This window comes from Pyxidicoccus sp. M6 (assembly GCF_055568925.1).
Genome location: NZ_CM145714.1, coordinates 8,592,316 through 8,706,008 on the forward strand (window position 1 = coordinate 8,592,316; position 113,693 = coordinate 8,706,008).

The following is a 113,693-nucleotide window of genomic DNA, read 5'->3' on the forward strand; positions in this document are numbered from 1 at the left end:
CACCGGCAGGAGCCAGTCTGGACGGATGGCCGCCAGGACGATGAAGCCGCTGACGAGGTACCACGTCACCGAGTGCCGTGCCGCCAGTCGCGCACCGAACTGGGACAGGACGAGGAACATGACGGCGACGACGAGGACGATGAACGGTAGCGACATGCCGGAATTTCCCACGGCAGGATCCCGATGTTGGCCCCAGGCCCCGGCCCGCCTGAATGCCCACACCAGGATTGCGTTGGCCCCCCTCCGTACGGCACTCAGCCAGCGAATGCAATCCCCCGGTACCACCGCGCGGATTCTCTCGCGTGCCCCTCGGCCTCCAGGCACGGAAGCATCCCCGGTGCGCAGAGGATGGAATGGGACAGCCGCCTCGGAGCGCGAGGCCCCTCGCTCGGCCACCGTGCCAGGGGCCATGCCAATGCCAGTCCCGCGTGCCGGTGCCACGGCGTATGCCGTAAGAGACCCACGCCCATTTCGCTGATAGCTTGTCGCCCCCCTGCCGGGCGGCACGCGCTCCCGGCCTCGGACAACTCCATGTCAGACTTCACGTCCCCATCCCCCGCCCCCAGGAGCCACGCCCGGAGCGTGTGGCACATCGCGGGGAGCCTCCTGCTGGCCGCCGCGGCGACGTGGGCTGGAGCCAGCCACGTGCTCTCGCCCGAGACTCCCTGGGGCATCGGCGCGTTCGTCGCGATGGCCGTGGTCACCCTGGCCCTGGGCCATGCCCTCCACTGGTGGGTGCTCCCCTCCACGCGCCAGCGATTGGCCGCCTGGTCTCCGAAGGCCCGTGGCCTGTGGCTCCTCGGCTGCGTCGTCATCTCCCTCCTGCTGGCCCGGGCCATTCCCCTCCATTCGCCGCGCGGCGAGCTCGTGGTGGGAAAGCCGACGACGGCGACCCTCACCCTCACCGCCACCGGCCAGCGCAATCCACAGGCTGGCAGCAGCGAGTTGTTCGTGCTCGCGCTTCGGCGAGGGGATGGCTCCTCCGTGGACCCGTCGGAGTGGAAGCCGGAGGGTGACTGGGAGCGGCGCGACGACACCTGGGTCTCCTACCGTGCCCAGCCCGCCCGCCTTCGCTGGACGGGGCCCGTGCCGGGAGCGCTCTCCGTCGTCGTGCGGGCGCATCCCGACTCCGGCATCCTCCACTACGAATTCAATGGCGAGATGAAGGAGCTGGACCTCTACCGACCCACTGTCACAGAGGAGGTGCTGACCCTGGCGCCGCCCCGACCGGTGGGAATTGGCACGCGCCTGATGCGGCTCGCCTTCCACGCCACGCATCTGGTGGCGCTGACCGCGTTCCTGCTCATCGTGGGCCTGTGGTTGCACGCGCGGAAGCGAGGCGTCGCGGCACCCGCGCCTTCCGCGAGGGAAGGATTCCTGTATGCGATTCCGCCCTTCGCGGTGGGGCTGATGTGGTGGCTGGCCACGTTCCCGGGAATGATGAGCAGTGATTCCATCGACCAGTGGAATCAGGCGCTCTCGGGGCAATTCTATGACGCCCACCCGGTGTTCCACACCTTCCTCATCCGGATGCTCGCACGGGTGTGGGAGTCGCCCGGGGCGACGACGCTCGTGCAGGTGGTCTGCTTCGCGGCCCTGGTGGGCTGGGGCTGCGTGAGCATGCGTCAGGCGGGGCTGTCGCGCGCCGTGGCCTGGTGCTCCAGCCTCCTGGTGGCCATCGTCCCGGTGAACGGAGCGCTCGCCGCCACCCTCTGGAAGGACGTCCCCTTCAGCCTGGCCATCATGGCCCAGTGCATCCTGCTCTTCCGCGCGGCGACGCTCCCTGGCACCACCGCGCGCCCGCGCTTCTGGGTTGCCCTGGCCGTCAGCTCGGTCTTCGTGCTGCTCATGCGCCACAACGGACTTCCCGCCGTGGTGGGCGCCTTCCTGGCCGTGGTGCTCCTCGACTGGCGCCGCTTCAAGGTGGCCGCACTGGCGATGGTGCTCACCTTCGCCGTGGCGAACGGCACCCGGCGCGTCGTGTTCTACGCCTACGACGTGGTGCCAGCGGACAGCGGCATGGCCCTCGTCGGGTACCTGGGAGCGCACGTGGCGGCTGGCACCCCGCTGGACGCGACGGAGCGCGCCGTCCTCGAGGACATCCACCCGCTGGACGACCGGTGGAACTACAACTGCTTCTCCAACGTCTACACGGTCTGGGACGGCCGGTTCGACACGGGCGCGGTGTCCCGCCACCGGGACGTGCTGCCCCGGCTGACGCTGGCGCTGACGCTCCGCAATCCCACCCCCACGCTCAGGCACCTCGTCTGCGCGACGTCCATGCTCTGGAAGGTGGGGCGCGGCGACGAGCCGCTCAATGGTCCCTCAGTCCAGCGAGTCGCCCCCGACCAGTGGACCCCCATTGGCTCCGCGGGAGTCTCCCTGCCAATCATCCCCCGTTACACGCCCCTCCTGCCGGAGGCCTGGAGCCAGGGGTTGATGCGTGCACTCCACCGGACCATCTGGCCCGACCTGAACTGGTTCCTCTGGGGCCCCGCGCTTCCGCTTCACCTGGCGCTGCTGGCCTGCACCCTGGCCTGCCTCCGGAGGCGCTCGTGGCGCCCCGGGGCCGTGTTGGTGCCCTTGCTGCTGCACACGCTGGCGCTCGCCCTGTTCATCCCCTCGCAGGATGTGCGCTACCAGCTCGCGGTGTTCCTCGTCGGCTACCTCTTCCTCCCCGCGTGGCTGGTGATGCCTCGCGCCGAGGAGGCCGCGCGTCAGGCGCCCGCGGAGGACCCGGTCCGAGCAGCGCCCCCCGCGGGCGTCGCGGCCTGAGCGCGCTCGAACCACCGTCCGGTGCTCGCTGACGTCACTCGATGACCTTGCCCGCGGTACGCCGGAGCGCGCCGTGCAGGAAGGGGGCGCGTTTGAGGATGCCGTTCACCTGGTCCACCATCGTGTAGCGGAGCGGCGGCGACACGGGCGCCTGGGCCGCGCCCGCCTCGTCGCCCGTGGGCTGCACGGCCGCGCCCGCCGCGTGCTTGAGGAGCGGATGAACGAGCGGAAGCCGCTTCAGGGCCGCGTTCATGAAGTCGACCACGTCGTACCGCAGCGGCCTTTCTACCGGCGCCAATGCCTCCGTCGAAGCCGCCGAGCTCTCTGCGGCGACGGACTGGACCGCCCCATGCGGGTCCACCATGGCTTCGCGCGAGTGCGCCAGCAGCCCGAACAGCCGCATCGCCGGAGACAGGGGATGCGGTACGTTTTCAAGCAGCCGCGCGAGCGACTGGAAGTGACGGCGCCGGTCCATCTCCGGCAGCGGTGCCTCCAGGCGGCGTGTGAAGAAATGGACCTGGTTGGTCACCAGGAACCGGTGCCCGCCGTGCACCAGTCGCAGGAACAGCTCCCAGTCCTCGTAGTCACGGAGGACTTCGTTGTAGGAGTGCTTCTCCAGCGCGGAGCGGCGCAGGAGCACGCTGGGGCATGACACGCGGTTGGCCACCAGCGCATACGTCGGGCAGTCCCCCAGGAAGGTGATGAAGTCCGAGAACTGGCGCACGGCCAGCTCTTCCTCGGACTGGAAGACACCCGCGGTGGGCACGACGCCGGAATACTCGCCGTGGGCTTCCAGGGCGGCCACCGCCCGCTCGATGAACGCCGGCGCGAGACAGCCATCCGAATCCAGGGCGAGCACGTACTCCCCGCGCGCCGCGCGCAGCCCCAGGTTGCGCGCCCCGGCCAGGCCACGACGCACCGGGGAGCGGATGACGCGCAGGTACTGTCCGGATTCGGCGGCGGCCTGCTCCACCCGGTCGAGCACGTGGGCATCGAAGGCACCGGCGGACGCGTCGTCCACGATGATGATTTCCAGTTCCGGGTAGGAGCTGGTCGCCACCCCACGAATCGCCTCGGGCAGGTGGCGCCCGCGGTCCTGGTTCGTGATGACGACGCTGACGAGCGGCGGAGGCCGGGACGCGGCGGGCGCGGTGGCGGGCGCGCGCCGTGTCTCCCAGTAGGGCCGGGCGACCGTCCACTTCACCGCATCCAGCTCCGGCCCCTCCAGCGCCCGGCGCATCGCCGCGGCGAGCCCGTCCAGGCTGCCGTCGTACTTGTGGCAGTTGGCCCCGTCCACGAAGGGGCTGTCATCGCCAAAGGCCGGGCAGGCCGCGTTGAGGACCAGCCGGCTGCCCGCCACCGACGCTTCATAGGCGGTGAGGTTGAGCGACTCGTAGGTGGAGGGGATGACCACCACGCCGGTGCGCATCAGCGCCTCCCGGTCCGGCCCCGGCTTGACGAACAGGATGCGCCCGGTCAGGTCCGGCGGAATCAACGCCTTGACCTCCGCCAGATACTCCGGGTCGAAGCTGTGGCAGGCCAGCACCGCCTTGCCCTGGTACTCAGGCCAGCTGCGCATCACCAGCACCGCCCCCCGGACGAAGAGGTCCGGCTGCTTGAAGGGCTGGATCTTGGTGACGAACACCAGGTTGCGCTGCGTCGGCGCAAGGGCCGGTGCCGGCTGACGCGGGGGGGCGTCCATGACCACGGGCGGAAACTCCACCGTCACCTTCCGCGCCCAGGCCTCGTCGAAGCCATAGAAGCGCTGGTTGATGGCCGCGATGCACGGCAGGTGGGCCACCACCAGGTCGGCATCGAACAGCGCCTTGCGCTCGATCTCGTGCCGGCCCAGGTTCTCCACCTCCAGGGTGTTCTGCTCGTGCTGCGAGAGGATGCCGTAGCTCGAGTGCAGCCGCACGGAGAGGGTCGTCTGGGCGAAGGCCAGGCCCAGGCGCTTCTCCTGCAGCGCGCAGAAGGCCCACCCGTGGAAGTCCCCGAACTCGATGACGTCGAAGCGCAGCCCCTCGGCCTCCATCGCCTTGAGGTGGCGCATCAGGTCCAGCGACTCGCCGTGCCAGCGCGAGTCCCGGAAGGCGGCCGGGGGCGGATAGGTGCCATGCACGTCCGCGGCGCCCTGCCGCAGCTCGCGGAAGGCGCAGACATGGGCCTTGACCCGGCCATCGAAGAACAGCTCCACCCGGGACGGCTGCACCTTCACGGTGTCCGGGAAGAGGATGTGGAGCTCCACGTCCGCGTCACCGCGCAGCGAGTCCAGGATGAGGTTGTGCGTGACTCGGCCGATGCCTCCGGCGGTGAACGGATAGAGCTCGTCCGTGACGAGGCAGACGCGGGTGGGGCTCATGACTGGGTGAACTCGAGGTAGCGGTTGATGGCTTCGGCGCAGAGCGTGCGGGTGTAGTCCTCCAGCATCTGCGCGTATTCCTCCGTCGAGCGCTCACGCAGCTCGAGGACGCGCTCCAGCGCGGAGCGCATCTGTCCGAGCGACCCGGTACCGGGGACCTGGACCAGCTTCTGGAACGGATGCTCATCCAACGGGCCGAGCGTCAGCGGCCCCGTCAGGCACGCCACGCCATGCGAGAGCCCCTCCAGCGCGGTCATGGGCTGGCACTCGACGAGCGTGACATTGAGGAGCACGTCCGAGTCGCGGATGATGCTGAACAGCTCCGCGCGCTTGAGCTGCCCCACGGAGACGACAGGGCTGCGCAGCGGAAACTCTGGACGGGCCGAGAAGGCGCTGGTGACGAAGACGCGCTCAATCCCTGGCGCGGACGCCGCGACGAGCACGTTGGAGTAGAAGTTCTTCCACCAGTTGTTGGGCGTCGGGATGAAGGCGGTCCGGGTGCGGCGGGCGCGGTGGCGCTGGGACTCGGCATCCACCCGGGGCGGGAGGTTGAGCAGCACCTCCTGGTGGAGGTGCTGCGACATCTCGTACATCTCCGGCTTGACGCACGCCACGCCGTCCAGCGTGCCCGCGGCCTTCAGCGCCAGCAACCGGCTGAAGGTCTCCAGCTCGAATTCGAAGTGGAACTGCGACGTGGAGCCGTGCCACACGCAGAGCAGCTTCAGCGCGCTGCCGAACACCCGCCGAAGGAGCTGAACGACTTCCAGGGCATTGTTGGAGAACCCCTGGAAGACGACGGAGCGGATTCCCAATGTCTCGCAGGTCTCGACGATGCGCCGGTGGTCCGCCGCGGACAATGCACGGTCCGCGGTGATGCCGAGCTTGTGTCCCGGCGTATAGCCCGAGGCGGCACGGATGCCGTACCACTCCTGGTGGAAGATGTGCAGCACCCGGTCGAACCGCGAGTCCACGTGGGCCCAGGTCGTATCCAGCGGCGCATTGATGACGACCGCTTCCGGCACGGGCCTGGCAGCCCCCGAGGAGTGCGAGGGCGCCGGTGCGCTCCGAGGGGCCGCGGTGGTCTCGGCGCGGAGCTGGGCCAGGTCATCCGCGAGCGCCAGCAGCCGCTGGCGGCGGGCCGAGCGCTGCAGCTCCATGTCCAGGCGCTCGCTCAGCGCCGAGGCGCGCAGCTGCTCCGGCGAGCTCCCTTCGCGCAGTGCCTGCCCGGCCTGGTCCGTCCACGTGCGGAGCCGGGGAAGCGCCTGGAGGTGCAGCGCGTCCAGGGTCAGCGGCTGGCCCTCGTCGCGAGGCTGTTCCAGCGAGGCGAGCTTGAAGAAGCGGCGCTCCTTCACCTGATTGCGCTTGAAGACGTAGACGTCCTGGGATTCCAGCAGGCCACCGCCGTAGTGCAGGTCCCACCCTTCCGGCACGAGGTCCGCATAGGGGTGCAGCCACGAGCCCTGTGGCGAGCCGTTCTCCCAGACGCCGAAGGGAACGAGCGGGTTCTCCACCAGGCACAGCACGCCGTCCGGCCGCACCAGGCTTCCCAGTGTCTCCAGCAGCCCCGACAGACGCTCCGGCGGGTGGTGGATGAGCACGGAAACGGTGAACACCACGTCGAACTGACGTCCGCCCACCGCGGCCAGCGCATCCAGGCCGCTCACGAGCTCGAGCACGTCGAGGGGACGCCCCAGCGCGCGCTGCTCGGCCCGCATCAGCGTGGAGAGCAATTGCTCCTGCTGGCCATGGCCCCGGTTGCCGTGCTCCTGCCGGGCGCGAGTCAGCTCCCGGTAGGTATTGCCACTGGTGCCCTTCCAGGACCGGCTGCTCTCCGCCTCGCCTGTCTGGGATTGCTGTGGGCGAGGCGTGTCAGGCTCTGACACCGGAGCGATGCGCTGGCTCGGGTTGTTCTGCATTTGTAATCGTATCCCTTCTGGTACAGCCCTGAGGCAAGCGAATGCCTGCAGGACAGCCCTGCCGTCAACCCGAGCTTGTCCTCAGAGAAGACTCCCCGCCTGGCGGCCGAGCAGTCGGCGCTTCCAGGCCGAGCAGGCCCGCCATGACACGGTCTACTTCCGCCTCCCACGTGGTGCGCCGGACGCGCTCCGCGGCACTCGCCCCCAGCCGGGCTCGCAGCGAGCCGTCGGAGACGGCTTCCCGCAGCCGCGCCAGCACGCTGCTGGACGTCGGCTCCGCCAGGAGGCAGTTCTCGCCGGAGACCAGCAGCCAGCGATTGGCCGGGTTGTCATTGGTCACCACCGTCACGCCACAGGCCATCATCTCCAATGGCAGATACGAAGGGTGACGGGTGAACATGAAGCAGAGGCCCACGTCGCACTCCCGGTAGAGCGCCGCGGTACGCTCCGCCGGCAATATACCCAGATTGGTGATGAGGCCACGAACGCCGTAGGCCTCCGGGTCCCACTCCGCGCCGGCTGCGAGGATTTCCACCGCCCCACCCAGCTCGCGCTTGAGTCGGGCCAATGCGGCGAGGCCCAGCTCGAAGCCATTCCGTTCATTCCCCGGCCGCCCGTAGAAGAAGACGCGCACGGGGCCCCGGCGCGCGGGCCGGCCGGCATGGAACAGGCGCCCGTCCACGGCCGGCTCGAACCAGCATCCGTCCATGCCGTGCAGGGCCACCACGTGCTCGAAGAGGCCCGGGGTGTTGAAGATGCCGTAGAAGCCCAGGCCGTAGGTCTGCTCGGCCAGGGCGGAGGGCGTGCCCGCGGCGTGGAAGAGCGGCTCGTAGTCCTGGACGAAGTACCCGCGGAGCGCGGCGCGTGGGTGCTGGAGCACCTTGTAGGCGGACGTCCAGGCGGTGGCCATGGCCAGGTCGCACGCGGGCAACTCCCGCACCTCGTCGGGGTGTCCCAACACGCGCACGGCGCCCACCGCATCCGGGCAGATGGTGGCCACGCGCGCCTCGAAGTCCCCGGGGCGCGCGCCCGGCTGGTCGTAGATGACGAAGTCACTGCGCACGCCGTGGCGGCGGCGCATCAGGTCCGCGAAGCGGAAGATGGTGTGGATGCCGGCGTAGACGTGGCCGAAGGCCGGCACGAACCACGTGGCCGTCTCCACCCTGCCCTTCGCCCGCAGCGCCGCCAGCGCCGAGGGAGCCGCGTCACGAGAGGCCTTCGCCTGCTCGGGCGTGAAGTCCCACTCCCCCAGGTGCTCGATGAGGTGCCGCTGCGCGCGCGCCCGCTGCTCGGCCCGAGGGTCCCTCGCGCTCGGCACTTCGTGGCCCAGCGTCCGCACCGCGAGCTGCTCCCCATCCTCCGGGTGGCGGCGCAGGTCGCAGTCCGTGGACAGCAGCGACAGGTGGGGGTTGTAGAAGGGGTCGCCCCGGGGGCCCAGCCAGGGCCGATAGGCGACGTAGGACCACCAGTAGTCGCCCTCCGGAATGGAGTCCGCGCGGCGGCTGGCGGACTCGTGGTGGATGAGGCGGGCGTGCGGCGTGTACACCACCCGCAGGCCGCGCGTGTTCAGCCGCAGGCCGAGCTCCACGTCGCTGCCGCAGACCTGGAAGCGCTCGTCGAAGCCGCCAGCCTGCTCGAACACCTCCCGCCGGAGGATGACGCAGGCGCTGGTGACGGACAGCCAGTTGCGCGTCCAGTCCGTGTGCCCGAAGGGCGTGCGAATGGGGCCGTCCGGCAGGCGCCAGAAGGGGTGGCCCGCGAAGCCCGTCATCCCCACCACGACGCCGGCATGCTGCACCGTCCCCTCGGGGAAGAGCAGCTTGCACCCGACGGCGCCCACCTCGGGGCGCTGCGCCTGGGACACGAGCTCACCCAGCCACTCCGGGTCCACGACCTCCATGTCGTTGTTGAGGAAGAGCAGCAGCTCCCCCGTGGCCTGCTTCGCCGCCCAGTTGTTGATGGCCGGGTAGTTGAAGGGATGGTCCCACACCCGCTTCACCAGGCGCGGGTCCACCAACTGCTCCAGCAGGGCGAACGTCTCCGGCTGCGTGCTGTTGTTGGAGACGAGCACCACCTCGTAGTGCGGGTACGCGGTGCGGGCCAGCAGGCTGTCCATCAGGGTGCGGAGCAGGTCCGGCCGGTCCTTGAAGGGGACGATGATGGAGACCTTCGGCGTGCCCCGCACCGGATAGCGGACGCGGTAGTGCCCCGGCGCGACGCTCGTCACCTCGGCGGCTTCACCGCGCCGGGCGAGGTGCTGCTGGAGCGCCCGCACGCCCAGGTCGGCGCCCCCGGCCGGCCGGGGGGAGGGCGCGGCCTCCCGGCGGTGATAGAGCGCTCCCGGTGCGTGGCCGATGTGCTGCGTGGCCTCGCTCAGCCGCAGGGCCAGGTCGTACGACTCGGCGCCGTCGAAGCCCTCGCGCAGCCCCCCCACCTGCTCCAGCAAGGCGCGCCGCGCCACGAGGAAATGGGAGACGTAGTCGACCGAGCGCAGCAGGTCCGGGGACCAGTCCGGCTTGAAGAAGGGCGCCGAGCGGCGTCCCTCCGCATCCACCCGGTCCTCGTCGGTGTAGAGCACGTCCAACTCGGGCCGTGCCGCCAGTTCCAGCGCCACCTCGGCCAGCGCATGGGGCGCGAGCGTGTCGTCCTGGCCGAGGAAGCCCACGAACGAGCCGCGCGCGGCGCCGAGCCCGGCGTTCAGGGCCCGGGCGGCGCCCTCGCCGGCCTTCTGCGTGAGCACCCGCACCCGAGGCTCGCGCGCGGCGGCTTCCTGGAGGAGGCGGGCCAAAGCCGGGGCCGTGCCGCCATCGTCCACCAGCACCCATTCCCAGTCCGGATACACCTGGGCCTGCACGGAGGCGAGGCACGCCCGCACGGAGGCTTCGGACGCGTGGGAGAGCGCGGTGACGAGCGACAGGAGCGGCCGCGACTCCAGACGCGCGAGGGCCTCGCGTGCCGCGTCGATGCGGGCCGGCTCGTGCCGGGCGCACCAGTCCGGATAGTCCTCGAGCGAGGGCGGACGCGGAGGCGGCGTGCGCGTCCCCAGCAGGCTGGCGAGGGCGAGCGAGGCCTCGGCGTTGAAGCGCGCCTGGCGCCGCAGCACCTCGCCCCAGAGGGGCGCCGTCGCGCGAAGGGCCGCGGGCAGCTTCCGCTGCCCCAGGGGCTCGCGGAGCGCGTCCACGGAGGCCACCTGGCGCGAGGCCTCCGCCTCCGTCAGGCGCACCGGCCCGGCCGCGGCGCGCAGGGCGTCCACCATGGCCCGGTTCCACTCCGCCTGCCCCCGGAGGACTTCCTCCAGCACGGGGCCGAGCGCCGAGAGGTAGGAGCGCTTGGCCCAACCCACGAGGGCGCCGGCCACCGCGCTCCGGTGCGAGCGCACCTTCCAGCGCGTCGGGTCCACGAGGGCATCCAGCTGCGTGCCCACCCAGGAGGAAAGGTCGTCTTTCAACCCGAGGCCGCGGTGCACGGACAGGTGCTCCAGCACCTTCACGACGGCGCGGTTGAAGTCACCCTGGGGCCGGAGCATCTCCGTGTGGAAGGGCTCCAGCCCGCCCACGAAGGCCCGCTTGGCGGCCGTTACCGCGCCTCCACCCCGGGCGCGGTGCGAAGGAGGCACGGAGAAGCGGGCGGGGTCCGCCAGCCGCGCGGCTTCCTGAAGGGAGGACAGGCTCTGGCCCCCATCGGGGAGGACGCGGTGGAGTTGCTCCGTCGCGAGGCGCAGCGCGCCCTCCAGCGCGGTGCGCTCGGCGCAGTGCTCGGGCGGACACGGCCGGCGCTGCTCCAGGAGCGTGCGCAGCACGGCCACCATTTGCGCCAAGTCCCCCGGTGCTGCTGCGGCAGGCTCCTGCACTTCGTCAATGAGCTTCTGCCACATGACCCCTCGAGTCTCCGCGAGTTTCCCCAAGACGGCCCACGCTCATCCCACCTCCGCCCGAGCTACCACGTCCTGCCGGAGCGTGCCGCCCACCTGCCCCTCATGGGCCGGCTCCACCACCCACCGATGCGGGGGACGGAACACCCCCTGCTCCTCGAGCGTCGCGGCCACTTCGAAGGTGCAGCGCTCGGTGCGGCTTCCCCGCTCCGCACGCGCCGTCACCACCAGGGCGTAGGTCCCTCCGAGCAGCCCGAGCCGCTCCACCACGAAGCGCACCACGCCCGGAGACGGCAGGCCGGTGAGCGCCACGGCCTCGCGCCGGGTGCTCGTCTCGTACACCACCCGCCCATCCATCGTCTGGAAGGACACCACGAACTCCACGTTCTCCGCGGCGCGCTCCAGCTCGTAGCCAACGCGCACCTCCAGGGCCTGCTCGGGCGCGGGCACCCGCACCTCCTCGCCGCGCCCGTCCGTCAGCCGCACCTGGAGCTGGCGCACGGGCCCTTCGGAGGACTGCGCCACGGCGGGAATCTGCGGCAGCGCCCCGCCACCCTCGGTCAGGGCCGGAGGCGTGAAGACGGTCGACTGGGCCTCGGCGAGGGCCACGGCCTGCCGGTACTCGGCGGCCACCTCCGAGGGGCGCCCCACGCGGCGGATGTAGCCTCCGTCAATCCAGGCCGCCAGGTCGCACCAGCGCTCCACCGCGCCCATGTCGTGCGTGACGAGGACGATGGTCTTCCCCTGCCGCTTGAAGTCCATCATCTTGGCGAGGCTCTTCTTGCTGAAGTGCTCGTCACCCACGGCGAGGATTTCGTCGATGATGAGGATGTCCGGGTCCACGTGCGTGGCCACGGCGAAGGCCAGCCGCATGTACATGCCGCTGGAGTAGGTGCGCACCGGCTCGTCGATGAACTCGCCCAGCTCGCTGAAGGCGATGATGTCGTTCATGCGCGCCTTCACCTCCGCGCGCGACATGCCGAGGATGATGCCGTTGATGAGGATGTTCTCCCGCCCGGAGAAGTCCGGGTGGAAGCCGGCCCCCAGGTCCAGCAGCGCGGAGATGCGACCGTTTATCTCCATGCTGCCGGAGGTGGGGGCGTAGATGCCGGTGATGAGCTTGAGCAGCGTGCTCTTGCCCGAGCCATTGCGCCCGATGATGCCGACGGTGCTGCCCTTGGGGATGGTGAGGTCGATGCCGCGCAGGGCGGTGATGAGCCCCGCTTCCCTGGGCTGGCGTTGACCGCGCAGCCAGCGCAGCAGCTCGGATTTGAACGTCGTGTACTCGCCCCGGATGGTCCGCTTCCGGAAGCTCTTCACGACATTCCGCATGACGATGGCGTCCATGGATTCCTGCATGACGGCGACCTAGATGGACTCCGCGAACTCTTCGCGGCGCGCTTCGAAAATCATCGAGGCGCCCCACAGCAGGAGCACCGAGAACACGCCCACCCCGAGGAGCGGCGCGGCCTCCGGGAGACGGTGCTCGTAGAAGATGGCCTGGTACGAGGTGATGAGGCTCACCATGGGGTTGAGCGTCGTCACCAGCGTGCGCAGGCGCTCGTCCTGGATGCTGCTGAGCCGGAACAACACGGGCGTACAGAAGAACCACATCGTGAGCAGGTTGCTGACGATGTGCTGCAAATCCCGGAAGGTGACGTTGATGGCGGCCAGGATGTACGTGAGCGCCATCGTGAAGATGAGCTGGATGACCACCAGCACCGGGAAGACGATGATGTGCCACGTCGGCCACTGGCTGTAGAAGAAGCCCAGCGCCAGCATCAACGGGAGGGAGAGCAGGTAGTTGCAGAGGTTGGTGACCACCACCGTGGTGGGAAGCACCTGCGCCGGGAAGCGCACCTTCGTCATCAAATCACGCCGGTCGCTGATGGCACTCGCCCCGCCGCTGAGGGACGTGGAGAACCAGAGCCACGGCAGCAGGCCGACGAACATGAAGTAGGCGTAGTTCTCCGTGTTCTGCCGCATGACCACGGTGAACAGCAGCGCGTACACGAGCATGTGCAGTGTCGGGTTCAGGAAGGTCCACAAGAACCCCAGAATCGAGCCGCGATAGCGCGCCTTCAGCTCTCGCTGGACGAGGCTGAGCAGCAGGCCCCGGTACTGATACAGCTCACGGACGAGGCGAATCATGTGGGGGCCTTCATATAGCAGTGACAAGGGCGAGCGCGAGGAAGCGAGGCGGCCCCGCCACCCTCACGCCAGAGCGAAGGCCCGGCCGCCTGCTCAGGAGGCGGGCATGCGTGCGCACGCCCGCGGAAAAACAAAAAGGCCTCCTGGTTTCCCAGGAGGCCTTTGGATTGGAGCGGGAAAAGGGATTTGAACCCTCGACCCTCGCCTTGGCAAGGCGATGCTCTACCGCTGAGCTATTCCCGCATCAGGAAGTTCAAATTGGAGCGGGAAAAGGGATTTGAACCCTCGACCCTCGCCTTGGCAAGGCGATGCTCTACCGCTGAGCTATTCCCGCGATTTGAACTTGCTTCCTGCTGACTTCCGGCTTCGTGGTGCGGCAGGCCGAAAGCGAAGGGGGGTATACAAAGCCGTGTCTGGCCCGTCAAACACTTTTCGCGCCGGTGGGCTCGCCTCCACGCTTCGCGAGCATGGCGAGGAACGCCCGGAAATAGACAACGGCGCTCCAGACGGAGAAGGCGCCCGACAGGTAGACGAGCACCTTGCCCACGAGGTTGTAGTCCACGGGCACCGACATGGAGCCGAGCTCCAGCGGATGCACGTAGTGGACGCAGAGTGAAATGATGCCCACGAGCTGGAGGGACGTCTTCCACTTCCCCTCCTGTCCCGCGGCGATGACCATGCCCTCGCTGGCGGCGATGGTGCGCAGGCCGCTGACGATGAGCTCGCGCGCGAGCAGGACGATGACGACCCACGCGGCGATGCGCCCCAGGCGGACCATCATGACGAGGGCCGCCATGGCGATGAGCTTGTCGGCGAGCGGGTCCATGAACTTGCCGACGACGGTGATGAGGTTCCACTTGCGCGCCAGGTAGCCGTCGATCACGTCGGTGATGGAGGCCACGGCGAAGACGAGCCCCGCCCAGAGGGAGTTGAGGGGGTCCGCGTCGTAGGTGAGCCAGACGAAGAGCGGGATGAGGAAGATGCGCCCCAGCGTGAGCATGTTGGGCAGGTTCCAGAACTCCTGCACCAACACGCTGGGCTTGCGCTCCGCACGGCGGCGCTCCCGCTCCTCGCGCTTCAGCTTCTTCCGGGTCGCTCGGTCCGAGGCCATGGCACGCACCTTCTAGCGGACACCGAGGGCGATGAGGGCAAAACCTTCACCGCCCAACTCCACCGCCGTGCGGAGCACCTCGCCCGTGGGGGACTTGAGCAGGGGCACCACGCGAGGCGTGAGGTTGCCCTGCCAGCCCACCAGGTGCGTCAGCGGCACCGTCACCGAGCCCGACTGCCCCACCGGCACCGAGCGCAGCGGCCCGGGCAGGCTCAACAGCACCCTCCCCTGCCCGCGCAGGTGCACGAGGTCCAGGTCCGGGGCGATGTCCGACGGCACGCGTCCGTTCTCGAACATCACCGGCTCCTCGAAGGCGAAGACGCACTCGTCGCGGAAGTAGGCGGAGTCCTCGCCCAGGTCCACCGCGAGGAAGGTGCGCTTGTCGGAAGGCTCCACGTAGAGGATGCCCCGGCCCTTCGCGCGCACCATGCGCGCCGCGCCCTCGCCGAAGGACTTGTCGGTGGCCCGGCCGCGGAAGCGCTTCATCTCTGGCTGGAAGGAGAGCTGGCCGCTGAGGGCCACGAGCCCGTCCAGCCGCGTCAGCAGCTCGCCGTCCACCGCCACGGAGAAGCTGCCCTCGCCGAGGAGGAAGGGATGTGCGGCGTCCGCTCCGGCCAGCGCGATGGCCGGAGCGAGGACCGCCAGCGGCGGCACGGTGGCGCCCGTGGGTTCCGCCGCGCCTCCGGGGCCGGCCTCGGTCGAAGGGGCGCCAGTCCCAGCGGCGGGGGCTCCCGCGATGGCCGCTCCCACCGGGGCGGAAGGAATCCCGGAGAGCGTCGCTCCCGAGGCCGTCGGGGCGGAGCGCATGCCGGAGATCGCGGCGCCCGAGGCTGCGGGAACGGACGATGTAGCGGAGACGGCCGCGCCCGAGGCCGACGGTGCGGAGGACGTGGCGGAGACCGCCGCACCTGTGGCCGCCGGAACGGAAGACGTGGCGGAGACGGCCTTGCCCGAGGCGGCTGACGCAGCAGTCGGGCCCGCGTCCGTGGCCCTGGGCACCATGCCAGCGGGCTTCGCCGCGGCGGCGCGCGCGAGCTGCAGCCGGGTCAGCGGCACCGGAGTCAACGGCACGCTCGCGGCGAGCGCGGCGGAGGTCTCATCGAAGGCGGACTCCGGTGGCGACTCGTGCTGCGCCTCCATCGCCAGCTCCTCCGCGTCCTCGGGCGTCGCGGTGAGCACCGGCATCTCCGTCCCACCCGACGACAGGGCGCTCGGCCCCTCGTCCTCGGCGAGGCGGATCTCCTCCTCTTCCGGCTCCCGTGCCGCGGGCGCAGGGGCCGCCGGCTTCGCCTTCGCGTCCAGCCCGGGCTGCGCGCGCGGAGGCTCGGCGGCGACAGGCTCTCCGCCCTGCTCGCTGCCTTCCAGCTCGGCGAAGCCACGCGCCCTCGCGGGCTGCACGGGCGCGGGCCGTGAGTAGCCCTCGCCGGCAATCGCGCGCGTCATCTTCTCCGCCATGGCGTCGCTGCCAGCGAGGAGGAAGTGCTCGCGCGCGCGGCCGTACTCGCCCATCTGCGCGAGCGTCAGGCCCAGGTAGTTCTGCGCCTTCTGGTGCTCGGGGGCGAGGTCCGTGGCCGTCTCGAACTCGCGCGCGGCGCGCTGGAGCGCGTTCGTCTTCAGGTACACGAGCCCCAGGTTGACCCGTAGCGTCGGGTCCACCGGGTTGTCGCGTACCAGCATCTCGTACAGCTCCGCCGCCCGGTCGAACATGCCGAGCTTGAAGTAGCAGAGGCCCAACAGGTTCTGCGCCTTCTCCTGGCGAGGTTGGAGCTGGTGGGCGCGCTCCAGGAACTCCTTCGCCTCGATGACCTTGCCGGCGGCCAGCAGCTCGCCACCGCGGTAGAGCTGTTGGAGGTACTCGTCGTCAGCGGGGCTCGTCTCCCCCCGCCCCTTCGCGCGCGTCGTCATTCTGGGATGTGGGCTCGCGGGGACCGCTCTCGTCGGTCCGCTCGCGCTCCTTGTAGTGGAAGTAGAGCTGGAGCACCTTGCGCACGTACCCCTGCGTCTCCTCGTAGGGAGGCACCTTGCCGCCGTAGCGCCTCACCGCCTCGGGGCCGGCGTTGTACGCGGCAATCATCTTCACCATGTCGCCGTCGAACATGTTGGCGAGCACGCGCAGGTAGCGCACGCCGCCCTCGATGTTGTCGCGCTCGTCGAAGATGTCCTTCACGTACATGTCCGACGCCGTGGCCGGCATGAGCTGCATCAGCCCGCTGGCGCCCTTGTTGCTGAGCGCGTTGGGGTTGAAGTTGCTCTCGGTGTGCATGATGGCGCGCACCAGCGCCGTCGGAATCCGGTAGCGCTGCGCCGCGGCCGCGATGTGCGGGTCCAGCTCCGGCGGCGTCTTCTTGCGCCCCACCACGGGCGCCGACTTGGTGGGGGCCGGCGTGAAGGAACCCTTGAGCTGCTTCGCCTTCTTGGCGCCGGAGGGCGGGACGTTCGTATAGACGATGGTCCCGTCCTTCTCGACGTAGCGATAGATGGACTCGGCCGCCCCCGCCGTCAGCGGCAGGCCCAGCAGGAGGGCGGTTGCGAGGAGCGCGGAAAGGGCACGCATATCGGCAGCCCTCAACCTTAGACAAGCGCCGGAAAGTCCTCAAGAAAACGCCTTGTTTCCAGCACTTACAGCCATTAAGGCTGTCCACCATGCCCCATCGGTTCGACTTTCTCGTCCTCGGCAGCGGCGTGGCGGGTCTCTCGTTCGCCCTCCAGGCAGCCCGGCACGGCACGGTGGCCGTCCTCGCGAAGCGGGAGCGGGGTGAGAGCAACACCGCCTATGCGCAGGGTGGCATCGCCAGCGTGCTCGCCCCCACGGACAGCTTCGACGCCCACATCCAGGACACCCTGGTGGCCGGCGCGGGCCTGTGCCACCAGGACGCGGTGGAAGTCACGGTGAAGGAAGGTCCCGCGCGCGTGCGTGAGCTCGTGCAGTTGGGCGCGGACTTCAACAAGCATGTCTCCGGCGAGTTCGACCTGACGCGCGAGGGCGGCCACTCCGCGCGGCGCATCATCCACGCCGGGGACATCACCGGCCGCGAGGTGCAGCGCGCGCTGCTGGCCGCGTGTGACGACACGCCCAACATCACCTTCTTCGCGCACACGGCCGCCATCGACCTCATCCTGGACCGGCGCACGCCGAACCCGGGCGCCCACCGGTGCCTGGGCGCGTACGCGCTGCTGGACAACGGCAGCATCGAGCGCTTCCTGGCCAAGGTGACGGTGCTGGCCACCGGCGGCGCGGGCAAGGTGTACCTCTACACGTCCAACCCGGACGTGGCCACGGGCGACGGCGTCGCCATGGCGTACCGCGCGGGCGCGCGGGTGGCGAACATGGAGTTCTACCAGTTCCACCCCACCTGCCTGTACCACCCGGAGGCCAAGAGCTTCCTCATCAGCGAGGCGCTGCGCGGCGAGGGCGGCAAGCTGCGCCTCAAGGGCGGCGCTACCTTCATGGAGCGCTACCACCCCATGGGCGCGCTCGCCCCGCGCGACGTGGTGGCGCGCGCCATCGACGCGGAGATGAAGCGCACCGGCGACGAGTGCGTGTACCTGGACATGACGCACCTGGGCCGCGCCTTCCTCACCGAGCGCTTCCCCAACATCTACGCCACCTGCAAGGCCTTCAACATCGACATGGCGGTGCAGCCCATCCCCGTGGTGCCCGCGGCCCACTACCAGTGCGGCGGCGTCGTCACGGATTTGGACGGGCGCACCAGCGTGCCGGGGCTCTACGCCATCGGCGAGGTGGCCTGCACCGGCCTGCACGGCGCCAACCGGCTCGCGTCCAACTCGCTGCTGGAGGGGCTGGTGTTCGGCCACCGCGCGGTGAAGGTGGCGACGGAGGAGATGGCCGGCCTGCCCGTGCGCGCCGAGGACCCGCCGGCCTGGGACGCGGGCAGCGCGGTGGAGTCCGACGAGAGCGTCGTCGTCAGCCACAACTGGGACGAGATTCGCCGACTCATGTGGAACTACGTGGGCATCGTCCGCACGGACAAGCGGCTGATGCGAGCGCGGCGCCGGCTGGAGCTGTTGCGCGAGGAGATTCGCGACTACTACTGGCACTTCAAGGTGACTCGCGACGTCATCGAGCTGCGCAACATCGCCGAGGTGGCCTACCTCATCGTCGACTGCGCCAGCCGCCGCAAGGAGAGCCGCGGCCTGCACTTCACGCTCGACTACCCGCACACCGACGACCACCACTGGCTGCGCGACACCGTCCTCTCCCGGGAGCTGTGAGCGACCATGGGGTCCCGCTCGCGCGGCAGCATCCTGGATTCGCTCCCTGGCCCTGGCGGCCCCGGTGACGGGGACGGCGGGCCACCTCCGCATGGTGGGCCTCCTCCTCCGGAAGCGCCACCTCCGCCGCCGGCGGGCCCCCTGCCCCGCCCTTGGGTGAGCCAGGCTCTCCTCGTCGTCGCGGTGGCGCTCTTCGTGGCGGAGCGATTCCTCCCGTTGTCGCAGTACATCGTCGTGGACGGCGTGCGGGTGGGCCGGCTGCCCCCGCTGGGGCTGTACGGGCCCGCCGTGCAGGCCGGGCAGTACTGGCGGCTGGTGGGCGCGGTGTTCGAGCACGGTGGCCTGCTGCACCTCGTCTTCAACATGTCCGTGGTGGTGACGCTCGGCTTCACGCTGGAGCGCGGCATCGGCAGCCTGCGCTTCCTGGGGCTGTCGCTCGTCGCCGCGCTGGGGGCGTCCACGTTCTCGCTCCTCTTCGACTTCGACGTCCCCACGGTGGGCGCGTCGGGGATGATTCTGGGGTGGGCGGGCGCCATGCTCCCCATCTCCACGCAGCAGGGCCGCAGGGAGCTGTTCATCTGGCTGGCGCAGGTGGCCGTGCTGAGCTTCCTGCCCTTCGTGAGCTGGTCCGGCCACCTCGGCGGCTTCCTCTTCGGACTGCCGTGCGGGCTGGCCCTGCGCATGGGACGCCGGGTGTATGCGCGCGCCCTGCCCATCCTCCTCTTCCTCAGCGTGGTGGTGGCCGTCGTCGCGGCCCACCCCGAGCGCCGTGGGGGCCTCTGACATGGAAGTGAAGAGCGTCTGTGTGTTCTGCGGCTCGCGCCCCGGCGCGCGGCCCGAGTACGTCGAGGCCGCCACGCGCATGGGGGCGGAGCTGGCCCGGCGTGGCCTGACGCTCGTCTACGGCGGCGCCAGCGTGGGCGTCATGGGCGCGGTGGCGGACGCCGCGCTGTCCGCGGGCGGCAGCGTGGTGGGCATCATCCCCGGCTTCATGGGGCCGAAGGAGATTGCCCACAAGGGCCTCACCGAGCTGCACACCGTGGGCTCCATGCACGAGCGCAAGGCGCTGATGGCGGAGCGCTCGGACGCCTTCGTCGCTCTGCCCGGCGGCTTCGGCACGCTGGACGAGCTCTTCGAAATCGTCACCTGGGCCCAGCTCGGCCTGCACCGCAAGCCCATGGGGCTGTTGGACACGCGGGGCTACTTCCAGCCGCTCGTGGCCATGGCCCGGCACATGGCGCAGGAGGGCTTCGTCCCGGAGGCGCAGGCCGTGCCCTTCGCGGTGAGCGCCTCGCCGTCGGTGCTGGTGGACCGGCTGCTGGCCGGCCCCACCCTGCCGCCCGTGGAGAAGTGGCTGAGGCGCGGCAACCAGACGTGAGGCCCCACGGGGCCCCTTCGTCCGGCGGCTACTCCGCGGCCACCACCATCTCGGCCTTGCCCAGCGACGAGGCCACGCGCAGCGTCACCTGCTTCGTCCCGGGAGGAATGACGGGGTCCCCGTTGGACAGCGTCTTGGGGAACTCCACCTTCCAGCCCACCCAGAAGACGCCCGTGTACGGGTAGTACGCCCGCATGTCGAGGTCCACGCGCCCCAGCCGGAGGACGCGCGAGGGCGTCACCTCACCCGAGGGCGTCACCAGCGCGATGTGCCACATGGGGGGCTTCTGGTCGAAGTAGCCGTAGCGGTACTCGTTGAGGTGCACGCCGAGGAAGAACTCGTTCACCTTCTCGGCGTCGGTGCGCTCCTGCGCGAGCATCTTCTCCAGCGTGTTGGCCGGCAGCGCCTGGAAGGCCGCCTGGCGGCGCGCCCGCGCCTCGCGGAAGGAAGGCGTCTGCAGGGTGGCCCCCGCGAAGAGGCGCGTGTCGAAGCCGTCGTAGATTTCGTCCCGGCCCGAGTACTTCGCCAGAATCGCCCGGTAGGCCTCCTCGGCCTGCTCGTCGGGAAGTGTCGGTGCCTGCTCTCCGACGGCGGGCGGCGTGGTGACACAGCCGCCCAGAAGGGTCAGCAGCGCCACCATGACAAACGGCTTCCTCACGGGATGAAGTCCTTGCGGGTGAAGAGGGTGAACAGCTTGTGGCCGGCGGCTTCCACCGCCTCGCGCCCCCCCTCCAGCCGGTCCACCAGCGCGAAGGCGCCGAGCACCTCGAGGCCTTCCACCCGGGCGCGCTCAATCGCCTTCAGCGTGGAGGCTCCCGTGGTGACGACGTCCTCGACGATGGCCACCGGTGCGCCCTTCGGCATGCCGCTGAGGCCCTCAATCCACTGGCCGGTGCCGTGGCCCTTGGGCTCCTTGCGGACGATGAAGGCGGCGAGCGGGTGGCCGGAGAGGTAGCCGGTGAGGCTCACCGCCGAGGCCAGCGGGTCCGCGCCCAGCGTCAGGCCGCCCACGCCCACCGCGGAGGGCGCCTCGCGGCGGATGGACTCCAGCAGCAGGCGGCCGATGAGGAAGTGCCCCTCGGCGAGCAGCGCCGTGCGCTTGCAGTCGATGTAGAAGTCCGACTCCTTGCCGGACGAGAGCACCACGCGCCGCCGCTCGAAGGAGCGCTCCGTGAGCAGCTCCAGCAGCCGGGCACGGTCGCGCGCGAGCGGTTCCGCCATGGTCTACAAACCCTCCAGGTAAGCCACCAGCTCCGACGAGTACCGCAACTGCATCAGGAGCTCCGCCTTGCGCGAGTCGTCCAGCGCGGCGAACACGTCCGCCAGCAGCGAGAGGTCCTGGTTGATGGCCCCGAGCCGCTGCGACACGTCCGCGGCCAGCTCGTCGGCATCGATTTCCTCTTCCACGCCCTCGGGCGCCAGCGTGTCCTCCGTGGCCAGCGCCTTCTCCAGCATGTCGCGCACGGCGGCGCTCAGCCGGCCCTGCGACGCCAGCTCCTCGCGCTTGGCCTCCAGCACCTCCGGCTCCACCGGAGTGGCGTGGATGGCCTCCGCCAGGGACATGAGGAGCGCGTCCTCGTCCGAGAGGCTCGTGTGCACGCGCGCCTGCACCGCGTCCCGCTTCAGGAAGCGCAGCGCGGCCACGCGCCGGAAGCCGCAGACGAGCTGGTAGCGGTCCTCGCCGGCCGGACGCACGTCCACCGGGAAGAGCTGCCCCAGCCGCGCGATGTCCGTGGCCAGCCCGGACACGTCACCCTCCGGACGCAGGCGGAACGTGGTGTCCTCCTGCAGCTTCTCCAACGGCATCAGCACCAAAGTCACCCGTCCGGCCAGGCGCTCCTCGGGCGCGGACAGCTCCTCCGGCAGCTCGCCCTCGTCGGTCTCCTGCTCGGACTCGTCCTCCGTCGCCACCTCGGACTCCTCACCCTGCTCGGAAACGCCCTGTGCAGCAACCTCGGCTCCGGGCTCGCCACCCGGCGAGGGGGCACCCGCCTCCGCCGGAGCTGCCTGGGAAGGCTCACCACCCTCGGCACGGTGCTCACCGGGCGCGGTGCCGCCTTCGGCTTGCTGCCCGCCCTCCGGCCCGCCCGCAGCATGTTGCTCGCCGTGCTGGCCACCCTCGGAGGGGTGACCTCCGCCATTGTGCTGAGGCCCTCCCTCGGCGCGGTGCTCGCCGGGCGTTCCCTCACCAGGGCCACCCTCCGAGCGCGACTGACCCTCGGTGTGCTCGGAAGACTGAGAGCCACCCTCGGGCGAAGTCCCCGGCATCCCTTCCTGACCGTCAACCCTGTGCTCGGCGTCCATGGCGGCACCCCTGGTCTGCCCACCCCCGCGCCACCGCATGCCGATGGCGCGGGTGGTGTGCTCTAGCGGGCCTTCTTCTTCAGTACGACCTTCTTCTTAGCACCAGCACCCAACACGGGAGGCGTTGGCGGCTCGCCACCAGACGCCTGCTCGGCGGGCGCGGGCGGCGGACGCGGGGCCTCCACGCGCGTGGGCGGCGGAGGCGGGGGCGTCGGCTTGCCCGCCGGACGGGCCGGCGGTGCGGGCGGAGCGGCGGCCGGGCGCGTGGTGGCGGCCGGAGCCGGACGCGCGGGCGGAGGCGGCGGCGCGGGACGCGCGGCCGGAGTGGCCGGACGCGCCGGAGTGGTGGGACGCGCGAGCGCCGTCGTCGTCGGACGCGCCACCGTGGGGCGCTCCGCCGGCAGACGGCCCGGCTCCACGTCGCCCATGTCCACGCGGCCGCGGAAGCTGGCGCCGTCCACGATGATGACGCGCGGGGCGTGGATGTCGCCCACCATGCGGCCCTCGCGGGTGAGCTCCACGCTCTCCGTGGCGTTGATGTTGCCCACCACCACGCCGCTGACGATGGCGTTCTTCACCGCCACGTTCGCCTTCACCACGCCCGAGGGCTCCACGATGAGCGTCCGGCTGAGCGTCAGCTCACCCTCGACGCGTCCTCGGACGGTGAGGTCCTCGTCACCGGTCAACCGACCGCTGATGAGGATGGAAGGCCCCACCACGGTGTTGTTGACCTGGCTACTGCCTGAGAGCTCCTTCGCGGTGGCCACGAATCAGCGCTCCTTCATGTCCATGTCGACGTTGCCCTTGAAGGAGGCACCGTCGGCAATGAGGATGCGTGGCGCCTTGATGTCGCCCACCACGCGGCAGTCCGTCTTCAGCTCGACCTTGTCGCTGGCGACGATGTTGCCCGTCACCCGGCCGGCGATCTCCACGTTCTGCGTTTCGATGTCCGCTTCGACGACGCCGCTGCCCTCGACGTAGAGGCTCTCCTTGAGGGAGATCTTCCCCTTCACGGTGCCCTGGATGACCAGGTCCTCGTCTCCGGAGATTTCCCCGTCGATGACGATGCTCGAGCCGATAACCGTATTCGCCATGAGTGTTGTCCGCCCCTCTCGAAAGGTGTGTGCCGTGCCGCGCGCGGCGTGAGTCTCAGATGTCGTCCGGCAACTTCACGTCCATCTCGATGGAGCCGTTGAACACGGCCCCGTCCTCGATGACGACGCGCGGTGCCTTGATGTCGCCCGCCACCTTGGCCGAGGCGTTGATGGCCACCCGGGTCGAGGCGTCGATGTTGCCGCTCGCCTCGCCGTTGATGGTCAACTCCTCGGCTCGGATGTCGGCCTGCACCTTCCCGGTGCTCTCGATGGTGAGGTGGTTCTTGAGGGCAATCTGCCCCTCCACCCGGCCCTCGATGACCAGGTCCCCACCTCCCGTGAGGTTGCCTTTGATGACAATGCCCTTGCCGATGATGCCCGTCTCACCCGTTGCCATGCGGTGACCTCACCCAGCGCCAGCTCCGCCGTAGGAGCCGGGCGCCCTGATTATGTCAGAGATGCGTGGAGATCCAGCCGGAGATATCCCGGAACACCTCCGCCCGCCCCACCTCGTTGAGCGGCTCGTGGCGCATGCCGGGATACTCCTTGAACTTCTTGTCCGTCGAGCCCGCCGTCTCGAAGAAGACCCGAGCTGCCGCCGGTGCGGCCACGCCATCCGCCGCGCCGCACAGCACGAACAGCGGGGCTTGAATCTTCGACGCCAGCAGCATCGCCTCGGCCTGGGCCTTGGTGGACTCCAGGAACCAGCGAGGCGTGACGATGCGCAGGTAGAGCGGGTCCTCGCGGGCGGCGCGCTGCACCTCCGGGTCCTGACTCAGGTCCTCCGGCGTCAGCTCCGTCTTCAGGGGCAGCCACGGCACCAGCTTCCCCACCGCGCGTGCGGCCATGAGCTTCATGGCCGGAGGCGTAATCGCCAGCTTGAGGTAGGGCGCGGACAGCACCACTCCGGACAGCCCCTCCACCTTGCGCTCACCCAGCCACTTCACGGCCATCAGCCCGCCGTGGCTGTGGGCCAGCATGAAGACCTTCTTGCCGCCCGCGTCCTTGCGCACGCGCTCCCAGAAGACCTCGAGGTCGTCCACGAAGTGCGACCACACCTCGCTGTAGCCCCGGCGCCCGTCCGCGCGGCCATGGCCCCGGTAGTCGAAGCCGTGCACCGCGAAGCCGTCCGCGAGCAGCGCGTCCGCGACATACCCGTAGCGGCCGAAGTGGTCCCCGTAGCCGTGCACCACGGCCACGTGCGCGCGCGGCTCCCCATCCGGGAGGCTGGACTTCCAGAAGAGCCGGGTGCCATCCCTGCCGCTGAAGAAGCCCTCGTCATGACGCGCCATAGGCGCATCAACTTAGCGGCCCGACGAACGCGTGGGTAGCGCCTTGAGCTTGCGCTCCAACACGGCGCGCTGTCCGGGGGGCTCCGCGGACTCAGGGTCCAGCTCCAGCACGTCCAGGGCGCGGCGCCACGCCCCGGCGGCCTCTTCGCTCCGAGAGGCCCGCTGGTACGCATCTCCCAGGTGCTCGAGGATGACGGGCTCGTCCGGGGACAGCAGGGACGCCCGCTCCAGCGCATCCACCGCGCGCTGGTACTCGCCGCGCCGGAAGTACACCCACCCCAGCGAGTCCAGGAAGGCACCGGTGTCCGGGTGCAGCTCCAGCGCGCGCCGCACCTTCCGCTCGGCCTCGTCCAAATCCCGGCCCGCCTGCGCGAGGAGATAGCCCAGGAAGTTCAGCGCGGAGGCGTGGTCCGGTGCCACCTCCAGCACCGCCCGCATGCGCGCCAGCGCGCCGTCCAGGTCGCCCTGGCGCTCGTAGGCCGCGCCCAGCACGTACAGGAGCTCCTCGTCCCGGGGGCTCTTCGCCACCACGTCGCCGAGGAAGGCCAGCGCCTCCTTCCCCCGGCCCTGCCGCTGGAGGGTGGCGGCCAGCGCGTCGTACAGCGCGGCGGAGGGCCCGGTGGAGAGCCCCTCCTTCAGCACCGCTTCCGCCCGGGCGGGTGCCCCACTCCGCTCCAGCGCGCGGGCGTACTGCGTGCGCACCTCCACGTCCTCGGGCGCGTCCTGGAGGGCGGCCTTGAGCAGCGCGAGGGCGCGCGGGTGGGCGCCGGCGAGCGACAGGCAGCGGGCGCGGCGCACGCGGGCGTCGGCGAACACGTCGGAGCTCTCGGGCACCGCGCCGAAGGCGTCCGCCGCCTCCTGGAAGCGGCGCATCCGCTCCTGCACCAGTCCCGCGTAGTAGGCCAGCCGGGGCTCCTCCGTCCCCGTCCTGCGGGCCGCCTCCAGCACCTCGGCGGCGGCGGATGGCTCGCGCGCGGCGAGGAAGCTGAAGGCCACGCGCACCACCGTCTCCGGCTCGCCGGACAGCGACAGCAGCCGGTCGAAGTACGCCCGCGCCCGCACCACGGAGCCGGCCTTGAGCGCGGCGCGGCCCGCGGCCAGCAGCACCTCCTGGCTGTCCGGGTCTCGCTGCAGGGCGCTCGCGAGGGCGTTTTCGGCCTCGGTGGGGCGGCCCGTCTCGTCGTACAGCTTCGCCAGCGCGGACAGCACCTCCACGTCGCCTGGATCTCTCCGGCTGGCCTCCACCAGCAGGCGCTCTGCGCGGGGGGTGTCGCCGCGCTCGGCCAGGGCCAGGCCCAGGCGCCGGTAGCCAGAGGCCTCGCCGGGCAGTGCCACGGCCAGCGCCTCCACCACCTTCACCGCCTCGTCGGGCGCGCCGGCCTCCAGGTGGAGCTGCGTCAACACGAGGTAGGCCTCGGGCTCGCGCGGCTTGAGGGCCACCGCGCGCCGCAGGTGCATGCGCGCGCGGGTGAAGCGGCCGGACTCCAGCAGCACGCGCCCCATCAGCACATGCGCCGGGTAGTACGCCGGAGAGCGCTCCACCGCCTTGCGCAGCTCGCGCTCGGCCTTCTCCAAATCCCCCAGCCGCGCGTACTCCTCCGCCAGCCGGGTGAGCAGCAGCGGGTGCCCGTCATCCGTGGCCAGCGCCAGGCGCAGCGCGTCCGCCGCGCCCCGGTGGTCCCCGGCGTAGTGCGAGAGCCGCGACTGGAGGTAGTTCGAGTAGCTGGCGGAGGACGAGAAGCCCTCGTCATCCGAGGCCGCCGCGTCCATGGCCTCGCGCATGGCCTCGCGGTCCACGCGTGGGCGCTTGGACGCGGGGGCCGCGACGGCCCCCTGCGCCACGAGGGCACCCAGCAGCACGGAAGCGAGGAAGCGGGCGGGGCTCACGCGAGGAGTCTAGCGCGGCCCCGTCATCCGTGCAGGCCGGCCGTCAGTTCTCCTCCGGCGGCGGGGCGCCCAGCTTCTCCAGCAGCTTCTCCACCGGGTCGCTGTCCTGGCTCACGTCCGCCACCGCGGAGCGGTACTCGGTGTCCGTGGCCTTCTCCACGTCCGGCAGCATGCGGCTGATGACGTTGCGCGCGGCCTCCGCCTGGCACTCGGGGAGGATGACGGCGAAGACGCCCTCGCCCAGGTGGGAGATGGCATCCGGGTGGCGCACCCGCTTGCGCATGATGTCCGCGATGCTGGCGGGCAGAGACTCCACGGGCCTGTCGGGCCGCAGCACCGCGAGGCTGAGCGCGCGGTGGAAGCGGCGGCTGCGGGCCACCTCCTGCTCCAGCCGCAGCAGCAGGCCGCGCCGGTCATGCAGGCCGGTGACGGGGTCGCTGCCGGTGCGGCGCTGCAGGGCGCTGGCGCGCTCCTTCTCCTGCTGCTCGCGCTCGCCCTGGCGCAGCTTGAGGGCGCGCTCGGTGCGGTTGAGGAGCTCCACCGCGTTGAACGGCTTGCTCATGTAGTCCACCGCGCCCAGGTTGAGCGAGCGGACCTTCTCCGCCACGCCCTGGTGGGCGGACAGGAGGATGACGGGGATGTGGGCCGTGTCCGACGAGGACTTGAGCGCCATGGCCGCGTCCAGGCCGTCCAGCTTGGGCAGGAACACGTCCATGACGACGAGGTCCGGCCGCTGCGCGCGCGCCTTGGCCAGGCCCTCCGCGCCGTCGCGCGCCACCTCCACCCGGTACTTCGAGCGCAGCACCTCGGAGAGCACCGCGGCGATTTCCGGCTCGTCCTCCACCACCAGCACGCGCGGCTGCTCCTGCGGAGAGGTGGCGGGCACCTGCGGCCTCGGGTTGCGCGGCGCCTCCTGCGCCAGCGGCAGCGTGAAGACGAAGATACAGCCCTTGTCCTTCGGGCTCTCCGCCCAGATTTCGCCGCCGTGCAGCTCGACGAACTCCTTGCAGATGGCGAGCCCCAGCCCCGTGCCCTTGCCGCCGTGACGGTAGCGGTCGAAGACGAGGTGCAGCTCGTCCGGGGGAATGCCCACGCCGTCGTCCTGCACGCACACCTTGGCCGCGTCGCCGTCCGGGCGCGCCAGCCGCTGCGTGCTCACCACCACCTCGCCGTCCTGCGCGGCGTGGTGGATGGCGTTGGTGATGAGGTTCTGCAGCACCTCGTGCAGCTTCACCTCGTCGCCGATGAGCATCAGGCTGTCCGGGCACTCCGCGCGCAGCGACACGCCGCGGTCGGCCGCCAGGATTTCCAGCTCGTTGACCGCGTCGCGGCACAGCTGCGCCACGTCCAGCACGCGCGGTTCGATGGACAGCCGCGCCGCCTCGCCCTTGCCCTTCTCCAGGAGCGACTCGACGAGCCCGAGGATCTTCTTGCCCTGGCGGATCATCGCCTCGGCGGACTGCTTCTGCTGGGCCTCCAGCGGGCCCTCCAGCAGCAGGCGGCCATGGCCCAGCAGCACCTGGAGCGGCGCGCGCAAGTCGTGGCTGCAGACGGCGATGATTTCGTCCTTGAGGCGGTTGAGCTCCTTGAGGCGGCGGTTGGCGTCGTTCAGCTCCTGGTAGCGCTGCACGTACGCCAGCTCCAGGTCCTCGCGCTTCTTCTTCACCGCCGTGTGCAGGCGCGCGTTGCGGATGGAGTTGGCCAGCACGCCCGCCACCGCCTGGGCGAACTCCTGCTCGTCGCGGCCGAAGGACGCTTCCACCCGAGACACGCGCAGGAAGAGCGCGCCCAGCAGGTCGTCCTGGCAGATGAGCGGCTGCACGAGGATGGACCTCACGCCCAGCGGCATGATGGAGGTGCGTACCTCCGCCATCAGCGGATCTCTCTGCGCCTCTTCAATCAGCACCGGCTGCCGCGTCTCCAGCGCGCGGCGCAATTCCGGGTAGCGGGCCACCTCGATGTCCAGCTCGACGAGGCTCGGGTCCTCCTGGGTGGCCACCACGCGCGCGGTGCGGGCATGGCTGCCCTCCACCAGCACCACGGAGCAGCGGTCCGTCCCGGTGACGCGGCCCACCTTGTCCACGGCGATGCGGAGGATTTCCTCCAGCTCCAGCGAGCTGGTGGCCGCCTGGGTGATTTCCAGCAGCATCCCCATGCGCATCCGGATGCGCTCTTCCCGGTCACGCAGACGGCTCGTGCGCAGCGCCGACTCCAGCCGCGGCACCACCTCGTCCGCGCTGCGAATCACATCGTCCACTGGTAGACGTTTGATGGCCTCGGAGGAACGTGTACGCCCCAGGTCCACCAGCACCGGCAGCCGCTGCAGGCGCTCCACCTTGCGCAGCGACTCCAGCATCTCCGCCGCCCGCTTCGCCGTCATCGACAGCAGCACGACCTCGGGCTGGAGCACCTCGGCCGCCTGGGCCAGGCCGCTCTCCTTGTCCGCCGCCGCGCACTGGTAGCCGCTCGCCGTGAGCCGCTCCATGAGCGCGTCTCCCGCCTCCTTGGCGGCCACCACCAGCACGCGTCCCCGCTGATCCGCCTGCATCTCGACTCTCACGGTGAACCTCGGCCCCACCGTCCCTGGAGGGGCGGTTGGAGAGGCTGCGTCAACCCACTGCGTGCGTAAGGGTACATGGTTCTGATCCGGATCATGCCGCCGAACACGCCCTGGGGCCAGAGCGGCGGACATCGGTGGGAGGGTGGGCATGTGAGGGAAGCTGCGCGGCCCGGCCGCACCGGCCGTGTGACTCGCGCCCCTGCTCCCAGCCATGTCCCTCCCTCATGCACCCAGGCTGGCTATCACGGTCCGCGCCGGCACAGGAGCGGTTCGTACCGTCCGTGGAGTCTCGCCCGGCCGACAGCCCCACCCGCCGTCGTCCAGGCGCCAGCTCGGCTGCAATTGCAATCTCCTGGCGTTTACCCCCCTCTGTAACGCCGACGCCGGGGCCGCGCCAGGCCACGCCGCGCCGCGCCGTCCCTCTGGGGGCAGCCCCTCCACGCCCTGGGGATGCCCGGACGGTGGGTACGGGGTAGAGTGCGCCGCCATGCCCCATCCACCCCTGACGCGGCACGCATGGCGCGCCGCCCTCACCGTTGCCGCCAGCCTGGCTGCTGCCTGTGGCGACCCCAAGCCTCCTCCCACCCCGGACCCGCCCCAGGTGCAGCTCAACGTGCCCAAGGCCGTCGTCGCGGGGACCAGCTTCAAGGCCATCGTCAACGTGTCCGGCTGCGACAGCGTGACGAGCCTCAACCTGTACGACCGGGACAAACTCCTCAAGTCGTTCTCCTACAGCACGGGCGACGCCACCCTGGAGCTGCTCCCCTCCGACATCCCGTTCGCGACGTCGGGCATGGCCGCCTACCTGTCGCTGAAAGCCGAGGCGGTGTGCAAGGACGGCCGGAAGAACAACTCCCAGCCGCAGCCGGGCACCTTCCTCCCCGTCTCGCGCGTGGTGGCGGCCCCGGCCAACGGTGAGCAGGTCGTCACCGATGCCTTCGTCGTCGACGGCAGCTCCACCTTCGCCAGCTTCATCGGCTGCGGCGTGGAGGGAACGGGCATCTCCGTCATCTACAAGGTGGACGCCACCGGCAAGGTGACGGCGCAGAAGGACCTGCCCTTCGCCTGCAACGCCGAGACGCTCATCACCGACGCCAACAGCACCAGCGGCAAGCGCTGGCTGTGGACGCCGAACGTGGGCGCCATCGCCTTCGACTCCAGCCTGAACCTCAGCGGCCGGACGGCGTCCGACCTCAAGCCCACCATGCTGTCGGTGATGCCGGACGGCGACGCGCTCGTCGTCAACCGCATCCACGAGGTGCGGCGGCTGTCGCACATGCCCGGGTCCACGACGCCGACGGTGGCCACGGTGAAGTGGCTCTACAAGTCCATCGAGGGGCTGCTCACCGCGCCGCTGGCCCTCTCGGATGGCACCGTGAAGATTGCCTCCATGGGGCCGGGGCCCACCGCATTGCTGACCAGCGTCATCGTGAATGACCTGAACGCCAACGACGCGCCCAACGTGGAGAATCAAATCTTCAGCAAGCGCCAGTACACGCTGAAGACCTTCTCGCGGAGCGACCCGCTGCCCCTGGGCGCCCTCAACTCCGACGGCTCCATGATGTACCTGGGCATCCAGCTCGCGAACAACCAGTCGCACGTGATGGCCTGCGTCGCGAACCCGTCTGGCAGCACCCAGGAGTGCGAGGGCTCCAACAACCTCTGGACGAGCCCGGCCCTGCCCGCATCGATGGCGAGCGTGTACTTCCACCCGGAGTCCTCGCGGGTGCTGGCCGTCGGCAAGCAGCGCGTGTGGTTCCTCGACTCGAGCAGCGGCGCGATTCGGACGAAGGAGAACCGCTCGCTCGACGCCAACGGGGCGCTGGTGGTGCAGCGCGTGCTGAGGGGCCGCAACACGGAGCTGTTCTTCCTCAACGCGCCGGAGAAGACGGGCGAGCTGGCCACGCTGCCCGCGGAAATCGTCGGCGTGGACCAGGCCTCCTCCGGTGAGGCCCGCGAGCTGTTCCGCTACCAGGTGGTGAGCAGCCTGGGCGCGGGCGTGGACGCCGAGGGCCGCGTGTGGATGCGCGACGGCCCGGACCTCGTGCAGCTCTTGAGCACGAGCGAGTACCGCCGCCTGCGTCCGTAGTGAAAGGCCCGCTCAGGGCCTGTCGGCGACGAGGAGCGCTTCCACGTTGCCGGCGGGCCCGGGCACGGGCGAGTCCATCAATCCGCGCACGGTGAGGCCCTGCTCGCGCACGAAGGCCGTCACCGCGTCGATGGCCTCCTGACGAGCGGCGGCATCGCGCACCACGCCGCCCTTGCCCACCTTGTCGGGGCCCACCTCGAACTGGGGCTTCACCAGCGCCACCAGCAGGCCGCCCGGCTCCAGGAAGGTGAGCACCGAGGGCAGCACCTGGGTGAGCGAGATGAAGCTCACGTCGATGACGATGGCGCCCACCTTCTCCGGCAAATCTTCCTCGGTGAGGTAGCGCGCGTTGACGCGCTCGCGCGAGCGCACGCGCGAATCCTTGCGCAGCTTCTCGTGGAGCTGGCCGTAGCCCACGTCGATGGCGTGCACGCGGGTGGCGCCGTGCTGGAGCAGGCAGTCGGTGAAGCCGCCGGTGCTGGCGCCGATGTCCGCGCAGACGCGGCCGCGCACGTCCAGGCCGAAGCGGTCCATGGCCGCCTTCAGCTTCAGCCCCCCGCGCGAGACGTACGGGAGGACTTCGCCCTTGAGGCGCAGCTCGGCCTCGACGGGCACCAGCGAGCCGGGCTTGTCCACGCGCTGGTCGTCCACCACCACCTGCCCGGCCAGGATGAGCGCCTGCGCCTTGGTGCGCGACTCCGCCAGCCCGCGCTCCACCACCAGCACGTCCAGCCGCTCCTTGCGGGGCTTCACGGTGCGCCTCCTTCCGAGGAGTCGTCCCGCGTGGGCCACGGAGACGCCATGTCCAGCCGCTCCACGCGAGGCATCGCTATCGGCTCCCTTCGAGCAGCTCGCGGCCCGCGCGCAGCAGTCCCGCCGCGTCCAGGCCCAGCTCCGCGCGCTGCACGCGCGCGTCACCGTGCGGGACGAAGGCGTCCGGCATGCCGACCAGGCGCACCCTCGGGGTGACTCCGCGCGCCGCGTAGAGCTCCAGCACCGCGCTGCCCAGCCCGCCGCGCGTGGTGCCCTCCTCCACCACCACCACGTGGCCGCACGCGGCGGCCTCCAGCAGCGCGGCCTCGTCCAGCGGTGAGGCACAGCGCGCGTCCAGTACGCTCCAGTCCGGCTCGCTCCGCGCGGCCTCCAGCGCCGCGAGCCCCAGCGGGCCCAGCGTCACCAGCGTCAGCCGGGGCCGCTCCGCCCGGCGCAGCCACCGCGCGCCCTTCAGCGGCGCCTCGCCGGAGTGCACCTCCGGAGGCAGCGACGGCAGCGTGCCGCGCGGGAAGCGGATGACGGAGGGATTCGGCGCCACCAGCGCGGTGGCCAGCATGGGCTCCAGGTCCTCACCCACCATGGGCGACCACAGGTGCAGGTTCGGCATCGGCCGCAGCGAGGACACGTCATAGGTGCCCTGGTGCGTGGCGCCGTCCGCGCCCACCAGTCCCGCGCGGTCCACCGCGAAGACGACGGGCAACCCCGGCAGGCACACGTCGTGGATGATCTGGTCGTACGCGCGCTGGAGGAACGTCGAGTAGATGGCGCACACCGGCCGAGCGCCCGCGGCCGCGAGCCCCGCGCTGAAGGTGACGGCGTGCTGCTCGGCGATACCCACGTCGTGCACGCGGTCCGGGAAGCGCGCCTTCAACTCGTTGAGCGCCGAGCCCTCCAGCATCGCCGGCGTCACCGCCACCACGCGCGAGTCCCGCGCCATGGCGTCCTCCAGCACCGCCGCGAAGGCCTCGCTGAAGGTCTGCTGTCCCTTGCGCGAGCGCACCAGCTTCCCGTCCCGCCACTCGTACGGGCCCATGGCATGCCCGCGCGTCTGCGCGTCCGCCTCCGCCGGAGGGAAGCCCTTCCCCTTCAGCGTCAGCGCGTGCACCACCACCGGCCGCGAGGACGCCTTCGCCTCGCGCAGCGCGTGCACCAGCGCGCCCAAATCATGCCCGTCCACCGGACCGACGTACGTGAAGCCCAGCCCCTCGAAGAAGGCGCGGGCCCCTCGGGTGCGCAGCAGCGCGGGGATGGCGCCCACGTTGGCGCTGATGGACATCTGGTTGTCGTTGAGCACCACCACCAGCGGCAGGTGGCTGCCCCCCGCGTTGTTGAGCCCCTCGAAGGTGAGCCCACCGGTGAGGCCGCCGTCGCCCAGCACCGCCACCACGTGCCCGCGCTTGCCCAGCATCCGGCGGCCTTCCAGCACGCCCAGCGCCGCCGAGACCGCGGTGGACGCATGGCCTGCCAACAGCGCGTCGTGGAGACTCTCGCGCGGGTCCAGAAAGGGGGCGATTCCGTCGGCCTGCCGCAGCGTGTGCATGCGCTCGCGCCGTCCGGTGAGCAGCTTGTGCGCGTACGCCTGGTGGCCCACGTCGAACAGCAGCGCGTCCGTCGGCGAGTGGAACACCCGATGCAACGCGACGATGAGCTCCACCGCACCCAGCGAAGCGCCGAGGTGTCCGCCCACGCGGCCGCAGAGCGAGATGATGTCCTCGCGCAGCTCCGCGCACAGCGCCGGCAGCTCCGCCTCCGGAAGCGCCCGCACGTCCGAGGGCGAGGCGACGCGTGCCAGCACCCCCGACATCAGGACTTCCGCTCCACGGAGTAGCGCGCCAGCGCCGCCAGAGGCCCGTCGGCGCCTTCCAGCGGACGCACCGCCGCGATGGCCTCCGCCACCTTCTCCTCCGCCATCCGCTTCGACGCCTCCAGCCCCACCACCGCCGGGAAGGTGAAGCGCCCCGCCGCCGCATCCGCGCCCGCGGGCTTGCCCAGTTGCTCCGGAGTGGCCGTCACGTCCAGCACGTCGTCCGCAATCTGGAAGGCCAGCCCCACCGCGTCACCGTAGCTGGTCGCGCGCGCCAGCGCGTCCGCGTCCCCGCCCGCCGCCAGCGTCCCCATGCGGCACGCGGCGCGAATGAGGGCGCCCGTCTTCATCCGGTGCAACCGCACGAGGTAGTCCAGCGCGGCCGGCCGGTCCTCGGCGATGTCCAGCACCTGCCCGCCCACCATGCCCGCCGCGCCCGCGGCCACCGCCAGCTCGCGGCAGAGCGCAGCGCGCACGGGCTCCGGCCCCGAGGCCACCAGCGTGAAGGCCTCCGTCAGCAGCGCGTCGCCGGCCAGAATCGCCATCGCCTCGCCGTACACCTTGTGGTTGGTGGGCCGGCCCCGGCGGTAGTCGTCATCGTCCATGGCCGGCAGGTCGTCATGCACCAGCGAGTACGTGTGCACGTACTCCAGCGCGCACGCCGCGTCGCCCGCCACGGCCGAGCCGTTGCTGGCGCGGGCCACCGTGTCCGCGAACGTCAGACACAGCACCGGACGCAGGCGCTTGCCGCCGGCCATCAGCGAGTAGCGCATGGCCTCCGCCAGCTTCGGCGGGGTGCCGGCCGACACGAGGCGGTCCATGCGCTCGAGCAGCAGCGCCTCCACCCGCGCCACCTGGGGGCCCAGGAAGGAGTCCAAGTCGAAAGTGGCCAAGAGTCCGTGCTCCTCTAGGAGGCCGGCGGGAACACGAGCTCGCGGATGCGCTTGACGAGCCTGTCCATGTCCAGCGGCTTGACGAAGTAGTCCGCGGCGCCGACCTCGAAGCCGTGCCGCTTGTCCTCGGGGTCCCCGCGTCCGCTGATGAAGATGACAGGGATGTCCTTGAAGTTCTCGTTCTTCTTCACCGCCCGGCACAGCTCGAAGCCATCAATCCAGGACATGTTGACGTCCAGGAGGATGGCCCGCGGCCGGTGGAGCTGCAGCGAGGCGATGAGCCGCAGACCGTTGGCTGCCAGGGTGACGTCGAAGCCCTCGTCCTCCAGGGCCGCCGCCAGCAGCTCCCGCGTGTCGCGGTCATCATCGACGATGGTGATTTTCGGCTTCGACATGCCGGAACCGGGCGCCCGCACCGCCTAGAACGGGACGTCATCCTCCGGAGGGGGCCGGGGGGCAGGCGCAGCAGGCGCCCGGGCGGCCGGCGGCGGGGGCTGACGCGCCGTCACCGTCAGGGGCGCCACCACGTCCTTGCCGTCCTCGTCCGTGAGGAGCTGCTCGATTCGCTGCTCCGCCTCGGTGAGCAGCTTCTCGCCGCGGCGCACGAGCCGGATGCCTTCCTCGAAGGCCTTCAGCGAGTCCTCCAGGGACAGGTTGCCGCTCTCCAACCGGCCTACCGTCTCCTCGAGCCGCGCCACCACGTCCCCGTACTGCTCGGGAATCTCGGCCTCCGCCGCCACCTTGTCCGCCTTGGACGCCTTGTCCGCCTTCGCCACAGCCTTCCACCTCCCCGTGTGGGGCGCGGGACTCTAGAGGGTGGCCCGTCAGCAGTCCACCGGCCCTTTCACCCCGGTGACGGTGGCTTCGACTTCCTCACACCCGTCGAGCGTCTTCGCCCCATTCATCGCGAGTTTGATGCCCAGCCGCTCTCCCACCTGTACGTCGGTGCTGGTGCGCACCACCGCGCCATCCCGCTGGCGGAACACCACCGAATAACCGCGCGACATCACCTTCAACGGACTCATCGCGTCCAGCCGTCCCTCCAGACGCTGGAAACGCCTCTGCGCATCCGCCAGGGCCCCCTGCTGGAGCGCCAGCAGCCGCGCCCGGTGCGCGGCCAGCCGGGCACGCTCCCGCGACACCCTCGCCGCCGGTGACGCCCGCTCCAACCCGAGCCGCGCCTGCGCCAGCGCCGCCTGCCGGGTCGCCACGCCCGAGCGCGCCGCCTCCGTCAGCCGCATCGCCAGCTTGAGCAGGTGGGCCCGCTGCTCGCCCAGCCGCGCCTGGGGCCGCGCCCGCTGCAGGCGCTCGGACAGGACGCGCAAGGTGTCCCGGTGCTCGCGCACCGCGGGACGCAGCACGCGCATCATCGCCTCCACCTGCTCGGACAGGTGCAGCCGCTGGTGGTTGATGGCGCGCCGCGGGTCCTCAATCTGTGACGAGAGCTGGCCCAGTTCCTCGCGCAGCTCCAGCACCCGGCGCTCCATGGCGCGACGGAGGCGCCCGGCCTGCGTGGCCAGCATCAGCTCCAGGTCCGCCAGCACCGGCGCCAGCCGCTCCGCCGCCGCGCTGGGCGTGGGCGCGCGCCAGTCCGACACGAAGTCGGAGATGGTGAAGTCGATTTCGTGGCCGATGGCCGACACCACCGGCACCGGCGAGGCGAAAATCGCCCGCGCCACCAGTTCCTCGTTGAACGTCCAGAGGTCCTCCACGGAGCCTCCGCCGCGCGTCACCACGATGACGTCCACGTCGGTGCGCGACAGCCGTTCAATCGCCCGCGCGACTTCCTCGGCGGAGCCCTCGCCCTGCACGCGCGCGTCCGCCAGCAGCACGCTCTGCCGCGGGTTGCGCGAGTGCAGCACGCGCAGGAAGTCCTGGAGCGCCGCGCCGGTGCGGCTCGTGACGATGCCGATGCGCCGGGGCAGGAAGGGCAGCGGGCGCGGCGGGCGCACGCGCCGGTCGCCGATGAGCCCCTCCGCCGCGAGCCTTTCCTTCAGCTGCTCGAAGGCGAGCGCCAGCGCGCCCTCCCCCACCGGCTCCATCCGCTGGACGATGAGGCTGTAGCGCCCCTGCGGCTCGTAGAGGTCGACGCTGCCCTCGGCGATGACCTCCATGCCGTCGCGGAGCATGAAGCGCAGCCGGCCCGCGAGCGACGCCCACACCTTCGTGTCGATGGCGGCGGACGCATCCTTCAGCGAGAAGTACCAGTGCCCGCGCGCGTTGGGGCCGCGGAAGCCCGTCACCTCGCCGCGCACGATGACGCGCGCGAAGCGCGACTCCAGCGTCTGCTTCAACTGCCGCGTCAGCTCGCCCACCGACAGCACCGAGCGCTCGGGCTTCGGCGGCGGCGGAGGCGCGCCTTCCAGCGGCCCCAGCAGAGACGTGCCGTCCGCGTCCACCGGAGGAGGAGGAGGCGGCGGCTTGCGGGGCATGGCCACCACGCGGCCACGCGGCGCGGCCTCCTCGGACGGAGCCGGGAGTCCGGGCGGCGTGACGGGTGAGCCGAACAAATCCCCCTGCAGGCCGGGAGGAGGGGCCGGCGGCGTACCGCCCTTGGGCTTCTTCATCGCGAGAGCTTGTCGACCCAGGTCTGCGCCTTCTGGTGGTACTCGTCGTCGGGCGGCGTCATGGCCACCACGTCCCGGAACTTGGGCAGCGCGTCCTCGGGCGCGGAGTCCTTGATGGAGTAGGCGGAGAGGTACAGGTCCTTCGCCTTGGTCTTCATCTCACTGATGATGTTGGTGGCGCCCGCATGGCCCGGGTCCGCCTGCAGGGCGCGGCGCGCGTACTCCATGGCGCGCGCCCACTGGCCCGCCGCCTTCGCCGCGCTGGCGCCCTTGTAGAAGATGGTGGCCGCGCGCGTGCCCGCGTTGCGCGCCATCTTGCTGGGCCGGCCGTCGGTGATGTCCTTGTCCAGCGCCAACAGCTTCGTCAGCGACCTGGCGTCCAGGTCCTCCAGCTTCTTGTAGAGGCCGGTGAACTCGTTGATCTGCCCCAGCAGCTTCTTGCACTGGGGCGTGCGGGCCATGCACGCGTTGAGGATGGCCACCGCGCCGGACGTGTCGCCGTCACGGAAGCGGTCCACCGCCGGCTCCCACGGCTTGGGCGCGGGGCCCTGGACGACGGGCTTGGGCGCGTCGCGCTGGGCGATGGACTGCACCGCCGCCTCGTTGATGAGCTTCGCGTCGCGGTGGTCCGGCATGGCCACCAGCACGTCGTCGGTGATGGCCTTCGCTTCGTCGAAATGGCCGCTGTCCAGCGCCGTGCGCGCCGCCAGCGTTCGCTTCTCGGACGCGGTCTTCAGCTCCCGCGTCAGCGTGCGCACCTGGTCATCGAGGAACTGCGTCTTGCTCGTCTTCGCCAGCGCGGCGGCGGCCTTGCCCAGCTCGTTCTTCGCGAGCGCCGCGCGCACGTCCTCCAGGCTGCGCTGGATGGGAATCTCCCGCTCCGCGTGCCCGAGGTAGTCCGTCACGCCCGGGTAGTCCGGCGCCTGTGCCTGGAGCTCCTCCAGCTTGGCCTGCGCTTCAATCCACTTGCCCTCGCGCACCAGGTTCTTCGCTTCCTGGAACAGCGCGCTGAGCGCGCCGCGCCGGAGCTTCTCCTCCCGGTCTCGCTGCAGCTCCGCGGCCTGCTGGCGGTTCATGTTCACCCGCGCCACCGCCAGGCCCGCGAACAGCAGCACCACCACGCCGGCCGCGGCCAGCTTGATGCGCATCTTCTTCTTCTGCGCCGCGGGGTCCGGGGGCGCGGCGGCCTGCGAGCGCGAGGTGCGCACGCGTCCGCCCTCGGCGCGCGGCGGCGGACGGGCCGGCACCCCGGGCCGGCTTCCGGAGCTGGCGCCGGACGGCCGCGGCCGCGAGCCGCTGGCGGGCGTGGACACCGTCATCGTGGAGTTGGCCACGTCCTCGAAGCGCAGCTCCGTGTCGCCCAGGGTGACGACGTCGCCGTTGGCCAACGGCGTCTCGTCGCTGATGGCGTCGCCGTTGACGAGCGTGCCGTTGCCGGAGCCCAGATCACTCACCGCCCAGCCCACGCCCACCTTGCGCACCATGACGTGCTTGCGGGACACGGACGTGTCGGGGATGCAGATGGGGTTGTCGTTGGCGCGGCCGATGACGTACTCGCCGTCCTCCAGGGGGAACTCCTCACCCTCCCTGGGACCGGCGATGCAGACGAGCCTGGAGCTCGCGGACGCCGGGGCGGGCCGGGTCGCGGGGCTGCTCGCGGACGACCTGCTGCGCACGGCGGGCCGGGAACCCGTGCTTCCCGAGGGCGTCCCGCCGCCGGAGGACGTTCCTGCGCCGGAAGGCGTTCCGGATGACGGCCTGCGACGCGCCGGAGGGGAACCGTTCGACATGGGAAATCACCGACTTCCTGAAGGGGGGCACGGGCCTACAGCTCGTGCTCGTAAGCCAATTCCAAAGCGCGATTGTGGCAGCGATGCTCGGCTGTAGGGAAGCGCCTGCCCACTTCCTGCAGGGCGGCCCGGGCCTTCTTCGCGTTCCGGTACTGTACGGCGCGTTGGAAATCGAGCATCAGCTGGCTGCACTTGTGGTCCAGCTCGGCTGACACCTGCCCGAGCTGATAGCGCACGTCCTGGTACAGCTCCGGCTTCGCGTCCAGGGCTTCCAGGGTGAGCCACGCGAAGCGGAATTCCTTCCACGCCTTGAAGAGGTTCTCCGCGCCGATGTCCCGCGTCTCGTAGAAGCGGGCCCCGGCCAACGCGTACTGGCGCGCCTTCGCCACCAGGTCGTCCTGGGACAGCTCCGGCACGGGGATGATTTCCACGCGGAGGTTCCAGATGCGCCACGACTCGTTGCCGGGCGGGTTGCGCACGTTGTCGAAGACGAGGGAGTTGCGCTCGTTTCGCTTGAGCGAGGAGACCGGGAGGATGGCCTCCAGCTCCCGCTCGTTGGCGCTGGCCGTGTCCGGGGGGACCCACCCGAGATTCACGCCGTTGAGCACCAGCGCCACCTCCTCCTTGGAGATGCCGCTGGACTGGTAGTGCACCAGCGCCACCGCCCGTGTGGGCGTGACGAACTCGAAGTCGAACGCCTTCTGGTCCGGGCGCTCCCACTGCACGCCCTCGCCCACGCCGAACGAGTCCGGCACCGGGTCCACCCCGAGCGCCACCGGCTCCGGCCCCGTGGCCCGGGTGCCTTCCCCGTGCGGCAGGAACACCCAGCCCAGCGCGGCCAGCCCGCCCAGCAGCAGCAGCGCCACCGGCAGGCCCACCGCGATGCGCGCCCCGAGCGGCTGCTCGGTCCACCACAGCGCGAGCTGCCCACGCCCGGTGCTGGCCAGCTCCCGGCGGCGGCGGGCGCGCTCGGCGGCCGTCATGCCCTCGGCGGGAGCGGCGGCGGGCGCGGCGGGCGCGGGGACGCGCACGATCTTGAGGTTGGTTTTCTCCTCCTCGGGGGGAGCGGCGGGAGGGGCGGCGGGCGCGGGGTCGCGCGCGCTCCTGAGGTCGGTCTTCTCCTCCTCGGGGAGAGGGGCGGGAGGGGCGGCGATGGGCGCGAGAACGTGAGGGATCGCCAGCTCGGTCCTCTCCGGTGCCTCCTCGGAGAAGGCGGCGATGGGCGCGAGAACGTGAGGGATCGCCAGCTCGGTCCTCTCCGGCGCCTCCTCTTCGGGGGCGACGGGCTCGACGATGGGCGCGAGCGTGAGCGCGGGCTCGGTCCACTCGGGCGCCTCCTCGGGCGGAGGCGGCGAGTCCGCGGGGCGCTGCGGAGCAACGGCGGGGAGCCTCGCGGTGGGCAGGACCTCGGCGGCGGCGTCGAGGGGGCCGCCCAGCGGCATGTGGCGGCGGATGGGGCGGGTGGCGTCCTCGTCCCCTTCCGGCGGCACCCAGACGAAGGTGAACTCCACGGGGCCGACGGTGATTCTGTCTCCGTCGCGCAGCTGCTGCTCACCGGGCAGGAGCGCGCCGTTGAGGTGCGTGCCGTTGGCGCTTCCCACGTCCTCGGCGAAGTAGAGCCCCCCGCGCTCGACGATGCGGGCGTGCCGCCGGGACACGCCGTGGTCGTGCAGCACCAGGTCGTTCTCCGAGGTGCGGCCGATCTTCACCTCGGCCTGCTCGAAGACGAGCTCCCTTCCCTCCTGGAGCCCCTTGGTGATGGTCAGGCGGATTGGCAGGGGAAGACCCTCGGGTGGGCCTCTAGGCGAGCTCGCCGAAGAAGAACTGGAACACGATGGGCCCGAACAGCACCATGAACACCGTGGGGAAGATGCAGGCGATGAGCGGGAAGAGCATCTTCACCGGGGCCTCGCCGGCCAGCTTCTCCGCGCGCTGGGTGCGGTCGATGCGCATCTGCGTGGACTGGATGCGCAGCACCTTGCCCAGGCTGGTGCCCATCTTGTCCGCCTGGATGAGCGCGGTGACGAACGTCGTCAGCGCCGGCAGGTCCACGCGGACGATCATGCTCTTCATCGCCTCTTCGCGCGTCTTGCCCATCTTGAGCTGCTTGAGCACCAGCTGCAGCTCCTCGCGCAGCGGGCCCTGCTTGCCCTTCTCCACCACCTTCGCCAGCGCGGCGGTGAAGTCCAGGCCCGCCTCCACCGACAGCGTGAGCAGGTCCAGGTTGTAGGGCAGCGCGCGGCTGATCTGCAGGTGGCGCTTCTTCACCTGGTCGTTCAGCCAGATGAGCGGGTAGTACATGCCAATCAGCATGACCAACAGGCCCCACCCCAGGTTGAAGCCGAGGGCGTTCATCAGCAGCAGGCCCAGCACCAGGCCTCCCACGGCGCTGACCTCCTGCAGGGCCATGATGTCCTCGGGCTTGTAGCCCTGCGGCTCACCGGCCTTGATGAGGTTGCGGCGCGCCTTGGACTCGTAGCCCGGCCACATGAAGCGCCGGTTCATCGCGCCCAGCCGGCGGATGGCCACGCCGCCCGCGCCCTTCACACCGCCCGCGGACTCGTCGCGGACCTCGGAGAGGAAGCGCTCGAACAGCGTCTGGTACAGGAACAGGCCGGCGAACCCCACGGCCCCGGCGACGAGCAGCGCGGAGCTGCCGACCAGCACTTGCGTCAGGACGTCCACGGTGCACCCCTCAGATATCGATGTTGACGATGCGCCGGATGATGAGGATGCCCATGATTTCCATGATGGCGATGATGACCACCAGGATCCACCCGAAGAGGTGGTCCATCATGGGCTCCATGAGGTCCGGCCGCATGTAGTTGAGCACCATGCCCAGCACGCCGGGCATGGCCGCGACAATCCACCCCTGCAGCTTGCCCTGCGAGGTGAGCGCGTCGATCTTCCCTTCCAGGCGGAAGCGCTCGCGAATCACGGTGGAGATGGTCTCGAACATCTCCGCCATGTTGCCGCCGAGCTGCCGGGCGATGTTGGTGGACACCACCACCAGCTCCAGGTCGTCGCTGCCCACCCGGCGCCCCATGTTGATGAGCGCCTCCTCCAGCGGCACGCCCAGCTTCACTTCCTTCACGAAGAGGCCGAACTCCTGGGACAGCGGAGGCATCGCCTCGCGCGCCACGTGCTCAATGGCCTGCGGGAAGGTGAGGCCCGCCTTGAAGGCGTTGGCCATGGCCTGCAGCGCGTCCACCAGCTGGACGTTGAACTTCTTGATGCGCCGCTTGCGGTAGTGCTTCACCAGCAGCATGGGCACGAAGAAGCCGAACACCGTGGCGATGACGGCGAGGATGGGGTTGAAGATGATGTACGAGAGGATCCCCAGCAAGCACATGCTCGCGATGTTGAGGATCAACATCTGGCGCGCATCGATGAAGAGGAACATGTCGCTCAAGTCGTTCATCGACTTGGCGACGTAGCGCTCCTGGTACTGCTCATACGCCTTCGACAGGACGCTGAAGATCACCAGGCTGAAGAAGAAGACCGACCCGGTGACGAGGAGGAGGACGATTCCGGCGAGCATGGGCGTGGTTCCCTGAGGGGAAAGGACCCGCGTGAAGCGCCGTTACGGCGCGCCCGCGCCCGCCGCGGCCTTCTCTGCCGCGGCGCCGCCCTTGATGATCTGGATGATTTCGCGGCGCTTCTGCTCCAGCACGCGGGTGCGCTCACCGGAGAGCAACGTGCTGATGGTGGCGCGGCCGCGCTCCTCGATGAGGTCCACGTCATCCTCGTTGCGCAGGGTGAGCGTGAGGGTGCCCAGCTCCGTCGCCAGCACGAGGATTTCCGCCTCCTCCGGCAGCACCATCAGCGAGATGTCGTTGTAGTTGCGCTGGTTCTCCGGGATGAGGTTCACGTTGGTGGTACCGGTGATCTTGCCCGTGGCCACCACGATGACGTTCTGGAGCAGCGTCACCGCCACGTTCTCGTCCGTCTGCGGATCACGGAAGGTGCCGATGACGTCCACCTTGTCGTTGGGGCGAATCCAGCCGCCCACGGCCGTGGTGTTCTTCGCTTCAATCGTGATGGCGCGGGCCTTGCGCTGAACCTTGGTGGACAGGCGCTCGGCGGCCTTCGTCGTCTCGAACTGGCTCCACAGCAGCGGATCACCCGCCTGCAGCGCCACGAGCACCTTCTGGTTCACCACGTAGGAGGCCGAGTCCGGGCGCACCACCGAGGAGGTGACGAACTGCTCCGGCACGGAGCGCTGGGAGATCATCTCGAAGGTGATGACCGTACCCTCGGGGATGTCTTGCGCCGCCACGACGACGGGCACCAGGTTCCAACCTCGGCGGACGTCCGCCTCCTTCTTCTTGATGGCGGAATACGCGATGACGCCGGCCAGCAGGCCCAGCACGAGCGCGACGACAAGCGGAGTCTTGCCCTTCAGCATGGTTCGGGATCCTCCAGAACGGGGGGGAACCGTTCGGTGGAGAGGCGGTCCAGAGGGGGTGTGCGAATACAGTCAGACGCAATACACGAGAATGGTGTGGGATGTTAGCCGTGCGACGCGCCGGGTGTCAAAACTACCTCTCACGATAGCCCCGCATCCCGCGCCATTCCAGATACGTCCGCCGCTGGGACGTGGATGCTACGGCAGGTCCGGGTTGTAGAGGCCGCGCAGCACCAGCGTCGTGCCCTGCTCGTCCTTCAGCAGCACGGGCCGGCCCTGCTCCAGCCCCACCACGCGGACGCTGAAGCCCACCCCCTCCGGCGCCACGTGCACCGCGAGCGAGCCCGGGACGAGCGCCTCGGGCACCGCATCATCCTCGGAGGACAGCCAGAGCACCTGGGACGGGACGGGCTGGAAGGTGCGTGTGCGCACGAGCCCCTCGCGCGCGCCGGCCCGGACGAGGGCGTGTCTCCAGGCCTCCACGTCCACCGGAGCCCCGGCGTGCGCCTGGAGCTCCTGCACCATCACCAGGTGGACGCGCCGCGCCACGCGCAGGAACTCCAGGTTGGCGGCCCCCTCGGAGCGCGACGCCTCCAGGCCCTGCGGAGCGCCCCCGGCCAGGGTGCCCACCACCGACAGAAGGATGGCGCCAGACGCCCACAGCGGCGCGGTACGGCCCCGGACGAGGCCCCAGCCGATGCGCAGCGCGCCCGCGACGGCCAGCAGCGAAGCCACCAGCACCAGCCACCGGGGCGGCGCGCCCACGTTGAAGGGCTGGCCGAGCGCCTGCGTCAGGTGGCGCCACTCGGGCACGGCCGTGACGGCGACGCCGGCCGCGAAGGCGAGGAAGACGGCCGCGTGCACCAGTCGCAGCCCGAGCGGGGACGGCTGCCCCGCCACGCTTCGAGCCGTCACGGGAACGGCAGGTTCAGCACGAAATAGAAGGAGTCGTAGTAGACCTGATACGCCTCCATGAAGAGGTCGATGACGTTGGACTGCTTGTCCTGCGACCACTTGACCTTCACCGACGCGCCGATGACGAGGGCGACGACGAGGACCCAGTTCAGGAGCGAGTACTCGACCATGGCCTGCCCGCGGCGGCTCCTGCGAGCGCGGGGGCGCGACGTCTTCACGTGGTTCAAGGCGTGTCCTCCGAGTCCTTCGCCCCCTCGGCGTCCGCGGCGGCTCCCAGGTCCGGGAGCACGGAGTCCGCATACTCCAGGCGGACCTTGGGCGCGTCGGGCAGCGGCATCACCATGCGTGGCTTCGCGTCGATACCGTACTCCACCACCTCCATGGAATGGGCGATGCCGGGAATCTCCATCTTCACCAGGTTCAACAGTGGAATCTCCCGGCTGACCCAGATGCGCTTGATGACGGTGCCCTTGAAGACGACCTCCACCGGGACGGCCGTCACCGTGCCGGCGAGCGTCATCAGTCGCGTCTCCTTGCCGGAGCGTATCACGGGCGTGATGCCCGCGGGGGCGGGGGCCCTGGCCGCGGCGGCGCGCTCCTGCTGCACGTGCGCCTGGGCCTCCTTCTGCTCCTTCAGCACATGGTCCAGGGCGTCCTGCGAGTACTCCTGGGGCCGGTCGAAGGGGCCGCCGACGTAGAGGCGGGAGATGGTGTCGTAGCGAATCTCGTCGCCCTCGCGCGCCACCAGCATGCGCATCTGCATGAGGGGCGACTTCATGGCCGGGTGCGTGCCCGCCTCCAGCTCCACCCACACCGCGTCGCGGCCGGACTTGTCCTTGTCCTCGCCCACCACCGCGGTGCGCCAGTAGAAGACGCGCAGGCCGCCGCCGTCGAAGCGGTACGTCACCCAGTCGCCCACCTTCGCGGCGCGGGCGCCCTTGGACATGTGCTGCATCAACGCGCGCGCGGCCGGATGCATCTGCGCGCCCGCCGGAGCCGCCACCAGCAGCGCCGCCACCAACAGAAACGCCCTCACTTCCCACCCTCCCCCTTCTTCTTCACCTTCTCGTACGTCTCGCGGCTCTCGCGCACGGCCTCGTCGTTGGGCACGCCGTCCGGCCGGTCCGAGCCCACCCACAGCTGCATCACCGCCGTCACGCCCTCGTCCACCGAGGACAGCGTCGTCACCACCTGCTCGCCCTTGCGCGCGTGCTCCAACGTCACCCGCGTGGCGCCGCCGAGCTCGAGCGCGGACTGGCGCACCGGCTCGTAGCCCCGGCGCTCCATCTCCGCCGACACCCGCTGCTGCACCTGCGTCAGCCCTCCGGACACCAGCGAGGTGCGGCTCTGCGAGCCACCCGGGTCGTCCCGTGTGGACACGTCCTGGCTGTAGAGCGAGCCCTCCAGCGTCACCAGCCCCGGCGCGGGCTTCTTCGGCGGCCGCACCCACAAGTCTCTCAGCACCGTGAAGCCCAGCGTCTTGCCCAGGTGCCGGCGCAGCACGACGCCGCGCTGCAGGCCCTGGCGCGTGAACAGGGCGGACACCACGCCCTCCTCCTCCAGGTCGCCCTCCACCACCGTGGGGTAGCCCTCCTCCTGCCACTTCTTCGCGAAGTACGCGGCCACCTTCTTCATCGGGTCCGGCGTGGTGAAGTACGCCAGCCGGTAGTACTCACCGCCGATGACCAGGTCATTGCCGATGCGCGTGTGCAGCGTGCCCGGGTAGACGGGCAGCTCCTGCTCCGCGGCGGCGGGCAGCACGGCCAACAGCGCGCACACCAGCGCGAGCCGGGCCCCCACCCTACTCACAGGGAACCTTGTCATCCTGCTCATCGTTCTGGGTGGCTTCCGGCCGGGGGTCGGGGTCCGACGGGTCGTCCGCCATGGGGCGCTTGCAGCCCATGTAGTACTCGCCGCGCGCCTTGTAGACCTTGATGTAGTTGCTGTTGCCGTACGTCATCTCGTCGCGGAAGGGCGCGGTGTCGAAGCAGTCCGGGCGCTCGTGGTCCAGCAGCTCGAACTTGTCCTTGTGCATGACGTGCAGACCGCCGGTGGGCTGGTCCTCGTAGCCGACGAGTCCGTTGCAGTCCGAGCGCTGCGACTTGAGGCTGTAGTTGCGGGAGATGACGAAGGTGCCCAGGAAGTTGGGCAGCACCAGCGCCACCTTGTCCAGGACGCCGCCGATGCCCAGGCTGTCCAGCGCGTTGCCGAACCCCAGGAACACCATGCGGTTCACCTGCTTGTAGACGCCGTGCGGCTTGTCCAGGTCTCCACCGGTGTGCTGGCCGGCGCGCCGCGAGCGGACGATGGCGTCACCACCATCCGGCATGTGCCAACCATTCGCGTACATGGAGTACTTGGACTTCAGGTGCAGGCTGGCGAGGCTGTGCCCGCCGTACGTGTCCACCTTGGCGAACCCCTGGTCCTCCGCCTGGAGGTACTTCTTGGGGAGGATGACGTTGTCGAAGTCCATCTCCACCTCGGACTCGACCCAGCCCTTGTTGTTGAACCCCCACCGGCCCAGCATCCATTCGGCGCCGTTGCTGATGGGGTTGAGGATGGAGCCCGCCAGGCCGCCGCCCTCGCTGGTGCTGGGGCTGCCCAGCATGCCGGACTCGAGGAAGTCGATTTCCTTGTTGGTGAGGGTGCCCTGCACGTTCTGGTAGCGCGCGATGAGGTTCCCCGCGCGCCCGTTGGGCTCCACCGAGTCCATGTCCTTGTAGCGCTCCACCCACTCCTCGTGGGCTTCCTTGCGCGCGTCCTCGAAGGCGGCGTCGTGGTCCCCGGTGGCGAAGTCGGAGAGCGCGTAGCTGGTCATCTCCCAGACGGCGTAGCGCGCCGCCTCCTGGAGCTTCAGCTTCGCGCGCACCAGCTCCGTCAGGTACATGCTGAACAACAGAATCATCACGAGGACGGGCACGGAGAGCGCGAACTCGACCGTGGCGGCCCCGCGCAGGTGTCTCTTCGGGTGGCGGGCACGCATGGTGTTTCTCAGTGGGTCATGATCTTCGGCGCGAGCCCGCCGAGGCCGGCCGGGAGCGAGTCCAGCATCGTTCCAATCTTCGGGAGCTGGCTGCGGCCCTGGTACACGGACGCGAGGCGCGGGCGCCAGTACGGGTTGAAGAAGTTGGGATGCTCCGCCCAGTTGCCCGGCCGGTGGTAGTACGTCTGTCCGCGCGAGACGACGTTGAGTCCCTCGACGAGGCCGAGGAACTTCTTCCGGTCGTTCATCATCTCCAGCCCGTCCGTGTCGCCGGTGAAGCTGAACTTCACCTTGCCCTGGTCGTTGAGCAGCGCCGGAGCGTTGGTGCCCGTCCCGTCGACGTTGTTCTTGTTGACGATCTGCTCGGGCGTCTTGTTGAGCGCCACCCAGGTGCTGGGCTGGTTGAAGTCCTGCTGCCGCTTCGCCGCGTTGAGCATGTCCGCGTTGGCGACGGGGTTGCACGTGTCGCCGTACTGGCCGGGCTCGAAGTGCATGAAGGGCGTGAGGCCGCCCCAGGGGTGGTTGTGGTCCTGCACGGGCCGGATGTTGGCGGTGAAGACCTTCGTCCGGGCCCAGCACTTGCGCAGGAGCTGGAGGACGCAGATTTCATACTCGTTGATGCCGTAATCGCGCTCGGCGCGGCCGCGCGGCGCCTGGTGGCCCACCCAGCGCTCGGGGTTGCTCGGGTAGTTCACGCGCCAGTGGAGCCCGCCCTTGGTGGCCCCGCTGTCGGTGTCGTTGAGCGCCCAGATGCTGGTCTTCATCATGTGCTTGTAGGGCAGCTTGGACGAGTCGCGGCTGGGGACGCCCTTGTCCTTGCGGTTGTCGCCGAAGCACATCCAGTAGTCGTCGGTGTTCTTGCACGACACCGGGTTGTCCGCCTTGCCCACCTTGACGTCGATTTCGGCGGGGCCGAACTTCAGCCAGTACGGGTCATCCGAGCCGAGGTTGTCGCCCTGGGTCGTCATGCCCCACGGGTTGAGGCTGTCGTTCCAGTCGCGGATGTAGCTGCGGGCGTCGTTGCCGGGGCCGCTTCCCAGCTTCAGGGCGCGGACGTTGGGGAAGCCGGTGGACAGCATGCGCGTCTGGCCAATCTTCCCGAAGCTGAAGCCCGGGATGTCCACGCCGTCGCTGAGGACGTCGCGCAGGAAGCCGAGCATGTCCGGCAGCGGCAGCAGGTTGCCGAGGCGCCGGTTGGTGACGAAGCCCTCCGGGCACACGCCCCCCTCCGCGTCGCAGCCGTAGCGCGTGGCGTTGGTGATGCCGCCCATGGCGCGCTTGGCGCGGGCGATGGGGTCATTGGCCGCCTTCTTCGTCACGTCCAGCGCGCCGAAGGGGTTCTTCCACGTGCGCGGATCCAACGGCTTGCCGCCCGCAGCCGAGTTGTGGGCCTGGCTGAAGAGGCACTCGCTGTAGAGCCCCGTCGCGAGCTGGCTGGCCAGCGAGCTGATGTTCTTGTCGTTCGCGTCCAGCACGGCCTGCGTCGTCTGCGTCACGTGCGTGGACGCGGACACCATGACGGCCTGGGACGCGAAGTACATCACCCCGTTGAGCACGCGGTGCGCGGGGATGACGTAGCGGCCGATGGGCAGGTCCGGATTCGCACCGCGTAACAACTGCTGGAACGGCCTGAGGAAGACGTTCCGGTACATGGTCATGATGCGGCCGATGGCCTTCAATATCTGACTCACGTACGGGATGACGTTCTCAAGGATGGGGCACGCTATCTTCCAGAAGACGCCGCTCGGGGTGCCCGCGCACGGGTTGAGCGTCTTCATGAACCCGTACAGGTCCGTGAAGAAGCCCTCCGCGGAGTAGATGAGGGACAGCAGGGACTGCCACATCATGGCCGACACGTAGTGCGACACCTGCGTGCGGTTGGCGTACGCGTAGAAGTTGAACGCGCGCGCCTCCATGGCGGCCATGGAGTACGAGGCCGCGTCCGCGGTGTTCTGCAGGCGGATGCGCTCATGCACGGTGTGGCCGATGTTGACGGTGGTCAGCACCGCGATGGACATGACCAGCACCATCAGCGCGGCCAGCACCAGCGCCTGGCCTTCCTGGCGGCGGAAACTCTGTCGGAGGGTCCGGGTGAACATGAAAACGGTGCGTCCTCTTACAGGCCCCACTCGGGATTGAGGTGCATGATCCACTTGCGGTGGAAGTTGGACTGCATGCGCATGGTGTACGTGGCCGACAGCGGGATGAAGTAGCGCTTGCCCACCACGTCGGAGATGAGCGGGATGCTGCCGTTGGCGAGCCGCCACAGCACCTCCAGCTCCAGCGGGTAGAGCGTGTTGTAGCCGCGCTCGTGCTCCAGGGCTCCGCGGGCCGCCATGGCCTCCAGGCCTTTGATGTTGCCGTCGGACATCATGTTGACGTCGCGGCCCGCGCCCATCGTGAAGACGGGCCGGTCGATGGCGCCCTTGAGCGCGACGCCCGCGTTGGAGGCGAACCACGAGTAGAAGATGATCCAGTTCGCGAAGGGCACGCGCAGCTGGTACCAGTAGCGCAGGCGGATGGTGAGCCGCGTGGACTTCCGGTAGACGAGCTCCGTGTCGTCAGGCTCCGGCAGGTTGAAGAACTTGCGAATCTTGTTCTCCAGCGCCGGCACCTCCGGGAAGCTGTCCGGCCCGTCGAAGTCCAGCTCCTTCCAGTTGTAGCCGGAGCGCAGCTTCCACAACGAGTCGATGGGGGAGAAATACGCCGGGCTGATGGTGTCCACCCGGATCATCCCGAAGAGGTTGGACCCGTTGACGGTGCGAGGCACGCGGCCGCCACCGAAGTTCAGCGCGCGCATCGCGTGGTCATACGCCGTGTGCAGCGCGAACGTCTTCGCCAGGTTACCGATGTCGTTGGTGGCGCCCATGGTGGGCAGGAGCGCGATGATGGCCGCATCGTGCATGCGCTCGTTGTTGCCGTTCCACACGATGCCGGCCCGCGCCGCCTGATACGCGGCGTACTCGGTCATCAGCTTCGCGTGCTGCATCATCGTGAGCTGGATGATTCCCAGCGTCATGAAGACGGTCAGCGGCATGATCATCGCCGCCTCGACCGCCGCTTGACCCGACTGCGCGCGTGATGCCCCTCGCGCCCGCCCACCGACTACTTCCTGTCCCATGCCGGAAGTATCCGCTGGGACTGTGCTGTTTTACATCCGTCAAATGGACACACTGAGCCATGTTTCAGCTCGTGTTTTCATTCGCTCAGAAATAGCAGTCAGTCATTTCGAGGGATCAGCGGATTTCGGGGCGGCTTTGCGACTTGAGGGCTTGCTGTCGAGCAGGCGGCGAGCATCGCGAGCAACGCTGGAGTACGGGTCCTCGGCGATGAGCCGCTCGCAGCCGTCGCCCGGGTTCTGCAGGGCGAGCTCCGCGCCGCACAACCGGTTGAGGAGCGCGAGCCGCTCCGTCCCCGTGACTCCCGGAGTCCGCAGCGCCGAGCGCAACAGCGCGGCCTCCTGGGCACGCTCTCCCGCGCGATTCGCCTCCTGAGCCAGACGTGAAAGTTCCTTCACGGAGGGCGCGGGCTCCTTCGGGCCAGCGGACGACGCCCCGAGCTCGGCCTGCTTCGCCTTCTTCGCGGGCGCCTGCTCCGGGGCGGGCGCGCGGCGCTCGGCGACGGACTCCGACCGGGCGACGGCACCGGTGGCCACGCCGACGCCGCCGACGGGCGAAGACTCGGGAGCCGCCGCGGGCGCGCGCGCCACGGACGCCGGCGGGGGCGGAGGAGCCATGTTGGTGGGCGCGGGCGCAGCGGACGGTGTGGCGGGCATGGACTGCGCGTACGCGGAGTCCATTTCCGCAGGCGCCTCGGCCGCGACGCCCTCGAAGGACTCGTCGTCGTTGGTGGAAGCGCCCTTGCCCAGGGCCCCACCGCGCAGCCGGAGCGCGTCCTGCTTCATCTCCTCTTTCCCAGCTCCGCCCGGGGCATCGCGAGTCGCCACCTCCAGCGGACGCTCCTCGTCCGCCGGGGCGGCCTTCTCCTCCAGGGCGGCCTTCATCGGGGCCGGCTTCGACATCTGCGGCTGCGAGGTGGACTCACGCTCGGAGTCCCAGGACGTCTTGGAGAGCTTGCGCTTCGGCCGCGACGAGTCCTTGCGGATACCTGGCTCGAACCCGCCGCTTCCATCATCCAGGTCCGCGGCGCGGCCCATTTCCTTCGCGGGCGCCTTGTCCTGGCCGTCGTACTCGGCGGGGGTGGCCTGCGCGACAGGAGCCTGCGCGGGCGCGGGCGCCGCGGCATTCGCGGCCACGGGAGCGGGCGCGGCGGGCGCGGACGCAGTGTCCTTCTTCGCCGCTTCGGACTTCGCGTGGCTCAGGTCGAGCTGCGTGAGGGCGGGGTCCCTCGCCTGGATGGCGAGGATGCCGAAGGTCGCCACGGAGGCCAGGCCCACCACCGGCAGCAGCCAGCGGCGCCAGCGCGAGGGCTTCGGCTCGGGGCCGGCGGCGGCGCGGCGCGCGGCCTGCTGCGCGTAGGCCAGCAGCGACTCGAGCCCGGCGTCCGGCGCGGGCTCCGAGGAGAGCTGGGCCATGGTGGCGCGCACGCCACGAATGTCGTCGAGGGCCTGGGTGCACCGGGCGCAGCCAGACAGGTGCGCCTCCATGGCCCGGGCCTCGGTGTGGGGCAGCTCGCCGTAGGCGAAGTCGAGGAGCCGGTCCTCGTGCGCGTGGGCATTCTGCGGATTCATCCCGTCACCGTCCTTCCGTCCTCGGCGAGGTCGCCGTCCACGCCCATGTCCGCCAGGCGTCGCCGCAACCCGTCGAGCGCGTAGCGCATCCGGCTCTTCACGGTGTTCTCGGACACGCCCGTCACCTCGGCGATGTCCTTGAAGGGAATGCCGCTGTACTCACGCAGGATGAACACCTCTCGCTGCTCCTCCGGGAGGGACGCCAGGGCGCGCTCCAGCAGGGGGCGCAGGCGGGCGTTGTATGCACCGCGCTCGGGGCTGGCGCCCGTGTCTGGCAGACCTTCGCCCAGCGGGCGCCCCTCTTCCCCGTCCGCACCCGCCGCGGGGGCTTCCAGGGACGACGCCTGGCGGTAGCTCTCTTTGCGCGCGCTATCCACGCAGAGGTTCCTCGCAATCGTATAGAGCCAGGTCGTGAACTTCGCCTTGGGCGTGTACTCGCCGGCGCTCCGTACCACCTTCAGCCACGTCTCTTGCAGCACGTCCTCCGCCCGTGCCCGATGCCCGACGAATCGAAGGATGAAGTTGAACACCGGCGTCCGGTGCTTGCGCACCAACGCCTCGAACGCGCGCGCGTCCCCCGCCTGGAAGGCGAGCATCAGCCGCTCGTCTGAGGTCTCCGGTCCCAACACTCCCCCATCTCTCCTGGAGCACCCGACACCCTGGCCCCTCCTCAACCCGTGCCGACATAACGGGCGGCGGGCCGCGAAGGTCTATCCCGGGCGTGGCCTCCGGTAAGTGGCGAGAATGACAGGGAGCGCCACTGCTGTCACGAGGGCGGCCTGGGCCAGCAACACCGCCGGTAGGGGGCGCTGGACATGCACCTGGAGCGAGCGGCCGAGCGCCAGCCCCAGCAATACCCCGGTCAGCGTCCGGACGGCGTTGGAGCCGGCCGCCGGGCGGAAGCGCCCCACCGCCCAGTCCACCAGGGCGGGCAGCGTGAGGGCCAGCACCACCGGGATGTCCCAGCGCCACTCGCGCGGCGCGCGCAGGGCGAACAGCCCCACGAGGGTGAGGAGCATCACCGGGTACGTGCCCAGGCAGCGCGCGCAGACGCGCACGCCCCCCAGCACATAGGTCCGGTTGTATTCATCCGGGTGATGGTGGCTGAGCCAGAACACCGGCATCACCTCCGGAGGCGGGGGCGGGAGCGACTTCGCGCGAGTCGCCCTCCGCGAGAAAACAAGCGGCCGAGTGTCCGCCGCCGAGCGGGTACAGCGGCGGCGACTCGCGCCGGCAGCGCTCCATGGCGTGGGGGCAGCGCGGGTGGAAGGCGCAGCCGGACGGTGGATTCAGCGGTGACGGCGGCTCGCCCGGCACCAGCAGCCGGGTGGCGCGCGCGCGGCCCGGGTCCGGCACGGGGACGGCGGACAGCAGCGCCTGTGTGTACGGGTGACGCGGGCGGCGGTAGAGCTCGGCCGAGGGCGCCAGCTCCACGATGCGGCCCAGGTACATGACGGCCACGCGGGTGGAGACGTATTCGACGATTTTGAGGTCGTGCGCGATGAAGACGTAGGTGAGGCCGCGCTCGCGCTGCAGGTCCACCAGGAGGTTGACGATCTGCGCCTGGATGGAGACGTCCAGCGCGCTGATGGGCTCGTCGGCCACCACGAGGTCCGGACGCAACGCAATGGCACGTGCAATGCCGATGCGTTGGCGTTGTCCGCCGGAGAACTCATGGGGGTAGCGGTCCAGTGCCTCGCGCGGCAGGCCCATGGCGTCCACCAGCGAGGCCACCTCGCGCTCCCGCTCGCCGCGCTCGCGCGCGAGGCCGTGGATGGCGAAGGGCTCTCCGAGAATCTCCCGCACCGTCATCCGCGGATTGAGCGAGGCGTACGGGTCCTGGAAGACGAGCTGCATGCGCCGACGCAGCGGGCGCAGCTGGCGCTGGGACTGGCCCGTCAGCTCCTGCCCGTCGAAGCGGATGGAGCCGGCGGTGGGCTCCACCAGCCGCAGCAGCGCGCGTCCCAGCGTGCTCTTGCCGCAGCCGCTCTCCCCCACCAGGCCGAGCGTTTCGCCACGCACGACGTCGAAGCTCACGCCGTCCACGGCCTTCACCGCGCCGCGCACGCGCCCCAGCAGGCCCCCGCGCACGGGGAAGTGGACCTTGAGGTCCCGGACCTGGAGCAATGGCGCGGTGCTCATGGCGCGGGCACCGGGTTGTGGCAGGCGGCGAGCTGCCCGTCGCGCTTGGGCTCCAGCGGCGGCACCACGCGCGCGCACACGTCGAGCGCGCGGTCGCACCTGTCCCGGAACGCACAGCCGGAGGGCAGCTTCCGCAGCGAGGGCACCATGCCGGGAATGGCCTGGAGCCTCCGTCGCGAGGCCGCCTCCCCCGTCGCCACCTGGAGCGACGGAATGGAGCGCAAGAGCCCCGCCGTGTACGGGTGCGCGGGCCGGGAGAACAGCTCGCGCACCGGCGCCCGCTCCACCACTCGGCCCGCGTACATCACCACGACGGTGTCGCAGCTCTCCGCCACCACGCCCAAGTCGTGCGTAATCAGCATCACCGCCATGCCGCGCTCGCCCTGGAGCCGCTTGAGCAGCTCCAGAATCTGCGCCTGGATGGTGACGTCCAGCGCGGTGGTGGGCTCGTCGGCGATGAGCAGCGCCGGGTCACACGCCAGCGCCATGGCAATCATCACCCGCTGCCGCATGCCGCCGGAGAGCTGGTGCGGATACGCGTCCACGCGCTCGCCTGGCGCGGGGATGCCCACCTGCCGCAGCATCTCCACCGCCCGCTCACGCGCCTGCGAGCGCGAGGCGCCCAGGTGCAGCCGCACGCCTTCGGCAATCTGCTCCCCCACGGTGAAGACGGGGTTGAGCGACGTCATCGGCTCCTGGAAGACCATGGCCGCGTGGTGGCCGCGCACGCGGCGCAGCTCCGCCTCGGGCAGCTTCAGCAAGTCCCTTCCCTGGAAGAGGACCTCGCCGCCCACCACGCGCACCGGAGGATTCGGCGCCAGCCGCAGCACGGACAGGGCGGTGAGGCTCTTGCCGCAGCCGCTCTCCCCCACCACGCCCACCGTGCCACCCGGAGGCACGGAGAAGGACACCCCGTCCACCGCGCGCACCGGGCCCTCTTCGAGGGACAGCTCCGCGGTGAGCCCCCGGACGTCCAGGAGGGGCGCCTCCGCGGAGGGGCGCTGCACGGCGGCCGTCACTTCCTCGCCAGCTCCTCCAGGAACTCCCCTTCCTGGATGAGACCCTTGCGGATGAGCAGGCGGATGAGGCTCGCCACCATGCGGGCGGGCTTCACCTTCTCCGTGTCCAGCGAGGCCTCCTCACCGCGGGAGATGCGCTCGATGTCGTCGAGGACGGCCAGGTCCTCGTCGGAGAACTGCGGCGTCGGCGTGAGCTGCACCGAGGGACGCGCCCCCTGCGCCGCGCCACCGAACAGCACCACCGGCACGCGCGGCTTGCCACCGGCCCCATCGGGAGGCGGCGGCGGCGGAGGCTTCGCGCTCGGGGTGGCGGCGGATTCGACGCCCAGCAGGTCATCCAGCACGGCCGCGCCCGGCGGCGGAGGCGGCTGGGCCTCTACGGGCGGAGGCGGCGGCGTGGCCCGCGGCGTGGGCCGCGCGGGAGCGGCCGGGGCCGCCTTGGGCATGGGCTTGGGCGCGGACTTCGGCGCCTCGGGGAAGTCCCACTCCAGCGACGCGCCCGAGCCCACCGGCGGAGGCGGCGGCGTGGGCACCTCCTCGTCCAGCGGCTCGGCCTCCACGATGTCCAGCGGCTCGCCGCGCGCGCGCGCCAGCGCCGTGTCCATGTCATCCGAGGACGCGACGAAGACGCGCACCTGCTTGCGGAGCTGGAAGCGCAGCTCGTCCACCAGCGTCAAATCGCCCGGGTCCTCCACGGCGACGTGGATGCGCTCGCTGCGTCCTTCCACCTCCACGCGGAAGGGCAGCACCCGGTGCTCGGACTGGAAGTCCACGGACACCAGCGACGTGACGGCGGCGGGAATGTCCTCGGGCAGCTCCACGAAGGGCAGGCCGTGCTGGGCCGCCAGCGCGCGGGCGATGTCCACGGGCGTGCACAGCCCCTGAGACACCAGCACCTCGCCCAGCTTCTGGTGGCCCGGAGCGCCGCGGCGGCCGAGCGCCGCCCGCACCTGCTGCTCCGTCACCACGCCCGCCTCGATGAGCAGCTCTCCAATCTTCTTGCGCATGGGCCGGGGCTACCGCTTGACCTTGGCGAGGTACTCCTCGCGAGAGAACACGCCCTTCTCGATGAGCAGCTCCACCATCGCCTTGAGGGCGGCGACCTCCTTGCGCTGCACGTCCTCCACGCTGCGCAGGAGCTCCGCGGGGCTGCCACCGCCGGACGGGCGCACCGCGGGCGTCTCCGTGCTCGGGCGCGTGGCGGCGGGCGGCGGCGTGGGACGGGCACCGGCGGGAGCGGCGGCCACGGCGGCGGCCGCCGGGTCCAGGTCCTTCAGGTTCTTCACCACCGTGCGGCCCTGCGCGTCCACCACCTTGAAGTTGGTGTCCGCGTCCTCCAGCTCCGCGTTCTCCTCGTAGATGCGCGAGAAGGCCCGGGCGATGGAGCTGCGGCCCGCCACGTTGGGGACGATGCGGCACTTCGTCACGGCGCGCAGCTCGTCCAGCATCCGCACGTTGAGCGGGTCGGACATCGCCACCACCAGCGTCTTGCCATCGTCGCGCAGTTGGAGCGGCAGTACGGAGAAGTCCCGCGCCGTCTGCGCGGAAATCTTCGCCTTCACGTGCGGCGGCACCATCTGCACCGCGTCCAGGTTCACCGCCGGCATGCCAAGCTGCTTGGACAACGCGCGCACCAGGATGTCCTCGGAGACGAGGCTCATCCGCACCAGGATCTCGCCGAGCTTTCCGCCCCACTTCGCCTGTTCGGCGAGCGCGGCCTTGAGCTGGCTCTCCTGCAGCACGTTCGCCTTGATCAGCAATTCTCCAAGCTTGATCTGTGCCATGTCGTGGGAAGCACTCTAGATCGACTCGGCGGTCAGCGCCCCTTCTTCCACGCCTGCCCGGTCAGGAACCCGGCGCCGCCGCCGGAGGCTCGGACGAGGCGGGAGGCTGCGAGGGGGCCCCGGGCGGCAGCTCCCGGCCCTGCTCGTCCACCTGGACCACCTTGGCGCCCTCGGGGGGGAGCAGCTCGTACAGGGTCAGGTCCGGCCGCCCGTTGAGGGAAATCTGCTGGTAGCGGAGCTGGAGGCGCGTCTTCGCCTGCTCGGCCACCAGCTCCACCTTGCCGGGGAAGATGAGGGAGCCCTTCTCCTGGAAGTCGTCGAAGCCCAGGTCGTACCCCGGGATGCCCCGGACCTGGCTCTTCATCACCCGCAGGTATTTGGTGTGCACCTGGAGCACCTGGGTGGCCTGCCCCCGGAAGAGCGTCAACACGTAGACACCCTCCTTGCGGTCCAGCTCCAGCGTCATCCGCTCCGGGGGGATGAGCGGCACCTGGCCGAGCATGATGGCCACCAGCTCCTGGTTGGGCAGCACCACCGGCAGGAAGCGCGACACGTTCTCCGGGCTCGCGGGCCCATGGAACCAGGTGTTTGTCTCCGTCTGGTAGAGCCCGAAGCCCTTCCCGTCCGACACCAGGGAGGCGAGCGGGCGGTTGAAGAAGTCGAACGTCTCCAGGTGCAGGAGGGCCGGCCGCGTGACGGACACGAACATGCTCAGCGTGCCGCTGCCCTGGGGGGACTCGACGCGCAGCTTGGAGTCGCCCTCCAGGGTGAGGATGTTGTCCTGGTTCTCCCTGACGCGCTGGTAGACGACGTTCGCATCGGTGAGCTCGCCCTCGGGGCCGAACTCGATTCGCTTGGGGCAGGCAGAACAGAAGGCTGCCAGGAAGATTGCGGCGGCTGCGCGGTTCATATGTCCTAGTCTGGGCCAGGCCGCCCTGCCCGGTCACCCACCAATGAGCCTGAACGACATCCTCCATTACCTCCGCCTGGGCGGCGTCACCCTCGCCCTGCTGATTCTCGCCTCCGTCATCGCGCTCGTCGTGGCGATTGAGCGGCTCATCGCCCTGTGGGGAGTGAGCGAGCGCTCCCGCACGCTGGGCGAGACGGTGAACAAGCACCTGCTGCGCGGTGACGTGGCCGCGGCCCGCACCGCCGCCGAGCGCTCCGACTCGGTGGCCGCCGACATCTTCCTCGCCGGTTTCGACAGGCTGGAGCGCGCCCGCGCCAACGGCGGTGCCGGTGTGGAGGCCGCCGTGGAGCGCGAGCGCGCCCAGGTCGGCCTCAAGCTGCGCCGCAACCTGTGGATGCTCGCCACCATCGGTTCGATTACGCCCTTCGTCGGCCTGTTCGGCACGGTGGCGGGCATCATGCGCTCGTTCAAGGACCTCGGCCTGGACGTGGAGTCCGGCGGCACCGGCGGCAGCGCGGCGGTGATGACGGGCATCTCCGAGGCGCTCGTCGCCACCGCCGTGGGCATCCTCGTCGCGGTGCAGGCGATGCTCTTCTACAACTACTTCCAGGCCCGCCTGTCGCGCGTGCTGGTGGAGCTGCGCCTGCTGGGCGACGAGTTCGTGGAGCTGCTCAAGGAGCGCGCCTCGGGCGCTCCCCTGTCCCCCGAGCCCGCCCCCACTCGCGAGTCACAGCCGCCCACCGTGCCGCGCACCGACGCGAAGCTGGCCTAGTGCCGGAGAACCTCCACCATGGCCATGGGAAAGACGCCGGGTGACAGCGAGGGCGACGAGGGCGTCTTCGCGGAAATCAACATCACCCCCCTCACCGACATCTTCCTGGTGCTGCTCATCATCTTCATGGTGACCAGCTCCGTCATCGTCCAGCAGGGGCCCGGCGGCGGCGCGAAGGCCGGCCTCAAGGTGAACCTGCCCAAGGGCGGCGCCGCGGACGTCACCGCGAAGAGCACGGACTTGTCCGTGGCGGTGCTCGCGGACGGGCGCTTCGTGCTCGCCGGCAACGTCGTCTCCGAGGAGGAGCTGCGCAAGACGTTCGACGACGCGAGGCTCAAGGACCCGGACACCGTGGTCATCGTCCAGGCCGACGAGGGCGTCCCCCACGGCACCGTGGTGCAGGTGATGGAGCTCGCGAAGAAGGCCGGCCTCGGGCAGCTCGCCATCGGCGTGCGAGAAGGCGAGTAGCTTCGGCGCTCGCGGGCCTCGAGGCCCCCGCGAAAACACAGAGGCCACCCGGGCTGCAGGTGCCCAGGTGGCCTCGGGTGTTTCAGGCGCCCCGCTTCCCGGGGCGGTGACTCAGACGGTGCCGAAGGCGGCGTCCGTGATGTCCATCGGCGAGGTGTCCTCGGCGGCAATCAGGCGCGCGGCCTGCTCCACGCCGGGCAGCACGTTGCGGGCGTAGAAGAGGGCGCTGAACTTCTTGCCCTCGTAGTAGGCGCGGTCCGGGTGGTCCGCGGACAGCGAGCCCTTGGCCTTCTCCGCGATGACGGCCGCGTCCAGCAGCAGCCAGCCCACCGCCACCTCGGACATCATCTGCAGGAAGCGGTTGGAGGACAGCGGAATCAGCGGGAACTTCGCGCCGTCCTGCGACCAGCCGAAGATGGTCATCGCGCTGGCCATGAGGGCCTCCTGCGCGGAGGCCAGCGTCTTCACGGCCTCGCCGTACACGGCGTGCTCGCGGTTCGCCTCGATGAAGGCGCCCACGTCACCCATGAACTGCTGGAAGTGCGTGCCGCCGGCCTGGCCCAGCTTGCGGCCCACCAGGTCCATGGCCTGGATGTGGTTGGTGCCCTCGTAGATGGAGAAGATCTTCGAGTCGCGCGTGTACTGCTCCACCGGGTAGTCCTGGATGTAGCCGGCGCCGCCGTAGACCTGGATGGCCTGGGCGCACAGGCGGAAGGCCTGGTCGGAGCCGTAGGCCTTCACCAGCGGGGTGAGCAGCTCCACCTGGCCGCGGTGGTAGGTGGCCGCGTCATCGTCCTTGCCGGAGAGCTGGCGCGCCTTGTCCAGGTGCATGGCCAGCTTGATGATGAGCGAGCGGATGCCCTCCACGTGCGCCTTCATGTCCAGCAGCATGCGGCGGACGTCCGGGTGCTCGATGATGGCGGCGCGGGGCGCGGTGGGGTCCTTCCACTTGGTGAAGTGCGAGCCCTGCTTGCGGTCCTTCGCGTAGTCCAGCGCGTTGTAGTACGCGGCGGACGCGAGCCCGAGGCCCTGGATGCCCACGGCGATGCGCGCGCCGTTCATCATCTTGAACATCTGGCTCATGCCGACGTGCTCGACGGTGCCCACGAGCTCGCCCACACACGCGTCGTTCTCACCGAAGTTGAGGACACAGGTGGCGGAGCCGTTGATGCCCATCTTGTGCTCGATGGAGCCCACGCCCACGTCGTTGGCCTTGCCGGCGCTGCCGTCCGCGTTGATGCGCAGCTTCGGGACGATGAACAGCGACAGGCCCTTGGTGCCCGGCGAGGCGCCGTCGATGCGCGCGAGCACGAGGTGGATGATGTTCTCCGCCATGTCGTGGTCGCCGCCGGAGATGAAAATCTTGGTGCCGCGGATGTTGTACGTGCCGTCGGCGTTGCGGCGGGCGGTGGACTTGGCCGCGCCCACGTCGGAGCCGGCGTGCGGCTCGGTGAGGCACATGGTGCCGCCCCACGTCCCGTTGAGCATGCGCTCCACGTACATCTTCTGTTGGGCGGGCGTGCCGCACTCGGCGACAACTTCCGCCGCGCCGAAGGCCAGGCCGGGGTACATGTTGAAGGCGGTGTTGGCGCCGGAGAGCAGCTCCTCCACCGTCACCTGCAGCATCATCGGCGCGCCCTGGCCGCCGTGCTCGGGGTCTACCGCGACCGTCTTGAAGCCCTGCTCGTAGAGCTTCTTCCACGCGTCCTTGAAGCCGGTGGGGGTAAAGACGGAGCCGTTCTCCACCCGGCAGCCCTCGCGGTCACCCACCGAGTTGAGGGGCCCGAGCACCTCACGCGCGAAGCGGTACGTCTCCGTGAGCACCGCCTTGGCCTCATCCGGGCCCCAGGCCTCGAAGGGGGCCTGGCCGGACACCTGGCCGAAGCCGAACTGCTCGAACAGCGTGAAGAAGATCTCTCGAAGGTCGGTCTTGTAGGTGTTGATGCCGGCGGACATGGCCACTCCTGCGTGACGGCTCGCTGCCTGCCCTCGCAGGAGGGCAATGGAGGTCAGCGGCCCGGGTGAGACGCAAGAAGTGTGGCGGCGACTGATTTTTGAGTCAACCCTGAATGACACCGCGCGTTGAGGGGCGGTCAGAACCGCCCGTCAAGCGCGAATAATTGTGACTACTTCTTCGCCTTCTTGGCGACGGGGAGCGTCGCCGTCTTGGCGGCGGGCTTCTCTCGGGGAGCGGTCTTCTTGGAGGAGGCGCCGGCGCGGCGCTCGTCCCCCTCCTCGCCCTCCTCGGGAGCCTCCTCGCCCCCGGCCGCCCCCGTGGCGCTGGCGGCCGGCGGAGCGGTGGTCAGGCTCTCGCGCGGCACCTCGACGACGATGGGCGACTGGCCGGAGCGCTGCCGGTTCTCGTCCTCGAGCGAATAGAAGAGCTGGATTTGCGAGCCGCCCTTCATCACCAGCTCACCGCGCTGGTTCTCCGCCCAGAGGTCGATTTCGACGAAGTAGCGGCCGCCGGTGCCGTGCCTGTCGCTGACGCGGCCCTTGCAGACGACGGTGTCGCCCGGCCAGACCATCTTGATGAAGCGCACGTTGTAGCGCCGCATCTGGCCGCCGCGGGCCCAGTCGCTGATGAGCTGGCCCAGCATGCCCATGACGAGCATGCCGGGGGCGTAGACGCTCGGCATGCCCACGCTCTTGGCGTAGACCTCGTCCACGTGGACGGGGTTGTAGTCGCCGGAGGCGCCGGCGTAGCGGGAGAGCTGCACGCGGTCGACGGGTGCCTTGGCCAGGGCCGGCAGCTCGTCACCGACGCGGATGGACTCGAAGTACAGCTTGCGCGCGGGCATCACGGCGTCTCCTTGGTGGCGCGGACCACCAGCGTCCGGCGGGCGCGGAACACGAGATTGCCCTCCTCGTCACGGCCCTCGTCCTCGATGACGGCGATGTCCATGCGCCCGGAGATGCCGGGGCGCTCGAACACGTCCGACACGCGGGTGGACACGTAGATGCGGTCTCCCGCGAAGATGGGCCGCTCGTAGTCGAAGCCCTGCTCGGCGTGCAGCAGGCTCTTGATTCCCACGCCGAGCAGCTCCCGCAGGTCCGCCGCGGAGTGGAAGGACGCGGGGAACGTGGGGGGCGCGATGATGGTGGGATAGCCGGACGCCCGAGCGTACTCCTCGTCGTAGTAGATGGGGTTGTAGTCGCCAATCGCCTCCGCGAAGCGGCGGATGGCACCCTTCTCGACCTCGTTGAGTGTCGGTGGCGAAGCGCGACCGATCGCGTTCTTGTCCAACATGTCCCTCTCCTGACTCTAACGTCCGGCCGGAAGCTCGAGCACCGTGAGGAGCCCCGCTTCGGCAGCCGTCAAGCGTGGCGCGGCATTCACCAGCGCATTCGCGGTGGCCCGGTCGCCCGCCACTCCCCCCGGGATTTCCAGCACCAGCTTCGGGTCCGCGTCGATTTCGATGCGGTCCTTCGGGTCATCCGCCCCCATGGCGATGGTCAGCTCCAGCCGGACCCGCTCCTGCCCCTCCTCCAAACCCACCACGGACTGGAACATGCCCGCCACCCGTCCCTTCTTCACCGGGAATGCGCCGCCGGTGATGTCCTCCTCGGCGAACACGGGGGCTACTTCTTCTTCGTAGTCGTCGCAATCGAGCCCGAGTCCAAGGGCCGCCAGCGCCGCGGACTCCACCAGGCCGACGTGGCCGAGCTGGTCGCCGTCCACCAATTCGAAGAACTCGTCCTCGGTGAGGCCCGCGCCCACCTTGCGCTGCAGCGCCTCACGGCGGGTGCGCGCGTCCACCACGCGCGTCGCAGTGGCGCGGCGCACGGGCCCGCACACCTGTCCGGCCACGGCCATCAGCCGGTCCAGCACGAAGCCGGGGTTGACGCCGGTGCCCACCACCGCCACGCCCGCCTTCTGCGCGGCCTGGTCCAGCTTGTCCGCCAGCTCCGGGTACTTGAGGTACGGGAAGGCCAGCTCCTCGCAGGTGCTGGCCACCGGCAGGCCCAGCTTCAGCGCCGCCAGAATCTGCTCCATCACCTGCGGCAGCCGCGAGCCGGTGGCGTGCAGCAGCACCGCGCCCTTGCGCTTCGCCACCGCCTTCTCCAAGGAGTCCATCACCTTGACGCGGGGGGCGGGGCCTCCCAGCACGTCGCCCAGGGAGCGCCCCACCAGCGACGGTTGCGTGTCCACGGCGCCAATGAGCTCCACCTCGGGAGACGTCATCGCGGCCCTGGCAATCTCCTGCCCGATGAACCCCAACCCCATCACCACCACCGGCACTGGCCCTTCCGGGGCTCTAGCCATCGGAGATTGCTCCAGGATTCCAAGGGGTTAGCGACACAACAGAGTCTGCCCGGGCACCATAAAACACACCTTGGCGGGCAGGCAAGCGTCACTTGGATGTGCGACTCTTCCGGACTGATAGATTCTCCAAGGATTTCCGGGACTTGGGAGCACACAAGCGCCGGGGGCCCCCTGTTTCGACGGTGAGGGACGCGTGTATAAGGGAATGAGGCTCGCCTCCTTGGAGAACCCGCCGACATGGACCGAATCCTCGTGGTGGATGACGACGTCCTCATCCTCGCCGCGCTCTCCCGGATTCTTCAGACGGAGGGTTATGAGGTCATCACCCACAGCGACCCGGCCCTGGCCGCGCGCGAGGTGGACTTCCACGTCGTACTGACGGACTTCATGATGCCGTACCTCAACGGCATCGAGCTGTTGGGGGCGCTGCGCGAGCGCAACCCCAAGGCGGTGCGGCTGATGCTGACGGCGGCGGCGGACTTCCGCACCGCGTCCGAGGCGGTCAACCGCGGCGAGGTGTTCCGCCTGCTGGGCAAGCCGTGGTCGCTGAGCGAGCTGATCAGCAGCGTGCGGCAGGCCTTCGAGCACTACCGGCTGGTGGAGGCCAACGAGCGGCTGACGCGCGAGGTGGCGGAGAAGAACGCGGAATTGGTGGCCATCAACCGGGACCTGGAGCGCCGGGTGGTGGAGCGCACCACGGGCCTCCTGGACGGGCTCATCAGCGCGCTGGACTACCGCGACACGGAGACGCAGTGGCACTCGCGCCGGGTGTCGCTCTTCTCGCGGCGGCTGGCGGAGGAAGTGGGGCTGTCGGGGGCCGCGCTGGACGTGGTGGAACAGGGCGCGCTGCTGCACGACATCGGCAAGATTGGCGTGCGCGACTCCATCCTGCTCAAGCCCGGGCCGCTGACGCCGGACGAGTGGGTGGAGATGCGCAAGCACCCGGAGTTCGGCTACCGGATGCTGGCGAAGATGCCCTACCTGCACGAGGCGGCGCTCATCGTCCTGCAGCACCAGGAGCGGTGGGACGGCAAGGGCTACCCGCAGAACCTGGCGGGTGAGGACATCGTGCTGGGCGCGCGCATCTTCTGCATCGCGGACACGGTGGACGCGATTACGTCGGACCGGCCCTACCGCAAGGGGCGGCCCATGAGCGTGGCGCGGGATGAAATCCGCCGCTGCGCGGGGACGCAGTTCGACCCGGCGCTGGCCGAGGCCTTCCTGCGCATCCCCGAGACGGAGTGGCAGCGCATCCGCCAGGAGGTGGAGTCGATGGAGGAGACGGAGGTCCAGCGGTGGCATGGCCATCCGCTCGGCCTCCCTGCGTCGATGGCCAAGGCCAGCGGGGCCTGAGCCCGCCCGAGCCTCAGGGCGTCAGCTGCACCGCGCGCACCTCGCGGATGATGTCCCCCTCGAGGAGCGCGTCCACCACGTCCATGCCGGAGACCACCTCGCCGAAGGCCGTGTAGCGGCCGTCCAGGTGGGGCTGCGGCGCGTGGGTGAAGAAGAACTGGCTGCCGCCGGTGTCCTTGCCCGCGAGCGCCATGCCCACCGTGCCGCGGCGGTACGGCCGGCGCGTCATCTCGCAGCGGATGGAGTAGCCGGGGCCGCCCTCCCCGTCCCCGCGCGGGTCTCCGCCCTGCGCGACGAAGTCCGGGACGACGCGGTGGAAGGTGGTGCCGTTGAAGTAGCCCTTCTTCGCCAGCGCGTACAGGTTGCCGGAGGTGAGCGGCGCCTCGTCCGAATCCAGGCGGACGGTGATGTCGCCCTTGGCCGTCCGGAGGAGGAGGCCGGCATCGGGCGGCGCGGCCTCGGGGCGGAAGGTGTCCGCCGGGAGCTCCACGCGCTCCGAGCGCACGGGCTGGCCGGTGAGCTGCGTGAGGGCCTCGGCGGCCACGCGGCGCAGGTTGGTGTTGGGGTTCTTCAGCCACTCGCGGAAGCGCGGCTCCGCGGCGGGGCCCTGGAGGGCGACGAGCGCTCCTGCCACGGGCTCGGCGAGATCTCCGGGCTCCTTCGGCACGCGGTCGGCGAGGGCCTCCACCACGGGGAGCTGCACCTTGGCGCCAATCTTCCCGAGCGTGCCCGCGGCCGCGCCGGCCACCACGAGGTCCTCGCCATTCACCAGGGGCTGCACGGCCGTGGCCGTCCGGAGCACGGGGCGGTTGCCCAGGGCCTCCAGCGCGGCGAGGCGCACGCGAGCGTCGCGGTGGTTCAGGTAGCCCACCGCGAAGCCGGCCGGGTCCTTCCCCTTGGCCTGGCCCGCTTCGCGAATGCCCAGGGCCAGCCGCCGCTCGTCCTGCACGCGGCCGAAGCCGCAGGAGGGAGAGTCACCCGGCACGCCGCGCTGCCGGTCCAGGGCGGCCGCGAGCCGGCAGTCCAGCCAGCCGAGGTCCGTGCGGGCCAGGTCCGAGGCGGCGCCGCGCTCCGCGTCCGCCAGCGCGAGACGCAGCGACACGAGGAGGGGGGCGGCGAACTCGGGAAGGCCCTGCTGCGCGAGGGCCAGAATCGCGTGCCCGTCCGCGGAGCGGGCCAGGGTCTCCACCTTCGCGTCCGCGCCGTCGGTGGGCCGCGACGTGCCAGCCGTTCCCTGGGGCGCGCCTCCAGTGCTCGTCACCTCCGGAGCCTCCAGTCCCCGAGCCACGCGCTTCGCACGGGGCACCAGCGCCTCCAGCGCCTCCACCGCGGTGCACGGCCCGCTGCACTTCGCGGCCAGCATCGCAAGCGAGCGCGCCGCCTCCGCCGCCACGCGCGGCACCGAGTCATCCAAAAGCGGCCTCAGCACCACCGCGTCCTCCGGCCCACCCATGGCGCCGAAAGCCTTCGCGCACAGGCCGCGCACGTCCGCGTCCGCATCCCCGAGACAGCCACGCAGCGCGGGCAGCGCCTCCACCCGCTTCGCCGTCATCAGCAGGTACGCGCCTCCATAGCGCGCCTCCACCGGCCGCTCCCGGGACAGCAGCGCCACCGCCGGTGCCAGCAGCGGCACGCCCGCCACCACCGCCGCCCCACCCCGCCGCGCGGCCACGCCCAGCGCCAGCGCGGCCTTCCCCGCCACCTCCACGTCACTCCCCTGCATCCGCTCCACCAGCCGCGCCACCGCCGCCGGCGTGCCCGCCCGCCCCAGCGCCTCCACCAGCGTCGCGCGCACCCGCGCCTCGCGCTCCGCGCCCTCCGCCTCCAGCAGCGCGTCCGTCAGCCGCGTGCGCTCCGCCTCCGTCAGCGGCTCCCACGCCAGGGCCAGCTCGCCAGCGGCGAAGGCCGCCTCATCACGCACGCCCGGCTCCGCGTCCTTCAGCCCCGCCACCACCGTGTCCAGCGTGGCCGGGTCCTGGATGCGGGCCAGCGCACGCTGTGCCCTCGCGCGCACCCGCGCGTCCTCCGCGCCCGTGGCCAGCGACAGCAACGCCCCATCCCCCAGCGAGCGCCGGTCCTCCCAGTCCTGGATGCGGGCGAGTGTCGCCGCGTCCACCGGCTCCTTCTCCGGCGAAGGCACGGAACGGACACAGGAGGACAGCGCGACGACGGCGAGGCAGGCAGTCAATCCACGGGCGGTGCGCAGGCGGCTCATTCGCCGGGGCCTAGGTCAATTCCCCGCGAAAATCCAGGGGTTAGGACGCGGCGGGTTTGACAGCTCCAGGCGGGACTCCGAGAATGCGGCCTCGTTTCTCTCCTCGGGAGCGCTGGTCCTGAACTGCCCTGGCTGCGGCTCGAAGGTAGCCGCCAACACGTCCATCTGTCCCGTCTGCGACTACATCATCGACGGCTCCTTCCTGTCCGCCGAGCCGCCCGCGGACGACAACGACGAGTCCACCGGCGCCGAGGAGGCCCCCCGGCCGGCGAAGGCCGCGCCCGCGCGCTCCAAGGCGAAGTCGGGGAGCCGGACCGCCGCGCCGCCGCCGGACGCGGACTCCACCAACATCCGCAGCATGGACGAAATCGCCCGCTCCGCGCCCCAGCAGCGTGCCGCGCGCCCCGCTCGCTCCGCCGCGCCCGCGCCCCGTCGCGCGCCGCCTCCGCCCGTGGAAGCCCCCGCCGACGACGGGCCGGACCCGTGGGACCGCTCCGCGCGCGAGGCGTCCCGCAACGACGCCGTGGCCGACCCGGAGGAGCTCATCCGCGACGCGAAGGAGCTCTTCGGCCTGCTCGCCGGAGGGGACAAGGTCGCCTTCTGGGGCGCGGCGACCGTGCTGCTGTCGTGCTTCCTGCCGTGGAAGGAGACGGCGGCGGACGGCGACGTGCTCGGCCTGATGAGCATGGGGGCCGGCGCCTTCGTGCTGTCCATCCTCATCATGACGGCCGTCGGTATGCGCGTGAAGGGCTCCTTCGAGCGCATGAACCCGGTGGTGCCGTGGATGGGGCAGCTCGTGTTCAGCTTCATCTGTCTCGTCTGGTGCATCGTCTACATCAAGGTGTCCGCCGACACCACGCGCGTGCCCACGCCCATTGGCAACTCGGAGATGATGAACTCGTCGCCCAGCTTCGGCGTCTTCGTCGGGGTGCTGGGCTCGCTCGCGGCGCTGGGCGGCACGCTGCTGGGCCTGAAGAGCCGGCCCGCCTGAGGCACGACCCAGCCTTCACGAATCCGCTGCCGCCCCGCGCGGCAGCGGGCTAGCGTGCCCCGTCACCATGTCCGACGCCTCTCCCCTCTCCCGTCTCACCTCCGCGCTCGGCGCGGCCGTCTTCGGGCAGCAGCGCGTCCTGGCCGACCTGGTGACGGCCTTCCTCGCGCGGGGCCACGTGCTCCTGGAGGGCGTGCCCGGCGTAGCCAAGACGCTCACCGCGCGCAGCATGGCCGGCGCGCTGGGACTGCTCTTCACCCGCGTCCAGTTCACCCCGGACCTGATGCCGGCGGACATCCTGGGCACCAACGTCTTCCAGCCGCAGGAGAACGCCTTCCGACTCGTGAAGGGCCCCATCTTCACGGAGGTGGTGGTGGCGGACGAAATCAACCGCACCCCGCCCAAGACGCAGGCCGCGCTGCTGGAGGCCATGGAGGAGCGGCAGGTCACCATCGACGGCGTCTCGCACGCGCTGCCGCCGCACTTCTTCGTGGTGGCCACGCAGAACCCGCTCGAGCTGGAGGGCACCTACCCGCTGCCCGAGGCGCAGCTGGACCGCTTCCTCATGCGCGTGCGCGTGGGCTACCCGGACACGGACGGGGAAGTCACCATGCTGCGCGCCTTCCACCAGCGCGAGGGCAAGCCGCCCGTCACCGAGCGCGTGCTCGACGCGCCCACCCTCACGGAGTTGCAGACGCGCGCCGCCCGCGTGTCGTGTGACGACTCCATCCTCCAGTACGTGGTGAATGTGGTGCGCGACACGCGCGCCCACCCCCGCGTGCGCCTGGGGGCGAGCCCCCGCTCGGCGCAGGCGCTGCTGGCGGCGGCCAAGGCGCGCGCGGCGCTGATGGGCACGGACTTCGTCACCCCGGACGACGTGAAGGGCGTGGCCCACAGCGTCCTCAACCACCGCCTCCTTCTCAAGGCCGAGGCCGAGGTGGAGGGCGTCACCGTGGACGACGTCCTCCGGCAGACGCTCGAGCGGGTGCGAGTGCCCCGGTGAGCACCGGCCGTCCCGTCCCCACGGGCCTCGCCGTGGCGCTCCTGGCGGCGGGGCTCGTCCCGGCCGCGCTCGCGGTGGCGGGCCCGGTGTTCGGCTGGCTCGCGCTCGCGGTGGACGTGGCGGTGCTCATGCTCTGCGCCGTGGACTTCCTGCGCGCGCCTCGCGCGGACGCGGTGACGGTGCGGCGCCTCGTGGAGCCCATCCTCTCCTCGGGCACGCGCAACGCCGTCCACCTGGAATTCGAGCGGAACGACGGGGGCACGCACCCGCTGCGCCTCGATGCGCGCGACGAGCCCCCGGAGGACGTGGCCAGCACCGGCCACCGTCAGGCCCTCACGCTGAGCGGGGACAGGCACACGCCCGCGCGCCTCACCTACTTCGTCACCCCGCCCGCGCGAGGCGACGCCCGCTTCGGAGACGTACACCTGCGGCTGCTCGGGCCGCTGGGCCTGTGCGCGCGCCAGGTCCGCGTGCCGGCGGCGCAGGCGGTGAAGGTGTACCCGGACCTGACGGCCCTCTCGCGCGAGGCGCTGGCGCTGGCCCGTGCCTCGGAATCCCCTTCCGCGCGCACGCAGCGGCGCCGCGCGGCGGAGGGGCGCGAGTTCGAGTCGCTGCGCGAGTACCGCCCCGGCGACGACTACCGCCACATCGACTGGAAGGCCTCCGCGCGCCATGGCGACACGCTGGTGCGCACGTGGCAGCCGGAGAAGCACCAACCGGTGCTGCTGCTCCTGGACTGCGGGCGCCACATGGCGGGCCAGGTGCAGGGGCGCCGCAAACTGGACCACGCGGTGGACGCGGCGCTGCGGCTGGCGCGCGTGGGCCTGGACGCGGGGGACATGGTGGGCGTGCTGGCCTTCGCCAGCGACGTGGTCGCCTTCCTCCCGCCGCGCAAGGGGCGCGAGCACCTGCGCCTCATCACCGAGACGCTCTACCGCGTCGAGGCCGCGCTGGAGGAGAGCGACTACGGCCGCGCCTTCGACTTCGCCTTCGCCCGGCAGACGCGCCGCGCGCTGGTGGTGCTCTTCACGGACCTGGTGGACCCGGACGCCTCGGCCAGCCTCCTCACCCGCACGCTCGCGCTGCGCCCCCGGCACCTGCCCGTCGTCGCCTCGCTGCTGGACGAGGACCTGGAGGCCGCGGCCACGGCGGTGCCCCGGGAGGCGCAGGACGCCTACTCGAAGCAGGCCGCGGCGCGGCTGGAGGCCGAGTACCGCCGCACCGCCACCACCCTGCGGGACGCCGGTGCGCTCGTGGTGCGGGCCCCCGCGCGCGGCTTCGGCGCGGCGACACTCAACGCGTACCTCGACGTGAAATCGCGAGGACTGCTTTGAGTCCTTCCGTAAAGTCCACTGAAAAGATTGCGTGAGGCCCGCATGAGTCGCGTGCGCGCGTCGCTCGCGAAGAAGCGTGCCAATCGCGCCGAGGCCGAATTCTAGGCTCCGGAAACGACCCCCTTTACAGCCACGTCCGCGTCAACAAAATGGCGCGTCTCTCTTGCCCGCCTACTGGGTGGGCAACCTCGAACATCACGGATGGAGACGGTCTTGGCGGAGGGCGCGAGGGGCTTGAGGTTGGAGGTGGAGGTCGACGCGGCGGCGGCCGCGATGGCTTCGCGGGTGGAGTCCGAGCCCGCGCGGACGTTGACCCCCTTCCACGAGCGGCTGCTGGCGGAAGAGCTGCTGGCGAAGAGTGGGGACACGCAGCAGCGGCTGGCCGGCGCGCTGTCGGAAGCGAAGGTGGACCTCAACCCGCACCAGGTCGAGGGCGCCATGTTCGCGCTCGACTCGCTGTCGCGCGGCGGCTGCATGCTGGGCGACGAGGTGGGCCTCGGGAAGACGATTGAAGCGGGCCTCGTCATCGCCCAGCTCATGGCCGAGGGAAAGAGCCGCATCCTCATCCTCGCTCCGGCCACGCTGCGCGCGCAGTGGAACAGCGAGCTGCGCGAGAAGTTCGACCTGGAGAGCGTGCTGGTGGACGGCCGCACCGTGCGGGCCACCGGCAACTGCTTCGACCAGCCCTTCCCCGTCATCTGCTCGCACCCCTTCGCGGCCAACAAGGCGGCGCTGGCGGCGGAGATTCCGTGGGACGTCGTCGTCATCGACGAGGCCCACCGCCTGCGCAACGCGCACCGCCCCAACAACAAGATGGGGCAGGCGCTGAAGTCCGCGCTGGCCGGGCGCCCCAAGCTGCTGCTCACCGCCACCCCGCTCCAGAACGACATCATGGAGCTGTTCGGCCTGATGTCCCTCCTGGACGAGCAGATTCTCGGGCCGGAGCACGCCTTCCGCAGCCGCTACCGCGTGGACGAGGGCGGCGGCATGTCCGAGGCCGCCGTCGCGGAGCTGAAGGAGCGGCTGGCCCCCGTGGTGCAGCGCACCCTGCGCCGGCAGGTGCGCGAGTACGTCCGCTACACCAACCGCCGTTCCATCGTGGAGGACTTCACCCCCTCCCCCGAGGAGCACGACCTCTACGAGAAGGTCAGCGAGTACCTCCAGCGCTCCGAGGCCGCGGCGATTGAACCCGGCAAGAAGACGCTGCTGACGCTCTGCTACCGCAAGCTGCTGGCGTCCTCGACGTACGCGATTGCGCCCACGCTGCGCCGGCTGTCGGAGAACCTCGAGAAGCGCCTCCAGGCGGCGAAGCTGGGCCAGCAGGCGCTGGCGATGTTCGAGCCCGAGGAGGCCAAGCAGTTCGTCGAGGAGGGCGAGGAGTGGTCCGACGACCCGGCCAAGGCGCCCAACGTCCGCGCCCTGGAGCAGGAGGTCTGGGAGCTGCGGCAGTACGCGGACCTGGCGGACTCCATCAAGGTCAACGCCAAGGGCGCGGCGCTCGTACGCGGCCTGGACCGCACCTTCGGGGTGATGCGCGCGCACGGCTGGCCGGAGAAGGCGCTCATCTTCACCGAGTCCCGGCGCACGCAGCAGTACCTCTTCAACCTCCTCTCGGACGCGGGCTACAAGGGCAAGATTTCCCTCCTGGCGGGTGACCTGGCCAGCACGCCGGAGGAGCGCCGCGCGCTGGTGGACGAGTTCCGCCACAAGTCGCAGATCCTCATCTGCACCGAGGCCGGCGCCGAGGGACTCAACCTCCAGTTCTGCAACCTGGTCGTCAATTACGACTTGCCGTGGAACCCGCAGCGCGTGGAGCAGCGCATCGGCCGGTGCCACCGGTACGGCCAGCAGCGGGACGTGCTGGTCATCAACTTCCTCAACCGTCAGAACGCGGCGGACGCGCGCCTCTTCGAGCTGCTGGAGAAGAAGCTCAACCTCTTCGACGGCGTCTTCGGCGCGTCCGACGAAATCCTCGGCGCGCTGGAGAGCGGCGTCGACTTCGAGCGGCGCATCCTCGACATCTACCAGTCCTGCCGCGACCCGAAGGACATCAACGCCGCCTTCGACAAGCTGCGCGAGGAGCTGGAGGGCCGCATCAGCAAGCGCATGACGGAGATGCGCTCGGTGGTGCTGGAGCGCTTCGACGGCGACGTGCGCCGGCGGCTGCGCGGGCAGCAGGACCAGACGAAGGAGGCGCTCGCCAAGCGGCAGTCGGAGGCGCGCGCCCTCACCAACTCCGTGCTGGGCAGCCGCACCGCGGGCCGACTGGAGATTGCCAAGGCCGCGTACGCGGTGAAGGAGCGCACGCAGGACGCGGTGGCGTACCTCCAGCTCGACGCGTCCGAGCTCCCCTCGCGCCTGGCGCGGCTCGCCGGCTGCGAGGGCTGGTGGTTCGCCTACAAGTTCGAGACGACGGGCCTCAAGCCGGAGGAGAAGCTCGTCCACCTGGTGCTGGTGCGCGAGCGCGACGGCGGCTTCCGCGCGCTGCCGCTGCAGGACGGCGCGCACTTCGTGAAGTTGACGGCGAAGGAGGAGAAGCGCCGCCAGCCCGCGCCGGTGTCCGTGCAGCTCATGCAGGAGCAGGCGCTGGTGGCGGCCAAGGAGGAAATCGTCCGGGCCGCGGAGCGCCGCAACGCGCTGGAGTTGGACAAGGCCAAGGAACGCGCGGACCGCTACGTCGAGGACTGCCTCATGGAGTCCCGTGAGACCGTGGAGGCCGCGCGGCAGGTGTGGATTGAAGCCCGCAAGGCCGTGGCCGCCGCCGAGGACGTGGCGGACAAGGCGAAGGCGCGGGCCCACTCGGACCGGATGGAGCGCGAGTACCGGCGCAAGCTGTCCTCCCTCCGCAACGAGGAGGAGAAGCGCTACGCCGCCAAGGACCGGCAGCTCGCGGACCTGGCGCAGAAGGCGAAGGTGACGGAGAAGCGCTCCCTCATCGCCTCCGCGTACTTCTGGCTGTCCTGAAGCGCTCCTGTCGGAGGTTCGCGAGGAGCGCCAGCCCCGAGCGGGCCTCGTGGCGTACGCGGAGCCTCGTGTCCCTTCGGAATGCGCCCGCGTCCTCCCGGAACGGACGCCGCGTTCCCCTGGTACGCGCGCCGCGTCCCCATGGCACGCGGGTGGGCGTGCTACAGCGCGTGTTTCCCTGAGTTACACGGGAAGAGGTTTCTGGCATGGGGGTTGCGATAGCCCCACCACGTATGCGGCCCTCCCTCTCCCCTATCGGCTTCGCCCCCCGGAAGTCCTGGCTCCTGCGCGGCCTGAGCGCGGAGTACCTCCTCGTCCGGGGCGCGGACGTCACCACCGAGGACGACGCCGCGCGCGTGCCGGACACGGTGGCCCTCTGGCACCTCGAATGGTGGCTCGCCCATGCCCCCGGCAGCGCCTGGACGCTGTACGAGGCGCTCGGCGGCGCGGAGCCCCTGGGTCTCTCGCGGCTGGGACGCCCTGCGGCGGAGCAGCGGCTGCGGCAGCGGTTGGAGCGCGCCCTCCGCCTCGGTGAGCTGGTGGTGCTCTCCTACCAACGTCCCCGCCACGCGCCCCTGCCCTTCCCGGAGCCCGTCGCGGTGGTGGAGCCGGAGTCGCCCGTCATCGCGCTCCCGCCCCGCCCACCCGAGCCCGCCCCCGTCGACACGGCCGCGCAGGTGCAGGCGCTGTTGCAGGCCGCGAAGGACGGGCTGCCCTTCTGCGAGGAGTGCGCCCGCGCCGCGGCCCGGAGGAAGGCGGCATGACTCCGGCCCTCTCCCCCACGCTGGACGTGGAACGCGTCCTCGACCTGCTCTGGCGCCCTCCCGAGTTCGGCGAGCCTCCCTGCGAGGTCTACGCGGTGCTCGACGGCGCCCGCTCCCCCGCCGTCACCCGCACGCTGATGCAGTGGGCGCACGGCTGCGTGTGCCTCTATGAAGGCCCGGTGCCGCGCGAGTTGCTCGCGGTGGCGCCCTACCTCGTCCAACTGCGCCGCGACGCGGAGTCCACTCGCGAGCTGCTCACGAAGGCCTGGGGCCAGTCCTGGGGCATCTTCGTCGCCACGCCCGCGAGCCTCGGAGAGCTGCGCCGCCACTTCCGCAAGTTCCTCCAGGTGGAGGACGAGCAGGGCCGCCGCCTCTACTTCCGCTACTACGACCCGCGCGTGCTCCGCGCGTACCTGCCCACGTGCAACCCGCGCGAGCTGCATACGCTCTTCGGCCCGGTGGAGCGCTACCTCGCGGAGAGCCCTCGCGCCGACGCGCTGGTGGAATACGCGCTGGGGTTGGAGGGCCTGGAGGAGCGGCCCCTGGCCCTGAGCTGAACCCACCCCCGCCACGAAGGAGAACGCCCATGCCGAAGACCCGCCGGCGCGCGCTCCGCGCCCTGCTGGAGTCGTTGCAGAGCGAGGTGGATGAGGAGCAGGTGCCGCTCGTCAGCCACGTGGGCCACTCCCACGATGACGTGCTGCGGCTCCTGAAGCTGGGCGGCCTCGAGCTCATCGAGCCGACCCTCCATGCGCCGACAGAGACGCGCCTGCGGAAGCAGGACCTCTTCAAGCGGTCCGTCATCCTTCCCACCGAGAAGTACCACCTCATTCGGCCGAAGAAGACGGGCGGCATGCGCGTCCGCATGCGCAGGATGCACCGCGAGCTGGAAGACGACGGGCTCGCGCTCCCGCCCCTCGAGGTGCAGGTCAAGCTCGTCTCCAAGAGCCGCAAGGGCATGAGCCGGGTCCGCTCGTCCCTGCATGACCCGCTGAGGTCCGTCTACGTCGACGGCAAGGAGCGCACGCGCGGCTGGCGGGTGGATGCGCGCTTCATGCTGCGGGGCAACGACGTGGGCTACCACGTCACCATCCACGTGCCCCTGGACGTCCTGCGCTCACATCTGCTGCCGGTGGCCTGGGAGGAGAGCGCGGATCTCACCTTCTCCGAGCCGCGCTACGTGCTGTGCTCGCACGACTCGCTCCTGCTCTTGGGAGACGTGGGCTACCGCGCCGGCACCAACTTCGCCATCGACGTGCGCTTCGGGCCCCACCTGAGGGCCTACGTCGAGCACCAGATGCCCGTGACACTGCTGGGCCAGCTCGTCCCGCGCGAGGACGAGCACCCCGACGTCAAGCTGTCGTCCTACCCCTTCACCCTCGCGTTCGCGGACTCACGGGTGGAGAACGCCGCCCTGCACATCTACAGCAAGCCCCGCGACGAAGACGGCGGCAGGGACTACTTCGCGGAGCTGCGCGGCCTGCTGAAGGTGGGAGGCCAGTCGCTGCCCGTGTGGTCGGACCTGCCCGAGGACGAGGGCGTGCTCTGCTGGGAGAGCCGGCTCGACAACCCGGTGAAGCTGGCGCCGGCCGACCTGGACCCACTGATGGGCGGCAGCAGCTGGCGCACCGACGACGTGGGGCACCTCAGGCCGCTGCTCGACACGGCGGGGGAAAACACGTGGCTGGTGGAGGCGGGCCTGGGCGTGGACCTCCTCGACGGGAGGCGGACGGATGCCCACGCCATCTTCTCGCGGCCGGACTTCACCTTCCGAGACGGCCTCCTGACGTTCAGCACCGTCCAGCTCGTCTGGGAGTGGAGCCATCAAACCGGCGACGGCCAGTTCCTCATCCAGGCGACGCTGACGTTCTGCGGCCTGATGTTCAACGCACTGATGCGCCCGACGGACCGCATCGTCCTCGCCAGCCTCGCGGGGCAGGACATCTCGCTCGACCAGGCCATGCAGGACGACGCCGAGGAGCGCGAGCCCGAGGAGCTCTCCACGCTGCCGCCCATGTGGCCCATGGCGCGGGTGGCCGAAGCGGCCGGCGAGCGGCTGCGGCTGCTCGGCGACGACCCGGAGCTCCCCCTGGAACAATACCACGAGCTGCACCTCTACTACTGCTGGCGGACGGACCGGCTGCTGCTGCGCTCCATCGCCGTGCTGGAGGACGACTCGCTCGTGGAAGCCCGCTGGACCCTGACGAGGTGAGCCATGGCCGTCCGCATCCTCTCCTGGAACATCTACAACTTCCGCGCGAACTTCGTGCGGCGGACCGCCGCAGTGAACCGCATCCTCAAGGTGGTCAGCCCCGTCGGAGGCCCCAACTACGACATCTTCGTGGTCATCGAGCCCGGCTGCTCCCAGAGCCTCAACCCGGGAGACCTGGCCGCGGGCGACGGCGTGCTCGGCATCTTCAAGCTGCTGTCCAAGCTGCAGCACCGCCACGCGGGCTGGCGCGTGGCCCCCCCCCTGGCCCTGTGCAACGGCGCGAAGGCGGAGACCATCGCCATCTTCTACAACTCCAACACCGTCGCCTTCGAGGGCCCGCGCCGCAGCTCGGTGCTCACGCAGCCCTGGGACTCCGCCGCCGCGGATGACGGGCGCGTGTACTGGTACGACGGCACCGGCACCACGCTTCGACGCGCGGACCTGGCCGGCAACAACGTGGCGTCGAACAACACGGGCGCCAACGCCACCGCCATCACCCTGGACGTGGCGCACAACAGGATGTTCTGGGTGAACACGGCCACGCACCGGCTCTGGAGCTCGAACCTGACGGGCGGCGGCGCGGCCGCCATGGGCGGCCCGGTGACGAACGTCTACGCCAACCGGCTGCGCCTGGACACCGTCCACCAGCGCGTCTACTGGGTGGACACCAACTCCAACCAGATTCGCCGCGTGGACTACTCCGGCGCCAACCACACGGTGATTACGCCCACCCTTCCCATGGGCACGGCGCGCCAGCCCGTCGACCTGGCGTTGGACATGGAGTTCGACGTCCTCTACTGGTCCAACGCGGCGGGCACGAACCGGCTGCAGTGGTGCGACCTGGACGGGAATGGCAACTCGGACTTTCCGCCCGTGGGACTCAACCGCCCGGACTGCCTCACCATCGACTTCGCTCGCGCGCTGCTCTACTGGGTGGACACCGGCACCGACACCATCTCCTCGTCGGACCTCCAGGGCAGGAGCGTCCGCAATCGCTTCAACCAGGGCGGCGTGCAGCCGCGGCAGCTCACCCTGCACATGGCGCGCAAGACGATGTACTTCGTGGACGCGGCCACCAACGACATCTGGCAGGCGGACATGGACGGCAACAACGCGGCCTCTGTCGTCCAGGGCGACGTGCCGGTGAACCTCACCATGGACCCGGCGCACAGCGCCCTCTGGTGGGTGGACACGAACGGCGACCGCGTGCGCAAGCGCGTGCACGGCGGCGCCGCGGCGAACGTGGTGACGGCGGGCACTCCCCGGCGACTCGCCCTGAACCAGGGCAGCGCCTACGTGGGCCAGTGCACCTTCCAGACGGCCGGCGGCGCGGCGATTTCCTTCCCCCAGGCCTACCAGCGCCGGCCCTACCTGGCGCGCTTCCGCGACCTGACGGTGGGTGGACCCAACAACACCTTCCTGTTGCTCACGGCGCACTCGCCACCGCCCCACTACCAGACGGCGAAGAAGGCGGCCATGACGGGCAACGGGTCCGCCAACAACCTCGACGCGCAGCGAGGCACGACGCGGCTGGGCACCATCCGGGAAATCACCACGCTGCGCGGTGCCGAGCCGGCGCTCATCGTCGGCGATTTCAACTGCTGCGCGGTTTCCGCGAACCAGCTCGCGAACTGCTCCAACAACGGGCCGGGACACGCCAATGACAGGGCCGTGCTGACGGGCTTCGGCGGCGGCTTCACCAGTCACATCACCACCCGCACCAGTCTCAAGAAGCCGGCGGCTACCGCCACCTATGCCGCGCATACCTCGCACGCGTATGACCATGTGCTCACGGTGGGCTTCACCACGGTGCACTACGCGCGGCTGAAGAACGTGATTCGGGAGAAGGCAGACCGGCGCCACGCCGCCGCGGTGGGAGGCGGCGTCATCGCGGGCGGCGGCGCGGGGCTCACCCAGGCCAACTTCCAGACGTGCCACGGTGCCTACTGGAAGACCACGGGCGTGAGTGACCACCTCCCCGTGGAGGTCCGCGTCACGATTTGAGCCGGGGCAGGCACGTCACCTGCGACAGCCTCAGCGCTTCACGGGCTCCACCTCGGCGCGCAGCATCGACTCGTCGGAGGAGCCCTCCGTGTCCTCGGACTTCTTCGGCGAGGACGACGTACGCGGACGGATTTTCAGCGAGTAGCTGTCGGCGCTCCCGTCCTCGCCGCGGCGCACGGTGACGTCGACGTCCACGTCCTCCGCCTCCACGTCCGTCCCCTCCATCCGCGCGCGGCCCTGGCCGTCCAGCGTGCCCTTGTGCGTGGTTCCATCCGGCAGCGAGGCCTCGAAGGGCACGCCGGTGACGGGCTCTCCGTCCTCGTCGTACACGGTGACTTCCAGCCACGTCAGCGGGCACGAGGCCACCGGCGAGTCCACCCGGGCCTCGGGAGCCAGCTCCGAGGCCTCGGCGTCCAGGGACTCGAAGCTCTCCACGACGTCGTCCTTCGGGGACGTGTCCGGCATCGGGAGGGACTTCGGAGTCTGCGGACGGCCCTTCTCCAGCTCCACGCCTTCAAACGGGTCCATGCGTCACCTCCGCAGCGCGCAACGTGGCGAGCACCTCCGCCGACACACGCTCCATCCGCTCGTGCTCGTCGAGCCGGGGATTCTCCAGCAACTGCGCGGCCCAGGGGTAGCGAGCGTCCGTCGCGAAGTCGTCCCCCAGCGCGAACATCGCATTCAGGTAGCGCAGCACGGCGGCATTCGCGTGGATGTCATGCCGCGCCGCCAGCGCCATGCCATGGCGGATGCGCGCTTCGAGCCCCGCGTCGCCCAACGCCTCGCACGTGGCGGGCCAGTGCCGGCGCAGCCTCGCGGCGGCGTCCTGGACGAAGCCGTCCTGGGCGAGCCCACCCAGGGCGCGTTGCTGCTCGGAGCGGATGACCCAGCGCATGGCGCCGGGAAGCTTGACACCGCCGACGGGAAACAGACAGCGAGAGGACGCTACGGCCCCGCCGTTTCCGCCGGCTTGAGCCGCACCCACGTCGCGCCCCAGCCCCCGTCGCCCTCCCCGGCGGAGCGGAACGACTCCACCTCGGGAAGCTTCGGCAGCAGCGCGTGCACGGTGCGCCGCAGCGCGCCGGTGCCCTTGCCGTGGATGATGCGCACGTCCAGCAACCCCTTCTGGCGGCACGCCCAGAGGTACTCCGTGACGAGCTCCTTCACCTCGCTGGGGTGGAAGAGATGCAGGTCCAGGTTGCCGTCGATGGGAATTTCTACAGCCTCGTCCTCAGTGGGCGGAGGCTCCGGCCCCTCCGGTGGGAGCGGCGGACTTTGCCTTCGGGCCAAGGTGCCACTCCTCGTTCTCGCGCTTCTTCTGCTCCGCCTCCAGGCGGCGGCGCTCCCGCGCGGCGCGGAACTGCTCGGAGAGGGAGGACAACTCGTTCTTCAGCGAGGCGAGGTCCTTGCCCACGTCGCCAGCGTCGTCGCGGCGCACGGCCGCACGGTCGCCCTGGGCACCGGCTCCACCGGCTGCCATCAACTGCACCATCATCGCGGCCACGGCCATGGACTTCATGTCGCCTCAAGTAAGCAAGAGTCGTGCGCGAGGGCAAGCGTCGTTCACGAGGGAACGCCCTGTTGCCTGTCTGCTTCCGTCTTGCGAGCGACAATACGTTCCGCGAGTCGGATGGCGGACAGGGGTGCACTGCCCTCCGCTTTGTTGTTGATGGTAACGAAGGCGGGTTTGCCGCGCCGCTCCGCCGCCAGGCACACACGCGCCAGGACGTCCCGGGTGGGGAGGTCCTCGTCCACCAGCTTGTCGAAGGGGGCGTACCTCGCGCGCGCCTCCTCGTAGCCGAGGTCGGGCGGAAGCATCCACCGCACCACCAGCGCGCGGGCCTCGAAGGCGCGAGTGCGTTTGGCCTGCTGCGCCACGGGCGGCATGTCGCGCCACACCGCGAGCACGGGGCTGACGCCCGCATCCGCCAGGGCCTGCGCGAAGCCCTCGGTGAGCAGCTCCTGGTTGCGCACCTCCACGGCGTACAGCGGGCCCTTGGGGAGCGCGGCGAAGAAGGCGTGGAGCCGCTCCACGAAGCGCGCGGGCCCGCCCAGCACCTGCGGGTCCTGCGGAGGGAACTGGAACACGAGCGGCCCGGCCTTGTCCCCGAGCCCCTCGACGAAGGGCGCCACCACTGCATCCGCGGCGTAGGCGGCGTGGAGGAACCTGTCGTTGGCCTGGCCCCGGTGGACGCCGTAGCGCTCGTGCAACGGATAGCGGGCCATGGTGCAGACCTCGTGCGCCTTCACGAGGAAGCGGAAGCCGTCCGGCACCTGCTCGGCGTACTCGGCGAAGGCGCTGGCGGGGATGGGGCCGTAGAAGGTGCGGTCGATGCCCACCGTGCGCAGCACCGGGTGCTTCGCGTACGCGGCCAGGCCCTCTCGCGCGAGCTGGGACGCGCTGGCCTCGTGGTCCCAGAGGATTCCGGACCAGCCGGGGAAGGTCCACGAGGACGTGCCGAGGAAGGTGCCCGTGGGGAGCTGCTGGCCCAGGGCGGACAAGGATTCCGGCACCGGGGCGGGCCCTACCGGCTGGGTCGCCTTGCGGCCGCGAGCCGGGGCCTCCACGGGGGCGCCGGTGAAGAGGTCGAGCTGGGAAGGGCCTCGGGACATGGGTGCCTTCTACGTAGCGCTGGACGTCACCTGATGCAGCAGGTTGCCCCAGCATCGGCCCACTCGCCAAGTGGTATGTCCGGCCTACAGGCAGCCGAGCTCCATGGCCCGGAGGACGGCCCGGGTGCGGTCCCTCACGCCCAGCTTGGAGAGGATGCTGGAGGTCTGGTTCTTCACCGTCCCCTCCGCCGTGCCGAGCGCCTGGGCAATCTCCCGGTTGCTCAGCCCCCGGGCGATGAGGCGCAGCACCTCCACCTCGCGGCGGGTAAGGCCCTCGGGCAGGTCCGCGTGGGGGAAGTCGCGAGGCACCTCGGCCAGGCCGCGCGCCACGCGCTCCGCGACGCCGGGCGGGAGCAGTGTCTCTCCAGCGGAGACCCGGCGGATGGCATCGGCGAGCTCGTCGAGAGACACGTCCTTGAGGAGGAAGCCCTGCACACCCGCGCGAAGGGCCTCGATGATGGCGGCGTCCTCGTCGAAGGTGGTGAGGAGCACGACGCGCCGTGACGGCTCGATGCGGCGCAGCTCGCGGAGGGCCTCCAGGCCCGTCATGCGCGGCATGCGGACGTCCATGAGGACGACGTCCGGGTTCAGCTCGGCGACCTTGTGCAGGGCCTCTTCGCCATCCGCGGCCTCGCCGATGACGCGAAGGTCCGGCGTGAGGTCCAGCAGGCTGCGCAGCCCCTGGCGCACCAGGGCGTGGTCATCCGCGAGGACGAGGCGAATCACGACGCCCGCCCCTGCTTCCCGCTGCATTCATCCGTACGCATGCGTGCGTCCAGGCCGCCACTCATGTCACCGCCTCCCGCGCCGCCGGCAGCCACGCCTCCAACTCCAGTCCCTTCCCCGCCACCGCGCGCCACTCCACACGGCCGCCCAGCCGGGTGAAGCGCTCGCTCATGCCGGTGAGTCCCGCGCCAGGGCGGATGCTCTCCGTCCCGCGCCCATCGTCCCGCGCATGCACGCGCACTCCACCGTCATCGGTGGGCACAATCGCAATCCACAGGTTGCGGGCCTGGGCATGGCGCAGCGTATTCGTCAGCACCTCCTGCACGCAGCGGAACACCGAGTGCGCGGCCTCGGAGGACTCCAGGCTGAGTGACTCGGGCACGTCCAGGTGGACGGCGAGTCCTGGGGCGCCTTCCGCGAGCGCTCGCAGCGAGGGCAGCAGCGGCATGGGCGCATCGCGCAGCGCCGTCACCGTGCCGCGCACCTCGGACAGCAGCGTGCGCGCGGCCTCGCGGGCACGGCGCAGGTGCTCGGCGGAGGCTGAATCCTTCGAGGTATGCGCTGCCGCCTCCAGGTTGAGGGAGAGCGCGGTGAGGTGGTGCCCCACCGAGTCGTGCAGCTCGCGAGCGATGCGCAGCCGCTCACCCTCGCGCTCGCGGGCGGCGAGGAGCACCTGCGTGGCCTGGAGCTCCGCATGAGTCCGGGCCAGCTCGCGGCGGGCCTCGGCCTCGCGCACCATCACCATCGCCGTGCCGAGCGTGAAGCCCTGGAAGCCGGCGTAGATGAGCGCCTGCACCCAGGCCCGAGGGAATGGGTAGATGACCGAGAACACAATCATCGTTCCCATCACCTGCGCGCCCACCCAGGCCAGCGCCTGGCGTTGAGACATTCCCTCCGGAACCTGCCCCGCGGTGATGGCGAGCAACGCACCGTCCAGGCCGCTGGTTCCGGTAGCGGCACAGACGAGCGCCGCCACCGACTGCACGGCCAGCAGCGGCACGACGGGAGGCCCCTCCTGCCGTGCGTTGCGCCAGAAGCCCACGCCGAAGACGAGGAACGCGGCCACCCACACGAGTGTGCCGGGAGCCGTCCACCGCGCGGGCTCGTTCCTGAAGTCTACGAGCTGGGGGATACCGACCACGGCCCAGGTCAACGTCCCGGCCACCCACAGCAGGCGGTGGGTGGTGGCGGATTGCGCCGGGGCAAACATCGGATGCATATGAGACAGCTTACGAGCCCCTCACGGAATGGGCCATGTGCCGGAAGTCACATGCGGCCCGTATGACTTCCGCCAGATGAGGGCCTCCGCGCCGCTCCGTACCGTACGCCTCGATTCGCAGCACGTCGGAGGCTCGCATGTCTTTCTATCAGCTCGCCCGTGGGTTCCACATCGCCTCGGGAGTCGTCGCGTTCATCGCCCTCTGGCTTCCGCTGGTGGCGCGCAAGGGCGGCAACCTGCACCGCCGCGTGGGCTGGGTGTACGTGGTCTCCATGCTGGCGGTGGCGGCGTCGGCGCTGGTCATCGCCGGGTGGCGCTTCATCCAGGCGCCGCGCGAGGAGCCCATCGCGCTCTTCTTCACGTACCTCGCGGTGATGAGCGCGGCCTCTTCGTCCATGGGTGCCCGCGTGCTGCGGGCGAAGACGCGCACCGGAGCGCACCACCACCCGCTGGACGTGGGCCTCTCCGCGCGGGTGCTGTGTTGCTGGCCAGCGCTGACCCTCCCGGAAGCCGAGGCCACGGCGAACACCGTGGCCACGCTTCCGGGCGGCACGGCTTCGGCTACCGGCCGGAGCTGACCGTCACCCCGGTACCGGCGGCGCGCGGCGTGGCGACGCCGGTGACGAGGTTGGCCGTGGACACGACGGTGAGCGCGGTGCCGTTACCCTTCTCGTAGCTCAGACCCGTGCCGCGCGTCGTGCCCTCGCCCCGGATGACGTTCCCCGTCACCGAGACGAACCCCGTGCCGTAGTTCACCTGGGAGATGGACACGTACAGGAAGCTCGAGGCGGTGTTCGTCTCACCGCCGAAGTTGAAGACCTTGTTGTCCGAGATGACCGAGGCCGCGTCTCCCTGCACGGTGGCGCTGATGCCAGCCCACGTGCCGGCGGTGGTGGTGCCACCGAAGTCCTCGATGTAGTTGTCGGAGATGGTGGTGGCGAACAGGCGCTGCGCGATGATGGCGCTCTGTCCTACGCCGTAGACGTGGTTGCCCCGCACCTTCCAGCCCGCGGCGTTCTCCATGCGGATGGCGTTGATGCCGGAGTCCGCAATCCAGTTGTCGTTCAAATCCCAGTCCGTCACCGAGTTGCCGGAGTCCTGGACGTAGATGCCGTACTGTCCCGAGTCGCTGATGAAGTTGTGGACGATGCGCCCGTTCACCTGGGTGTTGGTGATGGCCGTGCCCGCGCTGTTGGTGTTCGTCAGTCGGATGCCCGAGCCGCGCATGCTGTTGATGCGCGTGTTCTCCACGGTGGAGTTCCACGCCATCAGCACGATGCCGTCCGTGGCCCGGCTGGGATTGTTGGCCGAGTTGCCCTCCAGCGTGAGGTCCAGGATGCGCAGGGGGCCGCCCGTGTACGTCGACCCGTCGAGCCAGTCACTGTTGGCCAGCATCGCCGCGAGGTTGGCGCCGTTGGCCTGCTTGATGACGGTGCCCGAGGGCTCTCCGCCCCGGTAGCTGCGCTGCGAGAGCAGCCGAACGGTGGAGTTGATGAGGCAGGGCCCGGTGATGATGACCTCATCCCCGACGGCGCTGCCAGCGATGGCCGCGTTCAGCGTCTCGTCGTCGGAGGTGGTGTTGTTGCAGGTCACCGTGCGAGAGGCCGCCAGCGCCTGCACGGGAAGGAGCAGCGCGGCCCCGAGCAGCGGCAGGAGGGAACGGCGGACAGCGGAACGAAGGACGACGGTCGAAGTGTGCATGGCCGGCGAATACCCCCATTCGCCGAGGCCATCATGCAATTAGTTACACTTTCAATTTTATGGCACCAGGGATGATGGTCATGGTGCAGGGCAGGCGTCCCGGCGTCTCGCCGTCCACGTCGAGGTACACCTCCTCGCCGTCGGCCGGCTCGGCGCGCAGGGTGCGGCAGCGCAGGCGGCGTGTCCCCTTCCATGTGACGTGGTTGCCGTTGTAGACGCCCTTCGACTTGAGCAGGAAGTCACTCAGGCCGTAGCCGGACCAGATGGTGACGTCGAAGAGGCCGTCGTGCGTGACGGCCTCGGGGGCCACGAACATGCCGCTGCCGAAGTAGCGGCCATTGGCCACGGCCACGGCGGTGATGTCGAGCGTCTCCTCGGGGCCGCCATCCACGGACAGGCGGACCTTCTTCTCCGAGTACTTCACGAGGCCCTTCAGCGTGCCCCACACAAAGCTGAAGTTGCCGCCCAGGGCCTTGCTGCCGGCGTTCACCTCTCGAGCCACCACCGCGCTCACGCCGAACGAGGCGATGTTGGCGAAGTAGCGCGTGTCCGGCTTCCCCTCGTTGTTGATGAAGTCGATTCGCCCCACGTCGAAGGGCTCCGTCTTGTCGGAGCGCAGCCGCTCGAGGGACGAGTCCAGGTCCAGCTCCCACCCGAAGGTGCGGCGGAAGTCGCCGCCGGTGCCTCGGGGAATGAGGCCGAGCACGGCATTGGGGTTGATGGCCCTGCCCTCGTGGAAGAAGCCGTTGGTGACTTCGTTGAGGGTGCCGTCGCCGCCGACCGCGACGATGCACTCGTAGCCGTCCTCGATGGCCTGGCGGGCGATGCGCGCCGCGTCCATGCCGCCCTGCGTGAAGCCGTGGCCGAAGTCTCCGAGCACCCTACCCACCTGCGCGCCAATCTCGGCCCAGCGCTTTCCCGTCTGCCCATTGGCGCTGCGCGGATTGACCACGAGGAACGTCTTCATCGGCACCTGCCCCTCCCTGGGCCCTCCTGTTTACGCGGTTGCGCGTCAGCACTCCACTCCGCGACCAGTCCACATGACGCGCCGGGTCCATGACACCCCTGGCCATGACATGCTGCGAAGCGACGTACGCACCCCGAGGGGACTTCGCCCTGGCCACAGTGGACTCCAGCGAGAAGCTCGTTTCGCACCTGACGGCCACCCTTGCCGTGGACTGGATGTGCCCGCGCCTGCGCCCCGAGTTGGAGGCCGCCAGCGCCCGGCCCTTCGAGGAGACGCGGGCGCAGGAGGACTACCTCGCCCGGTACGACGCCCCGGCGCACGGCGGAGACATCGGGAGGGAAGCGCGGTTCCTGTCCGCCCTCGCGCGGGTGCGGGCCCTGGCGGATGCGCGCGAGCCCCTCACGTGGGCGCGGCTGACGGAGGTCCAGGCGGAGGTGCTCGGAAGGCCCGTGGGATTTCGAACAGCGGAGGCCTTCGCTCACGGCGGGGCGCACCGGTATCTGTACGCGCCGGACCTGGAGGAGATGTTCGTCCGGAAGGTGGAGGCGGACGCGAGGGACGGCTGTCACCCGGTGGCGCAAGCGGTGCGGCTGTACCTGGACCTGGCCTTCTTCCACCCGTTCCCGGATGGGAATGCGAGAGCGGCGCGGCTGTGGTTCGAGCTCTGCCTGCGCCGGGCGGGACTGCCCATGCCGCCGCTGGCTCCGTGGGTGCTGCTGCCCAAACCTCCGGGGGACGTGGAGCGCTACGAGAGGTTCGTCCGGCTCGTGGCGCGGAGCATCTCCGGACGTGCGCCGTGCGAGGAGGAGGACTCATGAGACGCAAGCAGCGGGAGCGGATGAAGGAGTCCGGCTGGGAGGTCATCCAGCGCAGCCTCGACAGCTACCATCCGGAGCGCATCGCCGCGCTGCTGCGCGAGTACCTGACGCCGCGCATTCCCTCGGGCGTGCGCAAGCTGGACGAGCCCCTCCGTGAGCAACTGCGCGACGGTGTCGAGGCCATTCTCGATGCCAACCTGGGCCCCTGGTACCACGAGACGGGCGTGCACCTCGGGAACGGAATCATCGGCGGCTTCTGCTGGTGCCACCGGTTCTTCAATCAGAAGCCCGTGCCGAACCTGGACATGGAGTTCAACGTCCGGCTCATGGTGGATGCGATTGGCCGGGGCCATGCGTGGCTGAGCGCGCTCGACGCGGCGTACCGCGGGGCGGAGCTCCTCGATGACCCGGACGAGGGCATCCGACAGATGGGGCTCTCGGACGCAGTGGTGCGATCCATTGAAATCACCGTGGAGGCCACCGCCACCGAGGACGCCTGGTATGGCTATGCGTACGACGCGGTGAGCTGGCTGCTCCAGGCGCGAGGTGTTCCGGCCAACCACGAGGTGCGCAAGGCCATGCGGCAGACGCTGGGCACGTTCGAGTCCTGGGTGGGCCCCGGTCCGGACCAGACGCGTGCGGCAGGTGACGCCGTGGCGCTGGCGGCGGTGAAGACCGGCTTCAATGCGCGCTATCCTGGCGGGCAGTAACTGCCACACGACCTGGCACGGGGAGAAGGACATGCACTCGCGACTGCTCTTGGCGATGTCTGTATGGATTTGCGCGGCCTGTAGCTCCGGCATGCACAACGTCAATGTCAGTGACGTTGGAAGCGATTTCCACTTCTCGGAGCGCTTAGAGAGCGGTCTGATCGTCGTCTCTACCCGCTTCACCTATGATGATTGCAAGTCCTGGGAAGACCGCAAGGTGAACATTGAGTACGTGGACGACTCATACGGGGACAGGTTCAAGCGACTGGGCGTGATTCCCGTGAACGACCCATTCCAGGACAAGGACTTCCAGGACCCGCCCGGGTATCTCTCCATCAGGGAGGTCCACGCGGGAAAACACAGAATCGAACAACTCCATCCGCTGGCTTCCGAGCTGTACGCCCCCTTCGAGGTCGAGGCGGGAAAGGCCGTCTACCTTGGGGAGGTGCACGTCCAGATCGCCCACTGCGATTCCTACGCGAAGGTCGCTGTCCAGGTCACCGACCAGTGGGAGCGAGATGGGAAGCTCTTCGCGCAGCGGATGAAGAACGTGCGCTCGGAGGAGGTCGTCAAGAAGGTGTTCAGCGAGCTCTCACCGAGGAGACCTCACGGGACCCCAGCCTCCATGGCCCCGGTTGCTACCCGGCTCCCGAGCGTTACCGAGACTCGGTGAGGTGGAGCGCGCGCCGGGGCGCGATGTTCCACTCGGAGGGCAGGTCGGCGTCGCAGAACACGCAGACGAACCAGCCCTCCTTCACCAGGTTGACCTCGCTACATCGGGGGCAGCGCCGGAAGACAATCTCCGGCGTGAAGCGCGGAGGCGGAGTCAGCCCCGCCGCATGGAGGGCGCGCACCACCGCGTTCCAGCACGTGGTGTCCGGGCAGTACCCCGTGGACTGGTTCGACACTTCCGCCACGGAGAGTCGGGCCCCTGAGCCCTGGAATCGAATCTCTCCCGCGGCCAGGACGTCTTCGCCTCCCGCGCAGGCGACGTGCTCGGACCTTCTCGGTGCGAGCCTCAAGCGCCCCCGGAGGTCGACGACGTATGTCGCTCCCTCGGCGCGGGCATCGGGATGCGCCTGGAGCCAGTCTTCGGCGTCCTGCCTCGAAGTGATGGGCGTGCCGGCGGGCTGGGACACAGCGGCCCGGCGAATCTCCTCCGGGCCCACATAGGTGTACGCGTAGAGGTCCATGTTGCTGTGCGTCCTGCCGTCCTGCAGCGGGCGCTTGCGGTAGGCCGGTCAGCGGAAGCCGGCCGAGTCGCTCCAGTCCGGCACCGGAATGAAACGCAGCCCCTCCGGCGGAGGCGTGAGACTCATCACGAGGTCTACCACGGAACGGTGGAAGAGGTGCACCGTGGCCTCCTCCAACCGGAAAGCCAGCCGCTCTTGGAGGGGAACCTCGCGCAGCAGCTTTTCATCGAGGACGAGCTTGTCGATGCCCAGCACCATCCGTCCACTGTCGGAAGTCTCGATGACGGAGCGCTCACGGTCCACGCAGGCCAGGCGCCGCCACATGTGCAGGAGCCAGTAGTGGAGGACGGAGTCACCAACGCGGACGTCCGCGGGAACCCATTGCACCCCCTGCAGGTCTAGCGGTTCCAGGCACTCCTTGAGGCGTGAAGAGACCACCGGCGCGGGAAGACTGTGATGGTCCACCATGCGGGGATTGGGAGGCACAGGCTCCCCCAACTTCAACCGCACGGGCTCCGAGCGCTGCACGGGGCACCCTTTCCGAAATGGGGACGCGGACTCGTCCCATGCCAGGAGCGGATGTTCCTGGGAGCGGACTCGCATGAGCACGAAGTACTCGTCCTGCATGGCTACGCCCCCGCCTTCAGTTGCCGCCGCGCCAGAGGTTCTCCAGTGCGCCCGTGTCGAGCACCATGCCTCCGCCCACGGGGGCAGGCGCGCCGGGGCTTGTCCTGGAGGCTCGACGCACCAGCGCAGCCCACTCCGCCCGGCTGGTAATCCTGCCCATCCGTGGTGAGCGTCCAGCGCCCCTTGACCACCTTGCGGAGAATGGAAGCGCTCATGCTGTCCAGCTCACGGATCAGCGCCGCCGGATCCTGGCAGAAGCTGCCTCCTTCAATCGCCTCGGCCACCGCCTCCAGAAGGGCTTTCACCGCCTCAGGGTACGAGACATCCATGTCGAAAGCCCAGCCACCAGCATGGGGGCCAACGTGGACAGGCACATGGAGCTCACACGCGACGGCCAGCACCATGGGGAGGATGACACCATTCTCCCGACGGTTGATGTCGTAGCCGAACAGTCGGCAGTACACCGCCCACGTCTCGTCATCCGCCATTGCCTCGGAGTAGATGAGGTGGTGCGCGGCAATGGACCAGCGTCCCGTGTACCAAGGGTGGGAGTCAGCTTCACGGCCCTCCAGGATGTTGTCGCGCAGCACGGAGGAACTGCCCATGTGGCTGCCCCACTTCGGGGCGAACGGATGTCCCGGCTTCCCGCAGTACTCGCACGGCGGCACCTTCACCGGCCGAGGCCCGTCGCCGGGCTGAGACTGGAGGAACATGACTCGGCGGCCTCGAATGATGACGGGCATGCGGGAAGCAGGCGCCCATGCCTATCAATCGAGAACTGTCCATCAGGGCAGCCAGCAATACAATCCGAGACATTCCTGGTTGCCCCTCGTTCCTCAGACAGTGCAGTCCGGGCCGGTGAGCTGCGCCAGCTCCAGACACCGGACCGCCACTTCGACGACGCAAGGGTGAGCGTACACAGATGCCACTTCAGGTCTGCCCATCGCGGTTCAATGGGATGAAGTCGGCTTGAACGCACAATGACTGACCATATACAGTCACCAGACAGCACTGAATGTCGACGTAACGACGGCCAATTACAACCAACAACCTCATCAGTCGAGGAGGCGTGTATGCAGTGGTTCAGGTCACTGGTGTTTGGGCTGGCTTATCTCTTCGTTGCGAGCACCGCACTGGCGGATGGACGAAACGCAGATGTCGATGACATTCGAGTTCGTGTGCCGGTCATCGAGAACTATAGAGCGATTGATCCCGCACTTCCTGCATTCCTCATGACGTATGACCCGTACCTCTGTCCGGGTTCTGGAATCGTCGCGTTCAGTGCCTACGGACGCGGGCATGTCTCCGAGGGTGGTGCCACGCTCCTCGTCTATCCGTCCGTCATCACGAATGAAGGCGGCGGATGGCCGAACGGCGGCGGCACGTTCGTCGCGCCATGCGCGGGGCTATACTTCTTCAGCGTGTCCTTCATAAGGGATTCCTACCTTATTTCTGGCTCATCGAAGGAAGATGTATTGGTCTCTCTTTACAAGAATGGCGTCGAAATAGGGCACGCATGGAGTGGCCAGAACGTAGACATCAGCCGTGACCCCGGCACGTTCAGTGTAGTCCTCATGCTGGAGCAAGGGGACTACATCCAGACATTCGTATGGAGCGACCTCCTCACGAAGCGGCACCTGCTCCGATATGATTTTACAGGCTATCTGGTACGGCAGCGTTACTGACAGTGCTCTGTCAGAACGCCACAGGCTCCGCGACCTCCTCGACCATGACAGTGACAGTCTTGGGGTACGCCATCTGGACCTCGTGGGCCCACCCGACCGGGGCAGCGACCGGTAAGGCCGGCAGGGGCAGTGCAACGTCCCCGCCGACTTCCCGGAGGCATAGCCGTCTCCGTGAGCGCCCCCCAGGCCGGGCCCCCCTACCTGCCGCCCCCCCTTTTCCAGTAGGAGAACTCCCGCCATGCGCGGCCCTCGGCAGGTGACTCCCTGGGTGCGCGTCATGGCCCGAACCCGGGGAACGACCAGGATTTCCGCCAGCCTCCGTATGAGGGGGGATGTGGCGCGGATGGGGCTCGGACGGCCCCCCTGTGGAGACGCACCGATGCGCTGGACATGTGGGATATGGATCGCAGTGCTCGCCATCGTGAGCGGGTGTGACCGGCTCGACGTGGCCCGGCTGGCGCGCCGCGACGCGCGCACCCGCGTCCTCCAGGAGCCCGCGGGCGAGCACTGCGCGTTCGGCGGGCAGGCGGTGCAGACGGGCCTGGACCTGGACAGCGACGGCCAGCTCGATGATTCCGAGGTGACGGCCACCGAGTACGTCTGCGAGGAGGCCCTGCCCACCGCGAGGACTCGTACACGGGCGGAGCCTGTGGGGACGAGCTGCGAGCACGGGGGACAGGCGGTGCAGACCGGCCTGGACCTGGACGGCAACGGCCAGCTCGATGACGGTGAGGTGTCGGCCACCGAGTACGTCTGCGCCACACAGGTCCAGGACGTGCTGATGCGCACGCGGCAGGTGTCTCCCGGGGAGAAGTGCCCGAACGGCGGGCAGGTGACCCACGCCGGACTGGATGCGAACGGCAACCGCCTCCTGGAGGACGAAGAGATTTCCCGTGAGGTCTACGGCTGCATGGAGCTGGCGCCGGTGCTGACGCGCATGCGCGTGCTGCCACGCGACTCCATCTGCGGCCAGTCGGGCACCGAGGTGGAGGCGGGGCCGGACCTCGACGGGGATGGGGCGCTCGACGACGCCGAGCATCAGGCCACGGCCCGGGTCTGCGGCGTGGACTCGTCCCTGGTGCGGGTCCGCTCACAGGCCGAGCCCGCCGGGAAGGCGTGCGCGCTGGGAGGCACGCGGCTGTTGATATTCGGGGACCTGAACGGCAATGGCGAGCCCGAGGTGAATGAGTCCTCCTCGACCGTGTACGTGTGCCAGCCCACGCGCACGTTCGACGGCACCTACGTGGTGGAGGATGCCACGGACCTCGTCGCGCTCCAGGGCGTCACGCACATCCGGGGCGACCTCGTCGTCAAGAGCCCGGAGCTCCAGGCTCTCGTCCTGCCGGGGCTATCCACCGTCACCGGCTCGGTGGTCATCCAGTCCAACCCGAAGCTGGAGCGAGTGGAGCTGGGCGCCCTGCGCCTCATGGGCGGCAACCTGTGGATCTATTCCAACGCGCGGCTCCGCACCCTGGTGGTCGGCGATCCGGCGGCGGACTCGCTGCCCATGGGGCAGGAGTTGCTCATCGCGGAGAACCCCCAGCTGGAGACCCTGGAGGGACTCAAGACGGTGTCCCCCCGCGACAGGATCATCCTGACGGACAACGATGCGCTCCAGGAGCCGGGACGGTTCACCCGGGTCGAGGTGCTCACCGGCTCCATCACCATCAAGGGCAATGCGCTCCTCAAGCGCCTCCCCTTCCAGAGCCTCCGCGAAGTCGGGGGCTACATCGAGGTCGCCGACAATGATGCCCTCGAGTCCCTGGAGGGGTTCGTCAACCTGGCGACCGTGGGGGGCATGCTGCGGATCGCCGACAATGACGCGCTGCTCTCCCTCTCGGGAATGGAGTGGCTCAACGCGCTGGGCAGCCTCGACGTGTCGAACAACGCCAGGCTGAAGTCCACCGCGGGGTTCTTCCGGCTCGGCTTCGTGCGTTCCGTCAGCTTCTCGTACAACCCCGAGCTGGAGACGGTGGGGGACATGCCCTCGATGAGGGTCGTCGAGTCCGGCTTCTCCATCCACGACAACCCGGTGCTGCGCGGCGTTGGCAACCTCCCCTATCTGAACACCGTGGGCGCGGAGCTGTACATCTCCGGCAATCCCCTGCTGACCAATCTGCAGGGCTTCGAGCGCCTGCTGCGCCTGGGCCAGTTGACCGTGGTGAACAATGCCTCCCTGGTGAACCTGGCCTACCTGGGCAGCGTGCGCGAGGTGGGCATGTTGAAGGTTCACGAGAACCCCAACCTGAGCACGTTCAACCTGAACTCGCTCATCGCGGTGCGCGAGGTCTTCGACGTCCAGAACAACCCGAAGCTCCCCACGTGCCTGGCCACATCGCTGGCGTCCGCCACCTACAGCGGCCCGCCGCAGTGGCTCCTCATCTCCGGCAACGCCGATACTCCCTGTGGCGAGTGAGGGAACCTACGGCGCCTCGGCGACGGCCGGGGCCGTGGGCAGTGCGAAGTCCGTCGTCACCGGGAAGTGGTCTGACAGCCAGACGTGCTGGACCTGCGCCCGGCGCTGCTTGAGCCCCTGGAAGAAGATCCAGTCGAGCTGATGAGGCGTCAGCGTGCTCGTCCGGTTGTATTTCTTGAGCGTGGGCTCCAGTCCATGGTTCTGGATTTCGTCAATGGAGGCCTCGCGGTCCCAGAAGTTCCAATATTGACTGAGGCTGTTCAGGTCTCCCAGCAGGATGACCGGTGAGTCGGGGTGCGTCGCACGCCACTCCTCCAGATGCGCGAGGACGACGCGCGTCTGTCGCAGGCGTCCCTCCTCCCAGGACATCCCGGTGGGCCGGTTCTCCAGATGCGCGTTGTAGACGCGGATGCGCACCGTCCCCTTCCCGTCCGCCGAGGGCACGTCGATATCCGCCCAGACCGCCGAGCGGGGCTGGCGGACGTTCGGCAGCTCGATGGCGCCTGAGTCGACGATGGGATGGCGGCTGAAGATGGCCTCAACGCGAGCGCACATCGTCTTCTCGACGGGGTCGGCGAGCGCGTACGCCGAATAGGACACACCGCCCCATGAGCGCAGGAGCTCGTTGAAGTAGTCGAGCTGCCAACCGCCCTCATCCGAGCACAGCTCCTGGAGCCCGAGGATGTCGACGGCCCACAGGTACTTGTGCTCCCGGAACGTCTCGCGCATCGACATGAGGCTGCCCTTCCGCTCGTCAATCAGGGCCTCGCCGAGGTGCACGTTGTAGGAGATGACGCGCAGCCGGCCCTCGGAAGCGGGGATCTTGTCGACCAATGGCTCGGGCAGGCTGCTCCAACAGCCCGTCCAGAGCAGGAGCGGCATCGCGCAGAGCATCATCAGCCGGGCGAGCTGGGGAGCGCTCGCGGGAAATCGATTCGAATGAAACACGCCGCCCGCAAACTTACGGAGGCAGCCTCATGTTTCGGAGTGAGGGGCATCCGGCGAGTTGCCCGCTTCCCCTCCGTGAATCAAGGCAGAGGCCAACTGGCCCGGGGGCGAGGCTTGCCGAAGCGCTTGGGCGTGTTTGCCTTGCTGGCGAGTGCCCCGTGAAACTCGCGTCGGGACGGCAGGCGTAGAGAAACCGGGAGGACCGATGAGCCCCACCTGGAACGAACTGAGCTCCGCTTTCAACCTCGCACCGGCTTCGGATTTCCTCGAGGCACCGCGCCTGGTTCGATTCCAGGACCGGCGTGACCGGGTGAGCTGGCTCCGCGCGGACGCACCGCCACCTCTGTGCGTGCTGTTCGTCTCGCATCGCTGGGAGACCCACGACGCCCCCGACCCGACCGGCCGCCAGTTCCACGCGCTGCGGCGGTTCATCCAACTCGTCGCGCAGTGCCTCGGCGCGTGCCTGATGCCCAGGGCCGCTCGTGAGTCCTTCATGCCGTCGCTCGATTCCGAGGGGACCCTCCAGGCGCTCACCGTCGCGATGCGCATCCTCGGAGCCGAGCCGCTCGGGACTGATTTCCTTCCACCGGAGGCGCGGCGGGCCGAGGTCGAGGAAAAGGCCGCCCTGCTCGCCCCCTCGAGCGCGGAGTTCGCTCAATGGGTCGCCACCCGGATGGCGGTCTGGGTCGACTTCGCGTGCGTGCCGCAGGCTCCGCGGACCGAGTCCGAGCTCGCCGAGCTCGCGGCGACGCTGCGCCAACTGGAGTCGCTGGTCTGCGCGTCGACGATTGTCGCGCTGCGCTTCCAGCACGACGGCTACTCGACGAGCGGCTGGTGCACCACGGAATCGCTCCTCGCGAGTCGCGACGCGAGCGGGCGCGGGTTTGCGCGCAACGTGTACGTCGACATCGATGCCCTCAACGCGGGGGGCGCGCTCTACATGCCGGGCAAGGTCTTGACCGTCAGCCCCATGGACGCCGGAGCCGCGAGCATCATGGACGAGACCTACGCGCAGGCGGTGCGCGAGTTCGCGGACGACCGCGCGCAGCTGCTCGGGGAAGAGCGTGCCCTGGTGGAGGGAGCGCCCCCTCGGTTGTGGAGCAGCTACCAGAGTCTCCTCTCGGGGAGTTTCCACCCACAGGACATCGACCCGAGCCCGACGCGGCGGGCGCTCAACTTCATCCTGCTCTTCGGCGAGGCGCTCGTCGGGCACTGGCTCTTCTCCCGTGCCCCCAGCGTGCTCGACTTCGATGTGTTCGTGGCGGACCTCATGGCCCGGGCCGGACTGCGCTGCACGGCGCAGCGGGATGTCGCGTACCTCGGGCTGCTGTTGGCGGCCAGGGACCGCGTGCGTGCTTTCAAGCCGCTGCTCGCCGAGACGTTCTCGCGGTACGTGCAGCAGATGCAGGCTCCGGCGGGGCCTGGCCCACTCTCCGTCAGGTTGCACCCGATGACCGACTCCGCCCGCGCGCTGCTGGAGCAGGTCTCTCCGAAGAGTGCCGGGAGCTGGCACTCTCGCCTGGCAACGGGCGGTACGAACGCTCAGGAGCGAGGCGTCATCGACGCGCTGCAGGCGCATCTCGAGCGAGAACCGCTGCGATACGAGTTCGTATGAGGCGGGTTGCCCAAGCACCTGGGCGTCATCTCGCCCACGGCCTTCGCCCAGGCGAATCGCAAGGGTTGTCCAGCGCCATCAAGACACGTCGGCCTGGACCTGGATGGCTCCGCGGCTGATCAGGAACTGCAACGTCACGAGGAGCTCCCGCGAGGAAATACACAACCCCGACCTTGCCTGAAATGCGCCAACCACCTCATGCGCGGGCCTGGGGGTGACACAAAGCCGGCGAAGCAATCCGAGCCCCGCGGCCGGCAAGAGCCCCTCGACCTCCGAAGTGCTCTCCACGGGCGGCGCGGGCCGTGCCGCCTGGAGTCGCCAGTAGGGATTCAGTTGCAGTGGGCTTCCCGCGACATCGAGTCCCTTTCGGCGGCGCCAGAAGAGAGAGTCCGGCCAGCGAGGCTCGGCTCCGTAGAAGCTGTTTCGCTCCTTCCGGTACTGCTCGAACGCGGCGACCAGTCCCGCCTGGTATTCCGCCAATGCGCCCCTGTTTCCACCCAGCCACCCATGGATTGCGTCCGCTGCCGCAAGGGCCGCGTCCAAGGCCTTGTGGATTCCGCGCGCGGAAAGCGGGTCATAGGCGCTCGCGGCATCTCCGACGGCCAGCCACCCCTCTCCCGTGGCGCAATCGAGATGGCTCGTCGCGGAGTTCGCCACCCGCACCTTCCCCCGCTTGACGTAGCCCAGCGCCCGAGCCCGGGTCTGCGATGTGTCCGCGAGACGTGTCGACCAAAGCTCCTCCGCGCCGAGCCCGCTGCGGGAGAAGACGTCTCCATCCATCAACAAGGAAACGAGGAGCGCGCCTCGCGGCAGCAGCACCGAGTACCACCACCCATCGGAGACGGCCTCGATCATCAGTGGGTTGACGGCCGACTCCTCCGCGCGAGCCGGGACCTCCAGGGGTTCGAGCACGGCGACGAGCGCGACGAGGCGGTCGTAGGTCACCCGCCGCGCTCCAAGTGAGGTGGCCACCCCGCCCGTGCGCCCGGTCGCATCGACGACGAATTGCGCATGCTCGGCGCGATGCCGATTTCCCTGCTGGAGCTCCGCGACGAATCCCCCTCGTTCACGGGACAGTCGCACGAGCCGGGTCTCCGTGAGGATGACCGCCCCCGCCATCCTCGCGGCGTCAGCGAGCATGGAATCGAAGCGGCGCCGATCGAGACTCCAGCCTGAACCATACGGATGAAACGTGAAGTCACGAAGGGTCGGCTCGCCCTGCCCCCAGGCCGAGTGGACGGCCCAGGAGCGTCGATGGCCCTCGCTTGCGAAGCGCTCCCAGACTCCGAGCGCCTCCAGGGTGGTCCGGGCCTCGGGGCCCAGGACTTCGCCGGGACGAAAGCCGTCCCAGCCGGTGCGCTCCACCACGAGCACGGAGTGGCCGTGGCGGCGGAGGGCCAGGGCCGTGGCCGTCCCGGCGGGGCCTCCGCCAACGACGAGGACGCTCCAGGACGGCACGGATTCCCCTCGCATGGACTCAGTGAACGGCGCCCGCCCCGATGAACAGCCTCCGGGCCGCGAAGGGAAGCACCTCGAGCGGTGCCGGCGCCGCCGCGTAGCGCGGGACACCCGCGGCCTTCGAGAGCCGTGCGAAGGACTTGAGCGCCTCGGAGGCGGGTTGCACGACCTCGCCGGGCGCCGGACACCCCTTGCGCACCCAGGCCTTCATCACGTCCACGTCCGCCTTGTCGAGGATGCCCGACATCATGGTCTCCACGACCTCGGTGAAGAAGGTGCTCTGCTCGGGGTCTCCCTTTTTGATGTATTGACTCCGCGCGAGCGCCGCCATCAGGTCCTCGATGGGGCCCTGGAACCAATCCCTCACCGTCCGCTGCCCGCCCGACTCATCGGGGAGGGAGAAGTTGCCGTGACGGGGTTGGGCCTTCGCCCGAGCCGCATACTTCTGCTCGATGATGTCCTTGACCTGCTTCCCGAGGTCCTCGCTTGGAGGTGGATGCGGCTGCTCGGCGCTCAGGGACTCAATCCAATCCAGGATGATGTCCTGGTCCTCGGAGGTGAAGACCTTGTACATCGGCCCGTTGAAGCTCATCAGCTCGGTCAGGAAGCGGCTCTCCCGAGGCTTGGCGATGTCGATCCAGCCCGCCGGGTCGGTCCGGAGTGCCTCGAGCAGCGCCGGAGGATCGGCGAAGAGCGTGTTGAGCGGCTTGCGAGTGTCCCCCGCGCCAAGCTTCCGGGTGCCGTGGGCGCTCCGTGCATAGGGCGCTTTTCTACGGATGAGGTCGATCATCCGCTGTTCGGCGTATTTCTTGCGCTCCTCCGCCCCGCCCTGCTTCCCGTCCATCTGCTCCAGGAGGGTGTAGAGGTCATTGCCAAACGTGCCCACCGTGGCCCAGGTGACGTAGCCGTTCCAGATGCGCCGCCACTGGCTCTGGACCTCGCGCTCGCCGCCACCCGCGCGGATGCGGTCCAGATACAGGCGGATGGCTTGTTTCGCGAGCGCGCCATGCCCCGAGGCCACGTTGTCGATGGCCACGTGCAGTTTGTAGAAGTGGGGATTGATGTCGCGCCCCTCGAGCATCCGCACCGTCGGAGTGAGCGTCGGCGTCGCCTCCCACTCCAGGTAGAGCGTCATCCCGAGCAGCTCCGGGAAGAACTCCTGCGGGAACAAACCAATGCTGAGCTGCAGCACCGGGCTCTCGAAGGCGGAGGGCAACAACCCGCTCTCGAGGAACCGCCCCGAGCGAAGCGGGGGGAGGTAGACATTCACGCTGCGCAGGAGCGCGTCGTAGACGTTGCAGTGGTTCTGATCGGTCAGACCGTTGCCTGCCTCGTCCGCCCAGATGGCGAACAGCCGGGCCTGGACCTCGTCACACGGCCCGGTCTTCATGATGTTCTGGAGCCAGGCTCCATCCACGAGGTTCATGGGAGCCTTCTGACGCAGGTTCTCCACGACGGCCTCGCGGGAGAACTTCAGGGCATCGAGCCAGTGAAGGTCATCCATCGACGCGACGAAGTCGTTGTATATCCAATCCATCCGCGCATCGAGCGCCTCGGGCGTGTACTCGAACGCGGCGTAGTGCGGGTCCGTGTAGTCGGCCCGGGCGAGGAAATCGAGGGCGATCTCCCGTGCCATGGGCAGGAAGTCTGGGTAATCCTCGATGTTGACCAGGTAGTGGAAGGACTGTGACAGACTCAGGCCCTCGTATTTGACTGTCTCGGTTTCGACGAGGGCCGGCTCGCCGGCGACCTGGAAGGGGACTCCATCCCGGCCGCGCTCGACGACGAAGCCCAGGCGGTGCCACTTGCGCACCATCTCGTTGTCCCCTTCAGGGGACGTGGCAGGGAGGATGCGAGCCCACGGGCGCCGCTCACGCAGGATTTGAGCCCGCTCCTGCTCCAGCACCTTCCGGGTGATGCGGTCCTGCTCCGAGTCTCCCAGCTCCGTGTTCGCCAGCTGCTGTTCGATTTCGTGGATGCGCTCGTACTGGGGAAGCGTGAGCACGTCGTCGGGGCGCTGGGCCGGCCACCAGCTCTGCTGGCACTCGAAGAAGTCGGCCTGCCATGGGCAGGCCATGCGCTTGCTCATGTCCCCGGGGGCGAGCTTCGAGTGGTCGAGCCGGAACGGCTCGCTGTAGTACGCGGCATTCCGGAAGGGCCAGCTGCCCTCGATGCCAGGGAAGAAGGCGGCACCCGCGCAGGACTCGAGGGCCGCACGGTCCAAGCCCTCGGGTGTGATGGCTCCGTCGGGAGTGGGCTCACCCTTCCAGTCGGCCTCGAACTCGCCACGGGCCCACTTCTCCAATGTGTCATATTGGGTCCGGGTCAGCGTCTGCCACGTCCCGGGTTCGTCCTTCTGGGTATCCCCGTCATCCCCTGACAGAGGCGGCATGAAGGCGCTGTTTGCCTGCGCGATGGCCTCATCACCTGTCAGGCGGGGGTTTCGCACCCGCGAAAGGACGGCGGCCCGCGCCTGTTGGTGCTCGGGCCGATTGCTGGCCAGTTCCTGGATACGCGCCAGGAAATGGCCGCCGCCTATCGCGCTCGTACCGTGGCCGGAGTTCGCGTTCCCCTGCACCCAGCCCATGCGCACCGGGCGAGAGAGGATGGGAAAGACATCATGGGTGAAGGAAGGGCGAGCAGGCGGCGGCGGGTGGCCGAGCTGCACCGCCACCTCGCGGATGACGTCATACAGGGAGACGATGTTGGACACGGAAGGCGCGAAGTCGGGAGGAGCGACCACCACCCAGGCGGGACGCACCTCCACGGACTTGCCGTTCTTGAGACGCACGGTCGCCGTGACAGGGCCGTCGGAGACGTCATCGAACCAACGGTCGTTGTTGGCGTAGGTGGTGATGCGCCGGCCGGGCTCGGATGTACCCGAGTGGCCGAATCCCCCGAGGACGAGCAGGCGCCCGGAGCCATCCGTCCGCACATCGCCCAGGGGAACCGGCATTCCCATGAAGGCGCCGCCGGTGAAGTGCGCGACCTGATCGGGGCCGTTGAGGCTCCTCTCCCCAGGATCGATGATGAGCGCCTTTCGCGCTTCGATATCCGACGCCTCATCGTCGCCGCGAATGTCTCGATTGCGCCAGAATGAGCGCGGCCGGCGCTGACCCATCGGCAGGTCCTCGCCCACGCGCCCCTCGAAGCGGTCCCACTCCGCCTTCTTGTTGGCGAGGTGGACGGTCCACGAGATGTCAGCCTCGGCCGCGGTGATTTCGCGGATCACGTTTCCGGAAGCGTCGTAGGCGTACAGGCGAAACCTGGCAGCCTGCCTTTTGACTCGAGGGGCAATCCCCTTGTTGATGTCTCCGGCGTCCTTGTATCCGCCGGGGGGCACCACGTGGACTCCCGGCGCTTCGGGACCAATGAAGTACTCATCAGGACTGTTCCCAATGCGCGCGACTCCAATGGAGGGATGGATCTTGCAATAAGCAATCTCTGCCATGCGGGTACACCTCTGGGCATGATGGAGGTGAATCTCAAGCAAGGAGTCGCGCCGGGATGCGCGCCGGTGGATAGACTTTGGGCCTCCATGCGGGAATGCGCCCGCGGGGCAGCTCTGACAGCGTGTTGACTCAGCGACCATTCCCCCCTGGCCAGTTCCTTGGGAGAACAGCATCCCCGCCCCCCAAGGCCACGGCTGATTCGGCTTCCGAGCGCGCGGCCCGGCCTCGGCGCTCGCGGTCCTCGCCCGTGGAGCGTGCTGGCCGGCGCGACGGGCAGGCCCCCTGCCGCAGTGCATTTGCGCGATTGCCTCACCGCCGTGCGCGGAACCTTCAAGAAATCGGGCCGCGGGCTCCCTAGGGTGCCCTCCGAGAGGCTCAGAGGGAGTGGTCCGCATGCGGCGCATTCGTGTCATCGACAGTCACACCGGCGGCGAGCCGACCCGCGTCGTCATCGAAGGAGGTCCGGAGCTGGGCGCGGGCAACATGGTGGTCCTGCGCGAGCGCTTCCGGGAGCAGTTCGACGCCTTCCGCAAGGCCATCGTCTGCGAGCCTCGCGGCTCGGACGTCATGGTGGGCGCGCTGCTGTGTCCTCCCACCCATCCCTCCTGCGTCGCGGGCGTCATCTTCTTCAACAACGTGGGTTACCTGGGCATGTGCGGCCACGGCACCATCGGCGTGGTGAAGACGCTGGAGTACCTGGGCCGCATCACTCCGGGTGTCCACGCGCTGGAGACGCCCGTGGGCGTGGTCAAGGCCACGCTGCACCCGGATGGGCGCGTGAGCATCGCCAACGTGCCCAGCCACCGTGCGGCCCATGACGTCTCCATCCTCGTCCCCGGCCACGGCGAGGTGCGCGGAGACGTTGCCTGGGGTGGCAACTGGTTCTTCCTCTCCCGGGCCCAGCACCTTGCTCTGGAGCCACGGAACATCCCCGCGCTCACCGCGTACACGTCCGCCATCAAGCAGGCGCTGGCCGAGCAGGGCCTCACCGGCAAGGGCGGCGCGGAGATCGACCACGTAGAGCTGTACGCGCCCTCCCCCACGCCCGGCGTGGACGCGCGCAACTTCGTCCTCTGTCCGGGGCTCGCCTATGACCGCTCACCCTGTGGCACCGGGACGAGCGCCAAGCTGGCCTGCCTCGCCGCGGAGGGCGCGCTCGCCGAGGGCGCCACGTGGGTGCAGGAGAGCATCATCGGCAGCCGCTTCGAGGCGCGCTACCTGCGCGACGGTGGCAGCATCCTGCCCACCATCACCGGCACCGCGTCGGTGAACGCGGAGGCCACGCTGCTCGTCGACCCGTCGGACCCCTTCGCCTGGGGCATTGGATGAACGCCGTCGACTGCGTCATCGTCGGCGGTGGCATCGTCGGCGCGGCGCTGGCGGATGTGCTGAGCGCCGAGGGCATGTCCGTTGCGCTGGTCGAGGCTCGCTCCATCGGCGCGGGCACCACGGCGTGCGGCATGGGCCACCTGGTGGCCATGGACGACAACGCGGCGGAGCTCGCGCTCACGGCGTGGTCCGTGGCGCTCTGGCGCGAGCTGCGGGACGACCTGCCGCTCGGCGTCGAGTACGACGCCTGCGGAACGCTCTGGCTCGCCGCCGATGACGAGGAGCAGGCCGCCATCGCCGCGAAGGTCGCGAGCTACCGCGGCGTGGGAGTCCGTGCCGAGGTGCTGGACGCCGCGGCGCTGCGTGAGGCGGAGCCCGCGCTCACTCATGGCCTCGTCGGCGCGCTGCGAGTCCCGGATGACGCCGTGCTGTATCCGCCGCTCGCCGCGCTCCACTTCGCGCGACGTGCCCGCGAGCGTGGGGCTCGACTGATGCTCGGCTGCCCCGTGACAGAGCTGCGTCCCGGCGGCGTGGTGCTGGAGAATGGTGAGGTCCTCGCGGCGGGCCACATCGTGCTCGCGACGGGGGTGGCCAGTCCCCGGCTCTGCCCGGACCTGCCCATCTCTCCTCGCAAGGGGCATCTGCTCATCACCCAGCGCGGTGCGCCAGTGGTGCGTCACCAGCTCGTGGAGCTGGGCTACCTCAAGAGCGCGCATGGCTCGGATGGTGCGTCGGTTGCCTTCAACGCCCAGCCGCGAATCACCGGACAGCTCCTGCTGGGCTCATCGCGCCAGCCCGGCGCGGACGGTGCGCATGTCGAGCCCGCCATCCTGGAGCGCATGCTGAAGCGCGCCGCCGACTTCCTTCCGGGACTCGATGGGCTGCGGGCCCTGCGTGTCTGGACGGGCCTGCGCCCGGCCTCTCCGGATGGACTGCCGCTGCTCGGTCCGCATCCGCGCAAGCCTTGGCTGTGGCTGGCCTGTGGACATGAAGGGCTTGGCATCACCACGGCTCCGGCAAGTGCGCGGCTGGTGGCGGACCAGTTGCTCGGCCGCACGAGTGCCATCGATGCACGGCCCTATGCGCCCTCGCGCTTCGAGGTCCTGCATGCGTGCGCCTGAGACACAGGCTGTCACGCCGCGCATCGGCAGTGGTGTCATGACCGCGCACGCGCGCTTCGAGGCACTTCATGTCTGACCCTGGAGCGAAGGCTGGCGCAGCCATCACGCTACGTATCAACGGTCGTGCCGTCACCGTGCCTTCGGGTACCTCCGTGGCGGCGGCGCTCGCACAGGCCGGTGATTGCGTCAGCCGGACCGACCTGAGAGGAAGACCCCGCGGCCCCCTGTGCGGCATGGGTGTCTGCTTCGAGTGCCGTGCCACCGTGGACGGCGTGCCCGAGACGCTGACGTGTCTCACTCCGTGCCGCGAAGACCTGGAGGTGGTCACCGATGCGTGAGGTGTGCGACCTCGTCGTCATTGGTGCCGGACCGGGCGGACTTGCCGCCGCGTGCCGCGCGGCCGAGGCGGGCCTGGACGTGCTCGTCCTGGATGCACAGCCGGCGCCTGGTGGTCAGGTCTGGCGCGGTGAGGCACGAAAGAAGACGAACCGCCTCGCCCGGCGCTGGCTCTCGCGCTTCGCGGCGTCCGGGGCTCGCTTCCGTCCCGGGGCGCGCGTCGTCGCCGCGCCCGAGCCGGGACTGCTCCTCGTCGAGGAGGGCCCATCGTCGCTCGCGGTGCGCTACGACCGGCTGGTGCTCGCCACGGGCGCCCGCGAGCGGTTCCTCCCGTTCCCCGGCTGGACGCTGCCGGGCGTGATGGGCGTCAGCGGCCTTCAGGTGCTCGTGAAGGACGGCCTCCCCATTCAAGGCCGCCGCGTGGTGTTGGCAGGCACAGGCCCGCTATTGCTCGCGGCCGCGGCGACGCTTCATGACCATGGCGCGGAAGTCCTCCTCGTCGCCGAGCAGGCCCCCGCCTCGCGCCACTGGGGCTTCGCGCTCCAGCTCTGGCGTCACCCGGGCAAGCTGCTCCAGGGCGCGGTGATGTCGGCGGGCCTCATGGGCGTGCGCACGGCCACGGACTCCTGGGTCCTGGAGGCCCGTGGCGAGCAACGGCTCGAAAGCGTGCGGATGTCCGTGGATGGCCGCGAGGAACAGCTCGCATGTGATTATCTCGGCGCGGCCTGGGGGCTCGTGCCCAACCTGGAGCTGGCGCGGCTGCTCGGCTGTGAAATCTCGGGCGGTGCGGTGGTCGTGGACGAGCGCATGGAGACCCGCGTCCCACGCATCCACGCAGTGGGCGAATCGCTCGGCATCGGCGGAGTGGACCAGGCGCTCGTCACCGGAGAAATCGCTGGCCTTGCCGCCTCGGAGAGCTCCATCCCCGAATCCCTGTCGAAGTCATGGCGGCGCATCCGCGCCTTCGCCGGCGCCCTGGCCCGGCACGATGCGCCTCGCCCCGAGCTGCGCAAGCTCGCCACACCCGACACGCTGCTGTGCCGCTGCGAGGACGTGCCGCTGTCCGCGCTGGCCGAGTGCCGAGACCTCCGCGAGGCCCGGCTGTACGCACGGCTGGGCATGGGCGCCTGCCAGGGCCGCACCTGTGGCCCCGCGGCGGAAGCCCTGTTCGGCTGGTCCGCCGAGGGCGTGCGTCCGCCCTGCATGCCCGCGCGCATCGGCAGCCTCCGCCTTCCCACTGAAACCCCACCCACCTCGAAGAGAGCCTCATGAGCCCCTGGAATGGTGTCCTTCCCGCCATCACCACCCCCTTCAACGCGGACCTGTCCATCGACCACGGCGCGGTGCGCGCGCACGTGCGCTGGCTCGTGTCGCGCGGCTGCACCGGCATCGTCCCCTGCGGCTCGCTGGGCGAGGGCGCGACGCTGAGCCTCGACGAGAAGGTCGCGCTGATGCGCACCGTCGTGGACGCGGTGCAGGCCCCCGTCGTCCCGGGCATCGCCGCGCTCTCCACCGCCGAGGCCGTGCGGCTCGCGAAGGCCGCAGAGGACGCGGGCTGCGCGGGCCTCATGGTGCTGCCGCCGTATGTCTATTCGAGCGACTGGCGCGAGATGAAGGCACACATGGCCGCCGTCCTCCGCGCCACGAAGCTGCCGTGCCTGCTCTACAACAACCCCGTGGCCTACCGGACGGACTTCACTCCGGCGCACCTCGCCGAGCTGGCCGCCGAGTTCGACAACGCCTCCGCGGTGAAGGAGTCCTCCACCGATGCCCGGCGCGTCACCGGCATCCGTGCCCTGCTGGGAGACAGGCTTGCCCTGGGCGTGGGCGTGGATGACTGCCTCGTGGAGGGAGTGGAGGCCGGCGCGCGCTTCTGGGTGGCCGGCCTGGTGAATGCCTTCCCCGACGAGTCCGTGCGCCTCTACGAGTTGGCCATGGCCGGAAAGAAGGACGCCGCCTTCGCGCTGTATCGCTGGTTCCTGCCGCTGCTGCGCCTGGACACCGTGACGAAGTTCGTCCAGCTCATCAAGCTGGTGCAGCAGGAGATGGGCTGGGGCCATGAGCGCGTCCGCCCGCCTCGTTTGGAGCTGGTCGGCTCCGAGCGTGAAGAGTGCCTGCGCATCCTCCGCGAGGCGCTGGCGAACCGGCCGACGCTGTAGGCAAGGAACCACGACATGGAATGGCTGGGATTGTCATGGATTGGCTCCGGGCGAGGTGAGCCCGGCGGTACACCCTTCACCGGATGGGACCCGGCGGCGGGGACCGCCATGGAGCCGCGTTATCACTCGGCGCACCCGCACGAGGTGGAGCGCGCCTGCCAACTCGCGGAGGAGGCCGCGCCCGCCTTCGCCGCCCTGTCCCCGCGCCAGCGCGCCGTCTTCCTGGAGCACATCGCCGAAGCACTTCTCGCGGCCGAGCCCGACTTCCTCGCCGTCACGCCGCGCGAGACAGGCCTGCCACCCGCGCGCATCCAGGGTGAGCTCGGCCGAGCCGCCGGACAGTTCCGCCAGTTCGCCCGGCTCCTCGAGGAAGGAAGCTGGGTGGATGCGCGCATCGACCACGCGCTGCCCGAGCGGCGTCCCCTGCCCCGGCCGGACCTGCGCTCCATGCTGCGCGCGCTGGGCCCGGTGGCGGTGTTCGGCGCAAGCAACTTCCCGCTCGCCTTCTCCGTGGCCGGCGGAGACACCGCCTCCGCGCTGGCGGCGGGATGTCCCGTCATCGCCAAGGCCCATCCCGCGCACCCGGCCACCTCCGAGCGCGCGGGCGCGGCGGTGCGCGCCGCGGTGGCCGCGTGCGGGCTGCCGGACGGAGTGTTCTCGCTCCTGTTCGACGCCGGCATGGACGTGGGCCGTGCCCTGGTGAAGCACCCGGCCATCCGCGCCGTGGGCTTCACGGGCTCGCGAGCCGGAGGCCGGGCGCTGATGGACCTGGCCGCCGCGCGCCCCGTTCCCATCCCCGTCTTCGCGGAGATGGGCTCCATCAATCCCATCTTCCTCCTGCCCGAAGCCCTGGCCGCGCGTCCCGAGGCACTCGCGGACGCACTGGCCACCTCCATCCTCCAGGGCGCGGGGCAGTTCTGCACCTCGCCCGGGCTGCTCGTGGCCGCCGAGGGCCCGGGCTACGAGTCCTTCCGGGCCCGCCTCGTCGAGCGGCTGGGCGCCGTCTCCGCCGCACCCATGCTGACGCACGGAATCGCCGAGCGCTTCCGCGAGGGCGTGGCCCGGCTCGCCGCGCGCTCGGACACGCGCACGTGGGTGCGGGGTGAGTGCCGCGATGCCCACGGCGCACCCGCGCTATTCGAAGTGGACGCGAGCGCGGTGCTCACGGACGCGGCGCTGACAGACGAGGTCTTCGGAAGCTGCGCGGTGCTCGTGCGCACCCGCGAACCCAAGGACATCACACGCGTGGCGTCGCACCTGGAAGGCCAGCTCACCGCGACGCTGATGGTGGACCCCGGAGACCACGCGCTGGCCTCCGAGCTGCTCCCCGTCCTCGCGGACCGGGTGGGCCGGGTGCTCGTGAATGGAGTGCCCACGGGCGTGGAGGTCTGCCCCTCCATGGTGCACGGCGGTCCCTACCCCGCGAGCTCGGATGGGCGCTTCACCGCCGTGGGCACCGCGGCCCTGCGCCGCTTCGTCCGGCCCGTGTGCTTCCAGGACGTGCCCGACGCGCTGCTGCCCTCGGAGCTGCGCGACTCCAACCCGCTGAACCTGTGGCGCACGGTGGATGGCGTGTTGGCGAGGAAGTGAGCTCCCGGGCGGCGACAGGGCCGCCCGGGATGAGGCTCGTTCCGTCAGGGGGCCGCGTCGAAGCGCGCCTCCAGTCTCACTCCCGCGTAGGGCGCGCGGGCCTTGAGCATCACATGGAACCAGTTGCCAGCCGCCGGAGAGGGAATGTCCACCGTCTCGTCGTTGCCGGACAGGTACGGCCGATAGTCATACACCGTCACGGTCGGCCATTGGATGGCGCGGATATACATGTCCGCGTTGCCCGTCCCTCCGCTGGACTGGAAGCGCAGGTTGCGCGCACCGGAAGGAACCCACAGGTAGAAATACAGCGCATCGCTGCTGGCCAGACCGTCGCGGTAGCAGCCATTGCCCAGCACCATGGGGTTCGGGTCCGTACAGCGCGTGCCACCCCCTGGCGTCGGGTTGGCACAGGTGCGCGGGTCGCTCGCGGTGGAAACACAGTCAATCCACTGGTGGAACTCCCCGTCCCGCGAGCTGCCAATCCCATCCAGGTAGCTGCGATAGGCCGTGTAGTTCCCCGCGCGGAAGTGGCCGAGCATGGTGCCCACCTGGTCCGCATGGCGCTCGAACATGAAGCGCACGGCCAGGTAGCCCCAGTAATACACACGCTCCGTGCCGCTGTTGTAGTCATTGCGGAGCACCTGGCTGAGCTGGAAGGCCTTGCTCGTGCCAATCTGCACTGCCTGGGCATTGTCGTCCTTCTTGGAGATGTATTCGGCCAGGCCCTCGATCCACCAGATGGTGGGCTGGCTGGTGCTGGCGCCGAAGTCGCCCTGCATGTCGAAGCGGCCGTCCAGGTAGTGGACATACTCGTGTCGCAGGTTCCAGATTTCAAAGGTGGGGCGAAGCCACTCCGCCTCGTAGGCGATGAACCGCGCCTGGTTGCCCGAGGCGGCGGGGTTGCCCTCCAGGTACATGCCCCCGTTGTTGGTATCGATGCCGAACAGGGCTCCGGCGTACGTCTGGTAGTCCAGGCTGCTGTCGAAGATGACCATCTCCAGCGCGGTGTTCCCGTCGTTGGCCACCGGCACGCGATTCGTCTTCAACCTGTCGTGGAAGTACGTCTCCTGCGTCGAGAGAGCGCCGCAGCTCTGGCTGAACTGGGTGGACGTCATGTCCTGCGCGCGCATGCGCAGCGTGGCGCCACACGAGTAGGACAGCTTGAGCACGGCCTGCTCCAGCGTGCGCCGGAAGTCGCAGATGCCGTAGTACGCGCAGTTGGCGCCGTCGTAGTAGTCCGCCATCTCCGCCGCGCCCACCCAGACGCCCGCCGTGGGCCCCGTCATGGAGTGGTTGGCGATGAGCGCCTTCACCCGGGGCCGCGTCTTGTCCAGCAGCGCGCCGGTGTATTGCAGGAAGCGGGACAGCTCGCGCGCGGCGTTGACGGTGAGGTACTGGTTGTCGGTGCCGAGCAGGTGCTCGTTCCGGGAAACGAAGTTGCTCAGCGTGTCGACAATGGACGTGTTCTGGTTCACCGCCGTCACGAAGTCCGCGTTGTAGTGGCCTCGGAACAGGCCGACGAACACGTTGTTGGTGGCGCTGCGCATGTACCAGTACGACAGCGCCGTGTCGTTGAAGCGGTCGAGCAGCCCCTGGAAGGTGCTCAGGTGAAGGGCATTCTCCCCCGCGCTGTCGATGAGGGTGACGAGCTCGCGCAGCACGCTGCCATGGCTGTCATTGACGTCGGTGAAGTGACTGTTGGCCACGAAGGCGGCCAGGGCCGGACGGATGGCGTTCTTCAGCGCCGTCCCGTAGCTGCCCACGACATCCGGGTTGTAGTACTGCACGTAGTAGCCCGCGCGCAGGAAGAGGATGAGCTGGAGCGTTCCGTCGGTATTGCTCCCCGGGTAGGTCCGTGCGTTGGTGGTGAGCGCATTGGCGATGGTGACCATCTTGCTCTCGACGAACACCTGGGCGGCGCGGGTGCCGGTGACGCCGAACAGCGAGTTGACGCACTCCTCCGTGGAGCCCTTCACCAGGGTGACGAGCGCACTGCCACTGGCCGAGGCGAAGGCCGCCGTGTCACAGGTGGCGAGCAGCGCCCGAGCCGGCACTCGCGGTGTGAGCAGCTCCCGGAGCTGCGCGGGCGAGACATCCGGCGGGCGCTCGTCCGTCCGGATGCGCTGGTGCGAGGTGTCGACTCCGTGCGTTGCCCGCGCATCAGCGGGAGCGGGCCTGGAAGGTCGGGCGGACGCGCCGGCTCCGGCCAGAATGAGGCAGACTGCGAGGGCGATGTGACAGCGATACCAACCCGTATACGGACGGCTCATGGCTCGTGCTCCTCGGGGGCAATGCGTGGGGGTTCACGCGATATTCAAGGTATTCGCGAGCACGACTGTGATTCTTGTGTCTTTGCTTTGTGAGGGCGAATGGAAACCACCAAGGCGCGCACGGACCTGGAGCACTGGCGAGCGGACTTCATGGGCCAGGTGGCGAATCCGCTCTTCGCGGAGGCTCTGTTCGACCGGGTGCCGGACATCGTCTTCTCGGTGAAGGACACCCGGGGGCGGTACGTGTGCATGAGCGAGGCGTGCGCGGAGCGCTGCGGCCTGGAGAGCAAGGCGGCGGCGGTGGGCCGCACGGCGCATGACCTGTTCCCCCGGCACATGGCGGACCGCTACACGCGGCAGGACCAACGGGTGTTCCGCACGGGGCGGCCGCTCGTGGACAACCTGGACCTGACGCTCTTCAACAACCGCAAGCCGGGCTGGTGTCTGACGAGCAAGGTGCCGCTGTTCGACGCAGCCGGGAAGGTGATGGGGCTGGCCTGTCTGTCCAAGGACGTGCACGAGCCCGGCCGCACGGGGCTCGTGGACGAGCGCTTCGCGGGGACCATCGACCACATCCAGGCGCACTATGCGGACCGGCTGCGCATCGACGCACTGGCGCGGCGGGCGGGGATGTCCTCCGCGCAGTTCGAGCGGCGGATGCGGCGCATCTTCCAGCTCTCCGCCGGGCAGTTCATCATGAAGACGCGCATCGACGCGGCGGCGGAGCGGCTGGTGGCCTCTGAGCAGTCGATTGCCGCCATCGCCCTCGCGGTGGGGTTCTGCGACCAGAGCGCGCTGTCACGTCAGTTCAAGCAGGTGACGGGCCTGAGCCCGCGTCAGTACCGGCAGCTCATGGCCGTCCCGGGTGCTCGTTCAGCCGCGGGTGAGCCCGCGTCCATGAACGAGTAGGAGGTCGCGCAATGGACCTGTCAGTCGAAGCGCCTCCGCGAATCCACCCGGGGCCCTGCCCCGCACGGAGGCCGCGATGGCCTTGATTGCGCGCCCATGCGGAGACTGCGGTCGCACCATCGACTGGCAAATTGGAGAAGGCGTGCTTCACGGGGTGATGGTCTGGCACGCGGCCTACCGATGTGAGCACTGCGGTGGGATGATGGAGATGGACGGCCGTGGCGAGCTGCCGCCCGCCTACCGCGAAGCAGTGTTGCGCCAGGATGGCGAATGGACTGTGGAGGTCCTCACCGGTGAGTCCCACCTCAAGGTCGCGGCTGTTCAGGCGCTGCGAGAGTGCCTGGGAATCAGCCTCGCCGAGGCGAAGGTGTACCTGAGGTCGATCCCCGGGGTCATTCGTACGGGCACGAGGGCTGAGGTGACGTTCGTCGCGGAGCACCTGAAGCGCCGTCAGGTGCCCGTGGAGGTGAAGCGGGTGGGATAGGGCTCGTCAGCGCGCTGCCCTCGCCCGACGTGCTCAGTCCCACGCGGAGAGCCGGTCGAAATCCTCGGACGTGTAGCGGCCCGTCTCCAGCCCGTTCGTCACCCACGCGCCCTGGAGACTGAAGGCCTCGCGCATGCGGCGCCAGGCCTGCACGTCAGTGAGGCTGGGGGCCACGCCGCCGCCGACGTCGTTCACCGTCTCCGGCGTGGTCCACATCCGGTCGCCGGGCTTCCGGTCGAACATGAACGGGTGGTTGTGCACGTGCGCCACGGGTGCGAAGCCCCGAGCGACGTCCGTCATCACCCTGCCTCTCACGCCGCTGTAGAGCCGGCCGCCGATGCGGTCCGCGCCTGAGATGTAGACGCGAATCCGCCCGTGGCCGCGCAGCACGTACGCGCCGAACTCGGTGGGGCGCTCAACCATCGGGAAGCGCCGCGCCTGATGTTGGAAGAGGCTCCATTCCAGGCACGAGATGGAGCCCACGGAGCCGGCCGTTCCCGCGAGGACGCGTCCGGTGTTCTCCGCCTCGCGCGCCATCGGCTTGCCCACCATGGCCGCGTGGGTGGCGTGGACGCGCTCCAGCAGGGCGCGGTGGCCCACGGCCTGCTCTCCTCCGAGCCGCGCCGCCAGGGCCGCGCGGTAGCGCTCACGTTCGGCATCGGGCGGCGCCGGAGCCCACCACTCCGGGGCATCCGGCAGGTCGAAGACCGCGTGCTGCTCGCCCGGGTACGGGTCGTCCGACAGGGGGATGAGCTCGGAGGGCGAGGCGGGCAGCTCACACGTCACGGCGGGGGCGGCCCGTGACGGTGCCTCCGGTTGCGCGGTGCGGCAGGCCACGTTCCCCAGGAGCACGGCGGCCATGAGCCAACGGGTCAATCGCATGCGCCTGGGAACACGCGGGATGGTGCTCGATTCCCCGAGTCAGGCCCGCAGGGTGCCTTCGAAGACGGTCACCGCCACCCCACCGATGCGTGCCTTCTCGGGCGCTCCCGACCGCCCCATCACCTCCACCTCGATGCGGCCCGGCTTGCCCATGGCATCCCCCTGCTCGATTCGCGCCCGCGCCTTGCCGCCCTCCTCGGGCAGTGCCAGCTCCCCATGCGTCGCCAGGTACATCCCGAGCGGCCCGGCCGCGGCGCCCGTCACGGGGTCCTCCACCACGCCAATCACCGGCGGGAAGTAGCGCGAGTGCGCCATGCTGCTCGCGTCCTTCGTCTCACGGGTGAAGACGTACACCCCATTCAGCCCATGCGGCCGCAGGAGCTCCGCCAGAGCCCTGGAGTGCGGCGACAGGTTCCACACGTCCTCACGGCGCCGCAGCGGCACCACCAGCCGGTACCCGGTGCGCAGCACTGGCAGCGAGGTGTCCACCATCTCCACCGTCCCGCCCACCAGTCGCATCACCATCTCCAGAGGCACCAGGCTCTCCTTCCAGGGAGGCATCGGGGTGACAATCCACGCGCGGGTCCCTCCCGTCTCCAGGGACTCCAGCTCGATGTCCAGGGTGCCCATGGCACACTCGAGCCGGTAGGTGCCTGGGGACTTCAGCATCCCGCGCTCGGCCATCAGGTGGAGCGTGGCGACGGTGGCGTGACCGCAGAACGGAATCTCCATCGCGGGCGCGAAGTAGCGCAGGCGCACCGTGCCCTCTCGTGGAGGCGAGACCAGGAACGCCGTCTCGGACGCACCCACCACGGCGGCGATTCGCTGCATGGCCTCGGCATCCAGCCCGGCCGCGTCCAGCACCACGCCGGCACGGTTGCCCTCCCCCGGCGTCTTCGTGAAGGCATCGACGATGGTCAGCTGCATTGCGCGCACCTCTCCCTGACGCGGCGGACGTGGCGTCCGTACCGCGCGAATTGTACCGATACAAGTCTCGGCAATAATCGACACAATGGATGCATTGCGCGGAGCGCTCCGTCAACCGTATGAATTGTCACCATGACAAGCTGGACGCCGCAGCTCCGGGGCCGGGACGGCCCGCTGTATCGGGTCATCGCGGATGCGCTGGCCGCGGACATCGACGAGGGACGCCTCGCGCCGGGCACGCGCCTGCCCACGCACCGCGAGCTGGCGGACAAGGTCGGCGTCACGGTGGGCACGGTGACTCGCGCCTATGCCGAAGCCGAGCGCCGGGGCCTCATCGGCGGCGAGGTGGGCCGGGGCACCTTCGTGCGCCACCGGGACGCGCCCCGCCACCTCCCCGCTCCCGCGCCGGACACGGGTGACGACGCGCTGGTGGAATTGGGGCTCAACTGGCCGGCCACGCCTCCGGGAGACCCGGCGGGCACCGCGCTGCGCAAGACGCTGGAGGCCGTGCAGCGCTCACCACGCTTGTCCGAGCTGCTCGACTACCAGCCCCACGCGGGACTGCTCGCGCACCGCGAGGCTGGCGCGGCGTGGCTGTCCCGATTCGGACTGGAGGCGGCGCCGGAGCAGGTGGTGGTGTGCTCGGGAGGGCAGCACGCCATGGAGGTCGCGCTCACGGCGCTCACGCGTCCGGGAGACACGGTGCTGGCGGAGGCGCTCACCTACCCGGGCCTCAAGGTGCTCGCGAACCGGTTGCACCTGCACCTCCACGGCGTGGCCATGGACGAACACGGACTCAAGCCGGAGGCGCTGGAGGCCGCGTGCCGCACCGGCGCGAAGGTCCTCTTCTGCGTGCCCAACCTCCAGAATCCCACGGGCACGGTGATGTCCGAGGAGCGCCGCCGTCGCATCGCCGCGGTGGCTCGCAAGCACGGGCTCACGGTGGTGGAGGATGACGCCTATGGGCTGCTGCTCGACAAGCGCCCTGCCCCACTGTGCTCTCTGTTGCCGGAGTCCGGCTGGTTCATCGGCGGCGTGTCCAAGCTGCTCGCGCCGGGACTGCGCATCGGCTACCTCGCGGCCCCCGCAGGCGGGGGCACGGAGCGGCTCACGGAGACCGCGGCCCTGGCCGTGCGGATGACACCGCCGCTGATGGCGGAAGTCGCGGCCCGCTGGGTGAACGACGGCACGGCCGACGAGCTGGTGGTGCGCCGCCGCCGCGAAGCACACGAGCGGCTGGAGCTTGCACGCGAGGTGCTCGGAGAGCTGGTGCCCAAGACGATGCGGGCACCCACGTACCACTTCTGGCTGAAGCTGCCCGGAAGCTGGCGCGCGGAGTCCTTCACCGCGCAGGCACGGCGGCATGGTGTGTCCGTCACGTCCGCGGAGGTCTTCAACGTGGGTCCGGCCACCGCACCCGCGGCCGTGCGCGTGTGCCTGGGCGCACCGCGCACGCGCTCGTCGCTGGAAAAGGGCCTGCGCAGGCTGC

General features: G+C 69.8%; 100 protein-coding genes and 2 tRNA genes (2 of these 102 only partly in view). 32 read left to right on the top strand and 70 right to left on the bottom strand.

Annotated features, from left to right (window positions below; genetic code table 11):
• Positions 1-156 carry the beginning of a DUF2304 family protein gene (locus ACVTJA_RS33640; RefSeq protein WP_465825673.1) on the bottom strand. Its footprint begins 1,047 nt before the window's first position, so the window shows 156 of its 1,203 coding nt (coding positions 1-156); the start codon lies at positions 154-156; its stop codon lies off the left edge, out of view.
• 426 nt (positions 157-582) lie between these two features.
• Here ACVTJA_RS33640 and ACVTJA_RS33645 point away from each other — a divergent pair, with 426 nt between their 5' ends.
• Positions 583-2,775, top strand: a complete 2,193-nt coding sequence (locus tag ACVTJA_RS33645; RefSeq protein WP_465825674.1) for a glycosyltransferase family protein — start codon at positions 583-585, stop codon at positions 2,773-2,775.
• Between the two features lie 34 nt (positions 2,776-2,809).
• Here the strand turns inward: ACVTJA_RS33645 and ACVTJA_RS33650 are convergent, their stop codons facing one another.
• The 10 genes from ACVTJA_RS33650 to ACVTJA_RS33695 all read right to left on the bottom strand — a co-directional run bounded on the left by ACVTJA_RS33650 (position 2,810) and on the right by ACVTJA_RS33695 (position 16,740).
• Positions 2,810-5,137, bottom strand: coding sequence for a glycosyltransferase (locus ACVTJA_RS33650; RefSeq protein ID WP_465825675.1), 2,328 nt, complete (start codon positions 5,135-5,137; stop codon positions 2,810-2,812).
• Positions 5,134-7,053 (bottom strand): class I SAM-dependent methyltransferase, encoded by a 1,920-nt coding sequence (locus tag ACVTJA_RS33655; protein WP_465825676.1) that lies wholly within the window; start codon positions 7,051-7,053, stop codon positions 5,134-5,136. The genes ACVTJA_RS33650 and ACVTJA_RS33655 overlap by 4 nt, the downstream gene beginning before the upstream one ends.
• A gap of 64 nt (positions 7,054-7,117) precedes the next feature.
• A complete protein-coding gene (locus ACVTJA_RS33660; protein ID WP_465825677.1) occupies positions 7,118-10,927 on the bottom strand; it encodes a rhamnosyltransferase WsaF family glycosyltransferase in 3,810 nt (1,269 codons plus the stop codon).
• Between the two features lie 42 nt (positions 10,928-10,969).
• The gene (locus tag ACVTJA_RS33665) at positions 10,970-12,283 is read right to left on the bottom strand and encodes an ABC transporter ATP-binding protein (protein ID WP_465825678.1); all 1,314 of its coding nucleotides are present in this window, start codon (positions 12,281-12,283) and stop codon (positions 10,970-10,972) included.
• A 9-nt stretch (positions 12,284-12,292) separates the two neighbouring features.
• Positions 12,293-13,075, bottom strand: coding sequence for an ABC transporter permease (locus tag ACVTJA_RS33670; RefSeq protein WP_465825679.1), 783 nt, complete (start codon positions 13,073-13,075; stop codon positions 12,293-12,295).
• A 168-nt stretch (positions 13,076-13,243) separates the two neighbouring features.
• Positions 13,244-13,318 (bottom strand) — tRNA-Gly (locus ACVTJA_RS33675).
• A 16-nt stretch (positions 13,319-13,334) separates the two neighbouring features.
• Positions 13,335-13,409, bottom strand: a tRNA-Gly gene (locus ACVTJA_RS33680).
• An 87-nt stretch (positions 13,410-13,496) separates the two neighbouring features.
• Positions 13,497-14,186: a CDP-diacylglycerol--glycerol-3-phosphate 3-phosphatidyltransferase gene (pgsA, locus tag ACVTJA_RS33685; protein WP_465825680.1), complete on the bottom strand. Its 690-nt coding sequence runs from the start codon at positions 14,184-14,186 to the stop codon at positions 13,497-13,499.
• A 12-nt stretch (positions 14,187-14,198) separates the two neighbouring features.
• Positions 14,199-16,091, bottom strand: coding sequence for a tetratricopeptide repeat protein (locus ACVTJA_RS33690; protein ID WP_465825681.1), 1,893 nt, complete (start codon positions 16,089-16,091; stop codon positions 14,199-14,201).
• Entirely contained in the window at positions 16,048-16,740 is a 693-nt protein-coding gene (locus tag ACVTJA_RS33695; protein ID WP_465825682.1) for a transglycosylase SLT domain-containing protein, read from the bottom strand. Before ACVTJA_RS33695 ends, ACVTJA_RS33690 begins: the two co-directional genes overlap by 44 nt.
• Positions 16,741-16,829: 89 nt before the next feature.
• Between ACVTJA_RS33695 and nadB the strand changes: the two genes are divergently transcribed.
• The 3 genes from nadB (at position 16,830) to ACVTJA_RS33710 (ending at position 19,797) form a co-directional block, all read left to right on the top strand.
• Complete coding sequence (gene nadB / locus ACVTJA_RS33700) at positions 16,830-18,419, top strand: L-aspartate oxidase (RefSeq protein ID WP_465825683.1); 1,590 nt, start codon at positions 16,830-16,832, stop codon at positions 18,417-18,419.
• A gap of 156 nt (positions 18,420-18,575) precedes the next feature.
• Positions 18,576-19,202: a rhomboid family intramembrane serine protease gene (locus tag ACVTJA_RS33705; protein WP_465825684.1), complete on the top strand. Its 627-nt coding sequence runs from the start codon at positions 18,576-18,578 to the stop codon at positions 19,200-19,202.
• A 1-nt stretch (position 19,203) separates the two neighbouring features.
• The gene (locus tag ACVTJA_RS33710) at positions 19,204-19,797 is read left to right on the top strand and encodes an LOG family protein (protein ID WP_465825685.1); all 594 of its coding nucleotides are present in this window, start codon (positions 19,204-19,206) and stop codon (positions 19,795-19,797) included.
• 28 nt (positions 19,798-19,825) lie between these two features.
• Here ACVTJA_RS33710 and ACVTJA_RS33715 read toward each other — a convergent pair whose 3' ends face one another.
• The 9 genes from ACVTJA_RS33715 to ACVTJA_RS33755 form a co-directional block, all read right to left on the bottom strand.
• Entirely contained in the window at positions 19,826-20,455 is a 630-nt protein-coding gene (locus ACVTJA_RS33715) for a hypothetical protein (protein WP_465825686.1), read from the bottom strand.
• Complete coding sequence (pyrE, locus tag ACVTJA_RS33720) at positions 20,452-21,018, bottom strand: orotate phosphoribosyltransferase (protein WP_465825687.1); 567 nt, start codon at positions 21,016-21,018, stop codon at positions 20,452-20,454. The genes ACVTJA_RS33715 and pyrE overlap by 4 nt, the downstream gene beginning before the upstream one ends.
• A gap of 3 nt (positions 21,019-21,021) precedes the next feature.
• Entirely contained in the window at positions 21,022-21,708 is a 687-nt protein-coding gene (locus ACVTJA_RS33725) for a ParB/RepB/Spo0J family partition protein (protein WP_465825688.1), read from the bottom strand.
• A 455-nt stretch (positions 21,709-22,163) separates the two neighbouring features.
• Positions 22,164-22,868: a bactofilin BacP gene (gene bacP, locus ACVTJA_RS33730; RefSeq protein ID WP_465825689.1), complete on the bottom strand. Its 705-nt coding sequence runs from the start codon at positions 22,866-22,868 to the stop codon at positions 22,164-22,166.
• A 3-nt stretch (positions 22,869-22,871) separates the two neighbouring features.
• The gene (locus ACVTJA_RS33735) at positions 22,872-23,195 is read right to left on the bottom strand and encodes a bactofilin family protein (RefSeq protein ID WP_002636698.1); all 324 of its coding nucleotides are present in this window, start codon (positions 23,193-23,195) and stop codon (positions 22,872-22,874) included.
• Between the two features lie 55 nt (positions 23,196-23,250).
• Positions 23,251-23,592, bottom strand: a complete 342-nt coding sequence (gene bacN / locus ACVTJA_RS33740) for a bactofilin BacN (RefSeq protein ID WP_163998308.1) — start codon at positions 23,590-23,592, stop codon at positions 23,251-23,253.
• A 55-nt stretch (positions 23,593-23,647) separates the two neighbouring features.
• Positions 23,648-24,487 (bottom strand): alpha/beta hydrolase, encoded by an 840-nt coding sequence (locus ACVTJA_RS33745; protein WP_465825690.1) that lies wholly within the window; start codon positions 24,485-24,487, stop codon positions 23,648-23,650.
• A gap of 12 nt (positions 24,488-24,499) precedes the next feature.
• Positions 24,500-26,374, bottom strand: a complete 1,875-nt coding sequence (locus ACVTJA_RS33750) for a tetratricopeptide repeat protein (RefSeq protein ID WP_465825691.1) — start codon at positions 26,372-26,374, stop codon at positions 24,500-24,502.
• Between the two features lie 43 nt (positions 26,375-26,417).
• Positions 26,418-28,922, bottom strand: a complete 2,505-nt coding sequence (locus ACVTJA_RS33755; protein ID WP_465840571.1) for an ATP-binding protein — start codon at positions 28,920-28,922, stop codon at positions 26,418-26,420.
• Between the two features lie 499 nt (positions 28,923-29,421).
• Between ACVTJA_RS33755 and ACVTJA_RS33760 the strand changes: the two genes are divergently transcribed.
• A complete protein-coding gene (locus tag ACVTJA_RS33760; RefSeq protein WP_465825692.1) occupies positions 29,422-31,023 on the top strand; it encodes a hypothetical protein in 1,602 nt (533 codons plus the stop codon).
• A 12-nt stretch (positions 31,024-31,035) separates the two neighbouring features.
• Here the strand turns inward: ACVTJA_RS33760 and ACVTJA_RS33765 are convergent, their stop codons facing one another.
• The 26 genes from ACVTJA_RS33765 to ACVTJA_RS33890 all read right to left on the bottom strand — a co-directional run bounded on the left by ACVTJA_RS33765 (position 31,036) and on the right by ACVTJA_RS33890 (position 57,702).
• The gene (locus ACVTJA_RS33765) at positions 31,036-31,776 is read right to left on the bottom strand and encodes a TlyA family RNA methyltransferase (protein ID WP_465825693.1); all 741 of its coding nucleotides are present in this window, start codon (positions 31,774-31,776) and stop codon (positions 31,036-31,038) included.
• A gap of 76 nt (positions 31,777-31,852) precedes the next feature.
• A complete protein-coding gene (locus tag ACVTJA_RS33770) occupies positions 31,853-33,601 on the bottom strand; it encodes a 1-deoxy-D-xylulose-5-phosphate synthase (protein ID WP_465825694.1) in 1,749 nt (582 codons plus the stop codon).
• A complete protein-coding gene (locus ACVTJA_RS33775; RefSeq protein ID WP_465825695.1) occupies positions 33,601-34,494 on the bottom strand; it encodes a polyprenyl synthetase family protein in 894 nt (297 codons plus the stop codon). The genes ACVTJA_RS33770 and ACVTJA_RS33775 overlap by 1 nt, the downstream gene beginning before the upstream one ends.
• Positions 34,495-34,508: 14 nt before the next feature.
• Positions 34,509-34,889, bottom strand: coding sequence for a response regulator (locus ACVTJA_RS33780; protein ID WP_465825696.1), 381 nt, complete (start codon positions 34,887-34,889; stop codon positions 34,509-34,511).
• Between the two features lie 24 nt (positions 34,890-34,913).
• Complete coding sequence (gene xseB / locus ACVTJA_RS33785) at positions 34,914-35,270, bottom strand: exodeoxyribonuclease VII small subunit (protein WP_465825697.1); 357 nt, start codon at positions 35,268-35,270, stop codon at positions 34,914-34,916.
• A 48-nt stretch (positions 35,271-35,318) separates the two neighbouring features.
• Entirely contained in the window at positions 35,319-37,061 is a 1,743-nt protein-coding gene (gene xseA / locus ACVTJA_RS33790; protein ID WP_465825698.1) for an exodeoxyribonuclease VII large subunit, read from the bottom strand.
• Positions 37,058-38,851, bottom strand: coding sequence for an FHA domain-containing protein (locus ACVTJA_RS33795; RefSeq protein ID WP_465825699.1), 1,794 nt, complete (start codon positions 38,849-38,851; stop codon positions 37,058-37,060). The genes xseA and ACVTJA_RS33795 overlap by 4 nt, the downstream gene beginning before the upstream one ends.
• 35 nt (positions 38,852-38,886) lie before the next feature.
• Complete coding sequence (locus ACVTJA_RS33800; RefSeq protein ID WP_465825700.1) at positions 38,887-40,560, bottom strand: FHA domain-containing protein; 1,674 nt, start codon at positions 40,558-40,560, stop codon at positions 38,887-38,889.
• Between the two features lie 91 nt (positions 40,561-40,651).
• Positions 40,652-41,536, bottom strand: coding sequence for a type II secretion system F family protein (locus tag ACVTJA_RS33805; protein WP_465825701.1), 885 nt, complete (start codon positions 41,534-41,536; stop codon positions 40,652-40,654).
• Between the two features lie 10 nt (positions 41,537-41,546).
• Positions 41,547-42,392: a type II secretion system F family protein gene (locus ACVTJA_RS33810; protein ID WP_465825704.1), complete on the bottom strand. Its 846-nt coding sequence runs from the start codon at positions 42,390-42,392 to the stop codon at positions 41,547-41,549.
• A 42-nt stretch (positions 42,393-42,434) separates the two neighbouring features.
• Positions 42,435-43,259: a Flp pilus assembly protein CpaB gene (gene cpaB, locus ACVTJA_RS33815; protein ID WP_465825707.1), complete on the bottom strand. Its 825-nt coding sequence runs from the start codon at positions 43,257-43,259 to the stop codon at positions 42,435-42,437.
• A 198-nt stretch (positions 43,260-43,457) separates the two neighbouring features.
• Positions 43,458-44,174 (bottom strand): hypothetical protein, encoded by a 717-nt coding sequence (locus tag ACVTJA_RS33820; protein WP_465825709.1) that lies wholly within the window; start codon positions 44,172-44,174, stop codon positions 43,458-43,460.
• Positions 44,171-44,392 carry a hypothetical protein gene (locus ACVTJA_RS33825; protein WP_465840572.1) on the bottom strand — a complete coding sequence of 74 codons (222 nt, stop codon included), beginning with the start codon at positions 44,390-44,392 and terminating at the stop codon, positions 44,171-44,173. The genes ACVTJA_RS33820 and ACVTJA_RS33825 overlap by 4 nt, the downstream gene beginning before the upstream one ends.
• Before the next feature lie 5 nt (positions 44,393-44,397).
• Complete coding sequence (locus ACVTJA_RS33830; protein WP_465825711.1) at positions 44,398-45,210, bottom strand: hypothetical protein; 813 nt, start codon at positions 45,208-45,210, stop codon at positions 44,398-44,400.
• The gene (locus ACVTJA_RS33835) at positions 45,207-45,998 is read right to left on the bottom strand and encodes a hypothetical protein (protein ID WP_465825713.1); all 792 of its coding nucleotides are present in this window, start codon (positions 45,996-45,998) and stop codon (positions 45,207-45,209) included. Before ACVTJA_RS33835 ends, ACVTJA_RS33830 begins: the two co-directional genes overlap by 4 nt.
• Entirely contained in the window at positions 45,976-47,157 is a 1,182-nt protein-coding gene (locus tag ACVTJA_RS33840) for a TadE/TadG family type IV pilus assembly protein (protein ID WP_465825716.1), read from the bottom strand. Before ACVTJA_RS33840 ends, ACVTJA_RS33835 begins: the two co-directional genes overlap by 23 nt.
• An 8-nt stretch (positions 47,158-47,165) precedes the next feature.
• Positions 47,166-49,256 carry a Tad domain-containing protein gene (locus ACVTJA_RS33845; protein WP_465825719.1) on the bottom strand — a complete coding sequence of 697 codons (2,091 nt, stop codon included), beginning with the start codon at positions 49,254-49,256 and terminating at the stop codon, positions 47,166-47,168.
• Between the two features lie 17 nt (positions 49,257-49,273).
• Positions 49,274-50,278: a TadE/TadG family type IV pilus assembly protein gene (locus ACVTJA_RS33850; RefSeq protein WP_465825721.1), complete on the bottom strand. Its 1,005-nt coding sequence runs from the start codon at positions 50,276-50,278 to the stop codon at positions 49,274-49,276.
• 102 nt (positions 50,279-50,380) lie between these two features.
• Entirely contained in the window at positions 50,381-51,847 is a 1,467-nt protein-coding gene (locus ACVTJA_RS33855) for an anti-sigma factor family protein (protein ID WP_465825724.1), read from the bottom strand.
• Positions 51,844-52,443 (bottom strand): RNA polymerase sigma factor, encoded by a 600-nt coding sequence (locus ACVTJA_RS33860; RefSeq protein ID WP_465840574.1) that lies wholly within the window; start codon positions 52,441-52,443, stop codon positions 51,844-51,846. Before ACVTJA_RS33860 ends, ACVTJA_RS33855 begins: the two co-directional genes overlap by 4 nt.
• Positions 52,444-52,557: 114 nt before the next feature.
• Positions 52,558-52,965, bottom strand: a complete 408-nt coding sequence (locus tag ACVTJA_RS33865) for a DUF2085 domain-containing protein (RefSeq protein ID WP_465840575.1) — start codon at positions 52,963-52,965, stop codon at positions 52,558-52,560.
• Positions 52,934-53,989 (bottom strand): ABC transporter ATP-binding protein, encoded by a 1,056-nt coding sequence (locus ACVTJA_RS33870; RefSeq protein ID WP_465825728.1) that lies wholly within the window; start codon positions 53,987-53,989, stop codon positions 52,934-52,936. Before ACVTJA_RS33870 ends, ACVTJA_RS33865 begins: the two co-directional genes overlap by 32 nt.
• Positions 53,986-55,008: an ABC transporter ATP-binding protein gene (locus ACVTJA_RS33875; protein WP_465825730.1), complete on the bottom strand. Its 1,023-nt coding sequence runs from the start codon at positions 55,006-55,008 to the stop codon at positions 53,986-53,988. Before ACVTJA_RS33875 ends, ACVTJA_RS33870 begins: the two co-directional genes overlap by 4 nt.
• Positions 55,005-56,015 (bottom strand): GspE/PulE/PilB domain-containing protein, encoded by a 1,011-nt coding sequence (locus ACVTJA_RS33880; protein ID WP_465825732.1) that lies wholly within the window; start codon positions 56,013-56,015, stop codon positions 55,005-55,007. The genes ACVTJA_RS33875 and ACVTJA_RS33880 overlap by 4 nt, the downstream gene beginning before the upstream one ends.
• Before the next feature lie 9 nt (positions 56,016-56,024).
• On the bottom strand, positions 56,025-56,792 hold the full coding sequence (locus ACVTJA_RS33885; RefSeq protein WP_465825735.1) for a GspE/PulE/PilB domain-containing protein: 768 nt from the start codon (positions 56,790-56,792) through the stop codon (positions 56,025-56,027).
• Between the two features lie 61 nt (positions 56,793-56,853).
• On the bottom strand, positions 56,854-57,702 hold the full coding sequence (locus ACVTJA_RS33890; RefSeq protein ID WP_465825739.1) for a DUF4292 domain-containing protein: 849 nt from the start codon (positions 57,700-57,702) through the stop codon (positions 56,854-56,856).
• 43 nt (positions 57,703-57,745) lie between these two features.
• Between ACVTJA_RS33890 and ACVTJA_RS33895 the strand changes: the two genes are divergently transcribed.
• Both ACVTJA_RS33895 and ACVTJA_RS33900 read left to right on the top strand, forming a co-directional pair.
• Positions 57,746-58,474 (top strand): MotA/TolQ/ExbB proton channel family protein, encoded by a 729-nt coding sequence (locus ACVTJA_RS33895; RefSeq protein ID WP_465825741.1) that lies wholly within the window; start codon positions 57,746-57,748, stop codon positions 58,472-58,474.
• Positions 58,475-58,492: 18 nt separating this feature from the next.
• Entirely contained in the window at positions 58,493-58,942 is a 450-nt protein-coding gene (locus tag ACVTJA_RS33900; protein WP_465825743.1) for an ExbD/TolR family protein, read from the top strand.
• A 111-nt stretch (positions 58,943-59,053) separates the two neighbouring features.
• Here the strand turns inward: ACVTJA_RS33900 and ACVTJA_RS33905 are convergent, their stop codons facing one another.
• The 4 genes from ACVTJA_RS33905 to ACVTJA_RS33920 all read right to left on the bottom strand — a co-directional run bounded on the left by ACVTJA_RS33905 (position 59,054) and on the right by ACVTJA_RS33920 (position 63,209).
• Positions 59,054-60,898, bottom strand: coding sequence for an acyl-CoA dehydrogenase (locus ACVTJA_RS33905; RefSeq protein WP_465825745.1), 1,845 nt, complete (start codon positions 60,896-60,898; stop codon positions 59,054-59,056).
• A gap of 170 nt (positions 60,899-61,068) precedes the next feature.
• The gene (locus ACVTJA_RS33910) at positions 61,069-61,743 is read right to left on the bottom strand and encodes a MaoC family dehydratase (RefSeq protein WP_465825747.1); all 675 of its coding nucleotides are present in this window, start codon (positions 61,741-61,743) and stop codon (positions 61,069-61,071) included.
• Positions 61,743-62,192 carry a MaoC family dehydratase N-terminal domain-containing protein gene (locus ACVTJA_RS33915; RefSeq protein ID WP_163998343.1) on the bottom strand — a complete coding sequence of 150 codons (450 nt, stop codon included), beginning with the start codon at positions 62,190-62,192 and terminating at the stop codon, positions 61,743-61,745. The genes ACVTJA_RS33910 and ACVTJA_RS33915 overlap by 1 nt, the downstream gene beginning before the upstream one ends.
• Before the next feature lie 15 nt (positions 62,193-62,207).
• Positions 62,208-63,209 carry an NAD(P)H-dependent amine dehydrogenase family protein gene (locus tag ACVTJA_RS33920; protein ID WP_465825750.1) on the bottom strand — a complete coding sequence of 334 codons (1,002 nt, stop codon included), beginning with the start codon at positions 63,207-63,209 and terminating at the stop codon, positions 62,208-62,210.
• A gap of 237 nt (positions 63,210-63,446) precedes the next feature.
• Here ACVTJA_RS33920 and ACVTJA_RS33925 point away from each other — a divergent pair, with 237 nt between their 5' ends.
• Positions 63,447-64,562 carry an HD domain-containing phosphohydrolase gene (locus ACVTJA_RS33925; RefSeq protein ID WP_465825752.1) on the top strand — a complete coding sequence of 372 codons (1,116 nt, stop codon included), beginning with the start codon at positions 63,447-63,449 and terminating at the stop codon, positions 64,560-64,562.
• A gap of 13 nt (positions 64,563-64,575) precedes the next feature.
• Here ACVTJA_RS33925 and ACVTJA_RS33930 read toward each other — a convergent pair whose 3' ends face one another.
• Together ACVTJA_RS33930 and ACVTJA_RS33935 are read right to left on the bottom strand one after the other, a co-directional pair.
• Positions 64,576-66,777 (bottom strand): peptidylprolyl isomerase, encoded by a 2,202-nt coding sequence (locus ACVTJA_RS33930; RefSeq protein ID WP_465825753.1) that lies wholly within the window; start codon positions 66,775-66,777, stop codon positions 64,576-64,578.
• Between the two features lie 180 nt (positions 66,778-66,957).
• Positions 66,958-67,137, bottom strand: a complete 180-nt coding sequence (locus tag ACVTJA_RS33935) for a hypothetical protein (RefSeq protein WP_465825755.1) — start codon at positions 67,135-67,137, stop codon at positions 66,958-66,960.
• Here ACVTJA_RS33935 and ACVTJA_RS33940 point away from each other — a divergent pair.
• The 8 genes from ACVTJA_RS33940 (at position 67,136) to ACVTJA_RS33975 (ending at position 78,049) form a co-directional block, all read left to right on the top strand.
• A complete protein-coding gene (locus ACVTJA_RS33940) occupies positions 67,136-67,768 on the top strand; it encodes a hypothetical protein (protein ID WP_465825757.1) in 633 nt (210 codons plus the stop codon). The genes ACVTJA_RS33935 and ACVTJA_RS33940 overlap by 2 nt on opposite strands.
• Before the next feature lie 67 nt (positions 67,769-67,835).
• Entirely contained in the window at positions 67,836-68,771 is a 936-nt protein-coding gene (locus tag ACVTJA_RS33945; RefSeq protein ID WP_465825758.1) for an AAA family ATPase, read from the top strand.
• On the top strand, positions 68,768-70,105 hold the full coding sequence (locus tag ACVTJA_RS33950; protein ID WP_465825760.1) for a DUF58 domain-containing protein: 1,338 nt from the start codon (positions 68,768-68,770) through the stop codon (positions 70,103-70,105). Before ACVTJA_RS33945 ends, ACVTJA_RS33950 begins: the two co-directional genes overlap by 4 nt.
• Positions 70,106-70,306: 201 nt before the next feature.
• Complete coding sequence (locus ACVTJA_RS33955) at positions 70,307-73,069, top strand: SNF2-related protein (protein WP_465825761.1); 2,763 nt, start codon at positions 70,307-70,309, stop codon at positions 73,067-73,069.
• A 233-nt stretch (positions 73,070-73,302) separates the two neighbouring features.
• Positions 73,303-73,833, top strand: a complete 531-nt coding sequence (locus ACVTJA_RS33960) for a hypothetical protein (RefSeq protein ID WP_465825762.1) — start codon at positions 73,303-73,305, stop codon at positions 73,831-73,833.
• Positions 73,830-74,390 carry a DUF4123 domain-containing protein gene (locus tag ACVTJA_RS33965; protein ID WP_465825764.1) on the top strand — a complete coding sequence of 187 codons (561 nt, stop codon included), beginning with the start codon at positions 73,830-73,832 and terminating at the stop codon, positions 74,388-74,390. The genes ACVTJA_RS33960 and ACVTJA_RS33965 overlap by 4 nt, the downstream gene beginning before the upstream one ends.
• A 29-nt stretch (positions 74,391-74,419) precedes the next feature.
• A complete protein-coding gene (locus tag ACVTJA_RS33970; RefSeq protein ID WP_465825766.1) occupies positions 74,420-76,045 on the top strand; it encodes a hypothetical protein in 1,626 nt (541 codons plus the stop codon).
• A 3-nt stretch (positions 76,046-76,048) separates the two neighbouring features.
• Positions 76,049-78,049: a hypothetical protein gene (locus tag ACVTJA_RS33975; protein WP_465825769.1), complete on the top strand. Its 2,001-nt coding sequence runs from the start codon at positions 76,049-76,051 to the stop codon at positions 78,047-78,049.
• Between the two features lie 30 nt (positions 78,050-78,079).
• On the opposite strand, the gene ACVTJA_RS33980 is transcribed toward ACVTJA_RS33975, so the two are convergent.
• The 7 genes from ACVTJA_RS33980 to ACVTJA_RS34010 form a co-directional block, all read right to left on the bottom strand.
• Positions 78,080-78,577, bottom strand: a complete 498-nt coding sequence (locus tag ACVTJA_RS33980; protein WP_465825771.1) for a hypothetical protein — start codon at positions 78,575-78,577, stop codon at positions 78,080-78,082.
• Positions 78,564-78,944: a hypothetical protein gene (locus ACVTJA_RS33985; protein WP_465825772.1), complete on the bottom strand. Its 381-nt coding sequence runs from the start codon at positions 78,942-78,944 to the stop codon at positions 78,564-78,566. Before ACVTJA_RS33985 ends, ACVTJA_RS33980 begins: the two co-directional genes overlap by 14 nt.
• Positions 78,945-78,994: 50 nt before the next feature.
• Positions 78,995-79,339, bottom strand: coding sequence for a Smr/MutS family protein (locus ACVTJA_RS33990; protein ID WP_465825774.1), 345 nt, complete (start codon positions 79,337-79,339; stop codon positions 78,995-78,997).
• Positions 79,281-79,568, bottom strand: coding sequence for a hypothetical protein (locus ACVTJA_RS33995; RefSeq protein ID WP_465825775.1), 288 nt, complete (start codon positions 79,566-79,568; stop codon positions 79,281-79,283). The genes ACVTJA_RS33990 and ACVTJA_RS33995 overlap by 59 nt, the downstream gene beginning before the upstream one ends.
• 44 nt (positions 79,569-79,612) lie before the next feature.
• A complete protein-coding gene (locus ACVTJA_RS34000; protein ID WP_465825777.1) occupies positions 79,613-80,662 on the bottom strand; it encodes a DUF72 domain-containing protein in 1,050 nt (349 codons plus the stop codon).
• Positions 80,663-80,746: 84 nt separating this feature from the next.
• Positions 80,747-81,388, bottom strand: a complete 642-nt coding sequence (locus ACVTJA_RS34005; RefSeq protein ID WP_465825779.1) for a response regulator — start codon at positions 81,386-81,388, stop codon at positions 80,747-80,749.
• A gap of 61 nt (positions 81,389-81,449) precedes the next feature.
• Positions 81,450-82,607 carry a sensor histidine kinase gene (locus ACVTJA_RS34010; RefSeq protein WP_465825782.1) on the bottom strand — a complete coding sequence of 386 codons (1,158 nt, stop codon included), beginning with the start codon at positions 82,605-82,607 and terminating at the stop codon, positions 81,450-81,452.
• A gap of 137 nt (positions 82,608-82,744) precedes the next feature.
• Between ACVTJA_RS34010 and ACVTJA_RS34015 the strand changes: the two genes are divergently transcribed.
• On the top strand, positions 82,745-83,185 hold the full coding sequence (locus tag ACVTJA_RS34015) for a DUF2306 domain-containing protein (RefSeq protein ID WP_465825784.1): 441 nt from the start codon (positions 82,745-82,747) through the stop codon (positions 83,183-83,185).
• Here ACVTJA_RS34015 and ACVTJA_RS34020 read toward each other — a convergent pair.
• Positions 83,169-84,308 (bottom strand): right-handed parallel beta-helix repeat-containing protein, encoded by a 1,140-nt coding sequence (locus ACVTJA_RS34020; protein ID WP_465825785.1) that lies wholly within the window; start codon positions 84,306-84,308, stop codon positions 83,169-83,171. The two genes, ACVTJA_RS34015 and ACVTJA_RS34020, sit on opposite strands and share 17 nt — an antisense overlap.
• A gap of 43 nt (positions 84,309-84,351) precedes the next feature.
• Entirely contained in the window at positions 84,352-85,275 is a 924-nt protein-coding gene (locus tag ACVTJA_RS34025) for a diacylglycerol/lipid kinase family protein (RefSeq protein ID WP_465825788.1), read from the bottom strand.
• 104 nt (positions 85,276-85,379) lie between these two features.
• Between ACVTJA_RS34025 and ACVTJA_RS34030 the strand changes: the two genes are divergently transcribed.
• The 3 genes from ACVTJA_RS34030 to ACVTJA_RS34040 all read left to right on the top strand — a co-directional run bounded on the left by ACVTJA_RS34030 (position 85,380) and on the right by ACVTJA_RS34040 (position 87,476).
• Positions 85,380-86,093 (top strand): Fic family protein, encoded by a 714-nt coding sequence (locus ACVTJA_RS34030; protein WP_465825792.1) that lies wholly within the window; start codon positions 85,380-85,382, stop codon positions 86,091-86,093.
• Complete coding sequence (locus ACVTJA_RS34035) at positions 86,090-86,803, top strand: hypothetical protein (RefSeq protein WP_465825795.1); 714 nt, start codon at positions 86,090-86,092, stop codon at positions 86,801-86,803. The genes ACVTJA_RS34030 and ACVTJA_RS34035 overlap by 4 nt, the downstream gene beginning before the upstream one ends.
• 91 nt (positions 86,804-86,894) lie before the next feature.
• On the top strand, positions 86,895-87,476 hold the full coding sequence (locus tag ACVTJA_RS34040; protein WP_465825797.1) for a hypothetical protein: 582 nt from the start codon (positions 86,895-86,897) through the stop codon (positions 87,474-87,476).
• Here the strand turns inward: ACVTJA_RS34040 and ACVTJA_RS34045 are convergent.
• The 3 genes from ACVTJA_RS34045 to ACVTJA_RS34055 are packed head-to-tail and all read right to left on the bottom strand — an operon-like array spanning position 87,460 to position 89,336.
• Complete coding sequence (locus ACVTJA_RS34045) at positions 87,460-87,996, bottom strand: hypothetical protein (protein WP_465825799.1); 537 nt, start codon at positions 87,994-87,996, stop codon at positions 87,460-87,462. The genes ACVTJA_RS34040 and ACVTJA_RS34045 overlap by 17 nt on opposite strands.
• A gap of 48 nt (positions 87,997-88,044) precedes the next feature.
• A complete protein-coding gene (locus ACVTJA_RS34050) occupies positions 88,045-88,623 on the bottom strand; it encodes an imm11 family protein (RefSeq protein WP_465825801.1) in 579 nt (192 codons plus the stop codon).
• Positions 88,624-88,625: 2 nt separating this feature from the next.
• The gene (locus tag ACVTJA_RS34055) at positions 88,626-89,336 is read right to left on the bottom strand and encodes an AHH domain-containing protein (RefSeq protein ID WP_465825804.1); all 711 of its coding nucleotides are present in this window, start codon (positions 89,334-89,336) and stop codon (positions 88,626-88,628) included.
• Between the two features lie 360 nt (positions 89,337-89,696).
• Between ACVTJA_RS34055 and ACVTJA_RS34060 the strand changes: the two genes are divergently transcribed.
• Together ACVTJA_RS34060 and ACVTJA_RS34065 are read left to right on the top strand one after the other, a co-directional pair.
• Complete coding sequence (locus ACVTJA_RS34060; protein ID WP_465825807.1) at positions 89,697-90,308, top strand: C1q-like domain-containing protein; 612 nt, start codon at positions 89,697-89,699, stop codon at positions 90,306-90,308.
• A 409-nt stretch (positions 90,309-90,717) separates the two neighbouring features.
• On the top strand, positions 90,718-92,724 hold the full coding sequence (locus ACVTJA_RS34065) for a DUF7151 family protein (protein ID WP_465825810.1): 2,007 nt from the start codon (positions 90,718-90,720) through the stop codon (positions 92,722-92,724).
• A gap of 6 nt (positions 92,725-92,730) precedes the next feature.
• Here the strand turns inward: ACVTJA_RS34065 and ACVTJA_RS34070 are convergent, their stop codons facing one another.
• Positions 92,731-93,606: an endonuclease/exonuclease/phosphatase family protein gene (locus ACVTJA_RS34070; RefSeq protein WP_465825811.1), complete on the bottom strand. Its 876-nt coding sequence runs from the start codon at positions 93,604-93,606 to the stop codon at positions 92,731-92,733.
• A 271-nt stretch (positions 93,607-93,877) separates the two neighbouring features.
• Between ACVTJA_RS34070 and ACVTJA_RS34075 the strand changes: the two genes are divergently transcribed.
• Positions 93,878-95,287: a hypothetical protein gene (locus ACVTJA_RS34075; RefSeq protein WP_465825813.1), complete on the top strand. Its 1,410-nt coding sequence runs from the start codon at positions 93,878-93,880 to the stop codon at positions 95,285-95,287.
• Positions 95,288-95,365: 78 nt separating this feature from the next.
• On the opposite strand, the gene ACVTJA_RS34080 is transcribed toward ACVTJA_RS34075, so the two are convergent.
• Both ACVTJA_RS34080 and ACVTJA_RS34085 read right to left on the bottom strand, forming a co-directional pair.
• Complete coding sequence (locus tag ACVTJA_RS34080; protein ID WP_465825816.1) at positions 95,366-96,760, bottom strand: NAD(P)/FAD-dependent oxidoreductase; 1,395 nt, start codon at positions 96,758-96,760, stop codon at positions 95,366-95,368.
• Between the two features lie 4 nt (positions 96,761-96,764).
• Positions 96,765-100,610, bottom strand: a complete 3,846-nt coding sequence (locus ACVTJA_RS34085; RefSeq protein WP_465825817.1) for a LodA/GoxA family CTQ-dependent oxidase — start codon at positions 100,608-100,610, stop codon at positions 96,765-96,767.
• Here ACVTJA_RS34085 and ACVTJA_RS34090 point away from each other — a divergent pair.
• From ACVTJA_RS34090 to ACVTJA_RS34115, 6 genes are all read left to right on the top strand, one after another.
• Positions 100,591-101,526 carry a 4-hydroxyproline epimerase gene (locus ACVTJA_RS34090; protein ID WP_465825820.1) on the top strand — a complete coding sequence of 312 codons (936 nt, stop codon included), beginning with the start codon at positions 100,591-100,593 and terminating at the stop codon, positions 101,524-101,526. The two genes, ACVTJA_RS34085 and ACVTJA_RS34090, sit on opposite strands and share 20 nt — an antisense overlap.
• Positions 101,523-102,647, top strand: coding sequence for an NAD(P)/FAD-dependent oxidoreductase (locus tag ACVTJA_RS34095; protein WP_465825825.1), 1,125 nt, complete (start codon positions 101,523-101,525; stop codon positions 102,645-102,647). Before ACVTJA_RS34090 ends, ACVTJA_RS34095 begins: the two co-directional genes overlap by 4 nt.
• A gap of 68 nt (positions 102,648-102,715) precedes the next feature.
• The gene (locus ACVTJA_RS34100) at positions 102,716-102,985 is read left to right on the top strand and encodes a (2Fe-2S)-binding protein (protein WP_465825829.1); all 270 of its coding nucleotides are present in this window, start codon (positions 102,716-102,718) and stop codon (positions 102,983-102,985) included.
• Positions 102,978-104,255 (top strand): FAD-dependent oxidoreductase, encoded by a 1,278-nt coding sequence (locus ACVTJA_RS34105; protein ID WP_465825832.1) that lies wholly within the window; start codon positions 102,978-102,980, stop codon positions 104,253-104,255. The genes ACVTJA_RS34100 and ACVTJA_RS34105 overlap by 8 nt, the downstream gene beginning before the upstream one ends.
• Positions 104,252-105,142 carry a dihydrodipicolinate synthase family protein gene (locus ACVTJA_RS34110; protein ID WP_465825834.1) on the top strand — a complete coding sequence of 297 codons (891 nt, stop codon included), beginning with the start codon at positions 104,252-104,254 and terminating at the stop codon, positions 105,140-105,142. The genes ACVTJA_RS34105 and ACVTJA_RS34110 overlap by 4 nt, the downstream gene beginning before the upstream one ends.
• Positions 105,143-105,250: 108 nt before the next feature.
• Entirely contained in the window at positions 105,251-106,732 is a 1,482-nt protein-coding gene (locus tag ACVTJA_RS34115) for an aldehyde dehydrogenase (NADP(+)) (RefSeq protein ID WP_465825836.1), read from the top strand.
• Positions 106,733-106,776: 44 nt separating this feature from the next.
• Here ACVTJA_RS34115 and ACVTJA_RS34120 read toward each other — a convergent pair whose 3' ends face one another.
• Positions 106,777-109,002: a M9 family metallopeptidase gene (locus tag ACVTJA_RS34120; RefSeq protein ID WP_465825839.1), complete on the bottom strand. Its 2,226-nt coding sequence runs from the start codon at positions 109,000-109,002 to the stop codon at positions 106,777-106,779.
• A gap of 99 nt (positions 109,003-109,101) precedes the next feature.
• On the opposite strand from ACVTJA_RS34120, the gene ACVTJA_RS34125 reads away from it, so the two are divergent.
• Both ACVTJA_RS34125 and ACVTJA_RS34130 read left to right on the top strand, forming a co-directional pair.
• Positions 109,102-109,911 carry an AraC family transcriptional regulator gene (locus tag ACVTJA_RS34125; protein ID WP_465825842.1) on the top strand — a complete coding sequence of 270 codons (810 nt, stop codon included), beginning with the start codon at positions 109,102-109,104 and terminating at the stop codon, positions 109,909-109,911.
• Between the two features lie 76 nt (positions 109,912-109,987).
• Positions 109,988-110,395, top strand: coding sequence for a hypothetical protein (locus ACVTJA_RS34130; RefSeq protein WP_465825843.1), 408 nt, complete (start codon positions 109,988-109,990; stop codon positions 110,393-110,395).
• 33 nt (positions 110,396-110,428) lie between these two features.
• On the opposite strand, the gene ACVTJA_RS34135 is transcribed toward ACVTJA_RS34130, so the two are convergent.
• Complete coding sequence (locus tag ACVTJA_RS34135) at positions 110,429-111,277, bottom strand: hypothetical protein (RefSeq protein ID WP_465825846.1); 849 nt, start codon at positions 111,275-111,277, stop codon at positions 110,429-110,431.
• Between the two features lie 39 nt (positions 111,278-111,316).
• The gene (locus tag ACVTJA_RS34140) at positions 111,317-112,204 is read right to left on the bottom strand and encodes a PhzF family phenazine biosynthesis protein (protein WP_465825850.1); all 888 of its coding nucleotides are present in this window, start codon (positions 112,202-112,204) and stop codon (positions 111,317-111,319) included.
• Between the two features lie 132 nt (positions 112,205-112,336).
• Here ACVTJA_RS34140 and ACVTJA_RS34145 point away from each other — a divergent pair, with 132 nt between their 5' ends.
• Positions 112,337-113,693, top strand: the 5' portion of a protein-coding gene (locus ACVTJA_RS34145; RefSeq protein WP_465825853.1) for an aminotransferase-like domain-containing protein. Its footprint extends 47 nt past the window's final position; 1,357 of the gene's 1,404 nt are visible here — the first part of the coding sequence; it begins with the start codon at positions 112,337-112,339; its stop codon lies beyond the right edge, outside the window.

Bases quoted from the DNA above. Each gene is read 5' to 3' on its own strand.
- ACVTJA_RS34045 (WP_465825799.1), bottom strand. From the start codon at position 87,996: ATGGACCTCTACGCGTACACCTATGTGGGCCCGGAGGAGATTCGCCGG.
- ACVTJA_RS33915 (WP_163998343.1), bottom strand. From the start codon at position 62,192: ATGTTGGACAAGAACGCGATCGGTCGCGCTTCGCCACCGACACTCAAC.
- ACVTJA_RS34020 (WP_465825785.1), bottom strand. From the start codon at position 84,308: ATGCACACTTCGACCGTCGTCCTTCGTTCCGCTGTCCGCCGTTCCCTC.
- ACVTJA_RS33935 (WP_465825755.1), bottom strand. From the start codon at position 67,137: ATGCTGCGGATGTTGGTGGAGTCCGCGTCCGGCGGCGGCGCGGCGGTC.
- ACVTJA_RS34110 (WP_465825834.1), top strand. From the start codon at position 104,252: ATGAGCCCCTGGAATGGTGTCCTTCCCGCCATCACCACCCCCTTCAAC.
- ACVTJA_RS33920 (WP_465825750.1), bottom strand. From the start codon at position 63,209: ATGGCTAGAGCCCCGGAAGGGCCAGTGCCGGTGGTGGTGATGGGGTTG.
- pgsA (WP_465825680.1), bottom strand. From the start codon at position 14,186: ATGGCCTCGGACCGAGCGACCCGGAAGAAGCTGAAGCGCGAGGAGCGG.
- ACVTJA_RS34070 (WP_465825811.1), bottom strand. From the start codon at position 93,606: ATGCCGCTCCTGCTCTGGACGGGCTGTTGGAGCAGCCTGCCCGAGCCA.
- ACVTJA_RS33985 (WP_465825772.1), bottom strand. From the start codon at position 78,944: ATGCGCTGGGTCATCCGCTCCGAGCAGCAACGCGCCCTGGGTGGGCTC.
- ACVTJA_RS33945 (WP_465825758.1), top strand. From the start codon at position 67,836: ATGTCCGACGCCTCTCCCCTCTCCCGTCTCACCTCCGCGCTCGGCGCG.
- bacN (WP_163998308.1), bottom strand. From the start codon at position 23,592: ATGGCAACGGGTGAGACGGGCATCATCGGCAAGGGCATTGTCATCAAA.
- ACVTJA_RS33965 (WP_465825764.1), top strand. From the start codon at position 73,830: ATGACTCCGGCCCTCTCCCCCACGCTGGACGTGGAACGCGTCCTCGAC.
- ACVTJA_RS33955 (WP_465825761.1), top strand. From the start codon at position 70,307: ATGGAGACGGTCTTGGCGGAGGGCGCGAGGGGCTTGAGGTTGGAGGTG.
- ACVTJA_RS33980 (WP_465825771.1), bottom strand. From the start codon at position 78,577: ATGGACCCGTTTGAAGGCGTGGAGCTGGAGAAGGGCCGTCCGCAGACT.
- ACVTJA_RS34040 (WP_465825797.1), top strand. From the start codon at position 86,895: ATGCACAACGTCAATGTCAGTGACGTTGGAAGCGATTTCCACTTCTCG.
- ACVTJA_RS33845 (WP_465825719.1), bottom strand. From the start codon at position 49,256: ATGTTCACCCGGACCCTCCGACAGAGTTTCCGCCGCCAGGAAGGCCAG.
- ACVTJA_RS34030 (WP_465825792.1), top strand. From the start codon at position 85,380: ATGACATGCTGCGAAGCGACGTACGCACCCCGAGGGGACTTCGCCCTG.
- ACVTJA_RS33670 (WP_465825679.1), bottom strand. From the start codon at position 13,075: ATGATTCGCCTCGTCCGTGAGCTGTATCAGTACCGGGGCCTGCTGCTC.
- ACVTJA_RS34010 (WP_465825782.1), bottom strand. From the start codon at position 82,607: ATGCATCCGATGTTTGCCCCGGCGCAATCCGCCACCACCCACCGCCTG.
- ACVTJA_RS33650 (WP_465825675.1), bottom strand. From the start codon at position 5,137: ATGAGCCCCACCCGCGTCTGCCTCGTCACGGACGAGCTCTATCCGTTC.
- ACVTJA_RS33840 (WP_465825716.1), bottom strand. From the start codon at position 47,157: ATGCGTGCCCGCCACCCGAAGAGACACCTGCGCGGGGCCGCCACGGTC.
- ACVTJA_RS33770 (WP_465825694.1), bottom strand. From the start codon at position 33,601: ATGTCGGGGGTGCTGGCACGCGTCGCCTCGCCCTCGGACGTGCGGGCG.
- ACVTJA_RS34055 (WP_465825804.1), bottom strand. From the start codon at position 89,336: ATGTTCCTCCAGTCTCAGCCCGGCGACGGGCCTCGGCCGGTGAAGGTG.
- ACVTJA_RS34080 (WP_465825816.1), bottom strand. From the start codon at position 96,760: ATGCGAGGGGAATCCGTGCCGTCCTGGAGCGTCCTCGTCGTTGGCGGA.
- ACVTJA_RS34075 (WP_465825813.1), top strand. From the start codon at position 93,878: ATGAGCCCCACCTGGAACGAACTGAGCTCCGCTTTCAACCTCGCACCG.
- ACVTJA_RS34025 (WP_465825788.1), bottom strand. From the start codon at position 85,275: ATGAAGACGTTCCTCGTGGTCAATCCGCGCAGCGCCAATGGGCAGACG.
- ACVTJA_RS34130 (WP_465825843.1), top strand. From the start codon at position 109,988: ATGGCCTTGATTGCGCGCCCATGCGGAGACTGCGGTCGCACCATCGAC.
- ACVTJA_RS33810 (WP_465825704.1), bottom strand. From the start codon at position 42,392: ATGCTCGCCGGAATCGTCCTCCTCCTCGTCACCGGGTCGGTCTTCTTC.
- ACVTJA_RS33905 (WP_465825745.1), bottom strand. From the start codon at position 60,898: ATGTCCGCCGGCATCAACACCTACAAGACCGACCTTCGAGAGATCTTC.
- ACVTJA_RS33860 (WP_465840574.1), bottom strand. From the start codon at position 52,443: ATGCTCGCCTTCCAGGCGGGGGACGCGCGCGCGTTCGAGGCGTTGGTG.
- ACVTJA_RS34015 (WP_465825784.1), top strand. From the start codon at position 82,745: ATGTCTTTCTATCAGCTCGCCCGTGGGTTCCACATCGCCTCGGGAGTC.
- ACVTJA_RS34090 (WP_465825820.1), top strand. From the start codon at position 100,591: ATGCGGCGCATTCGTGTCATCGACAGTCACACCGGCGGCGAGCCGACC.
- ACVTJA_RS33880 (WP_465825732.1), bottom strand. From the start codon at position 56,015: ATGCGCAAGAAGATTGGAGAGCTGCTCATCGAGGCGGGCGTGGTGACG.
- ACVTJA_RS34035 (WP_465825795.1), top strand. From the start codon at position 86,090: ATGAGACGCAAGCAGCGGGAGCGGATGAAGGAGTCCGGCTGGGAGGTC.
- ACVTJA_RS34135 (WP_465825846.1), bottom strand. From the start codon at position 111,277: ATGCGATTGACCCGTTGGCTCATGGCCGCCGTGCTCCTGGGGAACGTG.
- ACVTJA_RS33745 (WP_465825690.1), bottom strand. From the start codon at position 24,487: ATGGCGCGTCATGACGAGGGCTTCTTCAGCGGCAGGGATGGCACCCGG.
- ACVTJA_RS33855 (WP_465825724.1), bottom strand. From the start codon at position 51,847: ATGAATCCGCAGAATGCCCACGCGCACGAGGACCGGCTCCTCGACTTC.
- ACVTJA_RS33870 (WP_465825728.1), bottom strand. From the start codon at position 53,989: ATGAGCACCGCGCCATTGCTCCAGGTCCGGGACCTCAAGGTCCACTTC.
- ACVTJA_RS33910 (WP_465825747.1), bottom strand. From the start codon at position 61,743: ATGCCCGCGCGCAAGCTGTACTTCGAGTCCATCCGCGTCGGTGACGAG.
- ACVTJA_RS33690 (WP_465825681.1), bottom strand. From the start codon at position 16,091: ATGACGACGCGCGCGAAGGGGCGGGGGGAGACGAGCCCCGCTGACGAC.
- ACVTJA_RS33940 (WP_465825757.1), top strand. From the start codon at position 67,136: ATGGACGAAATCGCCCGCTCCGCGCCCCAGCAGCGTGCCGCGCGCCCC.
- ACVTJA_RS34120 (WP_465825839.1), bottom strand. From the start codon at position 109,002: ATGAGCCGTCCGTATACGGGTTGGTATCGCTGTCACATCGCCCTCGCA.
- ACVTJA_RS33890 (WP_465825739.1), bottom strand. From the start codon at position 57,702: ATGAACCGCGCAGCCGCCGCAATCTTCCTGGCAGCCTTCTGTTCTGCC.
- ACVTJA_RS33735 (WP_002636698.1), bottom strand. From the start codon at position 23,195: ATGGCGAATACGGTTATCGGCTCGAGCATCGTCATCGACGGGGAAATC.
- nadB (WP_465825683.1), top strand. From the start codon at position 16,830: ATGCCCCATCGGTTCGACTTTCTCGTCCTCGGCAGCGGCGTGGCGGGT.
- ACVTJA_RS33835 (WP_465825713.1), bottom strand. From the start codon at position 45,998: ATGACAAGGTTCCCTGTGAGTAGGGTGGGGGCCCGGCTCGCGCTGGTG.
- ACVTJA_RS34140 (WP_465825850.1), bottom strand. From the start codon at position 112,204: ATGCAGCTGACCATCGTCGATGCCTTCACGAAGACGCCGGGGGAGGGC.
- ACVTJA_RS33695 (WP_465825682.1), bottom strand. From the start codon at position 16,740: ATGCGTGCCCTTTCCGCGCTCCTCGCAACCGCCCTCCTGCTGGGCCTG.
- ACVTJA_RS34000 (WP_465825777.1), bottom strand. From the start codon at position 80,662: ATGTCCCGAGGCCCTTCCCAGCTCGACCTCTTCACCGGCGCCCCCGTG.
- ACVTJA_RS33665 (WP_465825678.1), bottom strand. From the start codon at position 12,283: ATGCAGGAATCCATGGACGCCATCGTCATGCGGAATGTCGTGAAGAGC.
- ACVTJA_RS34100 (WP_465825829.1), top strand. From the start codon at position 102,716: ATGTCTGACCCTGGAGCGAAGGCTGGCGCAGCCATCACGCTACGTATC.
- ACVTJA_RS34105 (WP_465825832.1), top strand. From the start codon at position 102,978: ATGCGTGAGGTGTGCGACCTCGTCGTCATTGGTGCCGGACCGGGCGGA.
- ACVTJA_RS33795 (WP_465825699.1), bottom strand. From the start codon at position 38,851: ATGTCGAACGGTTCCCCTCCGGCGCGTCGCAGGCCGTCATCCGGAACG.
- ACVTJA_RS33930 (WP_465825753.1), bottom strand. From the start codon at position 66,777: ATGAGCCGCCTGCGCACCGCCCGTGGATTGACTGCCTGCCTCGCCGTC.
- ACVTJA_RS33960 (WP_465825762.1), top strand. From the start codon at position 73,303: ATGCGGCCCTCCCTCTCCCCTATCGGCTTCGCCCCCCGGAAGTCCTGG.
- ACVTJA_RS33885 (WP_465825735.1), bottom strand. From the start codon at position 56,792: ATGGCACAGATCAAGCTTGGAGAATTGCTGATCAAGGCGAACGTGCTG.
- ACVTJA_RS34060 (WP_465825807.1), top strand. From the start codon at position 89,697: ATGCAGTGGTTCAGGTCACTGGTGTTTGGGCTGGCTTATCTCTTCGTT.
- pyrE (WP_465825687.1), bottom strand. From the start codon at position 21,018: ATGGCGGAACCGCTCGCGCGCGACCGTGCCCGGCTGCTGGAGCTGCTC.
- ACVTJA_RS34095 (WP_465825825.1), top strand. From the start codon at position 101,523: ATGAACGCCGTCGACTGCGTCATCGTCGGCGGTGGCATCGTCGGCGCG.
- ACVTJA_RS33975 (WP_465825769.1), top strand. From the start codon at position 76,049: ATGGCCGTCCGCATCCTCTCCTGGAACATCTACAACTTCCGCGCGAAC.
- ACVTJA_RS34125 (WP_465825842.1), top strand. From the start codon at position 109,102: ATGGAAACCACCAAGGCGCGCACGGACCTGGAGCACTGGCGAGCGGAC.
- xseA (WP_465825698.1), bottom strand. From the start codon at position 37,061: ATGAAGAAGCCCAAGGGCGGTACGCCGCCGGCCCCTCCTCCCGGCCTG.
- ACVTJA_RS33995 (WP_465825775.1), bottom strand. From the start codon at position 79,568: ATGAAGTCCATGGCCGTGGCCGCGATGATGGTGCAGTTGATGGCAGCC.
- ACVTJA_RS33760 (WP_465825692.1), top strand. From the start codon at position 29,422: ATGCCCCATCCACCCCTGACGCGGCACGCATGGCGCGCCGCCCTCACC.
- ACVTJA_RS33660 (WP_465825677.1), bottom strand. From the start codon at position 10,927: ATGTGGCAGAAGCTCATTGACGAAGTGCAGGAGCCTGCCGCAGCAGCA.
- ACVTJA_RS33925 (WP_465825752.1), top strand. From the start codon at position 63,447: ATGGACCGAATCCTCGTGGTGGATGACGACGTCCTCATCCTCGCCGCG.
- ACVTJA_RS33895 (WP_465825741.1), top strand. From the start codon at position 57,746: ATGAGCCTGAACGACATCCTCCATTACCTCCGCCTGGGCGGCGTCACC.
- ACVTJA_RS34085 (WP_465825817.1), bottom strand. From the start codon at position 100,610: ATGACACGAATGCGCCGCATGCGGACCACTCCCTCTGAGCCTCTCGGA.
- ACVTJA_RS33850 (WP_465825721.1), bottom strand. From the start codon at position 50,278: ATGGGACAGGAAGTAGTCGGTGGGCGGGCGCGAGGGGCATCACGCGCG.
- ACVTJA_RS33780 (WP_465825696.1), bottom strand. From the start codon at position 34,889: ATGTCGAAGCCGAAAATCACCATCGTCGATGATGACCGCGACACGCGG.
- ACVTJA_RS33970 (WP_465825766.1), top strand. From the start codon at position 74,420: ATGCCGAAGACCCGCCGGCGCGCGCTCCGCGCCCTGCTGGAGTCGTTG.
- ACVTJA_RS33710 (WP_465825685.1), top strand. From the start codon at position 19,204: ATGGAAGTGAAGAGCGTCTGTGTGTTCTGCGGCTCGCGCCCCGGCGCG.
- ACVTJA_RS34050 (WP_465825801.1), bottom strand. From the start codon at position 88,623: ATGCAGGACGAGTACTTCGTGCTCATGCGAGTCCGCTCCCAGGAACAT.
- ACVTJA_RS34115 (WP_465825836.1), top strand. From the start codon at position 105,251: ATGGAGCCGCGTTATCACTCGGCGCACCCGCACGAGGTGGAGCGCGCC.
- ACVTJA_RS33655 (WP_465825676.1), bottom strand. From the start codon at position 7,053: ATGCAGAACAACCCGAGCCAGCGCATCGCTCCGGTGTCAGAGCCTGAC.
- ACVTJA_RS33755 (WP_465840571.1), bottom strand. From the start codon at position 28,922: ATGCAGGCGGATCAGCGGGGACGCGTGCTGGTGGTGGCCGCCAAGGAG.
- cpaB (WP_465825707.1), bottom strand. From the start codon at position 43,259: ATGCTGAAGGGCAAGACTCCGCTTGTCGTCGCGCTCGTGCTGGGCCTG.
- ACVTJA_RS33900 (WP_465825743.1), top strand. From the start codon at position 58,493: ATGGCCATGGGAAAGACGCCGGGTGACAGCGAGGGCGACGAGGGCGTC.